The organism is Chelatococcus albus (assembly GCF_030067675.1).
In the GTDB taxonomy this organism is placed as follows: domain Bacteria; phylum Pseudomonadota; class Alphaproteobacteria; order Rhizobiales; family Beijerinckiaceae; genus Chelatococcus_A; species Chelatococcus_A albus.
The window spans coordinates 57,194-138,211 of sequence record NZ_JASJEV010000001.1; the positions used below are offsets into that span (position 1 = coordinate 57,194).

At 67.8% G+C, this 81,018-nt stretch carries 66 protein-coding genes, 2 tRNA genes and 1 pseudogene; 38 read left to right on the forward strand and 31 right to left on the reverse strand.

Going from position 1 to position 81,018, the window contains the following annotated elements:
• Positions 1 to 97: 97 nt before the first annotated feature.
• From QNA08_RS00250 to QNA08_RS00260, 3 genes are all read right to left on the reverse strand, one after another.
• Complete coding sequence (locus QNA08_RS00250; protein WP_283738685.1) at positions 98 to 1,177, reverse strand: FecR family protein; 1,080 nt, start codon at positions 1,175 to 1,177, stop codon at positions 98 to 100.
• 67 nt (positions 1,178 to 1,244) lie between these two features.
• Positions 1,245 to 1,751: a sigma-70 family RNA polymerase sigma factor gene (locus QNA08_RS00255; protein WP_283738686.1), complete on the reverse strand. Its 507-nt coding sequence runs from the start codon at positions 1,749 to 1,751 to the stop codon at positions 1,245 to 1,247.
• 363 nt (positions 1,752 to 2,114) lie between these two features.
• Positions 2,115 to 2,600, reverse strand: a complete 486-nt coding sequence (locus tag QNA08_RS00260) for an Lrp/AsnC family transcriptional regulator (protein WP_283738687.1) — start codon at positions 2,598 to 2,600, stop codon at positions 2,115 to 2,117.
• Between the two features lie 108 nt (positions 2,601 to 2,708).
• On the opposite strand from QNA08_RS00260, the gene QNA08_RS00265 reads away from it, so the two are divergent.
• From QNA08_RS00265 to QNA08_RS00285, 5 genes are all read left to right on the forward strand, one after another.
• Positions 2,709 to 3,911: a diaminopropionate ammonia-lyase gene (locus QNA08_RS00265; protein WP_283738688.1), complete on the forward strand. Its 1,203-nt coding sequence runs from the start codon at positions 2,709 to 2,711 to the stop codon at positions 3,909 to 3,911.
• Positions 3,912 to 3,922: 11 nt separating this feature from the next.
• Positions 3,923 to 5,086: a M20 aminoacylase family protein gene (locus QNA08_RS00270; protein WP_283738689.1), complete on the forward strand. Its 1,164-nt coding sequence runs from the start codon at positions 3,923 to 3,925 to the stop codon at positions 5,084 to 5,086.
• Positions 5,087 to 5,168: 82 nt separating this feature from the next.
• A complete protein-coding gene (locus QNA08_RS00275; protein ID WP_340321251.1) occupies positions 5,169 to 5,831 on the forward strand; it encodes a glutathione S-transferase family protein in 663 nt (220 codons plus the stop codon).
• A gap of 110 nt (positions 5,832 to 5,941) precedes the next feature.
• Complete coding sequence (locus QNA08_RS00280; protein ID WP_283738690.1) at positions 5,942 to 6,379, forward strand: universal stress protein; 438 nt, start codon at positions 5,942 to 5,944, stop codon at positions 6,377 to 6,379.
• A 62-nt stretch (positions 6,380 to 6,441) separates the two neighbouring features.
• Positions 6,442 to 7,995, forward strand: coding sequence for a bifunctional aminoglycoside phosphotransferase/ATP-binding protein (locus QNA08_RS00285; RefSeq protein ID WP_283738691.1), 1,554 nt, complete (start codon positions 6,442 to 6,444; stop codon positions 7,993 to 7,995).
• Here QNA08_RS00285 and QNA08_RS00290 read toward each other — a convergent pair.
• Entirely contained in the window at positions 7,988 to 9,019 is a 1,032-nt protein-coding gene (locus QNA08_RS00290; RefSeq protein WP_283738692.1) for a zinc-dependent alcohol dehydrogenase family protein, read from the reverse strand. The genes QNA08_RS00285 and QNA08_RS00290 overlap by 8 nt on opposite strands.
• 13 nt (positions 9,020 to 9,032) lie before the next feature.
• Positions 9,033 to 9,875 (reverse strand): universal stress protein, encoded by an 843-nt coding sequence (locus QNA08_RS00295; protein WP_283738693.1) that lies wholly within the window; start codon positions 9,873 to 9,875, stop codon positions 9,033 to 9,035.
• Positions 9,876 to 10,285: 410 nt separating this feature from the next.
• Here QNA08_RS00295 and QNA08_RS00300 point away from each other — a divergent pair, with 410 nt between their 5' ends.
• Together QNA08_RS00300 and QNA08_RS00305 are read left to right on the forward strand one after the other, a co-directional pair.
• Positions 10,286 to 10,495, forward strand: a complete 210-nt coding sequence (locus QNA08_RS00300) for a hypothetical protein (protein ID WP_283738694.1) — start codon at positions 10,286 to 10,288, stop codon at positions 10,493 to 10,495.
• 78 nt (positions 10,496 to 10,573) lie between these two features.
• A pseudogene (locus QNA08_RS00305) lies at positions 10,574 to 10,833 on the forward strand (transposase); the annotation flags it as partial.
• 58 nt (positions 10,834 to 10,891) lie between these two features.
• Here the strand turns inward: QNA08_RS00305 and QNA08_RS00310 are convergent.
• On the reverse strand, positions 10,892 to 11,248 hold the full coding sequence (locus QNA08_RS00310) for a winged helix-turn-helix transcriptional regulator (protein ID WP_283738695.1): 357 nt from the start codon (positions 11,246 to 11,248) through the stop codon (positions 10,892 to 10,894).
• 114 nt (positions 11,249 to 11,362) lie between these two features.
• Here QNA08_RS00310 and gstA point away from each other — a divergent pair, with 114 nt between their 5' ends.
• The 4 genes from gstA (at position 11,363) to QNA08_RS00330 (ending at position 13,866) form a co-directional block, all read left to right on the forward strand.
• A complete protein-coding gene (gene gstA / locus QNA08_RS00315) occupies positions 11,363 to 11,992 on the forward strand; it encodes a glutathione transferase GstA (RefSeq protein WP_283738696.1) in 630 nt (209 codons plus the stop codon).
• Positions 11,989 to 12,366, forward strand: a complete 378-nt coding sequence (locus QNA08_RS00320) for a nuclear transport factor 2 family protein (protein ID WP_283738697.1) — start codon at positions 11,989 to 11,991, stop codon at positions 12,364 to 12,366. The genes gstA and QNA08_RS00320 overlap by 4 nt, the downstream gene beginning before the upstream one ends.
• A 12-nt stretch (positions 12,367 to 12,378) precedes the next feature.
• Entirely contained in the window at positions 12,379 to 12,597 is a 219-nt protein-coding gene (locus tag QNA08_RS00325; protein WP_283738698.1) for a tautomerase family protein, read from the forward strand.
• A gap of 372 nt (positions 12,598 to 12,969) precedes the next feature.
• Positions 12,970 to 13,866 carry a hypothetical protein gene (locus QNA08_RS00330; protein ID WP_283738699.1) on the forward strand — a complete coding sequence of 299 codons (897 nt, stop codon included), beginning with the start codon at positions 12,970 to 12,972 and terminating at the stop codon, positions 13,864 to 13,866.
• An 854-nt stretch (positions 13,867 to 14,720) separates the two neighbouring features.
• Here the strand turns inward: QNA08_RS00330 and QNA08_RS00335 are convergent.
• Complete coding sequence (locus QNA08_RS00335; RefSeq protein ID WP_283738700.1) at positions 14,721 to 18,473, reverse strand: vitamin B12-dependent ribonucleotide reductase; 3,753 nt, start codon at positions 18,471 to 18,473, stop codon at positions 14,721 to 14,723.
• A 706-nt stretch (positions 18,474 to 19,179) separates the two neighbouring features.
• On the opposite strand from QNA08_RS00335, the gene QNA08_RS00340 reads away from it, so the two are divergent.
• Positions 19,180 to 19,590: an NADH:ubiquinone oxidoreductase subunit NDUFA12 gene (locus tag QNA08_RS00340; RefSeq protein ID WP_283738701.1), complete on the forward strand. Its 411-nt coding sequence runs from the start codon at positions 19,180 to 19,182 to the stop codon at positions 19,588 to 19,590.
• Positions 19,591 to 20,009: 419 nt separating this feature from the next.
• Complete coding sequence (locus QNA08_RS00345; RefSeq protein ID WP_283738702.1) at positions 20,010 to 20,663, forward strand: DUF2155 domain-containing protein; 654 nt, start codon at positions 20,010 to 20,012, stop codon at positions 20,661 to 20,663.
• 97 nt (positions 20,664 to 20,760) lie between these two features.
• Here QNA08_RS00345 and QNA08_RS00350 read toward each other — a convergent pair whose 3' ends face one another.
• The 7 genes from QNA08_RS00350 to QNA08_RS00380 all read right to left on the reverse strand — a co-directional run bounded on the left by QNA08_RS00350 (position 20,761) and on the right by QNA08_RS00380 (position 27,607).
• Entirely contained in the window at positions 20,761 to 22,035 is a 1,275-nt protein-coding gene (locus QNA08_RS00350) for an MFS transporter (protein WP_283738703.1), read from the reverse strand.
• Between the two features lie 89 nt (positions 22,036 to 22,124).
• Positions 22,125 to 22,823, reverse strand: a complete 699-nt coding sequence (gene aat / locus QNA08_RS00355) for a leucyl/phenylalanyl-tRNA--protein transferase (RefSeq protein WP_283738704.1) — start codon at positions 22,821 to 22,823, stop codon at positions 22,125 to 22,127.
• Positions 22,824 to 22,906: 83 nt separating this feature from the next.
• Complete coding sequence (accC, locus tag QNA08_RS00360; protein ID WP_283738705.1) at positions 22,907 to 24,277, reverse strand: acetyl-CoA carboxylase biotin carboxylase subunit; 1,371 nt, start codon at positions 24,275 to 24,277, stop codon at positions 22,907 to 22,909.
• A 36-nt stretch (positions 24,278 to 24,313) separates the two neighbouring features.
• A complete protein-coding gene (gene accB / locus QNA08_RS00365; protein WP_283738706.1) occupies positions 24,314 to 24,805 on the reverse strand; it encodes an acetyl-CoA carboxylase biotin carboxyl carrier protein in 492 nt (163 codons plus the stop codon).
• Positions 24,806 to 24,818: 13 nt separating this feature from the next.
• Complete coding sequence (aroQ, locus tag QNA08_RS00370) at positions 24,819 to 25,283, reverse strand: type II 3-dehydroquinate dehydratase (protein WP_283738707.1); 465 nt, start codon at positions 25,281 to 25,283, stop codon at positions 24,819 to 24,821.
• A gap of 143 nt (positions 25,284 to 25,426) precedes the next feature.
• Positions 25,427 to 26,203 carry a DsbA family protein gene (locus tag QNA08_RS00375; RefSeq protein WP_283738708.1) on the reverse strand — a complete coding sequence of 259 codons (777 nt, stop codon included), beginning with the start codon at positions 26,201 to 26,203 and terminating at the stop codon, positions 25,427 to 25,429.
• A gap of 54 nt (positions 26,204 to 26,257) precedes the next feature.
• A complete protein-coding gene (locus QNA08_RS00380; RefSeq protein ID WP_283738709.1) occupies positions 26,258 to 27,607 on the reverse strand; it encodes a M48 family metalloprotease in 1,350 nt (449 codons plus the stop codon).
• 200 nt (positions 27,608 to 27,807) lie between these two features.
• Between QNA08_RS00380 and QNA08_RS00385 the strand changes: the two genes are divergently transcribed.
• On the forward strand, positions 27,808 to 28,995 hold the full coding sequence (locus QNA08_RS00385) for a pyridoxal phosphate-dependent aminotransferase (RefSeq protein ID WP_283738710.1): 1,188 nt from the start codon (positions 27,808 to 27,810) through the stop codon (positions 28,993 to 28,995).
• A gap of 105 nt (positions 28,996 to 29,100) precedes the next feature.
• Here the strand turns inward: QNA08_RS00385 and QNA08_RS00390 are convergent, their stop codons facing one another.
• Positions 29,101 to 31,671 carry an Rne/Rng family ribonuclease gene (locus tag QNA08_RS00390; RefSeq protein ID WP_283738711.1) on the reverse strand — a complete coding sequence of 857 codons (2,571 nt, stop codon included), beginning with the start codon at positions 31,669 to 31,671 and terminating at the stop codon, positions 29,101 to 29,103.
• A 754-nt stretch (positions 31,672 to 32,425) separates the two neighbouring features.
• Between QNA08_RS00390 and QNA08_RS00395 the strand changes: the two genes are divergently transcribed.
• The 3 genes from QNA08_RS00395 to prfB all read left to right on the forward strand — a co-directional run bounded on the left by QNA08_RS00395 (position 32,426) and on the right by prfB (position 37,737).
• On the forward strand, positions 32,426 to 33,652 hold the full coding sequence (locus tag QNA08_RS00395) for an N-acetylmuramoyl-L-alanine amidase (RefSeq protein ID WP_422679841.1): 1,227 nt from the start codon (positions 32,426 to 32,428) through the stop codon (positions 33,650 to 33,652).
• Between the two features lie 424 nt (positions 33,653 to 34,076).
• A complete protein-coding gene (locus QNA08_RS00400; RefSeq protein WP_283738713.1) occupies positions 34,077 to 36,497 on the forward strand; it encodes a penicillin-binding protein 1A in 2,421 nt (806 codons plus the stop codon).
• A 111-nt stretch (positions 36,498 to 36,608) separates the two neighbouring features.
• Positions 36,609 to 37,737, forward strand: a protein-coding gene (gene prfB, locus QNA08_RS00405) for a peptide chain release factor 2 (RefSeq protein ID WP_283738714.1) whose coding sequence is annotated in 2 segments (ribosomal slippage) — positions 36,609 to 36,677 and positions 36,679 to 37,737 — 1,128 coding nt in all. Because the reading frame shifts where the segments join, the coding sequence is not laid out codon by codon here.
• Between the two features lie 145 nt (positions 37,738 to 37,882).
• Here prfB and QNA08_RS00410 read toward each other — a convergent pair.
• From QNA08_RS00410 to QNA08_RS00420, 3 genes are all read right to left on the reverse strand, one after another.
• On the reverse strand, positions 37,883 to 38,383 hold the full coding sequence (locus QNA08_RS00410) for a hypothetical protein (RefSeq protein ID WP_283738715.1): 501 nt from the start codon (positions 38,381 to 38,383) through the stop codon (positions 37,883 to 37,885).
• Positions 38,384 to 38,583: 200 nt separating this feature from the next.
• Entirely contained in the window at positions 38,584 to 39,777 is a 1,194-nt protein-coding gene (locus QNA08_RS00415) for a M23 family metallopeptidase (RefSeq protein ID WP_283738716.1), read from the reverse strand.
• A gap of 181 nt (positions 39,778 to 39,958) precedes the next feature.
• A complete protein-coding gene (locus tag QNA08_RS00420; protein ID WP_283738717.1) occupies positions 39,959 to 40,423 on the reverse strand; it encodes a peroxiredoxin in 465 nt (154 codons plus the stop codon).
• Between the two features lie 356 nt (positions 40,424 to 40,779).
• On the opposite strand from QNA08_RS00420, the gene QNA08_RS00425 reads away from it, so the two are divergent.
• Entirely contained in the window at positions 40,780 to 44,112 is a 3,333-nt protein-coding gene (locus QNA08_RS00425) for an AsmA-like C-terminal region-containing protein (RefSeq protein WP_283738718.1), read from the forward strand.
• A gap of 30 nt (positions 44,113 to 44,142) precedes the next feature.
• On the opposite strand, the gene tyrS is transcribed toward QNA08_RS00425, so the two are convergent.
• Positions 44,143 to 45,399 carry a tyrosine--tRNA ligase gene (gene tyrS / locus QNA08_RS00430; RefSeq protein ID WP_283738719.1) on the reverse strand — a complete coding sequence of 419 codons (1,257 nt, stop codon included), beginning with the start codon at positions 45,397 to 45,399 and terminating at the stop codon, positions 44,143 to 44,145.
• Between the two features lie 111 nt (positions 45,400 to 45,510).
• Here tyrS and QNA08_RS00435 point away from each other — a divergent pair, with 111 nt between their 5' ends.
• Positions 45,511 to 46,608, forward strand: coding sequence for an anhydro-N-acetylmuramic acid kinase (locus QNA08_RS00435; RefSeq protein ID WP_283739284.1), 1,098 nt, complete (start codon positions 45,511 to 45,513; stop codon positions 46,606 to 46,608).
• 18 nt (positions 46,609 to 46,626) lie between these two features.
• On the opposite strand, the gene QNA08_RS00440 is transcribed toward QNA08_RS00435, so the two are convergent.
• On the reverse strand, positions 46,627 to 47,289 hold the full coding sequence (locus QNA08_RS00440; RefSeq protein WP_283738720.1) for an alpha/beta hydrolase: 663 nt from the start codon (positions 47,287 to 47,289) through the stop codon (positions 46,627 to 46,629).
• Positions 47,290 to 47,560: 271 nt separating this feature from the next.
• On the opposite strand from QNA08_RS00440, the gene QNA08_RS00445 reads away from it, so the two are divergent.
• From QNA08_RS00445 to QNA08_RS00485, 9 genes are all read left to right on the forward strand, one after another.
• Entirely contained in the window at positions 47,561 to 48,751 is a 1,191-nt protein-coding gene (locus QNA08_RS00445) for a cysteine desulfurase family protein (protein WP_283738721.1), read from the forward strand.
• Positions 48,752 to 48,809: 58 nt separating this feature from the next.
• A complete protein-coding gene (sufB, locus tag QNA08_RS00450) occupies positions 48,810 to 50,282 on the forward strand; it encodes a Fe-S cluster assembly protein SufB (RefSeq protein WP_283738722.1) in 1,473 nt (490 codons plus the stop codon).
• A gap of 152 nt (positions 50,283 to 50,434) precedes the next feature.
• Positions 50,435 to 51,184, forward strand: coding sequence for a Fe-S cluster assembly ATPase SufC (sufC, locus tag QNA08_RS00455; protein WP_283738723.1), 750 nt, complete (start codon positions 50,435 to 50,437; stop codon positions 51,182 to 51,184).
• 2 nt (positions 51,185 to 51,186) lie between these two features.
• The gene (sufD, locus tag QNA08_RS00460) at positions 51,187 to 52,521 is read left to right on the forward strand and encodes a Fe-S cluster assembly protein SufD (RefSeq protein WP_283738724.1); all 1,335 of its coding nucleotides are present in this window, start codon (positions 51,187 to 51,189) and stop codon (positions 52,519 to 52,521) included.
• A gap of 129 nt (positions 52,522 to 52,650) precedes the next feature.
• The gene (locus tag QNA08_RS00465) at positions 52,651 to 53,892 is read left to right on the forward strand and encodes a cysteine desulfurase (RefSeq protein WP_283738725.1); all 1,242 of its coding nucleotides are present in this window, start codon (positions 52,651 to 52,653) and stop codon (positions 53,890 to 53,892) included.
• A 62-nt stretch (positions 53,893 to 53,954) separates the two neighbouring features.
• Positions 53,955 to 54,293 carry an SUF system Fe-S cluster assembly protein gene (locus QNA08_RS00470; RefSeq protein ID WP_422679842.1) on the forward strand — a complete coding sequence of 113 codons (339 nt, stop codon included), beginning with the start codon at positions 53,955 to 53,957 and terminating at the stop codon, positions 54,291 to 54,293.
• Between the two features lie 17 nt (positions 54,294 to 54,310).
• Positions 54,311 to 54,751: a VOC family protein gene (locus QNA08_RS00475; RefSeq protein WP_283738727.1), complete on the forward strand. Its 441-nt coding sequence runs from the start codon at positions 54,311 to 54,313 to the stop codon at positions 54,749 to 54,751.
• Positions 54,752 to 54,892: 141 nt separating this feature from the next.
• Positions 54,893 to 55,279 carry a HesB/IscA family protein gene (locus QNA08_RS00480; protein ID WP_283738728.1) on the forward strand — a complete coding sequence of 129 codons (387 nt, stop codon included), beginning with the start codon at positions 54,893 to 54,895 and terminating at the stop codon, positions 55,277 to 55,279.
• A 4-nt stretch (positions 55,280 to 55,283) separates the two neighbouring features.
• Entirely contained in the window at positions 55,284 to 55,607 is a 324-nt protein-coding gene (locus QNA08_RS00485; protein ID WP_283738729.1) for a TfoX/Sxy family protein, read from the forward strand.
• A gap of 13 nt (positions 55,608 to 55,620) precedes the next feature.
• On the opposite strand, the gene QNA08_RS00490 is transcribed toward QNA08_RS00485, so the two are convergent.
• From QNA08_RS00490 to QNA08_RS00510, 5 genes are all read right to left on the reverse strand, one after another.
• Entirely contained in the window at positions 55,621 to 56,670 is a 1,050-nt protein-coding gene (locus tag QNA08_RS00490) for a GGDEF domain-containing protein (protein ID WP_283738730.1), read from the reverse strand.
• 227 nt (positions 56,671 to 56,897) lie between these two features.
• Positions 56,898 to 58,316 (reverse strand): DEAD/DEAH box helicase, encoded by a 1,419-nt coding sequence (locus QNA08_RS00495; protein WP_283739285.1) that lies wholly within the window; start codon positions 58,314 to 58,316, stop codon positions 56,898 to 56,900.
• A gap of 299 nt (positions 58,317 to 58,615) precedes the next feature.
• Positions 58,616 to 58,915, reverse strand: a complete 300-nt coding sequence (locus QNA08_RS00500) for a hypothetical protein (protein WP_283738731.1) — start codon at positions 58,913 to 58,915, stop codon at positions 58,616 to 58,618.
• A gap of 117 nt (positions 58,916 to 59,032) precedes the next feature.
• Positions 59,033 to 61,087, reverse strand: coding sequence for a DNA topoisomerase IV subunit B (gene parE, locus QNA08_RS00505; RefSeq protein ID WP_283738732.1), 2,055 nt, complete (start codon positions 61,085 to 61,087; stop codon positions 59,033 to 59,035).
• Between the two features lie 859 nt (positions 61,088 to 61,946).
• Complete coding sequence (locus QNA08_RS00510) at positions 61,947 to 63,914, reverse strand: PhoX family protein (RefSeq protein WP_283738733.1); 1,968 nt, start codon at positions 63,912 to 63,914, stop codon at positions 61,947 to 61,949.
• 162 nt (positions 63,915 to 64,076) lie between these two features.
• On the opposite strand from QNA08_RS00510, the gene QNA08_RS00515 reads away from it, so the two are divergent.
• Positions 64,077 to 64,292 (forward strand): hypothetical protein, encoded by a 216-nt coding sequence (locus tag QNA08_RS00515; protein WP_283738734.1) that lies wholly within the window; start codon positions 64,077 to 64,079, stop codon positions 64,290 to 64,292.
• Positions 64,293 to 64,390: 98 nt separating this feature from the next.
• Here the strand turns inward: QNA08_RS00515 and glnA are convergent, their stop codons facing one another.
• Both glnA and QNA08_RS00525 read right to left on the reverse strand, forming a co-directional pair.
• The gene (gene glnA, locus QNA08_RS00520) at positions 64,391 to 65,800 is read right to left on the reverse strand and encodes a type I glutamate--ammonia ligase (protein WP_283739286.1); all 1,410 of its coding nucleotides are present in this window, start codon (positions 65,798 to 65,800) and stop codon (positions 64,391 to 64,393) included.
• Between the two features lie 60 nt (positions 65,801 to 65,860).
• Positions 65,861 to 66,199, reverse strand: coding sequence for a P-II family nitrogen regulator (locus QNA08_RS00525; RefSeq protein ID WP_283738735.1), 339 nt, complete (start codon positions 66,197 to 66,199; stop codon positions 65,861 to 65,863).
• Between the two features lie 264 nt (positions 66,200 to 66,463).
• Here QNA08_RS00525 and QNA08_RS00530 point away from each other — a divergent pair, with 264 nt between their 5' ends.
• Complete coding sequence (locus QNA08_RS00530) at positions 66,464 to 67,963, forward strand: NAD(P)H-hydrate dehydratase (protein WP_283738736.1); 1,500 nt, start codon at positions 66,464 to 66,466, stop codon at positions 67,961 to 67,963.
• Positions 67,964 to 67,966: 3 nt separating this feature from the next.
• On the opposite strand, the gene QNA08_RS00535 is transcribed toward QNA08_RS00530, so the two are convergent.
• The 3 genes from QNA08_RS00535 to QNA08_RS00545 all read right to left on the reverse strand — a co-directional run bounded on the left by QNA08_RS00535 (position 67,967) and on the right by QNA08_RS00545 (position 71,347).
• Positions 67,967 to 69,466 carry a multicopper oxidase family protein gene (locus tag QNA08_RS00535; RefSeq protein WP_283738737.1) on the reverse strand — a complete coding sequence of 500 codons (1,500 nt, stop codon included), beginning with the start codon at positions 69,464 to 69,466 and terminating at the stop codon, positions 67,967 to 67,969.
• Between the two features lie 97 nt (positions 69,467 to 69,563).
• Complete coding sequence (locus tag QNA08_RS00540) at positions 69,564 to 70,748, reverse strand: MFS transporter (RefSeq protein WP_283738738.1); 1,185 nt, start codon at positions 70,746 to 70,748, stop codon at positions 69,564 to 69,566.
• Positions 70,745 to 71,347 (reverse strand): GNAT family N-acetyltransferase, encoded by a 603-nt coding sequence (locus tag QNA08_RS00545; protein WP_422679827.1) that lies wholly within the window; start codon positions 71,345 to 71,347, stop codon positions 70,745 to 70,747. Before QNA08_RS00545 ends, QNA08_RS00540 begins: the two co-directional genes overlap by 4 nt.
• Before the next feature lie 291 nt (positions 71,348 to 71,638).
• Between QNA08_RS00545 and QNA08_RS00550 the strand changes: the two genes are divergently transcribed.
• The gene (locus tag QNA08_RS00550) at positions 71,639 to 72,562 is read left to right on the forward strand and encodes a LysR family transcriptional regulator (RefSeq protein WP_283738739.1); all 924 of its coding nucleotides are present in this window, start codon (positions 71,639 to 71,641) and stop codon (positions 72,560 to 72,562) included.
• Positions 72,563 to 72,638: 76 nt separating this feature from the next.
• Here the strand turns inward: QNA08_RS00550 and QNA08_RS00555 are convergent.
• A tRNA-Leu gene (locus tag QNA08_RS00555) sits at positions 72,639 to 72,723 on the reverse strand.
• A 347-nt stretch (positions 72,724 to 73,070) separates the two neighbouring features.
• On the opposite strand from QNA08_RS00555, the gene tig reads away from it, so the two are divergent.
• The 7 genes from tig (at position 73,071) to QNA08_RS00590 (ending at position 80,909) form a co-directional block, all read left to right on the forward strand.
• The gene (gene tig, locus QNA08_RS00560) at positions 73,071 to 74,492 is read left to right on the forward strand and encodes a trigger factor (RefSeq protein WP_283738740.1); all 1,422 of its coding nucleotides are present in this window, start codon (positions 73,071 to 73,073) and stop codon (positions 74,490 to 74,492) included.
• Positions 74,493 to 74,554: 62 nt separating this feature from the next.
• A complete protein-coding gene (locus tag QNA08_RS00565) occupies positions 74,555 to 75,178 on the forward strand; it encodes an ATP-dependent Clp protease proteolytic subunit (RefSeq protein ID WP_283738741.1) in 624 nt (207 codons plus the stop codon).
• 248 nt (positions 75,179 to 75,426) lie between these two features.
• A complete protein-coding gene (gene clpX / locus QNA08_RS00570; protein WP_283738742.1) occupies positions 75,427 to 76,692 on the forward strand; it encodes an ATP-dependent Clp protease ATP-binding subunit ClpX in 1,266 nt (421 codons plus the stop codon).
• A gap of 278 nt (positions 76,693 to 76,970) precedes the next feature.
• Positions 76,971 to 79,397, forward strand: a complete 2,427-nt coding sequence (gene lon / locus QNA08_RS00575) for an endopeptidase La (RefSeq protein WP_283738743.1) — start codon at positions 76,971 to 76,973, stop codon at positions 79,395 to 79,397.
• A 259-nt stretch (positions 79,398 to 79,656) separates the two neighbouring features.
• Positions 79,657 to 79,935 carry an HU family DNA-binding protein gene (locus QNA08_RS00580; RefSeq protein WP_283738744.1) on the forward strand — a complete coding sequence of 93 codons (279 nt, stop codon included), beginning with the start codon at positions 79,657 to 79,659 and terminating at the stop codon, positions 79,933 to 79,935.
• A gap of 169 nt (positions 79,936 to 80,104) precedes the next feature.
• Positions 80,105 to 80,180 (forward strand) — tRNA-Val (locus QNA08_RS00585).
• 24 nt (positions 80,181 to 80,204) lie between these two features.
• A complete protein-coding gene (locus QNA08_RS00590) occupies positions 80,205 to 80,909 on the forward strand; it encodes a COG3904 family protein (RefSeq protein ID WP_283738745.1) in 705 nt (234 codons plus the stop codon).
• Positions 80,910 to 81,018: the final 109 nt, after the last annotated feature.

Below are 81,018 nucleotides of genomic sequence, written 5' to 3' on the forward strand. Positions count from 1 at the left end.
TGCGCCGTCCGCGGCCGGCCATCTGGTGCCGGCTCCTTGACAAAGACGGATCAGGGCGAGGAATTTTTCAGGCGGGGGATCTTCGGGCGCTTGCGCCTCAGGGGCCGGCGACAAGCACGAGATAGGGCGTGATCTCGCGCACCGAGCCGCCGAATGGCTGCACCACGGCACGCAGGGCCTCGATCGGCCGGCGGAGGTCGTAGATGCCGGTGACGCGCTTTCGGGCGAGCCGGCTGTCCAAAGTCAGGATGAACCCGTGATGGTGGTTCGCGAGTTCGCGCACGACATCGGCGATGGCGTCGTCCTCGGCGACGAGGCGCCCCTCCCGCCAGCCGGCGACCTCCGCGGGATCGCGCCGCCGCCGCCGCTCCTCGCCCGATCCGAGCTCGACGGCGATTTCCTCCCCGGCGGCGAGCCGCTCGCCGCTGCCCGGCCTCTCGAAGCGGACGACACCCTCGGCAACAGCCGTGCTGAGCCGGTGTGGGCCGACCTGCACCTCGAAGGCGGTGCCGACGGCGGTCGCGGTCGCCTCCCCGGCCGCGACGATGAACGGCCGAGCCGCATCGGGACGGACGTCGAAGAATGCCCCGCCCGCGAGCAGCCTGATCCGCCGCTCCGCGGCAGAGAAATCCACCGCGACGGCGCTCCGGGCATCGAGCGTGAGGGCGGAGCCGTCCGGCAGGGCGATCCGCCGGGTCTCGGCCGTACCGGTTCTGTGGTCCGCCGCGATCAGGCGCATGAGGTCGGGAGCACCGGCGAGCAGCAGGCCGGCGGCGAGCACGAGTGTTGCCGCCGCTGCCCAGCGCGGCGCCGGCCGACGTCGCGGGCGAGAAGGGGGGGCGGCGCCGACCGATCCGCGACGACGCTCCGACGAGATTGCACTCGTGTTCCCGGGCCGGACGGCCCCACCCATCCCGTCAGCCGTGGTCGGACGCTGCACCAGGCCGCGCCCGGCCAACTCGCCCGTCAGACGCCAGGTCCTCTCGGCCTTGCGGTAGGCGCGGGCGTGCGCTTCGCTCTCGGCAATCCAGGCATCACGGCCGGCGCGCAGATCGCCATCGTCCGGCGCGTCCTGAATGGCGAGCAGCCAGTCCAGCGCCTGGTCCAGAACGGGGTCATCCCCCTTGTCGCGCGCAACCGCCATGTCCCTGTCGCCCTTCGCAGCGCCGGACGGCACCTGCCCTCCCATATCTCCTTAGAGACGTTCCGAGGAGCCGAATTTTTCAAGGCGACGAAGGTGGCCGTCAGTCGGTGTCGTCGAGGCGCCGGGCACAGTGGGCGAGGGCGTCGCGCACCAGTCGATGGGCGCCGGCGACCGAGATGCCGAGCCTGCCGGCGATGGCCTGCAGGGTGCAGCCGTCGAAGCGATGCATCTGGAAGGCGATGCGTGTTGTCTCCGGCAGTTCCGCCAGCGCCTCCGCCAGCCGGCGCAGCTCGTCCCGGTAGAGCACCTCCTCCTCGGGCGTGGGCGTGTCGGCGGCAATGGGATTGGTGCCGGCGGAATCCACGTCCGGTCTGACTTCGGACCCGAGGCGCCGCACCCAGTCGACGGCGAGGTTGCGCACGATGCGGTAAAGATAGGCCACGGGTTGCAGCACCCTCTCGTCCCGGGTGACCTGCACGAAGCGCAGATAGGCCTCCTGCACCACGTCCTCGGCCCGCGAACGGCAGCCGACAATGGGGGCTGCGTAGTTGATGAGGGCGGGGCGGTGCGTGATGTAGAGGGCGAGTTTCTCGGAGTCGTGCCGCATGGCGCGTTGTCGCCGCCTCGTCTGCAATCGTGGCCCGTCTATAGTCGCGGCACGAGGCCTGCTCAACGAAAATATTGAGATGACAATGTAGAAAATGCCGGACTGCAAGGTTTTGTAATTATAAACATTCCAAGTTCGACGCTGCGGGCCGTGCATTTCTTGGTGCTGCAGGGGAGGAGAACTGCATTCGCCCCGGCGTGAGTGGGCACGGCGTGGCGTGGCCTGAAGGACCGCCCTGATCAGGGAAGGGCTGCCACCGCCGCCATCGTGGATCCGCGGGTGTGCCGGTTCGTCGCAAGGCAGCGGGGGCCGGCCCGCACTCACGCCCATGTCGAGGCTTTCGGGACGGCTGATGGCGCGCGGTCATCGGGGCAGGGGAACCGTGAGCCCGACCTTGACCCGGTCCATGGCAACGAAGGTGCGGAATTTCTTGACGTTGGCGTTGTCGAAGAACAGGCGCCGCGTCAGGGCCTCATAGGCGCCCATGGACGGCACGATGACGACCAGGACGAAATCGGCTTCGCCGGTGACGTAATAGCACTGCTGAACCTCGGGCGCGGCCGTGAACGCGCGTTTGGCGGCATCGATCAGGTCCGCGCGCTCGCTCTCGAGCTCGACCTCGACGAAGATGGTGATCGGCTGCCCCACCTCGGCCGGATCGATGACTGCGACATTGGCCTGGATGACCCCGGCGTCATCCATCCTGCGGATGCGGCGCTGGACGGCCGGCGCTGACAGATTGACAGCCTCGCCGATCACCCGCTGCGGCGTGGAGTTGTCCCGCTGGAGGATGTTCAGAATGGCGAGGTCGAAGGCGTCGAGAGTGATCGAGGATGAAGACCGGGACACGGCGGACCCCGCACGCACGAAAAAATCTTGCATTCATCAGGCTAAAACAGAGCGTACCTGTCGTGCAACTTGCAATATCTTCTCTCCGTCCCAGCCGAAAGGGCGGCGATGTTTCTGACCAACGAGCACCCCGACTACCGCAAGCCCCTTGATCCCGTTGATGCCGAGACATTGGGCACGAAGGCTGCCGAGGAGGTCGAGCGATACCTCACCTATCGCGACAACCATGCTCCGACGCCTCTGCACACCCTGCCGGCCCTGGCCTCCGAACTCGGCGTGGGCACGATCCATATCAAGGATGAAGGCTTCCGGCTGGGCCTCGGCAGCTTCAAGGCCCTGAGCGGTTCCTACGCGGTCATCCGGCTCGTGCTGGAGGAAGCCGGCCGCCGGCTCGGACGGCCGGTCGACCTCGTCGAACTGCACGCGCCCGAGGTTCGCTCCATCGCCTCCGGGATGACGGTCGCTTGTGCCACGGATGGCAATCACGGCCGCTCGGTGGCTCAGGGTGCACGACTTGTCGGCGCCAGGGCTGCCATCTTCGTCCACTCCGGCGTCAGCAGGGAGCGTGTGGCGGCCATCGCCCGCTTCGGCGCGCAGATGATCCGCGTCGAGGGCACCTATGACGACTCGGTCGCCGAGGCGGCGCGCGCCTCCGCCGAGATGGGCTGGACTGTCGTCTCCGACACCTCGTGGCCCGGCTACGAGCGTATTCCCGGGCTGGTCATGCAGGGCTACACCGCGATCGTGCGCGAAGCCCTGCGCCAGCTCCCCGGACCGCCAACCCATGTGTTCGTACAGGCCGGCGTCGGCGGCGTCGCGGCTGCGATCGCCGGCCATCTCGCCATCCTGCTCGGCGACCGGCGTCCGACCTTCATCGTGGTCGATCCGGCGCGGGCCGCCTGCCTCTTCGAGACGGCGCGGGCAGGGCATCCGGTCAGAATCGACCATGGCGAGCCGACGGTCATGGCGATGCTCGAATGCTACGAGCCCTCGCTCGTCGCCTGGCGGGTGCTGTCGCGCGTCGCAGACGCGTTCATGACCGTCGACGAGGAGGATGCGGTCGCGGCGATGAACCGCCTTGCCCGACCCGTTGGAGATGATCCGGCCATCGTAGCGGGCGAGAGCGGCGGTGCAGGCCTCGCCGGTCTCATGCGCGCCGCGGCGGACCCCGCGATGAGGGCAAGGCTCGCTGTCGACGCGAAGTCCCATGTCTTCATCGTCAACACCGAGGGTGCGACGGATCCCAGCCGTTATGCCGCCCTCGTCGGCATGGCGCCGGCCGATGTCGTCGCCCCGCTCGCCGCGGAATAGGGAAGAACGTCATGGCCGAAGTCGATCTGCAGGCACTCGAACGGGACATGACCGCCTGGCCGCGCGATCTGCACGCCCATCCCGAGTTCGGGTTCGAGGAGAAGCGCACGAGCGCCTTCGTCGCCGCGAAGCTCAGGGAATTCGGCCTCGACGAGGTGGTCGAGGGCGTGGGCGGCACCGGTGTCGTCGGCACGCTGAAGCGCGGCAGCAGCAACCGGGCGATCGCGCTCAGGGCCGACATGGATGCGCTGCGCATCCCCGAGCAGGGAACGCAGGACTATCGTTCACGGATTTCCGGCACCATGCACGCCTGCGGACATGACGGGCACACCGCCATGCTGCTCGGGGCGGCGAAGCTCCTCTGCGAGGAAGGCGGCTTCGACGGCACCGTTCGCTTCGTCTTCCAGCCGGCCGAGGAATGGGGCAAGGGCGCGCTCGCCATGCTGGCCGACGGGCTGATGGAGCGTTTTCCCTTCGACGAGATCTACGGCCTGCACAACATGCCGGGCTTGCCGGTTGGCCATTTCGAGACCCGCACAGGGCCGATCATGTCGGCGGAGGACAATTTCGAGATCGTCCTGAAAGGCGTCGGCGGGCATGCCGCCCGCCCCCATTGGGGCAACGAGGTGCTGGTTGCCGCCTGCGCGACCGTGTTGAACCTCCAGACCATCGTCTCGCGCCGCCTGAGCCCGACCGACATCGGCGTCGTCTCGGTGACGGAGCTGATCACCGATGGCACGCGCAACGCACTCCCGGGGCTTGCGCGCATCCTTGGCGATGCCCGCAGCTTCAGGTCCGAGATCAGCGCCGAGATCGAGAAGCATATGCGCATCATCGCCGAGGGGACGGCGCTGACCCACAATGTCGCGGCCGAGGTCACCTACACGCGCGAGTTCGTGCCGCTCCTGAATGATGCCGCCCTGGTGGATGAAGCCTTCGCGGCAGCTCGGACCGTGTTTGAGCCCGGGCACGTCACGACCGCCCGCGAGCCCATGACCGGCTCGGAGGATTTCGCCCGGTTCCTGGAGCATGTGCCCGGATGTTTCGCCTTCCTCGGCAACGGCGAGGCGAGCGCCCCCCTGCACAATCCCTCCTACGACTTCAACGACGAAGGCCTGCTCCACGGTGCGCGCTTCCATGCCGCGATCGCGCGCCGGCGGCTGCGTCCGGCGTGATCCTCGGGACCTCGGTGTCTGCGCGAAGGCGATCGGGCGCCGGGTGATTGTCGGCAACCCTTTCGACCGTCCCGGAGTGAGCGTGAAACTCCTCTGTCAAACGCATTCGCCCTATGCGCGGAAGGCGCTGGTGTTCGCCCACGAGGTCGGAATCGCCGGGCGCTTCGACGTCGTGCATCACGAAACGAGCCCGACGCTCCGCAATGAGGAGGTCTTTGCCGAGAACCCCCTCGGCAAGGTCCTCGTCCTGCTTCGCGACGGGCTGCCGCCGCTGTTCGACTCGGATGTCATCTGCGCCTGTTTCGACACGCTCCACCATGGGCGGAAGCTGATCCCTGCGGAGGGTGAGGCGCGATGGCAGGCGCTGCGCATCCAGGCCCTGGCGCAGGGGCTGGCAGCCGCCGGTATCGCCTTGCGGTGGGAGACGGTGCGCCGGCCGGAGGAACTGCGGTACGCTGTCTTGCAGGACGGGTACGGGCAGAAGCTGGTCGCAAGCTATGACTGGCTGAAACGCGAGCTCGACGTCGGTTCGCCGATCCACGTCGGCCATGTCGCGCTCGCAACGGCACTCGGCTGGCTTGAGTTCCGGCAATTGCCGTCGTTCCGGGATGGCCGTCCGAGACTGCGAGCCTGTTTGAGGAGTTCGATGCCCGGCCGTCGATGCGCGCCACCCCTCTCTCGGGGGAGACGCACGATGCCCCCGTCACGGACGCGAGGGAGGGCATCGGGCCTTGCGAGCGCGTGACGGGCGCGATGGCTGTGTTGCCGAGGAGTTGATCTTCCTCAAATCGGCCGGCGGGCACGCCTGTCATTCTTCGCCCGCCGCCAGTGGCAGCGCGGCGAGGGGAGAGCGCCATGTACAAGCATATTCTCATTCCGACCGACGGGTCGCAGCTGTCGGCCGACGCCCTCGACAAGGGCATGACCTTCGCCAAGGAAATCGGCGCCAAGGTCACGGTCGTGACGGTCACCGAGCCGTTCCACCTGTTCTCGCTCGATCCCGCCCAGGTCGTCGACACGCCCTCCGATTATCGCCAGCATGTTCGAGAGCGCGCACGCCGCCATCTCGCGGCGGCCGGAGACAAGGCCAAGGCCCTGGGGATCCCCTGCGAGACCGTGCAGGTCGAACATGAGCATCCCTACGAAGTGATCATCCAGACGGCCGCCAACCGCGACTGCGACCTGATCGCCATGGCCTCGCATGGCCGCCGCGGCGTCTCGGCCGTCGTCCTCGGCAGCGAAACCGTGAAGGTTCTCACTCATTCCAAGACGCCGGTGCTCGTCTATCGTTGACGGAGCGGATGGTGCAGCGGGCGAGGCGTCCGACATCCGCGCCCGTGCCGGAGCGGCCATTGGTGCAAGATCGACATGTCGTCAGCGATCAGGGCGAAGTTCTCGCCTTTCTGGGCGACCCGAGGTCCCATGGGCTCACCGAACCGGTCCGGCGCATCGATACCCATGGCGCCGTTGTCTTCCTCGCGGGCGAGAACGCCTACAAGGTCAAGCGCGCGGTCCGCTATCCCTTCATGGACTTCTCGACGCTCGAGCGGCGGCGTGCTGCCTGTGAAGCGGAAATCGCCGTCAACCGGCCGAATGCCCCGCACATCTACCTGGGTGCCGTCCCGATCACGCGGACGGACTCCGGCCTTGCCATCGCTGCCGGACCGGGGCCGGTCATCGAATGGGCGGTGCACATGCACCGGTTCGACGAGACGAAGACGCTCGACCGGCTGGCCGAGGCCGGCGGCCTGTCGGCCTCCCTCCTGGATGACCTTGTTGCGGTGGTGCTCGCCGCGCACCGGCGCGCCCCGCTTCGCGCGGGGGAAGGAGCGGTGGCTTCGCTCGAACGCTATATCGCGCAGAACGAGGAAGCATTCGCCGAGACGCCCGCGCTCTTCGCGCCGGAGCGGGCAGAGGCCCTCACGCGCGCGGCAAGGGGCACCTTCGCCCGCGTCAGGCCCCTCCTGCTCGCGCGGGGCGAGGCCGGCCATGTACGCCGCTGCCACGGCGACCTTCACCTGCGCAATGTCGTGCTCGTCGACGGGCGGCCCACCCTCTTCGACGCGATCGAGTTCGACGACGCGATCGCCACAGGCGACCTGCTCTACGACCTTGCCTTCCTGCTCATGGATCTGTGGGAGCGCGGGCTCGCCGTCGAGGCGAACGTCGTGCTCAACCGCTATCTCTTCCGAAGTGGCGAGGAGGCGCATCTCGAAGGCCTGGCCGCACTGCCGCTCTTCCTCAGCATCCGTGCCGGCATTCGCGCCAAGGTCGTTGCGGCGGCGCTGCCGCATCTGCCGCCGGAGGAACAGGCTACCGGCACGCGCGACGCGCAACGCTATTTCCGCCTGGCGGAGGAGTGCCTGGCGTCCGTGCCGCCGCTCCTGGTGGCGGTCGGCGGGCTGTCGGGAACGGGAAAGAGCACCCTCGCAGCCGGGCTCGCGCCCCGCGTGGGCCGCCTGCCCGGCGCCGTGCATCTGCGCAGCGACAGCGAGCGCAAGGCCATGTTCAGCGTGGCGGAGACCGAGCCTCTGCCGGAGGAGGCCTATGCGCTCACCATCACGGCGGAGGTCTATGCGCGGCTGCGCCGCAAGGCAGCCTTGGCCCTGGCCGCCGGGCAGGGCGTCGTCGTCGACGCCGTGCACGCCAGGGCCGACGAACGCGCCGCCATCGAGGAGGTGGCGCGGCGAGCTGGCGCGGGCTTCCACGGCCTGTGGCTCGAGGCGCCGCTGCCGGCGCTCGTCGCGCGCATCGAAGGTCGCGCCCGCGACGCCTCGGATGCGACGCCGGCCGTCGTCAGCAGGCAGGCCGCCCGCGACATCGGGCCCATGCGGTGGCGCGTGGTCGACGCCAGGGGCGATGCGGAGACCGTCCTCAGTGCTGCGCTGGATGCGCTCCGCCTCACGTGACGGGGGAGCGTGAAGCCGCGGGCCTCTCCATGCCGATGACGGCCGCGCCCGAAATCCTGCCTTCCCGCAGCCGCGCGAGGGCCTCGTTCGCCTCTTCCAGGGGGAAGACCTCGACGGTCGTGCGGATGGGCACGCGCGGCGCGAGCTCCAGGAACTCGCGCCCGTCGCGGCGCGTGAGATTGGCGACCGAGCGCAGCACCCGCTCGCCCCACAGGAGCTCGTAGGGGAAGCTCGGAATGTCCGACATGTGGATGCCGGCGCAGACGACCGTGCCGCCGCGCCGCACCGCTTTCAGCGCCAGCGGCACGAGCTGCCCCACCGGGGCGAAGATGATGGCGGCGTCGAGCTCCTCCGGCGGCACCTCGTCGCTGGCACCGGCCCACACGGCGCCGAGCGCGAGTGCCAGGTCCTGCGCCGCGCGGTCGTCGCGGCGGGTGAAGGCGAAGACCTGTTGTCCCAGCCAGCGCGCCGTCTGGGCAACGATATGGCCCGCAGCGCCGAAGCCGTAGATGCCGAGCCGCCGGGCCTCGCCGGCGAGGCGCAGGGCGCGGTAGCCGATGAGGCCGGCGCAGAGGAGCGGGGCTGTCTCCTCGTCGCTCAACCCCTCCGCAAGCGGGAAGATGAAGCGCGCGTCGGCGACCATCGCGTCGGCGTATCCGCCGTCGCGCGTCCAGCCGTGGAAACCGGCATTCGGGCAGAGGTTCTCCTCACCCCGCCGGCAGGCCTCGCAGGTGCCGCAGGCCGTGGCGAGCCACGCCGCGCCGACCCTTGCGCCGGGCGCGAACTCCGAGACCGCCGGACCGACCTCCGCCACGCGCCCGACGATCTCGTGACCGGGCACGATCGTCGGGGTGCGGCGCGGCAGGTCGCCGTCGACAACATGAAGATCGGTGCGGCACACACCGCAAGCGCAAACGTCGATGACGACGTCGTGCTCGCCGAGGGCGCGTGGCCGCGGCCGGTGGACAAGGCGCAGCGGCTTGCCGACCTCTTCGCAGACCATGGCTCGACCCGTTGCGAGCATGACCGCAATCCTCTCAATGGGCCATCAGGATAGGGATGGAGCACGTCGTGAGAAGGTCGCGCGTCGTCCCACCGAGCACCCATTCCCGGAGGCGCGAGTGGCCGTAGCCGCCCATGACGACGAGGTCCGTCGCCAGCCGCTGCGCCTCCTCCCGCAGGACCTCCGAGGCGCGCCGGCCGTCAGCGGGAACATGATACAGCTCGGTTGCGACGCCGTGACGGTCGAGATGGCGGGCGATGTCGGCGCCGGGCTCGCGGCCGTTCTCCTCCGGCGCCCCGTCCTCGTCGACCATGGCCACGACCACGCGCGTCGCCGCCTGCAGGAACGGCATCGCCTCCGCCACGGCGCGCGCTGCCTCGCGGCCATCGTTCCAGGCGATGAGGACGCGCTTGATCGGCACAGCGGGGACCGGCGCGTCGGGGGCGAGGTAGACGCCGCGGCCCGATCCGAAGAGGGCGGCTTCGACGACCGTCGGCCAGTGCTCGCCCGCGTCGTTGCTGTAGGGACGCAGCGCCACGAAGAGATCGGCCGAGCGCGCCTGTGTGGCCACGGCGCTCGCGAGCTCCCCGGGGAAGACGTCGAACCGCCGCAGCTCGTTCGGCACGGCGAGACGCTCGAGGCGCCGCACCAGCACCCCATGTGCCCCGTCGCCCCGCTCGCGCACTTCCCGCTCGACGTCGGCCATGATGGCCGCCGCCGAGACGCCGCCGTCAACAGGGACCGCCATGTTGGGGATGAGATTCGTGTAGATGCCGGTGACATGCGCACCGAAGGCAAGCGCGATGCGCTCGGCATGGCCGATGCGCACCTCGTCCGCGCCGGTGCCGTCGAGATGAACCATCACGTCCTTGATCATGACAGGATCCTCGCTGGCCGCTGACGATATCCGCCTCGCGATGCCTCCTGCATGAACCGCGCACGCGGATCCGATCACGACCCGAATACCTTGGCACCTGTGGAGGCGAAGGCATTGAGGCACGTCAAGCGGCACCCGTTGCTTCGCGGCGGCGCCCCCCTGGAGCATCTTCCGCCGAAGTGGACGCCGGTTCGGTGAAGAACCGAAGGTCCGCGCCAGCGAGAATGCTCTGTTCTCAGAAAGCCGGAGCACTTCCCGTTTCAACTGAATCGGGAGGTGCTCCAGCGGCCGCTCCTTCAATTTGACGCGGGTCATGGCCATTGCCGGGCTCTTGCGCCAGGAGAAGGAGAGGCGCGAGCCCAAGGCACGCCGCAAGCGGGGCTCCGCGCTCATCCGGAGGGAGACCGCCCATGCGCGAGGAGATCGTCCACTTGCGCCGAGCACGCGCCAAGCTCGTCGAGGAACGCCGCACGCTCGCGGCTCGCATGGCGAGCGACGAGCATGTCGCCTCAAATTTCGCCGAAGCCTTTCAGCAGATACAGCAGACGATCGAGCGGCTCGATCGGGCCATCGAGGACGAGAAGGACATCGGCTCGACGACGCACAGGAACAGCGATTGAGGCGCGCCCGGGCGGTCCCGGTGTGCGTTCGGATCCCCCACCAACGGTCGCGGCCACCCATGCCGTGGCCTGCCTCCGGTTGCCGACAAGGGAAATGACGCCGATCATCTCGCCGCCAGAGGATCACGGATGGCGGTGCCAAGGTCGTCATCCCGCCCAAGCGCAATCGCAAGGTTCGGCGGCCCTACGATGCCGATCTCTGCAAGGAGCGCAATCGCATCGAGCGCTTCTTCAACAAGCTCAAGCAGTTCCGTCGTGTCGCGTCACGCTATGACAAACTGCTCCCCAACTTCATGCGCTTCGTCAAACTCGCAGCTATCGCTATCTGGATCGAATAGTTAAATCGTCACTACAGCCTAGAGAGCGCCTGTAACGCTTGCTGGAACTTAGCCTTGTTCAGAGTTCTTTGCGCCTTGCGGCTTTGAGTTTGTGACCAACCTTGACGATAGCGTCCAGCGCAGGCACGAATTCTTGCCCAAGCCGCGTAAGGGCGTATTCCACTGAGGGCGGCGTCGTCGGCTGGATGGTGCGGGTGACAACCCCCCGGCCTTCCAGTTCCTTCAGGCGCTGGGACAACACCTTGGCCGAAACGGGCGGGATGTCGAGCCGCAGCTCGTTGAAGCGTCGCGGTCCGGCGCGCAAATGCCAGATCACATTCGGCGCCCACGCGCCGGCAATGATCGCCATGCACTCTGTGAGGGCACAAGGCTCCGGCGGCGGAATGCTGCGGTTCTTGCGGACCTTGAGGCTCATGACCGGACCCGGTTACTGCGAGGAAACCGGAATATTTCGTAACTGATAGAAACTAGGTTGGCAAGAGAAACTCATAGTGCCTAACCTCCCGCTGCACACGGCAAGGAGGTTTTCATGAGGCTCTACTTCAAACCCGGCGCCTGCTCGATGTCGTCGCGGATCGTGCTGATCGAACTCGACCTGGCTTTCGATGCCGTCAAGGTCGACACGGATCGCGGTGTGACGGAATCTGGGCGCGACTATCGCGCCATCAATCCCAAAGGATATGTGCCCGCCCTGGAACTCGCTGACGGCGCCGTCCTGACCGAGAATCCGGCGATCCTTCAATTTCTCGCCGACACTCATCCCGAAGCCGGCCTCGCGCCCGCTCATGGCACGCTGGAACGGGCGCGTCTGCAGGAGTGGCTCAACTTCACCTCATCCGAACTTCACAAGGCGTTCGGCCCGTATTTTCGTGGTCAGCCGCTCGAAGAGGCGGAGAAGGAACAGGTCGACATCCGACTGGCGCGGCGCATTGGCGATGTGGAACACGGCTTGTCCGACGGCAGGGATTTCATCCTCGGCAACAGGTTCACTGTGGCGGACGCCTATCTGTTTGTCGTGCTGAACTGGTCGAGCTTTATCGGGCTCAACCTGGAACGCTGGCCGTATGTCGCGGCCTACGTGACACGCATTGCCGCTCGGCCCTCGGCGCGCCAAGCGATGCGCCAGGAGGGGCTTGTTGCCGATGAGGTTGCAGCATGACTTCGGCCTTCGATGACATCACCGGCGTCCTCCAAGAGTATTTCGATGCGCTCCACTTCTGCGACGTCGACAAGCTGCAGCGTGTTTTTCACCCCAAGGCGATCTATGCCACCGCGGACGAAACGCCACTGCTGTACCGCACCATGGAGGAGTACGTGCCGGTGGTCGCCGCTCGGCAGTCGCCGGCCTCGCACAATGAGGCCCGGCGCGATCATGTCGACGCCATTGAGCTCGCTGGCGAGAATACCGCTGTGGCGCGTGTGCGCTGCTCGATCGGCCAACGCGATTTCGTGGACTTCCTCAGCATGGTGCGCACCGATGGCCGCTGGCGGATCATCGCCAAGGTCTTTCAGATCATCGAGCGCCAGCAATAGGGAACGAACAACATGCCATATGTGAACATCAAGATCACACGCGAAGGTGCGACGCCGGAACAGAAAGTCAAACTCATCAAGGGCGTGACCGATCTCCTGGTCGAGGTGCTCGACAAGAACCCGGCAACCACCTTCGTCGTGATCGATGAGGTCGATCTGGAAGACTGGGGAATCGGCGGCCTTCCCGTCGCGGAGTATCGCAAGAAGCACCGCCAATCCGAGCCTTCGTGAGAAAGGCGGGAGGCGTTTTTCCACGCCTCCCGCCTTCCGACTGCTCCTTCAGACCGGCTACGGCCAAACAACGGGTCGCCTTGGGCGGTCACCAGGCGTCAATCCGGCCCTCCTCAGGGGGCAACACAACTGTGGAGGCACCCGAAGGATGCCGCAGGGTGGCCTATAAGATGTTGTAATTAAAGGGGATTGAACTTAAAAATGCCGCATCTGAAGCGTGATCCCGTTTGATGAGCGCCAACTGAAATTGCTTGCCATGGAATTGCCAGCCGGCAGTCTCTCTGGGCTCAGGACCTATTAATTGACGAGCGAATGTGATTCAGAGTCCTTTTCGGGGAGGCTCTGATGAGTTCTCTCGTGAATCAATAGGTCATGAGCCTAGGGGATTTGCCACGTTCTCAATTGCAATTTCCGCCAGGATTAGCGTCGATGCAAGGAAAACATTCTCTGTTTGAGCATTATCCCATAGATGGACAAGTTGTTGTGGCCGGAGAGGCGCTCACGACACCATACCATATCTATGATGGGACCATGTGTCTCATCGGTGGGACAGTCCTCGCAGACGCGGCGTTGGATCTGCTTTCCCGGGAAGGTTTGACGCCAGTGCTCGACGACGGCGGCCGGGCCCTGGCGGCAGTTTGGGTGTGCGATTTCACCGAAGCCAATCTTGGGCCGCATCACGAACTGCAGATCTCGCTTTTTGCCGCTTCGCGTCCGATACGACCACTCAAGGCCCATCCCTTCGCCATCCTTCGCGCATTCACGACAGTGCCGGAGGCCCGGATGGTCTGTCATGGACTGTGGAACAGCACTGAGCGAGTGGTTCGCTACAATTCCGAACATCTCTGCCTGAATGCGGCTTTTTCAGCCAGCGAAGTCAGGCGAGGTGACGGGCAGATGGCCTTTCACTTTCCGGATACAGCGGGAAATCTGATCGCGGAGGGAACGATCCGTATCGCGCGCGGCCAATCCATGAGCGTGATCTGGCAGGTTGTTCGGCATCTGGGCATAGGGACAATGATCAGATCCGCCCGATCGCCCTATATCCACATTCCTGTTGTCAACACCCGAGGTGCTTTTTCCAAGAAGAATCTCATCTCTGATACGTACTCGCAAGGAGAGAAGCAGCTGATCCGTCGGTTCGATTCCCGGGACAGATTGATCATTGGTCATCCGGTATACGCCCCTCTGGACTTTAAGCCAGATTTCGTCCAGCAGATCGATGGCGTTGGATTTGTATACCTTCGCCCTCAACCGTGGAGCGATTGAAATGTGCCAAAGCCACGACGAGCGAGTGGCTCGTTTCAAAGCGTGCGGTGGAATGGCCGTCGGCTTCATTGCCGCGGAGCGGTTCCTTGTCCGGGGGGCGGCGGTCACAATCGGGAGGTTATCATGGCGCCAATAACTGCGGGCGAGCTTCCACCTGGCGCTCTGCTAATTCGCTACTGCGGCCGCGGTGCCTACACGGACTGCTATGTCACGACCGTGCTAGGTCGTATCACTCAAGCACGCTATGTCGAGGCCTTCTACACTACACCTCTCTTCAAGGCCGAACGCCTGCTGCTGACTTGGCTCGCTGGCCGCCCATCAACAGACTCCGAGGCACGGCAACTTGCGTCCGGCGAAATCTCGACCTTTGCCGCCTGGAGGGTTGAGGACCGCCATCCTGACCAGATCCTGCTACGCGACTTCCAGGGGCACACCCGATCCTGGCTCATGAGCACTGTAGATGCGACGAGCACCTCTCCGGCTACGACGCTGTATTTCGGTTCTGCGATTGTACCTCGAAGAGGACATGACTCGATCGGAGCCGGGTTTCGTGCGCTGCTCGGCTTCCATCGGCTGTACTCGCGAGCATTGATGCGATCCGCTGTTATGCGCTTGGGAGCATCGAGTTCAGCGAATTCCTGAGCGTTCAAGAATTTCCATCCACGATCAGCTCTTGGTGCATTTGGCTTGTGCATCGCCAGGGACAGGTCGAACAGGCTGTATCAAGATACCACGAATGCCTTTCGTTCCGGTCCGCCGCTCGGGTGCGGCGGACGCAAGGGGCTTTGCGGCGCACTTCAGGCCGTGTTGGCCATCCTTCGGGGGCCAGCACAACCAGCCAATGATCGCCGTTCTCAGCTGCAGCCCGTCGTTCCGCCGCAGGTGTCGCACTTCATGCAGGTGCCGTTGCGCACGAGCGTGAAGTTGCCGCATTCGGGGCAGGCTTCGCCTTCGTAGCCCTTCATGCGCGCCTCGGCGCGGCGGTCGGCGACCGAGGCTGCCTTGGCGGCGGCGGGCGAGGGGGCGGCGAAGCCGAGCTTCGCCATGTCCGCTTCGCTCACGGCCTCCTCCTCCGGCTCGCCCTTCAGCGCCGTCGCGCCGGAGGTGGAGAAGGCGACGACGCTGCCGCCGCCCGCTGCCGTCGTGGTCGAGCGGACCTCGCCGCCACCGGCGATGGTCAGGAGATTCGTCGCCTTGCCGCGCACGAAGCCCTTGGAGATCACCTGCGGGCCCGGCATCGGCGTCTGCGGTGCCTTGCCCTGGGCTACGCCGCCGCCGAGCACGTCGTGCCCGATCTCGGTCGGCTCGATATGGGCGAGGTCGTGACGGCCGAGGTAGGAGATGGCGAGCTCGCGGAAGACGTAGTCGAGGATCGAGGTGGCGTTCTTGATCGACTGGTTGCCCTGCACGAAGCCCGCCGGCTCGAAGCGGGTGAAGGTGAAGGCCTCCACGAACTCCTCGAGCGGCACGCCGTACTGCAGGCCGAGCGACACGGCGATGGCGAAGTTGTTCATCATCGCCCGGAAGGCCGCGCCCTCCTTGTGCATGTCGATGAAGATCTCGCCGAGGCGGCCATCGGCATATTCCCCGGTGTGCAGATAGACCTTGTGGCCGCCGACGATCGCCTTCTGCGTGTAGCCTGTGCGCCGGTCGGGCAGCTTCTCGCGCTCGCGCACCCGCTCGACGCGCTCGACGATCCGCTCCACGATCTTTTCCGCCATCTGCGTGGCGCGCGCCGCGGCGGGCTGGGCGGCGAGCGCCTCGACCGCCTCCTCGGCCTCCTCCTCCTCGTCGGCGATGAGGGCCGCATTGAGCGGCTGCGACAGCTTGGAGCCGTCGCGGTAGAGGGCATTGGCCTTCAGCGCCAGGCGCCAGGACAGGAGGTAGGCGTTCTTGCAGTCCTCGACCGTCGCCTCGTTCGGCATGTTGATGGTCTTGGAGATCGCGCCCGAGATGAAGGGCTGCGCCGCCGCCATCATGCGGATGTGGCTCTCGACGGAGAGGTAGCGCCTGCCGATGCGCCCGCAAGGGTTGGCGCAATCGAAGACCGGCAGGTGCTCGCTCTTGAGATAGGGGGCGCCTTCGAGCGTCATGGCACCGCAGACGTGGATGTTTGCCGCCTCGATGTCGGCCTTCGAGAAGCCGAGGTGGGCGAGGAGCTCGAAGGAGGGATCGGCGAGCTTCTCGGCCGGCACCTTCAGCGTTTCGACGAGGAAATCCTCGCCGAGCGTCCATCTGTTGAAGACGAACTTGATGTCGAAGGCCGACTTCAGGCCCTTCTCGACCGCCTCGATCTTCTCGTCGGTGAAGCCCTTGGTCCGCAGGCTCGCGTGATTGATGGCCGGCGCCTGGGCGAGCGAGCCATGGCCGACGGCATAGGCCTCGATCTCGGCGATCTCGGCCTCCGGATAGCCGAGCACGCGCAGGGCATCCGGTACGGCCCGGTTGATGATCTTGAAATAGCCGCCGCCGGCGAGCTTCTTGAACTTCACGAGGGCGAAGTCGGGTTCGATGCCGGTGGTGTCGCAGTCCATGACGAGGCCGATCGTGCCGGTCGGCGCGATCACGGTCGCCTGGGCGTTGCGGTAGCCGTGCTGCTCGCCGAGCGCGAGCGCCCGGTCCCAGGCCGCCTTGGCGTGGGTCACGAACTCCTCGCCCTGGGCGCCGAGGGCGGCGCAGGAACCATGGTCGAGCGGCACGGGATTGATGGACAGCTTCTCGTACCCGTCCTCGCGGCCGTAGGCGGCGCGGCGGTGGTTGCGGATGACGCGCAGCATCGCCTCCGCATTCTTCTTGTAGGCCGGGAAGGGCCCGAGCTCGCCCGCCATCTCGGCCGAGGTCGCATAGGCGACGCCCGTCATGATGGCGGTCAGCGCGCCGCAGAGCGCGCGGCCGGCGGCCGAGTCGTAGGGCAGGCCCATGGTCATGAGCAGGCCGCCGATATTGGCATAGCCGAGGCCGAGCGTGCGGTATTCGTAGGACAGCTCGGCGATCTCGCGTGAGGGGAACTGCGCCATCAGGACCGAGATCTCGAGCACCACGGTCCACAGCCGGCAGGCGTGCTCGAAAGCCTCAATGTCGAAGCGGCGGGTGGCCCTGTTGTAGAACTGCAGCAGGTTCGCCGAGGCGAGGTTGCAGGCTGTGTCGTCGAGGAACATGTACTCCGAGCAGGGATTGGACGCCCGGATGCGACCACCGGCAGGGCAGGTGTGCCAGTCGTTCATCGTGGTGTTGAAGTGCAGGCCCGGATCGGCGGAGGCCCAGGCGGCGTAGCCGATCTTCTCCCACAGGTCGCGCGCCTTCACGGTCTTCGCGACCTTGCCGTCGGTGCGGCGGATGAGGTTCCAGTCCCCGTCCATCTCGACGGCCCGGAGGAAGGCGTCGGTGAGGCTCACCGAGTTGTTCGAATTCTGGCCCGAGACGGTGAGATAGGCCTCGGAATCCCAGTCCGTGTCGTAGACGTCGAACGAGATGTCCGTATAGCCCTGCTTGGCGAACTGGATGACGCGCTTGATGTAGTTGTCCGGCACGTGGTTGCGGCGGGCGAGCTTGATCTCGCGCTTGAGCGCCGGGTTCTTTTCCGGATCAAAGCAGGCATCATCCTTCGAGCCCCCCTGCGCCTCGCAGTTCACGCAGGCCTTCATCACGGCCTTCAGGTGCTTGCGCACGATCTTGGAGCCGGTGACGAGGGCGGCGACCTTCTGCTCCTCCTTCACCTTCCAGTCGATATAGGCCTCGATGTCCGGATGGTCGGCGTCGACCACCACCATCTTGGCGGCGCGGCGCGTGGTGCCGCCCGACTTGATGGCGCCGGCGGCGCGGTCGCCGATCTTGAGGAAGCTCATGAGGCCGGACGACTTGCCGCCGCCGGACAGCTTCTCGCCCTCGCCGCGCAGCTGCGAGAAGTTGGAGCCGGTACCCGAGCCATATTTGAACAGGCGCGCCTCGCGCACCCACAGGTCCATGATGCCGCCGTCATTGACGAGGTCGTCGCCGACGGACTGGATGAAGCAGGCGTGCGGCTGGGGATGCTCGTAGGCGGTCTTCGACTTGGTCAGCTTGCCCGTCTTGAAGTCGACGTAGAAGTGGCCCTGGCTCGGCCCGTCGATGCCGTAGGCCCAGTGCAGGCCGGTGTTGAACCACTGCGGCGAGTTCGGCGCCACCATCTGGTTGGCGAGCATGTAGCGGAGCTCGTCGAAGAAGGCTTGCGCATCCTCCTCGGTGGAGAAGTAGCCGCCCTTCCAGCCCCAATAGGTCCAGCAGCCGGCAAGGCGGTCGAACACCTGCTTGGAGGAGGTCTCGGAGCCGGACCGCTCGTCCTCGGGCAGGGCGGCCAGAGCCTCATCGTCCGCGACCGAGCGCCAGAGGAACGAGGGGACGTCGTTCTCCTCCACACGCTTCAGACGGCGCGGCACGCCCGCCTTGCGGAAATATTTCTGGGCAAGGACGTCCGTGGCGACCTGGCTCCACGACGCCGGCACCTCGATGCCGTCGAGCTTGAAGACGACCGATCCGTCCGGGTTGCGAATCTCGCTCGTCGCGAGCCGGAACTCCATCGTTGCATAGGGCGATTGATCCGCCTTCGTGTAACGTCGCTCGATCCGCATAGTCGTCGTCCCCACCAGCGCGGGCGAAAGGGCCCGCCGAGCCGCATCATGCGGCCCCCGCTCGGTCTGCTTGTTGCCTCGAATGCCGGCGACGGTTCATTGTTCGCCGCTCGATCGTGTCGCCTCGGCCGCTGCGGCGCTCCCGCGGGGCAAAAGGGCGCCGTCCGGCGCTTTTGGCGGCGCCGCGCGAGCCCTGGCACTGACCCTTCTGGGAGTATTCTCGAGCCCCGAAGGCCCGGTGCCGCGCAGCACGCGACGTGAGGGATAAGGTACTGCCGCCCGGGGCGGTGCGTCAAGGAGTTGTGCGGCGCCGGCCACGCAGCCCCTAAATGTTGTGAGAAGCTTGTGAACTTCGGGGAACGGTTCGCGGCATCGCGGTAAGTGTCGGCAATTGCGGCGGAAATCGATCGCCGCTGGAGCGTCGCACAAAGGGCGCAAAGCGGTCACAATTCATTTACCGTGATGGACGGGCGCCCGCCGACGGGTTCCGATCCGTCCCCGCACTTGACAGGCGGGGCGTGTCGCGCCGTGGGGCCGGCCAGCGGTCCGAGCCGGGCGAAGCCCTTGTCCGGGCGGCATCGAATCGTGGCGACCGGTCAGGGCGGATGATCGACCCGCCGAATCGCCGCGGAGCGGCTGGACAGGCGCTCCCTCAGTCGCCATAAGGGCCACGCCGCAACACGAAACGCCGCGGGACGCGCACGCGATGAAAAACTTCCTTCTCCAGTTCTTCACTTGGTGGAGCGGGCAGACGCTCGGCACGCGCTTTCATACATGGCGCCATGGCGAGCTCGTCGGCGAGGACGAGTTCGGCAACCGCTACTACCGCACGCGCGGCGGCAAGAAGTGCCCGGCTCTCGGCATCGAGCGGCGCTGGGTCATCTACAACGGCGAGGCCGAGGCCTCGATGACGCCTCCCGGCTGGAACGGCTGGCTGCACCACACGGTGGACGTGCCGCCGAGCCAGGAGAACTATCAGCCGCGCGAGTGGCAGAAGCCGCATCGCCCGAACCTGACGGGCACGCCGGCAGCCTATCGCCCCAGGGGGTCGACGCTGTCGACCGGCCAGCGTCCGCCCGCCACCGGCGACTATGAGCCCTGGACGCCCGGCGCCTGAGCGGCGCTGCCGTCCCACGCGGCGGCGGGTCGGCAGAGAACCGGCCGCCGCAGGCGGCGCCCCGCGGGCACGCGGGGAGGCAGGCGGGGATGGTGGACATCGTCGGCCGGGTCGGAGCGCAGGCCGATCCGCTCCACGGCAGGCCGCGAGCGACGGCTTCCCGCGAAGGAGATGGGGACGATCCCGGCCAGGCCGGGATCGCTGAAGCCGCAGGCGGGGCCGAGGCGATCCGTCCCGCGCTGTCGACGCAACCGCAGGCGCCGCGTCTCGCCGGCCGGAACGGAAGTCATTGCTCCTGCAAGACGCTGGCGGCCTTTGATCGCCACAATCGGCGTGTTAAGCACGCGGGTGAAGGCCCTTGCGCCCGCCGATACGCCGCCGATCCATACCTGCGCCACGTCGCACAGCGAAGCCCGAGTATGACGTTATTGTTCAGCCTGCGTGCCACTATCGCGGCCAGTGCCCTCGGCTTGGCCGTCGCGTCTCCGGCCGTTGCCGACAAGATCAGGAATCCGACGGCGGTCTTTTCCGGCCTCGACAAGATCACCGGGCGCATCGTGTCCTTCGAGGTCGGCGTCGACGAGACGGTGCAGTTCGGTGCCCTGCAGCTCACGCCGCGTGTGTGCTATTCGCGCCCCTCGACCGAGACGCCGAACACGACGGCCTTCATCGAGGTGGACGAGGTGACTGTCGGCAACGAGTATCGGCGCATCTTCACGGGCTGGACCTTTGCGTCAAGCCCGGGCCTGCACGGCATCGAGCATCCCGTCTACGATATCTGGCTCACCGAGTGCAAAGGCGGCACCGAGGTGATTCCCGAGCCGAAGGAGGCCTCGGCTCCGGCCGAGCCGCAGGTGAAGCCGGTCGAGAAGCCCAAGCGTCCGCCTCAGCCGCGCGCCGGCGCCGTCGACGGGTCGCGCGGCAGCGACCTTGCTCCCCCGCCGGGCGTGCCCGCGCAGCCGCGCCAGCCGACGCAGCGCTACTATCCGACGAACCAGGGAGCGCCAGCGCCCGCGGGCAGCGACCTGCGTCCGCCGGCGCCGGTCCCGCTCCGGCCCGACGCCACACGCTGAACCGCCGCAGTCGAGGGAAGGGGCGGTCCGGCCGCCGCCTGCCGACGGGCATCACCGGAATCGCCGTTTCGTCAGGCGGGTGGGCGCCTTTCTCGATTCATTTTGCGGGGAAGGCGGTCGCCCGGCGGCCGACGAGGACGAAGCCGACGAGGGCCAGAATCGTGAAGACGGCGCCGGCGAGGAAGGTCGCCTGCGGTCCCTGCGCGTCCCACAGTGCCCCGGCAATCACGCTCGCCGCGAGCATGGCGATGCCGCCCGCGAGGTTGAACAGGCCGAAGGCCGTGCCGCGCAGATGGACGGGGGCGGTGTCGGCGACCAGGGTGGCGAGCAGGCCCTGCGTGAAGCCCATGTGCAGCCCCCAGAACGCGATGCCCAGCGTGACGCCGGCAAGCCCGGTCGAGAGCGCCAGGATCAGGTCGGCGACGATCAGCATGAAGATGCCGGCGACAAGCACGCCGCGGCGCCCGACGCGGTCGGACATGACGCCGGCCGGATAGGCGGCAAGCGCGTAGACGACGTTCATGACGACGAGCACCGCCGGCACCAGCGACGGCTGCAGGCCGACGCTCTGCGCGCGTAAGAGCAGGAAGGCTTCGCTGAACCGCGCCAGCGTCAGGACGCCGGCGACGGCGACGACGCGCCAGAAGGCCGCGGGCAGGTATCGCATGTCCGCGAGGCGCAGGCGGGGCCTCGCGGGGGCCGCGGCATGCCTCTCCGGTTCCCGTATGCCGAACACGAGCAGGGCCACCGCCAGGACGGCCGGAACGACCGCCACCCAGAACACGAGGGTGAAGTGCCCGGCTGTGGCTGCCATGAGCGCAATGGCGGCGAGCGGACCGAGAAAGGCCCCGATCGTGTCCAGCGTCTGCCTCAGCCCGAAACTCGCGCCACGCAGGCCGGGCGGAGCGAGATCGGCGATCAGGGCGTCGCGCGGCGCTCCGCGGATGCCCTTGCCGATGCGGTCGACGAAACGCGCCGCCACGAGCCAGCCGACGGTGGGGGCGAGCGGAAAGACCGGTTTCGTGAGGGCCGCCAGCCCATAGCCGACCACGGTGAGGAGCTTTCGCTTGCCGAGCCAGTCGGAGATGCCGCCCGAGACGACCTTCGTGACCAGGGCCGTCGCCTCGGCAATGCCTTCAATGATGCCGACGGTCAGCATCGACGTACCGAGGACGGTGACGAGATAGATGGGCAGCAGCGCATGGATCATCTCCGACGAGACGTCCATGAACAGGCTGACGAAGCCCAGCACCCATATGCCGCGCGGGATGCCGCGCCAGGTGGCGGGCGGCGCCTCGGATGCGGCTGTGCCGGATTGCGAGGCGGCGGCGGTGGCTGCGCCGGGCTGGGGTGACGAGGTTTCGGCTGTCATCGTCGGCGCATCCTGCGGCCTGCGGCGGACAAGGTCATACAGGAGGAGGCGCCCCCTTCACAACCGGCCGGGACTGGAGCCGGCCGAGCTCAGAAGCCGGGCTCGCCGGCCGGCGCATCCCACGGCGGCGCGATCTCGGCCAGCGCCTCCGCGCCCGGCACGATCCTGCCGGGGGGCCAGCTCCACCAGTCGGCCGTCAGGCTGATCGCTCGGTCGAGAGCCCGCAGATAGACCTGGCGCGGCACCTCGACCGCGCCGAAGCTGGCGAGATGCGGCGTGACGAACTGGGTGTCGAGCAGGCGGAAGCCGCCGCGGCGCAGGCGGGCGACGAGATGCACGAGCGCAACCTTCGACGCGTCGCGCTCGTGGTGAAACATGCTCTCGCCGAAGAAGGCCGCACCGATCCTCAGGCCGTAGAGTCCGCCGACGAGCCGGCCGTTGCGCCAGGCTTCGACCGTGTGGCAATGCCCGAGGTCGAAGAGCCGGCCATAGAGCTCGCGGATGCGGGCATTGATCCAGGTCCGCTCCCGGCCGGCCGCCGGCATGGCGCAGCCGGCGATGACGCCGTCGAAGTCGTGATCGACACGGATCTCGAACCTGTCCGATGCGACCGTGCGGGCAAGCCGCTTGGAGACATGGAAGCCGTCGAGCGGGATGATGCCCCGCTCGCGCGGCTCGACCCAGAACAGTCCCGGGTCCTCGGCGCTCTCCGCCATGGGAAAGATGCCGCAGGCATAGGCCTTCAGCAGGGTTTCCGGCGTGATGTCGACGCGGGCAGGGCCACTCATGACGGCAGACTTGGGCGTTCCCTCGGACTTGCCGCATCATCGCGCCGAGGGGCAGGGCATGCCAAGCGCCTTGCCCTCAACCCTCAGCCGGCGTGCGCCTCGACGTCCGGCAGGCCGCCGCTCTTCAGGAAGCCTTCCAACCAGTGAATGTCGTAGAGGCCGTTCTGGATGTCCTGGTTGCGCACCAGCATGCGGAACAGCGGGATGGTCGTGTCGATGCCGTCGACGACCACCTCGTCGAGCGCGCGGCGCAGGCGCATCAGGCATTCGGTGCGCGAGCGACCGTGCACGATGAGCTTGCCGACGAGGGAGTCGTAGTGCGGAGGGATCCGATAGCCCTGGTAGACTGCCGAGTCGACGCGCACACCGAGGCCGCCCGGCGGGTGATAGTAGCTGATCAGGCCGGGCGAGGGGCGGAAGGTGGCGTGGTGCTCGGCATTGATGCGGCACTCGATCGCGTGGCCTTCGATCTGCACCTCTTCCTGCCGGATCGACAAGGGATTGCCGGCCGCGATGCGGATCTGCTCGTTGACCAGATCGATGCCGGTGATCATCTCCGTCACCGGATGCTCGACCTGGATGCGCGTGTTCATCTCGATGAAGTAGAACTGGCCGTCCTCGTAGAGGAACTCGATCGTGCCCGCGCCGAGATAGCGGAGCTCCTGCATCGCCTTGGCGCAGATGGCGCCGATGCGATCGCGCTCGGCCTTGTTGAGGGCAGGCGAGGGCCCTTCCTCCCACACTTTCTGGTGCCGGCGCTGCAGCGAGCAGTCGCGCTCGCCGAGGTGGATGGCGCCGCCCTTGCCGTCGCCAAGCACCTGAATCTCGATGTGGCGCGGCTTCTCCAGATATTTCTCGATGTAGACGGCATCGTCGCCGAAGGCGGCCTTCGCCTCCGTGCGCGCCGTCAGCAGCGCATGGGCGATGTCGGCCTCGCTGCGCGCCACCTTCATGCCGCGCCCGCCGCCGCCAGCTGCCGCCTTGATGAGGACCGGATAGCCGATCTCCCCGGCGATGCGCCTGGCCTCAGTGTCGTCGCTCACGCCGCCGTCCGAGCCCGGGACGCAGGGGATGCCGAGGCGTTGCGCGGTGCGCTTGGCCTCGATCTTGTCGCCCATGAGGCGGATGTGCTCCGCCTTCGGCCCGATGAAGGCGATGTTGTGGTCGGCGAGCATCTCGGCGAAGCGGGCGTTCTCCGAGAGGAAGCCGTAGCCGGGGTGCACCGCGTCCGCTCCCGTGATCTCGCAGGCGGCAATGAGCGCCGGCATGTTGAGATAGCTTTCGCGCGCGGCCGGCGGGCCGATGCATACGCTCTCGTCGGCGAGGCGCACGTGCATGGCATCGGCGTCCGCGGTCGAGTGCACGGCGACGGTCGCGATGCCGAGTTCCTTGCAGGCGCGGAGGATGCGCAGCGCAATCTCGCCACGGTTCGCGATGAGGATCTTGTCGAACATTCTTTCGCCCGGCTCTCGCGGCTCGTCCGCGGGGGATTACTCGATGACGAGCAGCGGCTCGCCGTATTCGACCGGCTGGCCGTCCTCGACGAGAATCGCCGTGACCGTGCCGGCGCGCGGCGCCACGATGTCGTTGAAGGTCTTCATGGCCTCGACGAGGAGGAGCTTGTCGCCCGCCTCGACCTTCGAGCCCACCTCGACGAAGGGCTTGGCGTCGGGTGAGGGCCGTCGGTAGGCCGTACCCACCATGGGCGAGGTGACGGCGCCGGGGTGTTCGCCGCTCGGCTTGGCGGCGACCGTCGTGGACGGCGCGGCGACGGGGGCGGGCGCCGGCGCACTCATGGGGGCTGCGTAGGCCGGCTGCGGTGCAACGGGCACCGTGACAGTGGCCGGCGCCGGCATGCGTGCGACGCGAATGCGCAGGTCACCCTTCTCGACCTCGATCTCTGTGAGATGGGTCTCGGCGATGAGGGTCGCGAGCTCGCGCACGAGCTCCGGATCGATGGGGCCTTGCTTGTTGTTTGCCATGGGCCTTTCGTTCTCAGGTTCGGCCGCCGCTCGCCTGCGCGCGCTCGCGCAGCAGCGGCACGATGGCGTCAAGGGCGAGCAGGTAGCTCGTCGCCCCGAAGCCGCAGATGACGCCCGCGCAGACGGGCGCGATGGTCGAATGATGGCGGAAGCTCTCGCGCGCATGCACGTTCGAGAGGTGCACCTCGATGGCGAGCGCGTCGACGGCCTTGATGGCGTCCCGCAGCGCGATCGACGTATGCGTGTAGGCGGCCGCATTCAGGACGATGCCCGCGCCGGCGAGCCCCGCTTCCTGGATGAAGGTGACGAGCTCGCCCTCGACATTCGTCTGTCGGAAGACGATCTCCACGCCCAATGCGTCGGCACGGGTGCGAATTCGCCGCTCGATCTCGGCGAGCGTCAGCGAGCCGTAGGTCTGCGGCTCGCGCGTTCCGAGCAGGTTGAGATTGGGTCCGTTGAGGACGTGGACGGCTATCATCACCTGTTTACCGGCCGGGCCCAGCGCGGCCCGGCCGCGACGCCCCGGCCCTCTTAGCCAAAAGGCGGCTGAAGGGGAAGAGGAACGGCGCCGTTCAGGGGGACGCGACGGCGAAAGCCTGGGGGAAATATGCGCCTGGGGCGTCAGCGCGTCGGTTTGGCGTTGTTGCGCGCGGCGTCGACGGCGGCCTTCAGGGGCTCGTAGCCGACCGCGCCCGGGATGATCTCCTCCCCGACGATGAAGGCGGGCGTGCCGCTCAGGGCGAGCTTGTCGCCGAGCCGCACCGTCTCCTCGATGGCCGCGCGCACGTCTTTGCCCTCCATGTCCTTGGCGAGCTTTGCCGTGTCAAGGCCCATGTCCTTGGCGACGGCCATGGCGCGATCCTTGCCGACGCGGCCCTTCGATGCCATCAGTCTCTGGTGGTACTCGAAGTACTTGTCGCCGGTGAGCTGGTGCTTGACGGCGAGCGCGACGTAGGCGGCCTCCACGGAATCGGGGCCGAGGACGGGGAAGTCCTTCAGCACGACGCGCAGGTTCGTGTCCTTCTTGACGAGTTCGGCCACGTCGGCCATTGCGCGTTTGCAATACCCGCAGTTGTAGTCGAAGAACTCGACGAGCGTGACGTCGCCCTTGGGGTTGCCGACGACGATATTGGCAGGCGACTCGTACAGGGCCTTTGCCTCCGACAGCAAGGCGTTGCGCTGCGCCGTGCGCTGCAGGTCCTGCTGGCGCTTTTCGAGCGCCACCAGCGCCTCCTGCAGGACTTCCGGGTTCTGTATGAGATAGTCGCGAATGACGCTCTCGATCTCCTTCTTCTGCGAAGGCGAGAACTCGGCCGCGGCGGCCGGCATGGCGCCGAGCGCCAGCGACAGGCCGGCCGCGGCTGCGAAGGAGCGGGGGAGGTGGAACACGGAATTCATCGATCGATCCTCGGGCTCTGTCGGAGCGGGCGCCAGCCGGTGCCCGCCAGCAATTCATCGCTGCGGTTTCGGGGGTTGGTAAGTCAGGATGTCGTCGGCCTTCAGCCAGCCCGGCGATCCTTTCGGCAGCTTGGCCTGGGCACGGGAGGCCTGGGTGGCCGCCGCGCTCCATTCTCCCTGGGCGAAGTAGTACTGGGCGGAGGCGAGCTCCGCCATGGCAATGTTGCCCTTGCGCGCGTAGGCCGTGGCGAGGTGGCGGAAGTTCTCCGCCGAATCCGGCTCGCGCTGCGTCGCGTTCTGCAGTTCACGGATCGCCTCGTCCATGACCGCCGGATTGTCCGTCGCCACGAGGGCATGGCCGAGCATGCCGCGGATCAGGGCTGAGGACGGCGCCATCGAGACGGCCTTGCGCAGCGGCTCGACGGCCTCGCGGGCGCGCCCGCCCTCGAGCAGTGCTTGCCCCTTCAGCTCCCAGAAGTAGGGATTGCCGGGCTGCTCCTTGATCAGGCCGTCGATCTGCGCGACGGCGTCCATGAGCCGACCCGAGCGATAGGTGGAGATCGCGCGGGCATATCGGGCCGCAAGCGACCCATCGCTCGGCGGATAGCGCCGCAGCACCGTTTCCGGCCGCTCGGTGAACCCGACGAGCTTGGCGCGCATCAGGTCGTGGCGGGCCTGAAGGGTGGGCGGGTCCTTCCTGCTGTAGTTCGGGCTCTGCTTGGCGAGGGCCTCCAGATTGGCGATGCGCTCCTGCGGCATCGGATGACTTTGCAGATAGGGGTCGATCGACGCCGTGCGGAAGATCGCTTCGTCGGCGAAGCGGCGGAAGGTGTCGAGCATGCCCTTGGGCGACTGGCCTGTGGCGTTGAGGTAGCGCAGCGCCGCTTGATCCGCCGCCTGTTCCTCGCCGCGCGCATAGGCGAGGAGATTGCGCTTCACGAGCTCCTGCGAGCCGGCGAGGACACCGGCGCCGCCGTAGCCGGCATTGCCGACGCGGCTGCCGGCGGCCGCCGAGCCGGCGAGCGCCGCCGCGCCGAAGAGCATACCGACGACGGATAGAATCTGCGCATTGGCGATCTGTTCGCGCAGGCGCGCCAGATGCCCGCCGGCGATATGGCCGCTCTCGTGCGCCAGGACGCCAATGACCTCGTTCGGGGTCTTCGAGTCGATCAGGGCACCCGTATTGATGAAGATGCGCCGCCCGTCTGCCACGAAGGCATTGAACGACCGGTCGCCGATCAGCACCACCTTGACCGAGCCTGAGCGGATGCCGGCGGCCTTGAGGATCGGCGCCACATAGTCGCGCATGAGCTGCTCGATCTCGGTGTCGCGGATGATCGTGCGTTGCTGCGCGCCGGCGGGCAGGGGGGAGAGCGCCATCGCGGCCGCGGCGAGGCAGGCCACGGCCCTGCGCCATCTGCGCTCTGGACGTTTCGTCCGGTCGCTCGGAAACGGGCCGCGGAGCATGATGGCGTCGAGTGTTAGGGAGGTATTCCGCAATAGGTCAACTCAGAAGGATGTCATCGGCCCGTGAAACCGGCCGCATTGTGTCGCGAACGTGGGCACGATAACGGTGCACGTCCGTTCGGAGAAGCCGGTTCCTCATGCGCAGTCTTCCCACCAATGCCCCATCGCCCGCCCGTCTCGTCGCGGCGCGAGCCGCCGGCGTCTCGCCGTTTCTCGCCATGGATGTCTTGTCTGCCGCAAAGGCAAAAGAAAGGCGGGGCGAGCAGGTGGTGCACATGGAGGTGGGCCAGCCGTCGGCGCCGGCGCCGCGGCTCGCGCGCGAGGCCGCGAGCGCAGCACTCGCGCGTGGCCATATCGGCTATACGGAGGCCCTCGGAATACCCTCGCTGCGCGAGCGGATCGCCAGCCATTACGGCGAGACCTACGGCGTCGAGGTCCCGCCCGAGCGGATCGTCGTGACCACCGGCTCGTCCGCCGGATTCGTTCTCGCCTTCCTGTCGCTGTTCGAGCCTGGTGCGCGGGTCGCCATCACGGCGCCGGGCTATCCCGCCTATCGCAACATCTTCGGCGCGCTCGGCATCGAGGTCGTGCCGGTTCCGGTCGGCCCGTCGACCCGCTGGGTCATGGACGGCGATGCCGTCGCGCGGATGCATGCGGAGAGGCCGCTTGCCGGTGTTCTCATCATGAGCCCGGCCAATCCGACCGGCACGATGATGAGCCGGCAGGCCTTGGCGAGCCTTGCTGCCAAGTGCCGCGAACTCGGCATCTGGCTGGTTTCGGACGAGATCTACCACGGGCTTACCTACGAGGCGCCGGCCGAGACCGCCCTGCGCTTCGACGACGAGACCGTCGTCGTCAATTCCTTCTCCAAGTACTATTGCATGACCGGCTGGCGCATCGGCTGGCTCGTCGTGCCAGACGCGCTGGTGCGGCCGATCGAGCGGCTTGCGCAGAATCTCTACATCTCGCCCCCCTATCTCAGCCAGGTCGCCGCGGAAGCGGCCTTCTCGGCGGTGGAAGAGCTCGAGGCCGTCAAGGCCGGCTACGCTGCCAACAGGGCGATGCTTCTCGAGGAGCTGCCGCGGATCGGGCTGGGGGAGGGGCCATCGGTCGATGGCGCCTTCTACGCCTATATCGATGTCACGCGCTTCACCAACGATTCCGCCGAGTTCTGCCGCCGCATGCTGAACGAGGCCGGGGTGGCGGCGACTCCCGGCCTCGACTTCGATCTCGAACGGGGCGCGCGCTATCTGCGCCTGTCCTTCGCCGGCTCGCACGAGGACTGTCGCGAGGCGATAGCGCGCCTGCGCGGCTGGCTCGCCTGATCGGCACAGCGCGGCGGCCGCCGGCTTCCGACCCGATCCCTGAACGACAACGGCGGCGGAAACGAAGTCCCGCCGCCGTTCGTTCCCTTGCCTCGACCGTGCGCGCTATTCGCCCGTGAGCGTGGCCTTGGCCCGCGACCACCAACCCGTGCGCTTCGGCCGGTTGGGATCGACGACCTCCTCGATCACGACGGGCTCCGGCTCCGGAGCGGCAGGGGCCTCGGGCGCGGCCTCGGGCTCTTCGGCCGGTACGCCGGCTTCGGCGACCGCAGCTTCAGGCTCGCTCGCCGCGGCGAGGGGGACACCCGCTTCGCCCGGTGGCTCGACGGCGGGCTGCCCGACAGGCTCGATCGGGGCAGGTTCCTCGCCCGCGACCGTCGCCGGCTCGCGCTCGCCGGCCTCACCCGCCTCCGCCTCGGCGGGGCCGCCGCGACGCCCGCGGCGGCCGCCACGCCGGCCGCGCCGCCGCCGCTGCCCGCCATCCTCCTCGGCTGCACCTTCGGCAGCCTCCGCCATGGAGGGCTCCAGCGCTTCCCCGGATGCGGGGACCTCTGCGGTCGTCTCCTGCCCGGAGGTCGCAAGCACGACTTCCGCCCCTTCCTCCTCCTCGGCCGCACCTTCCGCAGCCTCGGCCTCGCCGGCCGCGGCGCCAAACTCGGCGGGCTCCCGCCCCTCGCGCATCTCGCCGCCGCGACCGCGCCGCCGCCGCCGACGACGCCGGCGACGTCCGCCCTCTTCCTCGCCGGCCTCGGCGCGCTCGGGCCGCTCCAGGCGCTCCCCTTCCTCCAGGGCCGCCCGCGCCGGCGCGATCTCGATGATCTCGGCCTCCTCGACCGGCGCGATGGTATCGACCTGGATGCCGGTGGCCGCCGCCTTGTGCTCCAGCCGCAGCGCCGGCTCACCCCGCTCCAGGGTGAAGTAGGTCGTTCCCGTCAGGCTGTCGTCGGCGAGAACGGTGATGGCGACGCCGAAGCGGTTCTCCAGTTCGCGCACGTGGATGCGCTTCTGGTTGAGGATGTAGAGGGCGACTTCCGTGCGCGTCTTGACCGTGAGGTTGTTGGCCGCGCTCTTCAGAAGCGTCTCCTCGAGCGAGCGCAGGATGTGCAGCGCGACGGAGGGCGTCGCGCGGACGAAGCCCGATCCGCCGCAGTGCGCGCAGGTCACCGTGGAGCTCTCGAGCACGCCGGTGCGGATGCGCTGGCGTGACATTTCGAGAAGTCCGAAGGCCGAGATCCGGCCGACCTGGATGCGGGCCCGGTCGTTTTTCAGGCAATCCTTCAGCTTCTTCTCGACGGCGCGGTTGTTGCGCTTCTCCTCCATGTCGATGAAGTCGATGACGATGAGGCCGGCGAGGTCGCGCAGGCGCAGCTGCCGCGCGATCTCCTCGGCCGCCTCGAGATTCGTCTTGAGCGCCGTGTCCTCGATGTTGTGCTCGCGCGTCGAGCGGCCCGAGTTCACGTCGATCGAAACGAGCGCTTCCGTCGGGTTGATGACGATGTAACCGCCGGAGCGCAGGGTCACCTGATTGGAGAACATCGCGTCGAGCTGGGCCTCGACGCCGAAGCGCGCGAAGAGCGGATGCGTATCCTTGTAGGGGCGCACGACCTTGGCATGGCTCGGCATGAGCATGCGCATGAAGTCCTTGGCCTCGCGGTAACCCTCGTCGCCGGAGACCTGAACCTCGTCGATGTCCTTGTTGTAGAGGTCGCGGATGGCGCGCTTGATGAGCGATCCTTCCTCGTAGACAAGGGCAGGGGCCGATGACTTCAAGGTCAGCTCGCGCACGCTCTCCCACAGGCGCAGGAGATATTCGAAGTCGCGCTTGATCTCGGCCTTGGTGCGCGCCGCGCCGGCCGTGCGCAGGATGACGCCCATGCCCTCCGGCACCTCGAGCTCCTGCGCAACCGACTTGAGCCGCTTGCGGTCGGTGGCATTGGTGATCTTGCGGGAAATGCCGCCGCCGCGCGCCGTGTTCGGCATCAGCACGGAGTAGCGGCCCGCGAGCGACAGATAGGTGGTCAGCGCCGCGCCCTTGTTGCCACGCTCTTCCTTGACAACCTGGACCAGAAGGATCTGCCGGCGCTTGATCACCTCCTGGATCTTGTACTGCCGGCGCAGCGGACGATGGCGCCGGTCCGGCACTTCCTCGAGCGCGTCGGCGCCGCCGCCGACCTGCTCGACGATCTCTTCCTCGCCGACATGCTCGCCGTTGTCGCCGTTGTCGCCCCTGTCTTCCTTGGCGGATTCGCCGACTTCCGTCGGCTCGGGAGCCTCGGCGCTCACCGCTTCGGCGGCCACCGTCTCGCCGCCGTCCTGCGTCTTGGGCGCTGCCTGCCGGCGTCCCTTGCGCCTGGCCGCCCGATCCTCGTCGCGCTCGGCGTCGCGCTCCGCCCGTGCCTCCTCCTCGAGCAGCGCCAGCCGATCGGCGACGGGGATCTGGTAGTAGTCGGGATGAATCTCGCTGAAGGCGAGGAAGCCGTGCCGATTGCCGCCATACTCCACGAAGGCCGCCTGCAGCGACGGCTCAACGCGCGTGACCTTGGCGAGATAGATATTGCCGCGCAGCTGCTTCCGGCTGGCGGATTCGAAATCGAACTCTTCGACCCGGTTACCGCGAACCACCACCACCCGGGTTTCTTCCGGGTGGGAGGCGTCGATGAGCATTTTGTTGGCCATGTTGAACTCTCGAGCAGGCGACCGCGGGCGCGTGGCGCGTCGAAGCCCTGCCGCGGGATCGCGGCCGGCTGGTTTCCTCGACGGCGGAGACGATGCTCGCCGAACGGTCGCTGGCGCGCCGGACGGAGCCGGCGCTGTGGTGGAAGGGGTGAAACGCTGAACCTGGGACCCGGGCGGCGACGATTGCGCGCGGCACGGCCGTCGCGTCGCCGATCACGGTCTGCGACGGAGCGAGCCGGGCTTTCGAGAAAGAGCCGCCCATGTCCTCCGGTCCTCAATCCTCACGCCGCGGGGACCGGGTCGATGAGACCGGTGCCGCGGAAACCGCTGCGGCGCTTGCGCGCAGCCTCGCGACAACCGTCACGGCGCGCACCGATAGGGCCGCGCGAACATGGCCGCGCCCAGTGCGCGGCAATCTGGCAGTCGGCGCCTCGCCCGTCGGAACGGAAGCGATGCAGAGCGACGCCGAAACGGAGTCAGTTTCATTACAGACGCGTGTCGGCATTTGGCAAGCGGGAAGGTTGCCGGACGGGAATGTTGCGCCGCCGCAACGCCTTCACGCGGAGGTGTCGCAAAGCGCTGGAGAAGTGTTAACCGGCCGCTTCCTATCTCTTAAGCAACGGGGGAGGCTGACGAGGCGGGAACAAGCGACGACCGATCGATGGAACGGGCTCGAATCGAACCGGGCGGAGGCGGGAGACGCGGACCTTGCCGCAAGCTTCTTGCCGTGGTCGGCCTGACCATCATCGCCGCGATGGCCGGCGCCGTTGTCGCTCCTGCGCAGGAATCGCCCAGGCCGATCACGCTGACGGCCGAGAGTTCGGTCGCTGCCGCCTTGCCTACCGTCGCCGTGGCTGTCGAGACGGCGATCGAGGCGAAGAGCGCGCGCCTCACCTTTACCCTGTCACGCCCGGTGGAAGCCAAGGCCTTCCTGCTGGAGCGTCCGGACCGGGTCATCGTCGACCTGCCCGAGGTCAATTTTCAGTTACCGCCCGATGCCGGGCGCCAGAGAAGGGGCCTGGTCAGCTCGTTCCGTTACGGCCTGTTCGCGCCCGGCCGCTCGCGGATCGTCATCGACCTGGCGGAGCCTGCGCTCGTCGCACGCGCCGCAAGCACGGAGGACGGCGCCGTCGCGTCGCTGACCATCGAACTCACCCGTACCGATCGCGCGACCTATCGCAAGGCGGCGCTCAAGCCGACGGCAGAACCCGCGGAAGCGCCCGCGGCGGCCCCGCCATCCGCAGTCCCCGTCGACGCCGCCGCTGCCGCCAAGCCGCTCATCGTGCTCGACCCGGGCCACGGCGGCGTCGACCCCGGCGCCTCCGGCCCCGGTGGCGTCGTCGAGAAGGACGTGGTGTTCGCCTTCGCCCAGCGTCTCAGGAACAAGCTGGAAGCGACGGGCCGATATCGCATCCTCATGACGCGCGACACCGATACCTTCATCTCCCTGGGGCGCCGGGTACGCATCGCGCGCGACGCAAAGGCCGACCTCTTCGTCTCGATCCACGCCGACACGCTGTCGGACAATCCCGATGTCCGTGGCGCCACCGTCTACACGGGTTCGGATTTCGCGAGCGACGCGGAAGCCGCGCGGCTGGCCGACAAGGAAAACCGGGCGGACCAGATCGCCGGCGTCGAGGCCCAGGAGGATGCCGAGGACGTCGTGGGCATTCTCCTTGATCTCACCAAACGCGAAACCCGCGCCTTCTCGACCGATTTCGCGCGGAAGCTGGTTGCGTCCCTGCAGAGCGCAGTCAAGCTCAACAAGAACCCGCACCGCTCGGCCGGCTTTCAGGTGCTCAAGGCGCCCGACGTGCCGTCGATCCTCCTCGAGCTCGGCTATCTGTCGAGCGCCAAGGATGCCGACCTTCTCACCTCCGAGAGCTGGCGCGACCGGTCCACGGAGGCGCTCACCGCGGCCATCGACCGCTATTTCTCGACGCGGCTCGCCGGACAGCCGGTCGCCCCAGTTTCTCCATAGAGAGCCGCGACCATGGGCCTTTCCGCCGAGGCTGGCTTGACCGCGGCAGGCATGGTAGATGCCTCGCTTCTCCGGGGCGGCCGGCCGGTGCGGGCAGGGATGGCCGGCGTGCGCCCCCGGTCGTCGGTGTCGAGCCGCAGGGATGGACTGGGGGTACTCCCGCACGACGCCGCTGTCTTCGCGTCGGGACGATATGACGGAACGAGATGCCGTGTCGGTCTGCCGGGCTCGCCGCGACGGCCACATGGTGGGGAGGAGGGGAGGCGATTTTTGCGTCGGGGACTGCGAAAATCGCGCGGCAGCGGGATCGGCCGGAGCGGAATCCATCCAGCCGACGGTCCGGCTGCCACTGGTTGAGTTCGAGCGGGACAGGTGCGGCTGAACCGGCCACGCCAGTCCGCTCCAGGCGACGGGCCTTCGACGGATGCGTTTGATCCTCCGCTTTCTCGGCTTTCTCTTTGCGCTCGGCACGATTCTGTTCGTGATCGGCGGCGCCGTCGCCGGCTTCTTCGTCTGGAAATTCTCGCAGGATCTGCCGGACTACACCCAGCTTGCGAACTACGAGCCGCCGGTGACCACGCGCGTCCACGCGGGCGACGGAAGCCTCATCACGGAATATTCGCGCGAGCGGCGGCTTTATCTGCCGATCCAGGCAGTGCCCAAGCTCGTCATCGCCGCCTTCCTCTCCGCCGAGGACAAGAATTTCTACAAGCACAACGGCGTCGATCCGGAAGGCATCGCCCGCGCCATCGTCACGAATTTCCGCAACAGCGGGCGGCGTCAGCAGGGTGCCTCGACCATCACGCAGCAGGTGGCGAAGAACTTCCTCGTGGGCGACGAGCGCAGCTACGAGCGCAAGATCCGCGAAATGCTCGTGGCACTGCGCATCGAGGCCACCTATTCCAAGGACAAGATCCTCGAGCTCTATCTCAACGAGATCTACCTCGGGCTGGGCAACTACGGCATCGCCGCCACCGCGCTCAACTACTTCGGCAAGTCGGTCCACGAGCTGACGCTCGCCGAGGTCGCCTACATGGCGGCCCTGCCCAAGGCCCCCAACAACTACCATCCCTTCCGCCAGCGCGAGGCCGCCATCGAGCGCCGCAACTGGGTGCTCGACCGCATGGTCGAGAACGGCTACGTGACGCGTGAGCAGGCCGAGAAGGCCAAGGCCGAGCCGCTCGGCGTCTCCCCCCGCCAGCTGTCGCCGCACAACTATCTCGCCGGCTACTTCGCCGAGGAGGTGCGGCGCGAGATCGCCGAACGCTACGGCGAGAAGAAGCTCTACGAGGGCGGTCTGTCGGTGCGCACGACGCTCGATCCGAAGATGCAGGCCATGGCCCGCAAGGCGCTGGTGGACGGGTTGGTGCGCTTCGACGAGGCGCGCGGCTGGCGCGGCGCCCAGCAGAAGATCGACATGACGGCGCGCGAGTGGGGTGCGAGCCTCTCGGAATTGCCCGCGCTCGGCGACGTGCAGCCGTGGCGCCTCGCTGTTGTCACGGAGGTCGACGATCAAGCCGCACGCATCGGCCTGCAGCCGAAGCGCGACGGGTCGGGCCAGCTGCCGCGCGAGCGCGAAACGGGCGTCATCACCGCCGACGGCGTCAAGTGGACGCGCAAGAAGCTCACCCAGACGCTGCGCGTCGGCGACGTGGTCTATGCCGAGCCGATGGAGGGCCGGAAGGGCCAGTACCGCCTGCGGCAGGTGCCGGAGATCTCCGGTGCCCTCGTCGCCATGGATCCCAACACGGGCCGCGTCTTCGCCATGGTCGGCGGTTTCTCCTACGACCAGAGCGAGTTCAATCGCGCCACCCAGGCGCTCCGGCAGCCGGGCTCGTCGTTCAAGCCGTTCGTCTATGCGACGGCGCTGGACAACGGTTACACGCCCTCCACCATCGTGGTGGACGGCCCCATCGAGATCGATCAGGGCCCGGGGGTTGGCGTCTGGGCACCGTCGAACTATGACGGCAAATACGCCGGCCCGCGCACCTTGCGCTACGGCGTCGAGCATTCGAAGAACCTGATGACCGTGCGGCTCGCGCGCGACGTGGGCATGCCGCTCGTCTCCGAATACGCCAAGCGCTTCGGCGTTTACGATGACATGCCGCCGCTCCTGTCCATGTCGCTCGGCGCGGGTGAGACGACGGTCATGCGCATGACGACAGCCTATGCCATGTTCGTCAACGGCGGCCGCCGCATCAAGCCGACGCTGATCGACCGGATCCAGGACCGCTGGGGCCGTACGATCTTCAGGCACGACGAGCGCATCTGCGAGAAGTGCGATGCGGAGAAGTGGGTCAACCAGAACGAGCCGGCACTGATCGACAGGCGCGAGCAGGTGCTCGATCCGCTGACCGCCTATCAGGTCACCTCGATCCTGGAGGGCGTCGTGCAGCGCGGCACGGCCACCGTCATCAAGGAAGTGGGCAAGCCGCTCGCCGGCAAGACGGGCACCACCAACGATGCGAAGGACGTGTGGTTCGTGGGCTTCTCGCCCGATCTCGCCGTCGGCGTGTTCCTCGGCTACGACAAGCCCCAGTCGCTCGGCAATTCGGCGACCGCCGGCAAGTATGCCGCGCCGATCTTCCGCGATTTCATGAAGCTTGCGCTGAAGGACAAGCCGGCGACGCCGTTCCGTGTGCCCGCCGGCATCAAGCTCATCCGCGTCAGCGCCAAGAGCGGTCAGCGCGCCGGGGGCGAGGAGGGCGGCGGCACCATCCTGGAGGCCTTCAAGCCGGGCACGGCGCCGCCCGAATATGCGCCGGCGGCGCCGGTTGATCCGTATGGCGGGCCGCCGGGACCGGAAGCAGGCATGGCCGGTCCGGGGCCGGGTGGGCTCTACTGAGATCTTGTCCCAGCCGGTCGCCGGTTTACATGGAGGGACGGGGCCGCTATGAGCCTCGCCGTCCGGCGTGAACGGCATGGCCGGATTCTCCAAGGAAGATCGACAATCGCGATGCGTGCCGAGATCGAAGCGCTCGTTGATGCCGTCAAGCAGTCGATAGGACTGCTGAGGAGGCATCTTTGACTGGGATACCGCCAAGAAACGGCTCGCCGAGCTGAACCAGCTCGCCGAAGACCCCAACCTTTGGAACGACGCCGAGGCCGCGCAGAAGGTCATGCGCGAGCGGACCGATCTCGACGACCGGATCTCGGCCATCGAGCGGCTGGATCGCGAGCTCGAGGACGCCGTCACGCTCATCGAGCTCGGCGAGGCGGAGGAAGACGCGGAGGTGATCGCCGAAGGCGAGAACGCCATCCGCGCGCTCGAAGCCGAGGCTGCGCGCCGGCAGGTCGAGACGCTTCTCTCGGGCGAGGCCGACCAGAACGATACCTTCCTCGAAGTGCATTCCGGCGCCGGCGGCACGGAAAGCCAGGACTGGGCGCAGATGCTGATGCGCATGTATTCGCGCTGGGCGGAGCGTCGCGGCTTCAAGGTCGAGGTCCTGGAAGTGACCGACGGCGAAGAGGCCGGCATCAAGTCCGCGACCTTGCAGGTGAAGGGTCACAATGCCTACGGCTGGCTGAAGACAGAATCGGGCGTGCATCGCCTCGTGCGCATCTCACCCTTCGATTCGAACGCCCGCCGCCACACGAGCTTCGCCTCGGTCTGGGTCTATCCGGTCGTGGACGACCGCATCCAGATCGACATCAAGGAATCGGACTGCCGCATCGATACCTTCCGCTCTTCGGGAGCGGGCGGCCAGCACGTCAACACGACCGACTCGGCGGTGCGCATCACGCATATTCCGACCGGCATCGCCGTGGCCTGCCAGGCCGAACGCTCGCAGCACAAGAACCGCGCCACGGCGTGGAACATGCTGCGCGCCCGCCTCTATGAGCTCGAGCTGAAGAAGCGCGAGGAGAAGGCGATGGCGGAGGCGGCCTCGAAGACCGACATCGGCTGGGGCCACCAGATTCGATCCTACGTTCTGCAGCCCTACCAGCTCGTGAAGGATCTGCGCACGGGCGTGACCTCCGGCACGCCCGGGGACGTGCTCGACGGCGATCTCGATCCCTTCATCGAGGCGTCACTAGCTCAGCGCGTCTACGGCGGCGGTGGCGAGGTCGAGGATATCGACTGATCCGCGGCCAGCAACGCGGGACATCGGAGCGCCGGCGCCTGCCGGGCCGCGGTGTCCCGCATCCTGCTGCCTATTGCATCTTCGCCCGCCTCCTGGCGCGGCGCGCGGCCGCCGAGTGCGCCCGGACGGCTGGCGTCGAGGCCTGTCAGCGCGTCGGCGGGGTACAGTAGTCCCAATACCCCCTGGCGCGCGAATTGTCTGTCCAGAACCAGCAGAGCGACGGATCGGGCGGGGCGGGCGCCGCTCCGGCAACTGCCACCGCGGTGATCGCGCCGACGGTCACGCCGGCAACTGCCGCGCCCCAATACCAGGGGCGCACCCGCGGAACAGGGCGCACGACCACCGCGCCCGGCCGGTAGACGCGGCCGACAGGCCGCCCGACGGCCGCAGGCGGGCGAACAGGGCGCGCGACGGCTGCCGGTGGACGCATGACCGGGCCGCCTGGTCGAACGCCGACGCGTGCGCTTCTCATGGAACTGGCCGTGGTGCCCACGTCCGCCGGTGTGCCGGGCCCCGACGGAACTGCTGCCGCCGTGGCGTCGTTGCCGGAGATCAGGGCAAGGCAGAGGAGGCCCGTCTTCGCGAGGGATCGCAGCCGCGCCGGATGATCCTGCCGCGCATTTTCCTGTTTGGAGACCGGTGCCATGGGACGACTCCTTCCCGATGCCCGGCGAGGCTCGGCCGCGACGCCGACAGGCGGCGCCGCTCCGAATCGCGTTGCTCCACCTCTTGCCGCGGCGGTCGACCAACGACGCCACGTGCGCGCCCGGGCCTGCGCGCTCACCGCGCGAGCGTAGCGCCCCTGCCGTGTCCGCGCATCCCGGCGCTCAGCGCCGGAACTGCGGCTCAGAGCAGTTGGTCAAGGCGCTCACCGGCTCTGAGGAACCGTATCGGATCGACGGCCTCGCCGAACACCCGGGTCTCGTAGTGGAGATGCGTGCCTGTGGAGCGGCCCGTCGAGCCGGCGCGGCCCACGGGATCGCCCCGCGACAGCCGATCTCCCGGCGTCACGTCGATGGCCGAGAGATGCGCATAGCGGGTTGTGACACCGTTGCCGTGGTCGACCTCCACGAGATTGCCGTAACCGCCGGAATATTCGGCGGTCACGACGGTGCCCGGCGCCGTGGCGCTCACCAGCGATCCGGCATCGGCGCGGAAGTCGAGCCCCGTATGGAGGGCGAGGCCGCGCGTGAACGGATCGAGCCGCACGCCGAAGCCGCTCGTAATGTCGAGGGGGGCGCTGGTCGGACGCGCGAGCGGCAGCGCCGAGACCATCTTCTGCAGCCGCTCCACCGCAAGGACGCTCGTCTGCGCCTGCGCGGCCAGGGCCGCGAAATCGCCCCTCGCGCCCTGTGTGTCCGCCGGCACGAAGGGACCGCCGACGGCCTCGTGGCGGCTGCGCGGCATCAGCCGCTGCGGATCGATCCCGGTCTCCGCCAGCACGGCGTCCAGAATCCCGCGCCTTCTCTCGGAGACGGCGATCACGTCCGTCAGCGTCTTCGTCTGCGACCTGTCCACCCGGCGCATGGAGCGCTCGGCCTCGGCCAGGCGTTCTTCCAGGCTGCCACCGGCCGCGGGCAGGGCGCTCGTCCGGGATGCGCCGGGCCCCTGCCGGCCGCCCCGCAAGGGCGGCACCTCAGAGACCGGAGCGGGCTTCCGGCCGAGGGCCGGCGAGGGGGCGACATCGGCCGCCACCGGCGCCTCGATGGCGGGCAGTTGCGCCTGGCTCGGTGCAGTGGCCGAGCGCCGCCTGGTCAGGGCGGCGATCACCGCCTGCCGGGTTTCGAGTTCCGCCTGGCGCCCGAGGAGTTCGTTGACGCGCGCATCCAGGCTGTCCCGCTCGAGAAGCTGGCCGCTGGCGACGCGATCGAGCTGCGCCTGAAGCTGTGCGACACGATCTTCATAGGCGAGGAGAATCTCGTCCGTTCCTGCGGAGGCGAAGGGATTGCGTCCGGCGACGAGGAGCCACGTGGCCGCGGATGCCCACACGAGCACGGCAAGGAAGGTTGCAAGACAGGCAAGGATCGTGGACGGCGCCAACACCATCGGATGGCGAGAACCGGCGCCTCGCCATCGCGCAACAAGCCCGCCCAGACCGCCGAACATCACACCGTTCCCGCCATGCAGAACCACGTCGATTAGAGTTCGTTAGCGTTAATCAATCGCTAGCGTTGCCCCCCGGCAAAATCATGCGGGCCGGTGCGGGGAGGGGGGAGGCGCATCAGAGCGCCTCGGCAGCGGCCAGAACCTCCTCGGCATGACCGGGGATCTTCACCTTCGGCCACACGCGCGCGATGACACCCTCGCGATCGATGAGGAATGTCGAACGCTCGATGCCCATGTATTTGCGGCCGTACATGCTCTTCTCCACCCACACGCCGTAGGCCTGCAGGACGGCCTTGGTCTCGTCGGAGGCGAGCGCGAAGCCGAGGTCGTATTTCGCCCTGAACTTGTCGTGGCTCGCCACGCTGTCGGCCGACATGCCGACGATCTCCGTGTCGGCCGCGGCAAATCGACCCCTCAGGGCATTGAAGGCGATGGCTTCCTTGGTGCAGCCGCTCGTGTCGTCCTTCGGATAGAAGTACAGGACGACCTTGCGCCCCCTGAACGAGGACAATTTCACCCCGGCGTGGCCACTGGCCGGAAGCTCGAAGTCAGGTGCCTTGTCGCCTTGCTGCAGAGCCATTCTCTTTGCCTTCCTTTCGTCGGAATTGTCGTGGCTATCCATGCGAAACGCTGACCACGCATCGTGAGGCCGCCACGGGCACGCCCGCGGGCCGTCCTTGTCCAGGGGGCACGCCGGTTGGACAAGGTCGGGCCGTAACGCTTTGATGGCGGGGGCCAACTCGACCGGATAGGGGCACCCGGTCGTTCGGACCTGCGAGGGTTCAGCGTATCGAACCGAATCGCGGTGTCGGTCGACATGACGCCGCACATGGTCTGACGTCGGCCCGGATGGTGCAATTGCGACTTCTCCCGCTCGGCAAACGCTCGGCGGCACGCTCTGCGGGCGGACGGGCCCGGCGCGGGGGGCGCGCGCGCTTGCTGCGCTGGTGCTGCGGCGCCGTGATCGGCGTCGCCGTCTTCCTGGCCTTGGCGATCGGTCTCCTGGCCATTCGCTTCGCCATGGGTCCCATCGAGATCGACGGCCTCTCGGACCGCGTGGAGCAGGCGCTTGCGGAGCGCATGGGGGCGCGCTGGTCGGTGGACGTCGGCACCGCCGTCATCGACCACACGCGGGACGGGCCGACCCTTCGCGTCACGGACGTCGACGTCCGCAACCCATCCGGCCTCAGGGTCCTGCATGCCGCCAGCGCGACGCTCGCCGTCGATCCCTGGGCCCTTGTCGCCGGGCGCTTCACGCCGAAGGCGGTGGAGTTCGCTGGGCTCGACCTGAGGCTGACGGTCGCCCGCGGGGGGGATCTCAGCCTTTCCGCTGCGGAAGACGACGAGGCGCCGGCGGCCGCGCCCGGCCAGGCGAAACCGGCGGCCCTGCCGCTCGCCGTCGGCGCGGCCTCGCTCGTCGATCTCCTGGCCACCCGCGAGGGGGTGTTCGGGGGCCTGGACCGGGTGGAGCTCAAGGACGCGCGGCTGACGCTCGTCGATGCCCGCCGCCGCCCGCGGGCGGTCTTCAGCAACGGTTCGCTCGCCATGCAGCGGCCGAAGAGCAAGCTCGTGCTCTTCTCCTTCGGACTGCGCGGCCGCACGGGTCCGTGGACGCTGTCGGGCTCGGTCAGCGGTCTGCCCGGAGAGGCGCGGCAGGCGACGATGACGCTGACGGACGTGCCGGTGTCGGACGTTCTGCTGCTCGGCGGGTTGACCAACGCGCTCGTCACCACGGACATGCCGCTGTCCGGCGAGGCGCACATCGCCATCGACGCCGGGGGCGAGCTCACGGATTTCGAGGCGGGGCTCAAGGGCGCGGCGGCGATCGTGCACGTCGACGATCCGGACATGCCGCCGATAAAGGTCGACGAAGTCGCCATCGCGACGGCCTGGGACAGGTCGGCCGGCGAGCTCGTCGTCCGTTCCGCGACGTTTGCCGGCGGGCGAACACGCTTCGATCTCGCTGGTCGCCTGTCGCCGGGGCCCGAGGGCACGCCGTGGCAGCTGTCGCTCAGCGGCCGGAATGCCGTGCTCGAGGGCTTCGGACCGCAGGATCCGGACCTGAGGATCGACGAGGTGAGCGTGGCGCTCGCCGGCGTCGCCGGCGGCGGCATGGCGATCGAGCGTCTCGCCGTCTCGGGGGACGGCTACGGCGTCGCCCTGTCCGGCACCCTCGGCACCGATGCCGACGCTGGCGGCCTGCGCCTCGGCCTGTCGACGGCGCGATCGGCGGTCCGGCCGATCCTGCGCCTGTGGCCCGTGTCGATCGCGCCCGACGTGAGGCGCTATCTCGTCGACAATCTCCGCTCGGGCATCGTCGAAGAGCTCAATGTGGGCGTGAGCCTCAGCGGCGAGGAGCTGCGGGACGCGCAGGCCAAGAAGCCGATCCCCGACAAGTCGGTGAAGATCGACTTCAGGCTGTCCGAGACCGAATTCTGGCCGGCGGAGACCGTGCCGCCCTTGGCTCAGGCGACGGTGAGGGGCGCGATCAGCGGGCGCTCGGCGACGGTCCGCGTTCCGGCGGCTCAGGCAAGGATCTCGCCGGGCTACGCGCTCGCCCTGAGCGAGGGCGTCTTCAACGTGCCGGACACGGCAGCAGAGAAGACCCCGGCGACGGTCGATTTCCGCATTACCGGGACGGCGGATGCGCTGGTCGCCCTCCTGGCGGAGCAGGGCGCCGCGATGGGCAGGCCCATCGACCTCGATCCGGCGACCGTCAAGGGGCAGGTGGACATGAAGGCCTCACTGGCCATGCCCTTGTCCAGGGACCTGAAGAACGAGGAGGTGGCGACGAGCGCCTCCGGCATGATCACCAATCTCAGCATCGATCCGGTATACGCCAAGGAGAGGCTCGAAGACGCGACCCTCGCCCTCACCCAGGATCACACCACCCTGACCCTGAAGGGCGAAGGCCGCGTCGGCGGTCTTCCGGCACAGATCGAGGTGAATCAGCCGCGGCTCGCCGGGCCGGGCGATGCCACCCTTATACTGACCATGGACGATGCGGCGCGCGCCAAGCGTGGGCTTGCCCTCGGCAAGCAGTTGACAGGTCCGGTGGTCGTCAAGCTGACCGAGAGCCTGTCGAAGGCCGACAAGACGCCGGCGCGCATCGAGGTCGATCTCGGCAAGGCGGCGATCAACGAGCCGCTGCCCGGCTGGTCGAAGGCTGCCGGCAAGCCCGGCAAGGCGACGTTCAGCCTGCGCGAGACCAATGACGGCTATGCGCTCGACGATCTCGCCGTCGACGCGGGGGCGACGGTGCGGGGCCGGGTCGAGCTTGCGGCCGACGGGGCGCTGACGACTGCCGAGTTCTCGCAGGTGAAGCTTTCTCCGGGGGACGACCTGAAGGTCACCGTGGATCGTACGAAGACGGGCTACAGGGCGGGCGTGAAGGGCAATGTCCTCGACGCGCGGCCCTTCCTGCGTTCGTTCATGAGCGCCGGCAGCGCGACCGGCACGGCCGGCGACAAGCTTGATCTCGATCTCGACCTCTCGGTGAACATCGTCGCCGGTTACAACGACGAGGCGCTGTCGAATACGTCGCTCAAGTTCAGCAAGCGCGGCAAGGACATCCGCGACCTGCAGCTGACCGGCCGCTTCGGCAAGGCGCCCGTCAGCGTCCTGCTCTCGCGGGCGGAACGGGCGGGCGAGAACATCGTCGTCCAAGCCGCCGACGCCGGCTCGACCCTGCGCTTCATCGACCTCTACAAGCGCATGGCCGGCGGCGACCTGACGATGCAGCTCTCGCCGGACGGCGGGGAGCAGGCCGGCAGCCTCGTCATTCGCGATTTCGGCTTGCGCAACGAACCGGCGCTGCGGCGCATTCTCGCCGAGCAGCCCGCGAGCGGCGACGCCGCTCGCGTGGATGTGGCAGACATTCCCTTCACGAAGCTCAAGGCCGACTTCACACGCGCCCCGGGGCGCATCAACATTCGCGACGGCGTCGTCTGGGGCCCCCAGGTCGGCGTGTCGCTGCAGGGCCACATCGACACCGCGCGCGAGCGCGTCGACCTGTCGGGCACCTATGTGCCGGCCTACGCCCTCAACAACATCTTCAGCCAGGTGCCGATCGTCGGCCTCATCCTGGGCGGGGGACGCTACGAGGGCCTGTTCGCGATCAATTTCCGCGTGACCGGACCGCTCGGCACCCCGAGCATGACGATCAACCCCTTGTCGGCGATCGCGCCCGGCATCTTCCGCAAGTTCTTCGACGTCGGGCGCGCCGACAGCGGCCCCCCCGGGCCGCCGGCCTCGCGTTCAGAGCGCTGAGGCCTTTGCGCACGGGGGGCGCGATTGCCGTCAGGCAGTCGGCCGCAGGAGCACGTGCTTCTTCTTGCCGAGCGACAGCTTCACCACGCCTTCCGGCGTGAGGTCGCCCGGGGTCAGCACGGCGCGCTCGTCGGTGACATTCGCATCGTTGACCTTGAGGCCACCGGCCCTGATCTGGCGGCGCGCCTCGCTCGTGGAGGCGACGAGGCCGGCCTGGACGAAGGCGCTGAGAACGCCGAGGCCGGCGTTGAGCATGTCGGTCGACACGCTCACGCTCGGCAGGTCCTCGGCGAGCGCTCCTTCCTCGAAGGTCTTGCGCGCCGTCTCCGCCGCCGCCTCGGCCGCCGCCCGGCCATGGACCACGGCCGTGACCTCGGTGGCCAGCACCTTCTTGGCCTCGTTGAGCTCGGCTCCCTCGAGACGCTCGAGGCGCCTGATCTCGTCAAGCGGCAAGTCGGTGAAGATGCGCAGGAAGCGGCCCACGTCCGCATCCTCTGCGTTGCGCCAGTACTGCCACAGGTCGTAGGGCGACAGCATGTCGGCATTGAGCCAGACCGCGCCGCTCGCCGACTTGCCCATCTTCGCCCCGGACGAGGTGGTGAGCAGCGGGCAGGTGAGGGCGAAGAGCTGCTTGCCGTCGATGCGCCGGCCGAGTTCGATGCCGTTGACGATGTTGCCCCACTGGTCGGAACCGCCCATCTGCAGGCGGCAGCCGTAGCGCCGCGACAGCTCGAGGAAGTCGTAGGCCTGCAGGATCATGTAGTTGAACTCGAGGAACGACAGCGGCTCCTCGCGGTCGAGCCGGGTCTTCACCGACTCGAAGGTCAGCATGCGGTTGACGGTGAAATGGCGGCCGATGTCGCGCAGGAAGGGAATGTACTCGAGCTTGTCGAGCCACTCCGCGTTGTCCAGCATGACGGCGTCCGTCGGCCCGTCGCCGAAGGTGAGGAACTGCGAGAAGACCCCCTTGATCGTCGCCTTGTTGGTGGCGATCTGCGCCTCGTCGAGCAGCGGACGCGCCTCGTTGCGGAAGGACGGGTCGCCGATGCGGGTGGTACCTCCGCCCATGAGCACGATCGGCTTGTGGCCGGTCTGCTGCAGGCGCCGCAGCATCATGATGTTGGTCATGTGCCCGACGTGCAGGCTCGGCGCCGTCAGGTCATAGCCGATATAGGCAACGATCCGTTCCTTCGTCGCCAGGTCGTCCAGCGCCGGCGCGTCGGACACCTGGTGGATGAGGCCGCGCTCGTCGAGCGTGCGGAGGAAGTCGGAACGAAAGGTGCTCATCGGTCCTGGTCTTGGATAGGGCCTCGAAGTCGCAGCGGTCGAGCCGAGGCCGTGGGCTCGACGGGGCCGGTGGTGTAACAGGTTCCAGCGGGGATTTCATCAGGGGTGAGGATCTTGCATGCCATCGGTCTCATGAGCGGAACATCGCTGGATGGTGTCGACGTCGCGCTCATCGAGAGCGATGGCATCTCCATCTCGTCCTTCGGGCCAACGGGTTTCCGTCCCTATGACGACGAGGAGCGCGCCCTGCTGCGTCGTGCTCTTGCCGACGCGGCCTCGCTCGCCGATCGCAAGGCGCGGCCGGGGGCCCTGCGGGAGGCGGAGGCCCTCGTCACGGAGGCGCATGCCGAGGCGGTCGAGCGCTTCTTGGCCGCCTACGCGCTGAGGGCGCGGGAGGTCGATGTCGTCGGCTTTCACGGCCAGACGGTCATCCACCGCCCCGAGCGCCGCCTGACCGTCCAGATCGGCGACGGGGCCGCCCTGGCGCGCCGCCTGGGCATCCGCACCGTCCACGACCTGCGCGCCGCCGACGTCGCCGCCGGCGGTCAGGGAGCGCCCTTTGTGCCGGTGTTCCATCAGGCGCTGGTCAGGCGGGCCGGCCTCGCAGGGCCAGTTGCCGTCCTCAACGTTGGCGGCGTCGCCAATGTCACCTGGATCGACGCGGATGCCCCGCCGATTGCCTGCGACACCGGCCCGGGCAATGCCCTGATCGACGACTTCATGTTCGAGCGCACGGGAGCGGGGATCGACCGCGATGGCGCCGCTGCCGCACGCGGACGCGTGGACCCGGCGGCCCTCGACCGGCTGATGGCGCATCCCTATTTCGCGCAACGGCCGCCGAAGTCGCTTGACCGGAACGCCTTTTCACGCGAGGCGGTGTCGGGGCTGGCGACCGAGGACGGCGCCGCCACGCTCACCGCCTTCACCGCCCGGTCGGTCGCAGCGATCATCGCGCATCTGCCCGCGGCGCCTGCCTTGTGGATCGTATGCGGGGGAGGGGCGCGCAACCCGACGCTGCTGCGGATGCTCGCGCGGGAGACGGGGGCAGACGTGCGGACCGCCGAGGATTTCGGCTGGTCCGCGGAGGCCCTGGAGGCGCAGGCCTTCGCCTTCCTGGCGGTGCGGAGCCTCGCCGGGCTGCCGCTCACCTTTCCGACGACGACGGGCGTGGCCGAGCCCCTCTCGGGGGGCGTGCTTGCGGAGCCTTGAGGCTCCGCAAGGGGAGGGTCAGGCTGCGTCCTCGGCGGTCGCGACGCCGAGGCGCTTGTCGAGGTAGCCGTTCACGGTTTCCATCAGGTCCTCGACCTTGCCGTCGAAGAAGTGGTTGGCTCCGTCGACGACAGCATGCTCGATCTGGATGCCCTTCTGCGTCTTCACCTTCTCGATGACGCTGACGACGTCCTTCACGGGGGCGACGCGATCTTGCGAGCCGTGCACGAACAGGCCGGAGGACGGGCAGGGGGCGAGGAAGGAGAAGTCATACCGGTTCGCCATGGCCGCGATCGAGATAAAGCCCTCGATCTCGGGGCGGCGCATGAGAAGCTGCATGCCGATCCAGGCGCCGAAGGAAACGCCGGCGATCCAGCAGGTGCGGGCCTCCGGGTTCATGGCCTGCGCCCAGTCCAGCGCGGCGGCGGCGTCCGACAATTCGCCCTGGCCGTGGTCGAAGGCCCCCTGGCTCCGTCCCACGCCACGGAAGTTGAAGCGCAGCACGGAGAATCCGCGGTTCGCGAAGGCGTAGAACAGATTGTAGACAATCTGGTTGTTCATCGTGCCGCCGAACTGCGGATGCGGATGCAGCACGATCGCGATCGGCGCTCCCTTCCGCTTCGCGGGCTGATAGCGGCCTTCGATGCGCCCCGCCGGACCGGTGAAGATGACTTCGGGCATGGTGTACTCTGCTGCGTGACCAAGGCTGTCTCTCGCGCAAGGCAGGCCCGCTCCGCGGGCCTTGACTCGGTGAGGTTGGGCCTCCTAAATCACATTTAGAATTATTCTATTCGCTTAGAACGCTTCTAAAGAAGCTCTTCAGCCGGTGAGAACCAAGGCAATCGTGCAGGGCGCGACTGTCCAAGGCATGTAGTGGGCGCTATCTACCACGGCAACGGGGGGGCAAGGCAAGGCTCGTGTTCGACGCGAAGTGCCGCTCCCGGAGACGAGGATGACGACCGAACGCACCTACCTCGACTACAACGCCACGGCGCCGGTGCGGCCTGCCGTGATGGAGGCCATGGCGCGTGCGCTCGCCCTGACCGGCAATCCCTCGTCCGTCCACAGCGAAGGACGGACGGTGCGGCGGCTCGTCGAGGAGGCGAGGGAGAAGGTTGCCGCGCTCGTCGGGGCCAGGCCGCAAAACGTCATCTTCACGAGCGGCGGGTCGGAGGCGAACAACACGGCGCTCACGCCCACGCTCGGCTGCTGCGGACGTGAGGAGCCGCTCGCTCTATGCCTCGTCGGCGCCACGGAACATCCGAGCGTGCTCGAAGGTGCGCGCTTCCCGGCGCATCGCGTGGAGCGGGTGCCGGTCGACCGGCAGGGCCTCGCCGACCTGTCCTGGCTGGAGAGGCGCCTCTCGCGGCTCGCGGACGAGCGTCCGGGCGGGCGGGCTCTGGTGTCGCTGCAGTTCGCCAACAACGAGACCGGCGTCGTCCAGCCCGTGTCCGAGGCGGTGCGCCTTGTGCACGCCCGTGACGGCATGGTGCACACGGACGCGGTGCAGGCGGCCGGCAAGATCCCGATCGATGTCGCCGGCCTCGGCGCCGACCTGATGACGCTCTCCGCGCACAAGTTTGGCGGGCCGCAGGGCGTCGGAGCGCTCGTCCTGGGGCACGAGGCCATCGAGATCCGCGAGCGGCTCGTGCGCGGCGGTGGCCAGCAGCGCGGCTACCGCGCCGGGACGGAGAATGTCGCGGGCATTGTGGGCTTCGGCGTCGCGGCCAGTCTTGCATTGGACGAGATTGAAGATTATTCCGCGCGGATCGGAGCATTGCGCGATCGTCTGCAGGACGAGGTGCGCCGGATCGCTCCAGACGCGGTGATTTTCGGGGCTGGCGTCGATCGTCTGCCCAATACGCTTGCATTCGCCGTGCCGGGCCTGAGAGCCGAGACGCTGCTCATGGCGCTCGACCTCGAGGGCGTGGCCGTGTCGTCAGGGTCGGCCTGTTCGTCCGGCAAGGTGCGTCGTTCCCACGTGCTCGATGCCATGGGCGTTGCACGTGACGTTGCCGAGGGTGCGCTGCGCGTCAGCCTCGGCTGGGCCTCTGAGGAGGCGGATGTAACCCGTTTCGCGACGGCCTTCGCCAAGGTGGCCGGCGCGCTGATCTCCCGTCGCGCAGGGCGGCAGGCCGCCTGAGCGACGGATTGTCTGAAGCCTAACCCGCGGCCCTTGAAGCCGTGAGAGGAGGTCTGGAATGCCTGCCGTGCAGGAGACCGTCGAGCGCGTCAAGACGCTGGACGTCGATCAGTACAAGTACGGGTTCGAGACCCATATCGAGGTCGACAAGGCTCCCAAGGGCCTGTCCGAGGACATCGTCCGCTTCATCTCGCAGAAGAAGGGCGAGCCGGAGTGGATGACGGAATGGCGCCTTGAGGCCTATCGCCGCTGGGTGACCATGCGCGAGCCGACCTGGGCGCGCGTGAGCTATCCCAAGATCGACTACCAGGACCTCTACTACTACGCCGCGCCGAAGAAGAACCCGGCGCCGAAGTCGCTCGACGAGGTCGATCCCGAGATCCTCAAGACCTACGAGAAGCTCGGCATTCCGCTGCGCGAGCAGGAGATCCTCGCCGGCGTGGAGGGTGGCTCGCGCGTCGCCGTGGACGCGGTGTTCGACTCCGTGTCGGTCGCGACGACCTTCAAGGAGGAGCTGCGCAAGGCGGGCGTGATCTTCTGCTCCATCTCCGAAGCCATCCGTGAGCATGCCGAGCTCGTGAGGAAGTATCTCGGCTCGGTCGTTCCGGTCTCGGACAACTTCTTCGCGACGCTGAACTCGGCGGTCTTCACCGACGGTTCGTTCGTCTACGTGCCCGAGGGCGTGCGCTGCCCGATGGAGCTGTCGACCTACTTCCGCATCAACGAGCGCAAGACCGGACAGTTCGAGCGCACGCTGATCATCGCTGACAAGGGCTCCTACGTGAGCTACCTCGAGGGCTGCACGGCGCCGCAGCGCGACGAGAACCAGCTCCACGCCGCGGTCGTCGAGCTGATCGCGCTCGACGACGCCGAGATCAAGTACTCGACGGTGCAGAACTGGTACCCGGGCGACGCGCAGGGCAAGGGCGGCGTCTACAACTTCGTGACGAAGCGCGGCGACTGCCGCGGCGCCAACTCCAAGATCTCCTGGACACAGGTGGAGACCGGCTCGGCCATCACCTGGAAGTACCCGTCCTGCATCCTGCGTGGCGACAATTCGCGGGGCGAGTTCTACTCGATCGCCATCTCGAACGGCTATCAGCAGGTCGATTCGGGAACGAAGATGCTCCACCTCGGCAAGAACACGACGAGCCGGATCATCTCCAAGGGCATCGCCGCCGGGCGCTCCGAGAACACCTACCGCGGCCTCGTCTCGGCGCATCGCAAGGCGACGGGCGCGCGCAACTTCACGAACTGCGACAGCCTGCTCATCGGCGACAAGTGCGGGGCGCACACCGTGCCCTACATCGAGAGCAAGAACGCCAGCGCCGTCTTCGAACACGAGGCCACGACCTCGAAGATCTCGGACGACCAGATGTTCTATTGCCTGCAGCGCGGCCTGGACGAGGAGGAGGCGGTGGCCCTCATCGTCAACGGCTTCGTCAAGGACGTGCTGCAGCAGCTTCCGATGGAGTTCGCCGTCGAGGCGCAGAAGCTCATCTCGATCAGCCTGGAAGGCTCGGTGGGCTGACCGCCTGGGGGCGGCCTCTGCCAGCCCCGGCGCCCCGACGGCAGGCCGCGGGGATCGTCCAATCGAAACGGCCGGCGCGGGAGCCGGCCACGGCATGGAAATGGCGGCCGGGCGGTCCTGCGTGACACCGGGCTCGGCCAGGGAAAGACACGATGCTCCAGATCAACAACCTCGTCGTCGAGATCGACGGAAAGCGCATCCTCAACGGCCTCGATCTTTCGGTGAAGGCGGGCGAGGTCGCCGCCATCATGGGCCCGAATGGATCGGGAAAGTCGACGCTCTCCTATGTCATCGCCGGCAAGGAGGACTACGAGGTCCTCGATGGCGAGATCGTGCTCGACGGCCAGAATCTCCTGGAGATGGACCCGCACGAGCGGGCCGCGCACGGCGTGTTCCTCGCATTCCAGTATCCGCTGGAGATCCCCGGCGTCGCCACCATGACCTTCCTCAAGTCGGTCATGAACGCCCAGCGCAAGGCGCGCGGCGAAGAGGAGCTCACGACGCCCGACTTCATGCGTCGCGTAAAGAAAGCCGCCGAACGCCTTCACATCGACCAGGAGATGTTGAAGCGGGCTCTCAATGTCGGGTTCTCGGGCGGTGAGAAGAAGCGCATGGAGATCCTGCAGATGGCGCTGCTCGAGCCGCGCTTCTGCATCCTCGACGAGACGGACTCCGGCCTCGACATCGACGCGCTCAGGGTGGTTGCGGAAGGCGTCAACGCGCTGCGCGACCCCAAGCGCGCCTTCCTCGTCATCACGCACTACCAGCGCCTGCTGAACCACATCGTGCCGGACAGCGTGCATGTGATGGCGAACGGCCGCATCGTGCGTTCGGGCGGCAAGGAGCTCGCCCTTGAGCTCGAGGCCTCCGGCTATGCCGAGTACAAGGAAGAGGCGGCCTGAGCATGAGCGCAGAGGTCACACCCATCCGCACGGCGGCCGAGACGGCGCTCATCGAGCGCTTCAAGGCCGCGAAGGGCGAGCTGCCCGGCGACGGCGAGGTGGCGAAGCGCCGCGAAGAGGCCTTCGCTCGCATCGAGGCCGCCGGCCTCCCGCATCGCCGCGTCGAGGAGTGGAAATATACCGACCTGCGCGGCCTGATGCGCGAGGCGGCGCCGCTCGCCCCGCTGCCCTCCGCCGCGGAGGCGGCCGGGGCCATCGCTGCCGCCGAGGCCTTTGCGGCCGTCGACGCCGTGCGGCTGACCTTCGTCAACGGTCATTTCCTGCCCGGTGCCTCGTCCACGGGCGGGCTGCCTGCCGGCGTCGAGATCGTGCCCCTCGCGGAGGCGCTCGCCAGCGGCCATGCGCTCCTTCGCGAGATGGGACGCGTCGCGGTGGGGAAGGACAATGCCGCCCTCGCCCTCAACGCAGCCTTCATGGCCGATGGCGCGGTGATCCGCGTGGCGGATGGCGTGCCCGTCGCGCAACCCCTGCATCTGCGCTTCGTCAATACCGGCGCGGCGCCCTTTGCCACCTCGCCGCGCGTGCTCGTTGCGGTCGGCGAAGGGGCCTCGGTCACGCTGCTCGAGACGCACGAGGGGACGGCCGGCGTCGCCTACCAGACGAACACGGTGGTCGAGATCTTCGCCGGCGCTGGGACCAATGTGTCGCACGTGCGGCTCAACGCCGAGGGCGACGGGGCGCTGGCGCTCTCGACGCTGGCTGTGTCGCTCGGCGCCGAGGCGCTGTTCAACACGCTCGGTGTCGTCACGGGCAGCGCCGCGGCGCGGCACCAGCTGTTCCTCGCCTTCGAGGGCGAGGGAAGCAAGGTGTCGATCGGCGGCGCCACGATGATCGGCGGCCGGCAGCACGCCGACACCACGCTCGTCGTCGACCACGCGGTGCCGGGTTGCGAGAGCCGCGAGCTGTTCAAGACCGTCGTCGACGGCGAGGCGACCGGCGTCTTCCAGGGCAAGATCATCGTCCGCCCGGACGCGCAGAAGACCGACGGCCGCATGATGTCGGCGGCGCTGCTCCTCTCCGAGACCGGCACGATGAACAACAAGCCGGAGCTCGAGATCTTCGCCGACGACGTGCAGTGCGCGCACGGCGCGACCTGCGGCGCGCTGGACGAGGACCTGCTCTTCTACCTCATGGCGCGCGGCTTGCCGCGCGGCGAGGCCGAGGCGCTCCTCGTCCAGGCCTTCCTGGGCGAGGCGATCGAACTTGTCGCACACGAGGGCGTGCGCGAGGCGCTGCTCGGGCGGACGGCCGCCTGGCTCGCCGCGCGCGCGGCCTGAACGACCCGTTCCGGGCGCGGCGGCCGCGCCCGGGACCATGAACCCGGCATCGCTCAGCGACGCGCTGGCCGGTGTCGACGGCGCCCCCTGGCGCCCCGGGGACGGCTCCGGACCGACGGGAGAACCGTTATGAACATCGCTGTTCCGCGTCCCGCCTACGATGTCGAGGCCATTCGCGCCGACTTTCCGATCCTGTCGCGGAGGGTCTACGGCAAGCCGCTCGTCTATCTCGACAGTGCCGCCTCGGCGCAGAAGCCGCGCGCCGTCATCGACGCGATGGTACAGACCTACGAGACGGCCTATGCCAACGTGCATCGTGGCCTGCACTTCATGGCGAATGCGGCGACGGAAGCCTTCGAGGACGCGCGCGAGGCCGTGCGTGGCTTCATCAATGCCGGCAGTTCCGACGAGATCATCTTCACGCGCTCGGCGACGGAGGCCATCAATCTCGTCGCCGACTCCTACGGCCGCACGGCGATCGGGGAGGGCGACGAGATCGTGCTCTCCATCATGGAGCACCACTCGAACATCGTGCCCTGGCACTTCCACCGCGAGCGCAAGGGAGCGGTGATCAGATGGGCGCCGGTGGACGATGACGGCGTCTTCCTTCTCGATGAGTTCGAGCGGCTGCTGACCGAGCGCACGAAGATCGTCGCCATCACGCACATGTCGAACGTGCTCGGCACGGTGACACCCGTCAAGGACATCATCCGGATGGCCCATGCGCGGGGCATTCCCGTGCTGGTCGACGGCAGCCAGGGCGCTGTCCACCTGCCCGTCGACGTGCGCGACCTCGATGCCGACTTCTATGTCTTCACCGGCCACAAGGTGTACGGCCCGACGGGCATCGGCGTGCTATATGGCAAGCGCGAGTGGCTCGAGAGGATGCCGCCGTTCAACGGGGGCGGCGAGATGATCGAGACGGTGACGACCGAGACCGTCACCTACAACACGCCGCCTCACCGCTTCGAGGCCGGCACGCCGCCGATCGTGCAGGCGATCGGGCTCGGCGCCGCGGTCCGCTATGTTGAGCGGCTGGGGCGCGAGGCAATCCTGGCGCACGAGGAGATGCTTCGGGATTACGCCCATGCGCGCCTCGGCGCGATGAATTCCATCAGGATCATCGGCCGCGCTCCGCACAAGGGGGCGATCCTCGCGTTCGAGATGAAGGGAGCGCACGCCCACGACGTCGCCACCGTCATCGACCGCTCCGGCATTGCGGTGCGAGCCGGGACGCATTGCGCCATGCCGCTGCTCGCCCGCTTCGGGACGACGGCGACCTGCAGGGCTTCATTTGCGCTGTACAACACGCTCGACGAGGTGGATAAGCTCGCCGACGCTTTGACCAAGGCCGAGCAGCTGTTCGCCTGAGGAGATCTGCAGTGACTGACGCTTCCGCACCGGTCGCCGACGCGAGGCCCAATAGCCCGACCATCGCTTCGCCGTCGAGCCTCTCCGCCGACGAGCTGGAGCGGCTGACCGACGACATCATCGCCGCGCTGAAGACGGTCTATGACCCCGAGATCCCGGCCGACATCTACGAGCTCGGCCTGATCTACCGCGTGGACATCGACGACGACCGCAACGTCACGATCGACATGACGCTGACCGCGCCGGGCTGCCCGGTGGCCGGCGAGATGCCGGGCTGGGTGGAGAATGCCGTGTCGGCCGTGCACGGCATCCAGGGCGTGACGGTCAACATGGTCTTCGATCCGCCGTGGGACCAGAGCCGCATGTCGGACGAGGCGCGCGTCGCCCTCGACATGTGGTGAGCGCACGAGGCGCCGTCATGGCCGAGACCCTCGCAGAACGCGCGCCGCCCCGCCTCCGCGGCGTCCTCGAGACGGCGCTCTACGTGGATGACCTCGGCAAGGCCGCCCGGTTCTACGAGGATCTCTTCGCCCTGCCGGCCCTCTTCGCCGACGATCGGCTCGTCGCACTCGATGTCGGCGGACGCAGCGTCCTGCTCCTGTTCAAGCGGGGGACAACCCTCGAGGAGATCAGGATGCCGGGCGGCACCATCCCGCCGCACGACGGGGACGGGCCCCTGCACGTTGCTTTCGCCATCGCGCGGGAGGACCTGCCCGCGTGGGAGGAGAGGCTTGCCGAGCGCGCCGTCGCCATCGAGGGGCGCACCCGCTGGCCGCGCGGCGGCGAGAGCATCTATTTCCGCGATCCGGACGGGCACCTCCTGGAGCTCGTCACGCCCGGCGTGTGGAGCACCTATTGAGGGCGCGGCGCATGCCGATGCGGTTGCGCGAGGTGCCGGTGGCACGTGCGGGCCTCCCTCGACCGGCGGGCGCCGAGCGATTATCTTCTGTGCAGAGCTGTTGTTCGTAGGGCCTTGAACCCTGCCTGGAGGACAGACGGAATGGGTGCTTCCCGCACCAAGCTCAAGGTGATGAGCCTGACCGACGCGGCGGCCGACCGTGTCAAGGAGATCATGGCCAAGGCCGGCAGGCCGATCGCCGGCGTGCGCGTCGGCGTGAAGAAGGGCGGCTGTGCCGGCATGGAGTACACCATGGAATATGCCGAGAGCATCGCCCCCGGCGACGAGATCGTAGAGGACAAGGGCGTGACGCTCCTCGTCGATCCCAAGGCGGTGCTGTTCCTCCTCGGCACGGAGATGGACTACAGGATCGATAAGCTGTCGGCGCAGTTCGTCTTCAACAATCCCAACCAGACCTCCGCCTGCGGCTGCGGCGAGTCGGTCGCCATCACGCCCGCCAAGGCCGAGACGCTGGCAGCGGCGTCCTGAACCGTTGGACACAGCCTCGATCCTCGATCTCTTCGCGGCATTCGGGCCGGTGAGCGTGCGTCGCATGTTTGGCGGGCACGGGATCTATCGCGACGGCGTCATGTTCGCGCTCGAAGCCGAAGGTGAGATCTATGCCAAGGCGGATGGCGAGACGGAAGGCGCGTTCCGTGCGGCCGGAAGCGCTCCCTTTGCCTATGACACGAAGGACGGCAGGCACGTCGTGATGTCTTACTGGCGCCTGCCCGACGAGGCGCTCGAAGATCCCGACGCATTGAAGCACTGGGCCGAATTGGCGCTCGCGGCCGCACGGCGGGGGAAGAAGCGCTGACGAGGTGCCCGCATCACGCGACGTTGGCGACGAGTTCCGTCTCGGTCGTCGTGCGGTTGCGTCCCAGGCGCTTTGCGAGGAGCAGACACTGATCGGCACGCTCCAGCAGGGAGGAGGCGGTATCGCCCTTGCGCAGCACGGCGACGCCGAGCGACAGCGTCACCCGTCCCAGCGACTCGCCCGTGGAGCGCTTCACCAGTTCGCGCGACATCACCGTCTGGCGGATCGTTTCGGCGATGCCATGCGCCGTTTCCAGCAGCGTGTCCGGCAGCAGGACCGCGAATTCCTCGCCGCCGAACCGCGCGAGCGTCGCCTTCGTCTTCACCTTCTCGCGCATGGTGGCGCCGACGAGGCGCAACACCTGGTCGCCCGTCAGATGGCCGTAGGTATCGTTGAAATGCTTGAAATGGTCGACGTCGATCATGACGAGCGCCAGCGGCGTCCGGCTGACGGTCGCGTGGTCGATAGCCTTCACCAGCATCTCGTCGAAGTGCCGCCGGTTGGCGACACCCGTCAGGGCGTCGGTGAGGGCGTCGAGCCGCACGGCCTCGAGGGACTCGCGCAGCGACGAGATCTCGCCACGCGTTTCGCGCAGGCGCGCTTCGAGGGTCTTGTTCGTCGCGGCCGCGTCGCGCGTCGCGAGCACGAGCGCCTCGACGATGCTGCGCAACCGCGCCCGGTCGACGGTTTCGGTGAGGTCCTTGGAAATGGTCACCAGGGACTCGCCGTATCGCGCCGTCGACCCCATGGCGAGGTCGAACATCTCCATGACCTGGTCGATCTCGGCGAGCACGCTCAGGCTCGCACGCTCGGCGTGATGCGAGAAGCGGTGCGGCGACAGATGCGTGTCGTAGAGCTCGTCGATGTCGGCGTCGCTCAGGCGGCCGTTGAGTCCGAGCAGCCGGTCGACGGCCGCGGTCAGCGCCGGCCTTTGCGCCGAGACATAGGTGAACCACAGCTCGTAGCTGCGCGGATGAGCAGGAGCCCCCAGCGCCTTCAGGCGCTCGAAGGCTGCCTCGCCAATGGCATAGGTCGGATTGACTTCGGCGTTCTGCCCGGTCATGCGTCCGCAACCCCTCAAGCGCACGGTGGGTCGAGCTTATCGCTCAGCGTGCTTTCTCGTCAGTTAAGACGGAAGGGGTGAAATGGCGCAATCCACATGCCGCGGCCGTCTTGTTCGTGCGCAGATCCGCGCGTCGCTACCAGGACACCGGCGCCGGCCGCCGCGCAAGGCCGCGCTCCATCCCCGTCGCTGTGAGGTCGCTCGCCGACGCCGCAGATGGTATCGGCTCAGTCCTGCTCGGTCGCGGCCGCGGCCTTGCCGATCCGCACCGGGCGGAGCAGGAAGGCAGGGACGTGGTCCCCCAGCCCGACCACGGGCGGGCCGTCGTCATTGTCGCGCCGACGCTGGCTCGAGACCGGCGGCATCGCCCGCCCGGGCGAGGGAACATGCGAGCGTGCTTCGCTCTCCCGCGGCCGGGAGCGCCCGCCCCGGCTGCCGCGGCCCTCGCGGCCTTCCTCGCCGCGTCCGCCACGGCGCCGCGGCCGCTCGTCGCTTGCCGGCTCGCTGTCGAGATCGGGAGACAGCTTCGCTCCCTCCCATTCGATCGACTGGTTGGTCAGCTTCTCGATGGCCGAAAGCGCCTTCTCGTCGGCGCTGGTCACGATCGTCGCGGCATAGCCCGAGCGACCGGCGCGCCCCGTGCGGCCGATGCGATGGACGTAATCCTCTGCGTGGTGCGGCACGTCGAAATTGAAGACGTGGCTCACGTCCGGAATGTCCAGCCCGCGGGCGGCGACGTCGCTCGCGACGAGGAGGGTGATTTCCCCGTTGCGGAAGCTGTCGAGAGCCTGCATGCGCGAGCGCTGGTCCATGTCGCCGTGCAGGGCGGCCACGTTGAACCCGTGCTTCTCCAGCGACCGGTGCAGGATGGCGACATCGCGCTTGCGGTTGCAGAAGATGATGGCGTTCTTCAGGTCCTCGGCGCTGCGGATGAGGCGGCGCAGCACTTCGCGCTTCTGGTGCGCCTCGCGGCCGGAGGCAACGAGGCGCTGCGTGATGGTCGCCGCCGTCGTGGAAGCGCGCGCCACTTCCACCCGCGCCGGATTGTGGAGGAATGTGTCGACCAGACGCTGAATCTCCGGCGGCATGGTCGCGGAGAAGAACAGCGTCTGCCGCGTGAAGGGCACGAGACGGCAGATGCGCTCGATGTCCGGGATGAAGCCCATATCGAGCATGCGGTCCGCCTCGTCGATGACGAGGATCTCGATGCCCGTGAGCAGAAGCTTTCCACGCTCCACGTGATCGAGCAGCCGGCCGGGTGTCGCGATCAACACGTCGGCGCCGCGCGTGATCTTCGCGTCCTGGTCGCCGAACGACACGCCGCCGATGAGAAGGGCAACGGACAGCTTATGGTTGGCGCCGTACTTGGCGAAGCTGTCCTCCACCTGCGCGGCGAGCTCGCGGGTGGGCTCGAGGATCAGCGTACGCGGCATCCGCGCGCGGGCGCGCCCACCCTCGAGGACAGTAAGCATCGGCAGGGTGAAGGCGGCGGTCTTGCCGGTGCCCGTCTGCGCGATGCCGAGCACGTCCCTGCGCTGCAGAACATGCGGGATCGCCGCGGCCTGAATGGGGGTCGGCTCGCTGTAGCCGGCGGCGGTGACAGCCTGGAGAACCTTCTCGCTGAGGCCGAGATCGGAAAATGACATCATGGTCCGTGACGATGCGTCCGCGGAGGCACGTGGGTTCGTTTCGACCGGGACGGTTGGACCGATCAAGCGGTCCGCTTACGGTCGCTCGATTGCGACGCCTGCGCGGAACATAAGAGGATCGTGTCCGATGTCAACGCGGGCCTTGACAAGAAACGGGCCGAAGTGGCTGAGGCAGGCAACCGGGCGATCGCGCACACTGCGCCGGGCCGGCAGGCACTCCTGGACGAAGCCGGATTGCCGCTTTGTCCTGCACGGGGCGAATCACGGGGGCGACCGGCCGAGCCGCGCCCGCGCATTCAACGCGTGTCGTCCGCGCGGCAGGGATCGATCCGCGTGCGCTCAACCAGCCTGCCAACGGAGCCGGTGACGATCGGGTCGACGGGCTCGCGCGCCGCCGGCATTCCGCCACGGGCGACGATGCCGTTCGCCCGTTCGCGGTCCGCCCGGACCGTCTCGGCAGCGGTCCCGAGATCGCCCATCGTCGCGGACGATATCCAATTGGCGGCGATCACCGAGAGGAAGGCGATGACAGCGGCCAGTTTGGCCATTTCGACCGGGGCGCTGCCACCGCGGTGACGCAGGAACTCACGCAACATGGAAAACCCATCGTGCGCCTGAGGCGCTCAAATCCGCACGGCGGGAGATTCGACGATCAACCTTAACATCGGGTATCCGCCTCTGCCGGCGATGCGCGCCATCGGCGTCGGCGGACCTCAGATGTCGAGTTCCGTGGCGAAGGCGGCGCGTTCCTGGATGAAGGCGAAGCGGGCTTCAGGCTTGTTGCCCATCAGACGCTCGACCGTATTGGTCGTCTCGAGCTTCTCTTCAGCGGCGACGACCACCTTGAGCAGCGTGCGCTTGCGCGGGTCCATCGTCGTTTCCTTGAGCTGGGCGGGCAGCATCTCGCCGAGGCCCTTGAAGCGGCCGATCTCGACCTTCTTGCCCTTGAAGATGGTCGCGAGCAGTTCCTGCCGGTGGTCGTCGTCGCGCGCGTAGACCGTCTTGCCGCCATGGCTCAGACGGTAGAGCGGCGGCACGGCGAGGTAGAGGTGCCCCCTGTCGATGAGCCGCGGCATCTGGCGCCAGAAGAAGGTGATGAGGAGCGATGCGATATGGGCGCCGTCCACGTCGGCGTCCGTCATGATGATGATCTTCTCGTAGCGAAGATCCTCGTCCCGGTAGTGGGAGCCGGTCCCGCAGCCGAGCGCCTGCACGAGGTCGGCAAGCTGCTGGTTCTGGGCCAGCTTGTCGCGCGTGGCCGAGGCCACGTTCAGGATCTTGCCGCGCAGGGGCAGGATGGCCTGGGTCGCCCGGTCGCGCGCCTGCTTGGCCGAGCCGCCGGCCGAATCGCCCTCGACGATGAAGAGCTCGGAGCCGGCGGCGCCGGCATTGGTGCAGTCGGCGAGCTTGCCGGGCAGGCGCAGCTTGCGCGTCGCTGTCTTGCGCGCGACCTCCTTCTCGGCCCGCCTGCGCAGACGCTCCTCGGCCCGTTCGATCGTCCAGTCGAGGAGTTTGGTCGCCTGCTGCGGCGAGGCGGCGAGCCAGTGGTCGAAGGCGTCGCGCACCGCGTTCTCGACGATGCGCGAGGCTTCGAGCGTGGCGAGCTTGTCCTTGGTCTGCCCCTGGAACTCCGGCTCGCGGATGAAGACGGAGAGCATGGCGCCGCAGGTGGCCATGACGTCGTCGGTCGTCACCTGTGCCGCACGCTTGGCCTGGCCGACGCGCTCGGCATGGTCGCGCAGGCCGCGCAACAGGGCGACGCGCAGGCCGGACTCGTGCGTGCCGCCTTCCGGCGTCGGGATCGTGTTGCAATAGGAGGAGACGAAGCCGTCGTCGGTCGCGAGCCAGGCGACGGCCCATTCGAGCGAGCCGTGGCCGCCCGGCTTGTCGATCTTGCCGGCAAAGAGCTGGTCGGCCACAAGTTCGCGGCCGTCGAGCTCACGGGCGAGATAGTCCTTGAGGCCGCCGGGGAAGCGGAACACGGCCTCCGGCGGCACGCCATCGACGCTGGCGGCGAGCGTGGGGGCGCAGCGCCAGCGGATCTCGACGCCGCCGAAGAGATAGGCCTTCGAGCGCGCCATCTTGAACAGGCGGCGCGGGTTGAAGTGCACGCCATCGCGGAAGATCTCGGCGTCCGGCCTGAAACGCACGGTCGTGCCGCGCCGGTTCTGCACCGCGCCGACGATCTCGACGCCGGTCTGCGGCACGCCGCGCGCATAGACCTGGCGATAGAGCGTCTTGTTGCGTGCCACCTCGACTTCCAGCCGCTCGGCGAGCGCATTGACGACGGAGACACCGACGCCGTGCAGGCCGCCCGACGTCTCGTAGACCTTGGAGTCGAACTTGCCGCCAGCGTGGAGCGTCGTGAGGATGACTTCAAGCGCCGACTTTTCCGGAAACTTCGGGTGGGGGTCGATCGGGATGCCGCGACCGTTATCGGTGACGCGCAGGAAGCCCGTCTCCTCCAGCTCGACCTCGATGAAGGTGGCGTGACCGGCCACCGCCTCGTCCATCGAATTGTCGATGACCTCGGCGAAGAGGTGGTGCAGGGCCTTCTCGTCCGTGCCGCCGATGTACATGCCGGGGCGGCGCCGAACGGGCTCCAGGCCCTCGAGAACCTCGATCGAGGCGGCCGTGTAGCCGCTCTCGCCGGGAGTACCGCGGGCAGCGGCGGGTGAGGGGCTCTTCCCCGGGAGCTTGGCCGCCGCTGGAAGCTTGCGCGCCGCCGCGCCGCCACCCGCCCCGAAGAGATCGCCCGTATCGGCCATGCGTCCGCTTGCCCTCTCGCCGTGATTCGCACCCGTGCCCCCACTATGCCATGCCGTGCGCGGCAACGGGAACGGATGGGAAACACGCCATTCCGATGCCACCTGTCAAGGGGCCGCGGTCCGCCTGTCGGGAGGCGCCGCATCCGGGGGCCCCGGCCCGTGCGCCACGATGAGGGGAGGGGACGACGAGGAGCCCGGGACCCAGAGCCGATGCGGGTGAACCAGAAGGCGCGCCGGCCGCCGCGCCCTTGCTTGCATCGTTGTCGTTTCTGGGCCCCGGACAGCCGCTCACGCGGCTTCCGGGGTGACAGGGAGGAGGTTCACGCGGGAACCATCCACCGTCATCCCGGGACCCAGAACCGATGCGGGTGAAACAGAAGGCGCGGCGGCCGCCGCGCCCTTGCTTGCACCGTTGTCGTTTCTGGGCCCCGGACAGCCGCTCACGCGGCTTCCGGGGTGACAGTCAGAGGTTCGTGCGAAAACCATCCACCGTCATCCCGGGGCGGGGCCGGCAGGAGTGCGACTACTTGATGACATAGGAACATTGTCTTGCGATTCTCCCGTCCCGCCCGCCCGGCGGCCCAGGCCGTGATCGCCCGGGTCACCGACCGTGCCCACCAGTGGCGGGTAAAAAGGTCAGCCCGCCAGAGCGTTCACGGAGCAAGCCTCAAGCACCGCGGTCGGGAGCCGCGCCCGGCCCTCTCGTGCATGCCCGCATGCCCCGCCCCGAGCCCTCCGCGCCCGAAAGGGCGGCGGAGATCAGGGCGCCGGCGGCGCCTGAGAACTCTCCCTTCGCACGCGGGGGCAGCCGAGGCCGCCCCGCTGTTTCGAGCAGCGGCGAAGGAGTGCCGGGAGCTGGTTACGCGCCGATCTTGCCGCCGCCCCGCCGCGTGACGACGACGATCGCCGGGCGTGGGGGCATGCCCTCCTTGAAATCAGGCCACCGTGTCGACGGCTGCTCGAAGGTGGCGGCCACCTTGTCGTCCTCGGATTCGCCCGGATGCTGGACGGCGAGGAAGAGCGTCTCATCGTCGGGGGTGAAACAGGGGCCGCACATCTCCGCGCCCGCGGGCACGCGGAAGAAGTGCCGCGAGGTGCCGCGCCCTTCGCCTTCCGTCTCGAGCGCCCACAGGCCGTCGCCGCGCCCGGTCGCCTTGGGGCTGTTGCCGTCGGTCGCGATCCACAGGCGGCCCGCATTGTCGACGGCGCAGTTGTCGGGCATGCCGAACCAGCCGTCCTTGGTGGTGGCCGAGGAGAAGGTGGCGCCCACCGCGGCGATCGAGGGATCGCCGCATTTCACCAGGATTTCCCAGGTGAAGGTCGTGGCGGCATGGTCGCGGCCGTTCGGCAGCATCTCGATGATGTGACCGAAGGCGTTGTCGGCGCGCGGATTGGCGGCGTCCACCTGGTCGTTCTTGCGGCGCGTGTTGTTGGTCAGCATCACGTAGACCTTGTCGGTCTTCGGATTGGCTTCGACGTCCTCCGGCCGGTCCATCTTGGTGGCGCCGAGGAGGTCGGCGGCGCGGCGCGCCTCGATCACCACGTCCGCCTGGCTGCGGAAGCCGTTAGCCTCCGTGAGTGGCCCCTGCCCGTGGACGAGCGGCAGCCACTCGCCGGTGCCGTCCGCCTTGTACTTCGCGACGTACAGCGTGCCCCGGTCGAGGATGTCGCGGTTGGCGGCGCGGTTCTGCAGGTCGACCTTGGCCTCGGTCACGAACTTGTAGACATAGTCGAAGCGCTCGTCATCGCCCTGGTAGATGACGAAGCGGCCGTCCCTGCTGATGATGTTGGCGGCGCCTTCGTGCTTGAAGCGGCCAAGGGCGGTGCGCTTCTTGGGCACGGAATTGGGATCGAAGGGATCGATCTCGACGACCCAGCCGAAGCGGTTGGACTCGTTCGGCTCCTTCGTCACGTCGAAGCGGTCGTGATACTGGCCCCAGTTGTACCAGTTGCCGGGCACGCCGTAGCGCTTCAGCGCGGCGGCTTCGGGATGGCCGTCGGCCTTGCCCCAGAAGTATCCGTTGAAGTTCTCCTCGCAGGTGAGCCAGGTGCCCCACGGCGTGACACCGCCGGCGCAGTTGTTGAGCATGCCGAGGACCTTGCGGCCGCTCGGGTCGCTCGGCGTCTTCATGCGCTCGTGGCCGGCAGCCGGGCCGGTGATCTCCATCTCGGTGTCGGCCGTGATGCGGCGGGCATATTTCGAGCCCTTCACCACCTGCCACTTGCCGGCGATGCGGCGGACTTCGAGGATGGAGCCGCCATGTGCCGCCATCTCGATGTCGACGAGATCGCGCGTCATCCTGGCGAAACCGGCGTCCTTCGTGTCCTGCCGGCCGATGCCGGGGAACATCAGTTCCTCGTTCGTGTACTCGTGATTGACGACGAGGAGGCCATGCTCGCTCGACCCATCGAGCGGGATGAAGCCGACGAAGTCGTTGTTGTAGCCGAACTGGTGGCGCTGGGCGGCGGCGGTCTGCTTCGCCGGGTCGAAGGCCGGCGCGTCGGCGAGCACGGGGTCGCCCCAGCGGATGAGGACGTCGGCGTCGTAGCCCTCGGCGACGTGGTGCGTCTCGTCGCTGCCGGCGGCGATCTCCTTGAAATTGAAGGCAGGCCTGCCGTTCTGGGCTTGCGCCTTCTCCGCAGTGGCAAGGGCGAGGGGGGAGACGGTTGCCGAGATCGCGGTCACGGCGAGGGCTCCGCGCAGGAGGTCGCGGCGGCTGAAACGCTCGGCGATGATCTCGCCCATGGTCGGGTTGCCGCTCGTGTTGCTGCCGGCGTTTTCCGCCTCCTCGTATCGCTGCGAGCGATTCAGGGTCTTGTCGGTCATGGCTGCCTCCAGGCTTCATCGAAAGCACGGTCCGCTTCCGGCTAGCGGGGCTGGATGTCGGAGCGATGACACTGGAAAGGTTCCGGACAGGTGGCGTGGCTTCAGCCGGCATTAACCACGCGCGCCCACGATGGCGCGAGCAGTCTGGAGGTACCCCCCCCCGTGTTCCCGCGTTCCGTCGTTTTCGAGGTTCAGTCCGCCCATCTCATGCAGGCCGCCCGCTCGGCCGGCGAGGCGATCGCCTGGGTGCCACCGGCGCAACCGGAGCCGATGGATGCTCATGAGGCGATCGGCGCGGCCGCAGGCCTGCCCGCGACGCTCGTCGACCGCATGCGCCACTGGCTCGCCCGGCTCCACGCCTTCTCGATCGCGCGATGAGAATGCGCAGGGCGGGAACCTGAAGCGCTGCGAGGCGGCGCCGCAAACAGAAAGGGCGCCTCCCGGGCGCCCTTTCGCTTGTCTTGCCTGAGACGGGCTCAGACGGAATAGTACATATCGAACTCGACCGGGTGCGGCGTGTGCTCGAAGCGGATGACCTCGGCCATCTTCAGTTCGATGTAGGCATCGATGAAGTCGTCCGAGAACACGCCGCCGGCCTTGAGGAAGCCGCGGTTCTTGTCGAGCTGCTGCAGGGCCTCGCGCAGCGAGGCGCAGACGGTCGGGATCTTCTTGAGCTCCCGCGGCGGCAGATCGTAGAGATCCTTGTCCATGGCCGAGCCCGGATCGATCTTGTTCAGGATGCCGTCCATGCCGGCCATCATGAGCGCCGCATAGCAGAGGTAGGGGTTCGCTGCCGGATCGGGGAAGCGCACCTCGACGCGCTTCGCCTTGGGCGAGGTCGTCCACGGAATGCGGCAGGAGGCCGAGCGGTTGCGCGAGGAGTAGGCGAGCAGCACCGGCGCCTCGAAACCCGGGACGAGACGCTTGTAGGAGTTCGTCGACGGGTTGGTGAAGGCGTTGATGGCCTTGGCGTTCTTGATCACGCCGCCGATGAACCACAGGCACTCCTGCGACAGGTCGGCGTACTTGTTGCCGGCGAAGAGCGGCTTGCCGTTCTTCCAGATCGACAGGTGGACGTGCATGCCCGAGCCGTTGTCGCCGTAGACGGGCTTGGGCATGAAGGTGGCCGTCTTGCCGAAGCTCTGGGCAACGTTGTGGATGCAGTACTTGTAGATCTGCATCTGGTCGGCCATGTGCGTCAGCGTGTCGAACTTCATGCCGAGCTCGTGCTGGGCCGAAGCGACCTCATGGTGGTGCTTCTCCACCTTGACGCCCATCGAGGCCATGGCCGCGAGCATCTCGCCGCGCATGTCCTGGCCGCTGTCGAGCGGCGGAACCGGGAAGTAGCCGCCCTTCGTGGGAATGCGGTGGCCGAGGTTGCCGCCCTCGTAGTCCGTGTCGCCGTTCACGGGCAGCTCGGTGGCGTCGAGCTTGAAGCCCGTATTGTAGGGGTCGGCCTTGAACTTGACGTCGTCGAAGACGAAGAACTCGGCCTCGGGGCCGACGTAGACGGTGTCGCCAACGCCGGTGGAGGCAAGGAAGGCTTCCGCCTTCTTGGCGATGCCGCGCGGGTCGCGGTTGTAGGATTCGCCGGTGGTCGGCTCGAGCACGTCGCAGACGACGGACAGCGTGGGCGCGGCGAAGAAGGGATCGAGCGTCGCTGTCGAGGGATCCGGCATGAGCAGCATGTCGGACTCGTTGATTGCCTTCCAGCCCGCGATCGAGGAGCCGTCGAACATCGTGCCTTCGGCGAAGAAGTCTTCGTCGATCATGGAGACGTCGAAGGTGACGTGCTGCCACTTGCCGCGCGGATCGGTGAAGCGCAGGTCGACGTACTTGACGTCGTTGTCCTTGATCGCCTTGAGCACGTCCTTGGCGCTCTTCATCATTCGTTCCTCTTGTTGATCACGAGCTGATCCGGGCCGGGGGAAGGCCCGATTGGAAGGTCACACCGCGTCGAGCCCGGTTTCGCCGGTGCGGATGCGGATTGCCTCCTCGACCGTCGATACAAAAATCTTGCCATCGCCGATGCGTCCGGTCTGCGCGGCCTTGCGGATGGCCTCCACCGCGCTCTCGACCATGTCGTCGGCGAGCACGATCTCGATTTTCACCTTCGGCAGGAAATCGACGACGTATTCGGCACCGCGGTAGAGCTCGGTGTGGCCCTTCTGCCGGCCGAAGCCCTTGGCCTCGATGACTGTGATGCCCTGAAGGCCGACCTCCTGCAGCGCCTCCTTCACCTCGTCGAGCTTGAAGGGCTTGATGATCGCCTCGATCTTCTTCATGTGCTGCCCCGCCTTTCGCGATCGGCCACGTCGGAGAGCCGTCCCACAGTCGGCTCATAGCATCAAAATCCGGGCACCTTCCATGTGGAAGTTGGTCGGGAGGGCGCCAGATTGCCGCTGCCGAAGGCTTCATTTGCACAAATTGAGTGCAATTGCACAAAATATAGATCGGAACATTCCGGGCGAGGTGGCATGCCGCCGCGGCAGGCGCTTGGCATGACGAGCCTGCAGCGGGAATCTGCCAGAAACCTCCGGGAGCCTGGGATGCACGAACTTCTGACGTCCGGCGAGATGCGCGCCGCCGATGCAAGGACCATTGCCGCCGGCACGCCCGGTCGGGTTCTGATGGAGCGCGCCGGGCGGGCTGTCGCCGATGCCGTTTCGGCGCGTCATCCGGTTGGCACGCGGGTGCTCATCCTCTGCGGCCCGGGCAACAACGGTGGCGATGGTTTCGTCGCAGCCCGCCTTCTCGTCACGCGCGGCTACCGGGTCGAAGTCGCGCTTCTCGGGGAGCGCGAGGCCCTAAAGGGAGATGCCGCGCTCGCGGCGGCGGACTGGAAGGGGCCGGTAGCGGCGGCGGCCGCAGCGCGGCCGGACGAGGCAAGGATCATCGTCGATGCGCTGTTCGGCGCGGGGCTCGCGCGCGAGCTCGACGGGGCGGCCCGCACCCTCGTCGAGGCCGTGAACGGGAGCGGCGCCCACGTCGTCGCGGTCGACATTCCCTCCGGCATCGACGGCGACAGCGGCGCCATACGCGGCACCGGCGTGCGTGCGCACGAGACGGTGACGTTCGCGCGGCGCAAGCCGGGGCACCTGCTCTTGCCGGGGCGCCTCCATTGCGGGCATGTGCGTGTCGCCGACATCGGCATCAGCGACGACGTCATCGCCGGCCTTGCCATCGGCACGCGGGCCAACCACCCGGCCTGGTGGCGCCCGCAGTTCCCGGTTCCGGCTCTCGACGCTCACAAGTACCGGCGCGGCCACGCCGTCGTGATCTCGGGCGGGATCGCGGGCACCGGCGCCGCGCGGCTTGCCGCCAGGGGGGCCCTGCGGGCGGGTGCCGGGCTCGTGACGGTGGCCTCGCCGCCGGCTGCGCTCGCCGTCAATGCGGCCCAGCTCACCGCCGTCATGGTCCGCCCCGTCGACGGCGCCGACGGGCTCGCGGCGTTTCTGGAGGACAGCCGCATCAACGCCCTCGTCATCGGTCCGGCCGCAGGCGTCGGCCCGGCGACGCGCCGGATGGTCGAGACGGCGGCGGGCCGGCAGCGGGCGCTCGTTCTCGATGCCGACGCACTCTCCTCCTTCGCCGGCGACGCCGAGGGCCTGCGCGGCATCGCCGGCGCGATGGGCCGGAGCGGCGTCATACTGACACCGCACGAAGGCGAGTTCGCACGCATTTTCAAGGATCAGTCCGACGTCGTGAATGCGCCGTCGAAGCTCGAGCGTGCCCGCGCGGCGGCAGCCGCGACCGGCGCCGTCATCGTGCTCAAGGGCCCGGACACGGTGATCGCGGCCCCGGACGGCCGGGCGGCGATCAACGAGAACGGCACGCCATGGCTGGCGACGGCCGGGGCGGGCGACGTGCTCGCGGGCATCGCGGCGGGCCTCCTCGCCCAGGCCATGCCGCCGTTCCTTGCGGCCTGCGCGGCGGTGTGGCTGCACGCCGCGGCCGGCGAGCGGGTCGGTCCCGGGCTGATCGCGGAGGACCTGCCGGAGGCGCTGCCCGCCGTGCTGCGGGATCTGCTCGCCGGAATCGATGAGTAGCCCTCAACCCACCTCGAACCAGGCCGCAAGACCCCCGGTCAGGCGTTCGAGGATGCTGGAGCCGATCATCCACCGGCCGGGATTGTCCGCGACGAAGGCGATGCGCACCGTCTGGCCGGCCGGCACCGGCACGGTGTCGAGCCAATAGGGTTCCCAGCCGTCGTCGAGCGGGTGCAGGAGACGCACGTGGTGGCCGTGCACGTGCAGGGCCTGGGCGAAGAACGTGCGGTTGACGAGCGACAGCACCACGGGCGTGCCCGCCTTCACCGCGACGAGTGGCCGCGCCGCCGCATCGGCCCAGGCAACGCCGTTGATGCGCCATACCCGTGCGGCGTCGGGCAGCGACGCGGCCGCGGCGGTCGGGTTTGCGGTCTTCGGATCGAGCCCGCCTTCGAGGATGAGGTCCGCGCGTGTCGCCCGCGCGAGGTCGATGGCGTCCGGCAGGCTGTTGCCGGCGAGCGCGCGCAGCGGCGTGCCGGCAAGCGGAGAGAGTGCGCCCTCCGCCTCGACGACAAGGAGGGGCAGCCCCTGGCCAAGGGCGGCCAGGATCGTGCCCTTGCCGCCCGCCTCAGGCGGAGCCTCGACGACGAGATCGAGGCGGCCGCCGGGGACGAGCGAGAGACTGCCCCGCGCCGGGGCGAAGGGGTCGGTCGGCTGGCCGTCCACCGCTACGACCTGCACGCGCAGGCCATCGAAGCGCAAGGTGAAGATGCGGGCGTTAGCCGCGTTCAGGATCCGCAGGCGCGCGCGGCCACCGGGAGCGAGGGGCAGGACCTCGGGCGCCTGGCGCCCGTTGACAGTGAGCCAGTTGCCGAGCCGGCCGGCGAGAGCGAGCTCGGCCGCATCGCGAAAACTCTCGCGAATCTGTCCCTCGCCGTCGAGCGCCCAGTCATCGAGAATGAGCGCAAGGTCGCGAGCGACGGCGGGCTGTTCCTCCTCCTCGACGACGAGGAGGCCATGAAGGCCGCGTTCGGTCTGCTCGGCGGCATAGGCCGGCACGAGCGGGCGATACCAGAAGGTGCCGGCATCGGGCGGCGTGAAGCGGATGTCGAAGTCGCGGCCCGGCGCGACCGCCTCCTGCGTCAGGCCACCGACACCGTCCATTGCGTTCGTCAAGCGCACGCCGTGCCAATGCAGGCTCGTCGGCTGCGGCAGATCGTTCTTCAGCCGCAGGCGCACCTCCTCGCCGCGCCTGACGCGCAGGAGAGGGCCAGGAACGGACCCGTCATAGGCCCAGAGAGCCGTCTCCCGCGGTGCGTCCGGACGGATGGGGCGCGAGGCTGGTGCCGCTCGCAGGGCACGGATGCCATCCTGCTGGGCCGCCGCCGGCTCCTGCGCCACGGGTGGGCCGCCGGCCGGCGGCGCGGTATCGGTCGCCGCCTCCTCGCCGCGACCAGCGGAAGGCAGGGCGAAAAGGGTCGCGGCAAGACCGGCGCAGAACGCCCGCCTGCCGACAGCGGTCGGGTGGCGGGACGGCACGAGACGCGGCGTTGGACGCGGCATGGACGATCAGCCTTCGCGAAGAGACGAGGAGAAGCTCGCTTAGCGCGGCGGCGCTGCGAAGGCGAGAGGCATCGTGTCCCGCTACCTGCCCGGTGGCTCAGTCTCTGCCCGAGGATCGGCAAAGCATCGTCAATGCCAGGGCCGCCAGGGCCGTGAGCGCGGCGGTGACCGCGGACAAGACGAGCGCACCGGCTTCACCGAAGCGCGTGATGACCATGGCGTAGGCCAGGGGCGCCGCCGCCGACAGCAGGAAGCTCGGCGCGACCAGGCGTCCGACGAAGCGACCATAGGTGCGGTGATCGAACAGGACCAGCGGCAAGGTTCCGCGCGTGATGGTCACGAGGCCGTTCCCCGCACCATAGGACAACGTGAACATGGCAGCCATCGGCCAAAACTGGGCCGCGAGAAGGCCAGCGACAAAGCTGAGCGGGAGGACGGCCGTCGCCGCCAGGTTGAGGGTCAGGGGATGAACCCGCCGCCCGAACAGGACCTCGCACAGCCGTGCGCACGACTGCCCCACGCCGCGAAGCGTGGCGGTCGACACGGCCGTGGACAGGCCGAGCCCGAGACCGGCAAGAATCGCGATCATGTGAGCCGACATGCCGGAATTGAGGAAGCTCGTCAGCGTGACGATGACGGCGTAGAGCCCGGCGGCCATGATCCGCTTGCGGCCGCCCGGGGCCAGGGGTCGAGATATCGGCGCGGCCGTGTCGGCGCGAACGCCGCCGTGACGGGTGGTGGGCAGCGGCAGGTGCAGCGGGGCCGCCAGCAGCGCTAGGCCCGCATAGACGACGAGCGCGCCCCGCCAACCGAGGCTTGCCGCGAGGAAACTCCCGATCGGCCAGAAAACCGTGGATGCGAGGCCCCCGAGGAGCGTGATCTGGGCCATCGGCCGGCGCGCTTCCGGCCCGCCGATGCGGGCGAGGGCCGCGAAGGCCGCGTCGTAGAGGGTCAGCCGCATCCCGAGGCCGAGCAGGAGCCAGCCGGCATAGTAGGTCGCCATGTCATGGGCGAGGGCGAGGGCGATGCAGCCGCTGGCGTTGAGGACCGCGCCGACGCTCATGACGGTGCGCCCACCATGGCGATCGATGAGCCCTCCGATGAGCGATGAGCTCAGCCCCATGACGAGGAGCGCAGCGGAGAACCCGCCGTAGACCGCCTCCTGCGACCATCCCAGGTCGTCGACGATCAGGCCGCCGAAGGCACCGATCAGGTAGTAGGAAACGCCCCAGGATATGAGCTGCGAAAGTCCCAGAGAGAAGACGGCCCGGCCGGGTATCACGCGTGATCGCCCTCCGCCGGCAGCGCTTCCGGTTCGCGGGTGTCTCCCCCTCCGAGGGGGCGCTGCATCGGAACGGTATCCACCCAGCGGCCGAACTTGTAGCCGACCGATCGCAGCGTACCGATCGGCTCAAATCCCAGCCGGCGATGAAGCGCGATTGAGCCGGCATTGCCGCTGTCACCGATCACCGCCAGCATCTGACGCCATGGGCCCGTCTCGCATCGGGCGACCAGGGCGGCCAGCAGTCTGGTTCCCACGCCGCGACCGCCCAAGCCGGGAGCCACATAGACGGAATCCTCCACCGTGTAGCGATAGGCGTGACGCGGGCGGTAGGGGGCCGCGTAGCTGTAGCCGATGACGCCGTCTTCCGTCTCGGCGGCAAGGTAGGGCAGGCCGAGCTTCAGGATCGAGGCCCGCCGCTCGACGAGTTCCTCCACGGTCGGCGGCACGACTTCAAAGCTGGCCGCCCCGTTGAGCACATGATGGGCGTAGATCGCCTGGATCGCCGGCATGTCCTCGTCAGCGGCGGGCCGTATCAACATCCGCGCGGAGAGGGGTCTTGGCTCGGCCGTGCTGTCTCTTTCGTCGTGTTGCAGCATGCTTCCGTTTCCCCGACCGATGCCGCAGCCGAACCACGCCCGGGCCCGTTAGACATCGGCGCGGCCGAGCCCGATGTCGGCCGTCCGTCCGTCATCGAGTTCTCCGAGAGCCCTCGCCCTGCAGGATGCACGAACGCGGCGATCCGGCGAGATGGCGCGACGCCTCGGCGAGAAGGCGCCTGAAGCTGACCAGAGCCATGGGATGCAGAACCGGTTCGCCCCCCGGGCGGGCACTCACGCTTGGACGATATGGCTCGGGCTGCGATAAAGGAAGCTTTGTGAAATTATGGGATGCATGAGGATTTCTTCGGCATGCGCGGCCTCAATCTCGACCAGCTGCAAGCCTTTCTCGATGTCGTCGCGCTCGGCAGCTTCTCTGCGGCAGCGGATCGAGCCGGCCTGTCACAGCCGGCGATCAGCCTGCAGGTCCGGCAGCTTGAACGGCGCTTTGGCGTGACCCTGATCGAGCGGGTGGGGCGGAAGGCCCAGCCGACGGCCGCCGGCATTCGGCTTCTTGAATACGCAGACCAGATCATGAAGCTGACCTCGTCCGCTTTCGACGAGATGGCGCGCCATGCCAAGGGCGCCATGGGGCGTGTCCGAATTGGCACAGGAGCAACGGCCTGCATCTACCTGCTGCCGCCCTTGCTCCGGCAGCTCCGGCAGCGATTTCCCTCTCTGGAGATTACCGTCAGCACCGGAAACACGAATGATCTCGTCAAGGCCGCGGAGGGGAACGCGATCGATGTGGGCCTGGTGACGCTGCCGGCGTCCAGCCGGGCGTTGGACATCATGGCCGTTCTGGACGACGAATTCGTCGTCATCGCGCCGCGCCAGATCACACTGCCGGATCGGGTCGACGCGGCGACGCTCGCAAGCCACCCGGTCATCCTCTTCGAGCCGGGCGGCAACACGAGACGCATCGCCGACGACTGGCTCGCCCGCGGTGGTGTCGCGCTGAAACCCATCATGTCGCTCGGCAACGTGGAGGCGATCAAGGAGCTGGTCAGTGCGGGATTGGGCTGCGCCGTCCTTCCTGGAATGGCGGTCCGCACGGCCCGTCAGCTGCCGGACCTGCACGTGCGGCCGTTGCGGCCGGCCCTGCACCGCACGCTCGCCATCGTCGTCCGCAAGGACAAGAAGCTGCACCGCGGCTTGCGGGAAACGATCGAGGCGCTGAAGAGCCTGTCCACGCCCGGCGCGCCGAACGCGTAAGGAAGGGGTGGCACCGTGGGGGCAGGAACCGACGGCGGGAAGGCCGCCCGGCGGTCCTTGCGGCCCCGGCCTGGGATGGTGGCCCCGGTCGGACTCGAACCGACACACCCGAAGGCGGCAGAACCTAAATCTGCTGCGTCTACCAATTCCGCCACAGGGCCCGGACCCAGCCTTTCAGCACAGCCTCCGGTCGCCGGCAAGGGTGATCCGCGCCGCACTCGCGCCCCGCCTCCGGGGCCGCTCGATCCGGTTCGCTTGACCTGAGGCCCGGACTGCCGTAGAGCGCGCAATTCGAGGCGCGGCTTCTGTCACCGGAGGGCGCGAGGCGGCGTGGAACGGGGCGTGCGGGCGATGATCGCCCGACGTCCGTTCGACGCTTGGTGTTTCGGGCTCCGGCGGGTGTCGCGGGGCTCGGGGCCCGTCGCCCGCATCAGGTCGCCGCGAGACGTGATTCCGGTCGAGCCGGACTCCGGACGATCACCCGAGCGAATGGATTTAGAGCTATATCATGCAGGCGACGCAAACCCTGTCCGAAGGCCTGAAGCACGAGTTCAAGGTGGTGGTTCCGGCCGCCGAGCTGGAGACCAAGCTGACGAGTGAGCTCGCCGGCCTCAAGGACCGCGTGCGCATCAACGGCTTCCGCCCCGGCAAGGTGCCGCTCGGCCACCTGCGCCGCCTCTACGGCCGCTCGGTCATGGCCGACGTGGTGCAGAACGCCGTCAACGAGGCGAACCGCAAGATCGTCGAGGAGAACTCCCTCAAGCTGGCGCTCGAGCCGCAGGTCGTCTTCCCCGAGTCCAGGGAGGAAGTCGAGGCGGTGATGGAGGCCAAGGGCGACCTGACCTACACAGTCACCCTCGAGGTGCTCCCGACCTTTGAGCTGAAGGACCTCGCCGGCGTCGAGCTGACGAAGGAGGTCGCCGAGGTGGCGGAGGCGGAAATCGACGCCGCCGTCGAGCGCATGGCCAAGCAGAACCGCACCTTCTCGGCGAAGGAAGGCAAGGGCGTGAAGGCGGCCGAGGGCGATCGCCTCACGATCGATTTCGTCGGCACCATCGACGGAGAGGCCTTCGACGGCGGCTCGGCCCAGGGCATCCAGGTCGAGCTCGGCTCGGGCTCGTTCATCCCGGGCTTCGAGGACCAGCTCGTCGGCGCCAAGGAGGGCGAGGAGCGCACTGTCAACGTCAAGTTCCCCGAGAGCTACATGGCCCAGCATCTCGCCGGGAAGGACGCCTCCTTCGCGGTCACGGTGAAGGCCATCGAGGCGCCCGACGCGCTCAAGATCGATGACGAGCTCGCCAAGGCCTTCGGCATGGAGTCGCTCGACAAGCTCAAGGATGCCGTCCGCGAGTCGATCGGCCGCGACTACGCCGCCCAGGGTCGCCGGAAGGTGAAGAAGGCGCTCCTCGATGCGCTCGACGCCCAGTACTCCTTCGATCTGCCGCCGAGCCTCGTCGAGCAGGAGTTCGCCAACGTGTGGCGCCAGGTCGAGGCCGACATGAAGGAGCAGGGCAAGACCTTCGCCGACGAGGGCACGAGCGAGGACGAGGCCAGGCCGGAGTACCGCAAGATCGCCGAGCGCCGCGTGCGCCTCGGGCTCGTCCTTGCAGAGATCGGCGAGAAGGCCGATATCAAGATCACCGACGACGAGGTCACCCGGGCGGTGGTCGAGCGGGCGCGCCAGTTCCCCGGCCAGGAGAAGCTGGTGTGGGACTACTACCGCAAGAACCCGCAGGCTCTCGCCGAGGTGCGCGCGCCGATCTTCGAGGAGAAGGTGGTTGACCACCTGCTCGCCCAGGTCAAAGTGACCGAGAAGACAGTGTCGAAGGACGAGCTGTTCGCCGACGACGACGAGGAAGACGCGTCCGAGGGCGGCGAGGGGAAGGTCAAGGCCAAGAAGGCCTCTTCGAAGTCTAAGAAGAAGGCGTAACGGGGCTATCCTGCGGGCGACGCAGGTGATTCCCGCGTCGCCTGCCAGGAGGTGATGTGACGATGAGAGATCCGTTCGAGGTCTACAACAACACGCTCGTGCCCATGGTGATCGAGCAATCGAACCGTGGCGAGCGCGCGTTCGACATCTATTCGCGCCTGCTGCGTGAACGCATCATCTTCCTGACCGGTCCCGTCGAGGACTACTCGGCCTCGCTGATCGTGGCACAGCTGCTCTTCCTCGAGGCCGAGAACCCGAAGAAGGAAATCTCCTTCTACATCAACTCGCCGGGCGGGGTGGTGACGTCGGGGCTGTCCATCTACGACACGATGCAGTTCATCCGTTGTCCCGTTTCGACGCTCTGCGTCGGCCAGGCGGCATCGATGGGCTCGCTCCTCCTCGCCGCCGGTACGGAAGGGCAGCGCTTCTCCCTGCCGAACGCCCGCATCATGGTGCATCAGCCCTCCGGCGGGTTCCAGGGCCAGGCGACCGACATCCTGATCCACGCCCGCGAGATCGAGGCCCTGAAGAAGCGCCTCAATGAAATCTACGTGAAGCACACGGGCAAGGACATCTCCACGATCGAGCAGGCGCTCGAGCGCGACAACTACATGACCGCGGATGCGGCCCGTGAATTCGGCCTGATCGACCAGGTGCTGTCGAAGCGGCCGGACGTGGAGCTCTGAGAGCTGACGGGTTATCCCCACTCTTCCGCACCGGGACGGCGTGCCTGCGGCACGCCGTCCCGGTGCTATTGATCGCATTTCGGCCCCATGTTTGCATGACACGGGGTGGCAGGGACGGAATCGAGTGCGATCCGGCACGCGCGGGCTCCGAAGGTCGGATTACGGTTTCTTAGGCCGGGGCCTATATGAAGAAGTGATGACGCTCGCCCTCCTACCTGCGGGTGCGCGCGATCGAGTGGAGACGGACCATGAGCAAGGCCAGCGGTAGCGACTCGAAGAGCACGCTCTACTGCTCGTTCTGCGGCAAGAGCCAGCATGAGGTCCGCAAACTCATCGCCGGCCCCACCGTGTTCATCTGCGACGAATGCGTCGAGCTGTGCATGGACATCATCCGCGAGGAATCGAAGTCCTCGCTGGTCAAGTCGCGCGACGGCGTTCCCACTCCCAAGGAGATTCGCAAGGTCCTCGACGACTATGTCATCGGCCAGGACCACGCGAAGAAGGTGCTCTCGGTGGCGGTGCACAACCACTACAAGCGCCTGTCGCATGCGACGAAGCACAACGACGTCGAGCTCGCGAAGTCGAACATCCTGCTCGTCGGCCCGACCGGTTCGGGCAAGACGCTGCTCGCCCAGACGCTCGCGCGGATCCTCGATGTCCCCTTCACGATGGCCGACGCCACAACGCTGACCGAGGCGGGCTATGTCGGCGAGGACGTCGAGAACATCATCCTGAAGCTGCTGCAGGCCTCCGACTACAATGTCGAGCGGGCGCAGCGCGGCATCGTCTATATCGATGAGATCGACAAGATCTCGCGCAAGTCCGACAACCCGTCGATCACGCGCGACGTGTCGGGCGAGGGCGTGCAGCAGGCGCTCCTCAAGATCATGGAAGGCACGGTCGCCTCCGTGCCGCCGCAGGGCGGGCGCAAGCACCCGCAGCAGGAATTCCTGCAGGTCGACACCACCAACATCCTTTTCATCTGCGGCGGCGCCTTCGCCGGGCTCGAGCGCATCATCCAGGCGCGCGGCAAGGGCACCTCAATCGGCTTCGGGGCCCGCGTGCAGGCGCCGGACGACCGTCGGGCCGGCGAGATCTTCCGCGAGGTGGAGCCCGAGGACCTGCTGAAGTTCGGCCTCATCCCCGAGTTCGTCGGCCGCCTGCCGGTCATCGCGACGCTCGAGGACCTCGACGAGGAGGCGCTGAAGCGCATCCTGCAGGAGCCCAAGAACGCGCTCGTGAAGCAGTACCAGCGCCTCTTCGAGATGGAGGATGTGGAACTCACCTTCCACGAGGACGCGCTGACGCTGATCGCGCGCAAGGCGATCGAACGCAAGACGGGCGCGCGCGGCCTGCGCTCCATCATGGAGGGCATCCTGCTCGAGACCATGTACGAACTGCCGGGTCTCGAGGGCGTGGAGCAGGTGGTCATCGGCCCCGAGGTGGTCGAGGGCAAGGCCCGGCCGCTGTTCATCTACGCCGACCGCGGGGCGGAGACGAGCGCCAGTGCGTGAGGCGCGTCCCGTACGGCGACAGGGGCGTGCCGTTTTGGGGCGGCGCGCGATGTCGGTGTGTCGTCGGGCGCATGCCGGTCATGCGTCCGGGCTTTTCTTGAAAGCCGATCGCAATCACGCCACCTTTAGATCAACGCTGCGAGTCCGGCACGCTCATTGCGAGGTGACCGGACAGCGTGTCGGAGGCAGCCGTCGAGGACGGTGAGCGCATCCGACAACCCGTCCGACGGTCGGCCCAAGGGGGAGGCCCCGGACGCAAACGAAAGGACATACGGGCTATGAGCACCAACAAGCCCCGCCAGCCTGCGGTCCCCGGCACGGTCGGCGTTTATCCGGTCCTCCCGCTCCGCGATATCGTCGTCTTCCCGCATATGATCGTGCCGCTCTTCGTCGGCCGCGAGAAATCCATTCGCGCGCTGGAGGAGGTGGTTCGCAACGACCGCCACATCCTGCTCGCGACCCAGATCAACGCGTCGGACGACGACCCTGCGACGAGCGCGATCTATGAGGTCGGGACGCTGGCGAGCGTTCTGCAGCTGCTCAAGCTGCCCGACGGCACGGTCAAGGTGCTGGTGGAGGGCGCAGGGCGTGCGAAGGTGCGTCACTACACGCCGAACGAGGATTTCTACGAAGCCGAGGCCGAGGTGCTCGTCGAGTCCTACGGCAACAAGGTGGAGACGGAAGCGCTGGCGCGCTCCGTCGTGTCCGAGTTCGAGAACTATGTGAAGCTCAACAAGAAGGTCTCGCCCGAGGTCGTCTCGGCCGTGACGCAGATCGACGACCCGTCGAAGCTCGCCGACACGGTCGCCTCGCACCTCGCGGTCAAGATCGCCGACAAGCAGGCGATCCTCGAGACCACTGGCATTGCCGAGCGGCTGGAGAAGGCGCTTGGCCTGATGGAGAGTGAGATCTCCGTCCTGCAGGTCGAGAAGCGCATCAGGACTCGCGTCAAGCGTCAGATGGAGAAGACGCAGCGCGAGTACTACCTCAACGAGCAGATGAAGGCGATCCAGAAGGAGCTCGGCGACGAGGAGGGCCGTGACGAGCTTGCCGAGCTCGAGGAGAAGATCGAGAAGACGAAGCTGACCAAGGAAGCCCGTGAGAAGGCGATGGGCGAGCTGAAGAAGCTGCGCCAGATGTCGCCCATGTCCGCCGAGGCGACCGTGGTGCGCAACTACCTCGACTGGCTGCTCGGCATTCCGTGGGGCAAGCGCTCGAAGATCAAGAAGGATCTCAAGCTCGCCCAGGATATTCTCGACGCCGATCACTATGGCCTGGAGAAGGTCAAGGAGCGGATCGTCGAGTACCTTGCCGTGCAGCAGCGGGCGAACAAGCTGACCGGCCCCATCCTGTGCCTGGTCGGACCGCCCGGTGTCGGCAAGACGTCGCTCGGCAAGTCGATCGCCAAGGCCACGGGGCGCGAGTTCGTGCGCATGTCGCTGGGCGGTGTGCGCGACGAGGCCGAGATTCGCGGCCACCGGCGCACCTACATCGGCTCGATGCCCGGCAAGGTCATCCAGTCGATGCGCAAGGCCAAGATGTCCAACCCGCTCATGCTGCTCGACGAGATCGACAAGATGGGCATGGACTTCCGCGGAGATCCCTCTGCCGCGCTCCTCGAGGTGCTGGATCCCGAGCAAAACAACACCTTCAACGACCATTACCTCGAGGTCGACTACGACCTGTCGAACGTGATGTTCGTGACGACGGCCAATACGCTCAACATCCCGCCGGCGCTGCTTGACCGCATGGAGGTCATCCGCATCGCCGGCTACACGGAGGAGGAGAAGCTCGAGATCGCTCGCAAGCATCTCATCCCCGAGGCGATGAAGAAGCACGGGATCGACGGCAAGGAGTGGTCGATCGACGACGAGGGCCTGCTCACGCTGATCCGGCGCTACACGCGCGAAGCCGGCGTGCGCAATCTCGAGCGCGAGCTGTCGAACCTCATCCGCAAGGCGGTGAAGGAGATCCTTCTCACCAAGAAGAAGAAGATCACCGTCAACGCCAAGAACGTCTCCGACTTCCTCGGCGTGCCGAAGTACCGCTACGGCGAGGTGGAGGCCGAGGATCAGGTCGGCACCGTCACGGGTCTCGCCTGGACCGAGGTCGGCGGCGAGCTGCTGACGATCGAAGGCATCATGATGCCCGGCAAGGGCAAGATGACCGTCACCGGCAACCTGCGCGAGGTGATGAAGGAATCGATCTCGGCGGCGGCGTCCTACGTCCGCTCCCGTGCCATCGATTTCGGCATCGAGCCGCCGCTCTTCGAGAGGCGCGACATCCACGTGCACGTGCCGGAAGGCGCCACGCCGAAGGATGGACCGTCGGCCGGCATCGCCATGGCCACGGCCATCGTCTCGGCCATGACGGGCATCCCGGTGCGGCGTGACGTCGCCATGACCGGCGAGGTGACGCTGCGCGGGCGGGTGCTGCCGATCGGCGGCCTCAAGGAGAAGCTGCTGGCGGCCCTGCGCGGCGGCATGAAGAAGGTGCTCATCCCCGAGGAGAACGCGAAGGACCTCGTCGATATTCCGATGAGCGTCAAGAACGGCCTCGAGATCGTGCCGGTGTCGCGCATGGACCAGGTCATCGCCCACGCGCTCGTCCGCAAGCCGGAGCCGATCGAGTGGGACGAAGAAGTCGCCGAGAAGGCCCGCAAGCCGGCGGCCGAGGACGAGGCATCGGGGGTCGTCGCCCACTGATGCGCGAGGCGCGGAACCCTTTGCGGCCGCGCAGCACCGCGTGAATCGGCGCCGCGGAGGAAGACCGTGGCAAAAATGCGCCCTTCGGCCTTTGGGCCGAAGGGCTTTTTTGTGCCTCGGCGCGCCAAAACCGTTGCTTTCCTTGGGATTCTGGGCCATCCGAGCTTGCACGCGCCACCGTTTCGCGAGAGACGGGCGTGTCCGCGCCACGTGGCGCATTCGACTCGTGGCTTGCGCCACGAAGGCAAGGAGGACAGACATGAACAAGGGTGATCTCGTCTCGGCGGTTGCCGAGAAGGCGAGCCTCACGAAGGCCCAGGCGGCGGAAGCCATCGATGCGGCCATCGACGCCATCACCGACGCCCTGAAGAAGGGCGACGAGGTGAAGCTGGTTGGCTTCGGCACCTTCGCGGTCGCGAACCGCGCCGCCGGAACCGCCCGCAACCCCCGCACGGGTGAGACGATCAAGGTCCCGGCGTCCAAGACCCCCAAGTTCAAGGCCGGCGCCGGCCTGAAGGACGCCGTCAACGGCAAGTGACGCTTCCGGCACGAAGCGGGGATCCGACCCGCTTCGTGCCCGCGCCGCCCGACGGCGGAATTCCTTCCCGGACCCGGCCGCAACTTTCCGTGGCCCGAATGCTTCCGACGGCAAGCTGCGCAGCGGCGCACTTGCGCCGGCGATCCCGGCTCCTTAAACGAAGGGGCGAGGGCGGTTAGCTCAGCTGGTAGAGCATCTCGCTTACACCGAGAGGGTCGGCGGTTCGAGCCCGTCACCGCCCACCAATCGCCTTGCGAGGAAGATCCGGGATGCGCCTGCACGCCGGCTCTTCATGCTGCTGGATCGCATGCACGGCACGCCTCCTCCTGGCGCTGGCCGTGCTCGGCGGTGCGTGGCCAGCCACCGCCGGCGATATGCGCTTTCGCCTCGAGCCGATCAACGACCGCGCGCTCTGTTCGCCCGACTGTCCCTTCGTTCTCATGGCGGAAGGGCAGATCACGCTCGAGACGGCCGAGGCGCTGCAGTCCTTCCTGCGGCGCGAGCTTGCGGCGAGGCCCGCCAACCTTGTGTTCATCGATTCGCCGGGCGGTAGTGTCGCCGGTGCCGTCAAGCTCGGCGCGGTCTTCCGCGGGCTGGGCACGACGGTCGTCGTCGCGCGGCCCTTGAACGCCCCGGCCGGCCGGACCGGCACGCGGTTTCTCGCCGCCCGTTGCTACTCGTCCTGCGTCTACGCGCTTATGGGCGGTGCCGACCGCGTCATTCCCCGCGGCAGTCGGGTGGGCGTGCACCGGATGCATCGCCTGGCCTTCGAACCGGCGACGGCGCGGGCGGGAATCGCGGCCTATGTGGAATTCGCTTCCCGGGCCGAGGTGGACGCCCTGAGCCGATACGCCCGTGAGATGGGCGTCGATCCGGGCCTCATCATGCTCGCGGAAAAGTTTTCCCCAGGGCGTCTGCGCGTGCTCTCGCCAAGGGAGATCAGGCGCTTCCACCTGGCGCGCGAGCGCCTGTGAGGCGACCGGCCGTTGACGCTCCGGGCAGGGCGTGACAGGCGCTTGACAGGGCGGGGGCGTGCCCTTAATCCACCAATCACCGCGGCGGACGCAACCGTTCGCCCTGCGG

Coding starts and splice junctions, on each gene's coding strand:
- QNA08_RS00545 (WP_422679827.1), bottom strand. CDS start 71,347: ATGCTGCAACACGACGAAAGAGACAGCACGGCCGAGCCAAGACCCCTC.
- aroQ (WP_283738707.1), bottom strand. CDS start 25,283: ATGATAGCCGTCCACGTCCTCAACGGACCCAATCTCAACCTGCTCGGA.
- aat (WP_283738704.1), bottom strand. CDS start 22,823: ATGAGTGGCCCTGCCCGCGTCGACATCACGCCGGAAACCCTGCTGAAG.
- QNA08_RS00495 (WP_283739285.1), bottom strand. CDS start 58,316: ATGTCATTTTCCGATCTCGGCCTCAGCGAGAAGGTTCTCCAGGCTGTC.
- accB (WP_283738706.1), bottom strand. CDS start 24,805: ATGGCAAACAACAAGCAAGGCCCCATCGATCCGGAGCTCGTGCGCGAG.
- QNA08_RS00335 (WP_283738700.1), bottom strand. CDS start 18,473: ATGCGGATCGAGCGACGTTACACGAAGGCGGATCAATCGCCCTATGCA.
- QNA08_RS00270 (WP_283738689.1), top strand. CDS start 3,923: ATGGCCGAAGTCGATCTGCAGGCACTCGAACGGGACATGACCGCCTGG.
- QNA08_RS00385 (WP_283738710.1), top strand. CDS start 27,808: ATGCGCAGTCTTCCCACCAATGCCCCATCGCCCGCCCGTCTCGTCGCG.
- QNA08_RS00290 (WP_283738692.1), bottom strand. CDS start 9,019: ATGCTCGCAACGGGTCGAGCCATGGTCTGCGAAGAGGTCGGCAAGCCG.
- QNA08_RS00580 (WP_283738744.1), top strand. CDS start 79,657: ATGAACAAGGGTGATCTCGTCTCGGCGGTTGCCGAGAAGGCGAGCCTC.
- QNA08_RS00300 (WP_283738694.1), top strand. CDS start 10,286: ATGCGCGAGGAGATCGTCCACTTGCGCCGAGCACGCGCCAAGCTCGTC.
- sufC (WP_283738723.1), top strand. CDS start 50,435: ATGCTCCAGATCAACAACCTCGTCGTCGAGATCGACGGAAAGCGCATC.
- lon (WP_283738743.1), top strand. CDS start 76,971: ATGAGCACCAACAAGCCCCGCCAGCCTGCGGTCCCCGGCACGGTCGGC.
- sufB (WP_283738722.1), top strand. CDS start 48,810: ATGCCTGCCGTGCAGGAGACCGTCGAGCGCGTCAAGACGCTGGACGTC.
- QNA08_RS00410 (WP_283738715.1), bottom strand. CDS start 38,383: ATGGCACCGGTCTCCAAACAGGAAAATGCGCGGCAGGATCATCCGGCG.
- QNA08_RS00550 (WP_283738739.1), top strand. CDS start 71,639: ATGCATGAGGATTTCTTCGGCATGCGCGGCCTCAATCTCGACCAGCTG.
- QNA08_RS00340 (WP_283738701.1), top strand. CDS start 19,180: ATGAAAAACTTCCTTCTCCAGTTCTTCACTTGGTGGAGCGGGCAGACG.
- QNA08_RS00475 (WP_283738727.1), top strand. CDS start 54,311: ATGGCCGAGACCCTCGCAGAACGCGCGCCGCCCCGCCTCCGCGGCGTC.
- QNA08_RS00500 (WP_283738731.1), bottom strand. CDS start 58,915: ATGTTGCGTGAGTTCCTGCGTCACCGCGGTGGCAGCGCCCCGGTCGAA.
- QNA08_RS00295 (WP_283738693.1), bottom strand. CDS start 9,875: ATGATCAAGGACGTGATGGTTCATCTCGACGGCACCGGCGCGGACGAG.
- QNA08_RS00395 (WP_422679841.1), top strand. CDS start 32,426: ATGGCCGGCGCCGTTGTCGCTCCTGCGCAGGAATCGCCCAGGCCGATC.
- accC (WP_283738705.1), bottom strand. CDS start 24,277: ATGTTCGACAAGATCCTCATCGCGAACCGTGGCGAGATTGCGCTGCGC.
- QNA08_RS00445 (WP_283738721.1), top strand. CDS start 47,561: ATGACGACCGAACGCACCTACCTCGACTACAACGCCACGGCGCCGGTG.
- QNA08_RS00390 (WP_283738711.1), bottom strand. CDS start 31,671: ATGGCCAACAAAATGCTCATCGACGCCTCCCACCCGGAAGAAACCCGG.
- QNA08_RS00440 (WP_283738720.1), bottom strand. CDS start 47,289: ATGCCCGAAGTCATCTTCACCGGTCCGGCGGGGCGCATCGAAGGCCGC.
- QNA08_RS00375 (WP_283738708.1), bottom strand. CDS start 26,203: ATGAATTCCGTGTTCCACCTCCCCCGCTCCTTCGCAGCCGCGGCCGGC.
- QNA08_RS00325 (WP_283738698.1), top strand. CDS start 12,379: ATGCCATATGTGAACATCAAGATCACACGCGAAGGTGCGACGCCGGAA.
- QNA08_RS00310 (WP_283738695.1), bottom strand. CDS start 11,248: ATGAGCCTCAAGGTCCGCAAGAACCGCAGCATTCCGCCGCCGGAGCCT.
- sufD (WP_283738724.1), top strand. CDS start 51,187: ATGAGCGCAGAGGTCACACCCATCCGCACGGCGGCCGAGACGGCGCTC.
- QNA08_RS00345 (WP_283738702.1), top strand. CDS start 20,010: ATGACGTTATTGTTCAGCCTGCGTGCCACTATCGCGGCCAGTGCCCTC.
- QNA08_RS00480 (WP_283738728.1), top strand. CDS start 54,893: ATGGGTGCTTCCCGCACCAAGCTCAAGGTGATGAGCCTGACCGACGCG.
- glnA (WP_283739286.1), bottom strand. CDS start 65,800: ATGAAGAGCGCCAAGGACGTGCTCAAGGCGATCAAGGACAACGACGTC.
- QNA08_RS00565 (WP_283738741.1), top strand. CDS start 74,555: ATGAGAGATCCGTTCGAGGTCTACAACAACACGCTCGTGCCCATGGTG.
- QNA08_RS00535 (WP_283738737.1), bottom strand. CDS start 69,466: ATGCCGCGTCCAACGCCGCGTCTCGTGCCGTCCCGCCACCCGACCGCT.
- clpX (WP_283738742.1), top strand. CDS start 75,427: ATGAGCAAGGCCAGCGGTAGCGACTCGAAGAGCACGCTCTACTGCTCG.
- QNA08_RS00350 (WP_283738703.1), bottom strand. CDS start 22,035: ATGACAGCCGAAACCTCGTCACCCCAGCCCGGCGCAGCCACCGCCGCC.
- QNA08_RS00420 (WP_283738717.1), bottom strand. CDS start 40,423: ATGGCTCTGCAGCAAGGCGACAAGGCACCTGACTTCGAGCTTCCGGCC.
- QNA08_RS00465 (WP_283738725.1), top strand. CDS start 52,651: ATGAACATCGCTGTTCCGCGTCCCGCCTACGATGTCGAGGCCATTCGC.
- gstA (WP_283738696.1), top strand. CDS start 11,363: ATGAGGCTCTACTTCAAACCCGGCGCCTGCTCGATGTCGTCGCGGATC.
- QNA08_RS00255 (WP_283738686.1), bottom strand. CDS start 1,751: ATGCGGCACGACTCCGAGAAACTCGCCCTCTACATCACGCACCGCCCC.
- parE (WP_283738732.1), bottom strand. CDS start 61,087: ATGGCCGATACGGGCGATCTCTTCGGGGCGGGTGGCGGCGCGGCGGCG.
- tig (WP_283738740.1), top strand. CDS start 73,071: ATGCAGGCGACGCAAACCCTGTCCGAAGGCCTGAAGCACGAGTTCAAG.
- QNA08_RS00590 (WP_283738745.1), top strand. CDS start 80,205: ATGCGCCTGCACGCCGGCTCTTCATGCTGCTGGATCGCATGCACGGCA.
- QNA08_RS00400 (WP_283738713.1), top strand. CDS start 34,077: ATGCGTTTGATCCTCCGCTTTCTCGGCTTTCTCTTTGCGCTCGGCACG.
- QNA08_RS00280 (WP_283738690.1), top strand. CDS start 5,942: ATGTACAAGCATATTCTCATTCCGACCGACGGGTCGCAGCTGTCGGCC.
- QNA08_RS00530 (WP_283738736.1), top strand. CDS start 66,464: ATGCACGAACTTCTGACGTCCGGCGAGATGCGCGCCGCCGATGCAAGG.
- QNA08_RS00265 (WP_283738688.1), top strand. CDS start 2,709: ATGTTTCTGACCAACGAGCACCCCGACTACCGCAAGCCCCTTGATCCC.
- QNA08_RS00320 (WP_283738697.1), top strand. CDS start 11,989: ATGACTTCGGCCTTCGATGACATCACCGGCGTCCTCCAAGAGTATTTC.
- QNA08_RS00330 (WP_283738699.1), top strand. CDS start 12,970: ATGAGCCTAGGGGATTTGCCACGTTCTCAATTGCAATTTCCGCCAGGA.
- QNA08_RS00490 (WP_283738730.1), bottom strand. CDS start 56,670: ATGACCGGGCAGAACGCCGAAGTCAATCCGACCTATGCCATTGGCGAG.
- QNA08_RS00510 (WP_283738733.1), bottom strand. CDS start 63,914: ATGACCGACAAGACCCTGAATCGCTCGCAGCGATACGAGGAGGCGGAA.
- QNA08_RS00525 (WP_283738735.1), bottom strand. CDS start 66,199: ATGAAGAAGATCGAGGCGATCATCAAGCCCTTCAAGCTCGACGAGGTG.
- tyrS (WP_283738719.1), bottom strand. CDS start 45,399: ATGAGCACCTTTCGTTCCGACTTCCTCCGCACGCTCGACGAGCGCGGC.